Here is a 111,622-nt window from a genome sequence, read left to right on the forward strand (position 1 = left end):
GCTGGCCGAGCAGGCCAGCGAAGGCGGAGGTCTTCTTGCGGTTGAAATCGCCCTCGAGGCCGTGGCCGACTGCCTCGTGCAGCATCACGCCGGGCCAGCCGGGGCCGAGCACCACGTCCATCTCGCCGGCGGGCGCGGGCACGGATTCGAGATTGACCAGCGCCTCGCGCAGCGCGCCATCGGCGGCGTCGCGCCACGCCTTGGTCTCGATGAACCGCGCATAAGGCTCGCGGCCGCCATAACCCTTGGAGCCGCTCTCCTGGCGGTCACCCTGGCCGGCGACCACCGAGACGTTGACGCGCACGAGCGGGCGGATGTCGCGATAGCTCTCGCCGTCGGGGCGCAGGATTTCAACCACCTGCCAGGTGGCGCCGACCGAGACCGACACCTGCCGCACCCGCGGATCCTTGTCGCGGATATAGGCGTCGATCTCGCCGAGCAGCTTGACCTTGGCTTCAAAGCCCGGCGCGTCGAGCGGGTTGTCGTCACCATACAGCTGTACATTGGTGTGCGGCGGCGCCACCGACAGGCTGCCGCTGTAGTCGCCGCGCACCGCAGCGACCGCATCCGCGGCGCGGATCAGCGCCGGCAGCGACACGTCGGAGGAATGCGCATAGCCGACCGCATCGTCCTTAACGGCGCGTAAACCGAAGCCCTGCGCGGTGTCGTAGGTCGCCTGCTTCAGCCGGCCGTTGTCGAATGCCAGCGCTTCGGTCTGGCTGTATTCGAGAAACAGCTCGCCATCGTCCGCCCCCTGCAGCCCCCGCGCGATCTCGCGCCTCACCTCGTCCCGATCGAGATTGGCGCGGTCGATGAGCGAGGTCTGGGCTGGGTTGGTCATGAGGTCCTGTTCCCGAAGTTGTTTGGGTGACAAGATAGGTGGTCTGAGCTGGTTCTGCGAGGGGTTGGCGGATTTAGGCGCGGCGCCTTCGCCCCGCTGAAAAGCATGCTATGGTCTTCAAATGGATTACCGGGAGATCATCACCATCGAGCCGGGGAAGCGCGGCGGTCGCCCCTGCATTCGCCACATGCGGATCGCAGTCGCGGATGTGCTCGGCTGGCTGGCAGACGGGCAGAGTCCGGAAGAGATCATCTCAGATTTTCCGGAGCTGACCGACCAGGACATCCGTGCGGCGCTCGCATATGCGGCGGATCGTGAACGGCGGCTCATCACGGCTTCGTAATGAAGCTGCTGTTCGACCAGAACCTCAGCTTTAAACTCTGCCAAGACGTCTCTGATCTTTTCCCAGGATCGTGCCACGTACGCGATGTCGGCCTGACGCAGGCGGATGACCGGACGATATGGAGCTTCGCTCGGGCCAATCAGTTGACGATCGTGTCCCAGGATGCCGATTTTTCCGATATGGCGATGCTGCTCGGGCCGCCGCCGAAAGTGATTTGGGTACGCTCAGGAAATCGGCCGCGCGTCGCAATCGCGCTGTTGCTTCGAACCCATTCCGGCCTGATCGCGGAGTTCGAGGTGAATGATGCGGTCTGTCTGGAAATCTACTAGCCGAGATATCCGATACTCAGCGCGAAGTCGGTGCAGGGTGTCTCGCTTGACATTATATCGCGCACGATATAAATCGCTTTTCATGAAATCGTCCTCGACATCGTCACGCGCGCCGCGTCCGGCGGACAAGCTGAAGCTGGAGACCCAGCTCTGCTTCGCGCTATATTCGACGCTGCTCGGGGTCAACAAAGTATATCGGTCGCTGCTGCGCGAGCTCGATCTGACCTACCCGCAATATCTCGTCATGCTGGTGTTGTGGGAGAGGGATCAGGTCAACGTCTCGGAGATCTGCGATCAGCTGTTCCTCGAAACCACGACGCTGACGCCGCTGCTGAAGCGGCTGGAAGCACGGGGGCTGATCCGGCGACGGCGATCGGCCGAGGACGAGCGTCAGGTGATCGTGTCGTTGACCGAGGAGGGCCGGGCGCTGCGGGCGCGGGTCAAGCACGTGCCCGACTGCCTTGCCGAAGCAATGGGCTATTCCGGCGCCGAGATCGCCGATCTTCGCGACCGGCTCACCGGCCTTCGCACCAATCTGTTTCGTAGCGCCTGATCGGGGATGACGTTGAGCACGTTCAGCCGCTTTTCCTTCTTTAATATATCGCTCGCGATATAGCGTCGCGCGATATTAATCCGCCGCCTCTCTCCCACCTGAAAGGACCACACCATGTCAGTCGAGAAAGTTCTCTACCGCGCCACTGCCACCGCCACCGGAGGCCGCGACGGACGCGGCGTCAGCAGCGATGGCCATCTCGATGTTGCCCTCACCACGCCGAAGGAACTCGGCGGCGCTGGTGGTGCCGGCACCAATCCGGAGCAGCTGTTTGCGGTCGGCTACTCGGCCTGCTTCCTCGGTGCGATGAAGTTCGTCGCCGGCCGCGACAAGCTGCCGATCCCGAAGGATGTCAGCGTCACCGGCTCGGTGGGCATCGGCCCGATCCCGACCGGCTTCGGCATCGAAGTGGAGCTGAAGATCAGCCTGCCGGGCATGGATCCGGCACAGGCGCAGACGCTGGTCGATCGCGCCCACATTGTCTGTCCGTATTCCAACGCCACCCGTGGCAACATCGACGTCACGTTGACCCTGGTCTGAGCGGCCTGGCCGCCTCGCCAAGGCGGCCGTTGACAACACTGACGTCATCGCCCGCGGATGCGGGCGACCCAGTATTCCAGGGCGCTTGTTGGTTCGCCGCGCGCTTGCCACGGAAGCTCTGCGATACTGGGTCCCCCGCATGCGCGGGGGATGACAGCATCATTCTGTTCACGGGCTTCTTGCCCAACACGAGGAGGGCTTGCGTTACGCCGTCGTTCTTGCGCAGGGCGGCCTACGGGAGCTTGTCGTAGCCTTCGCCGAGGCCGTTGAGGCTGAGCGGGAAGCCGATGCCTTCTTCCGGCGTTTCGAAAATGATGAAGGTCGCGGTCTTGGCGTTGCGCAGCTGGCCGAGCAGCTTGTCGTCCATCACCACTTCAGCGACGCAGCCGTTCGGCAGGCAGCGCACGAAGCCGGCGCGGCCGATATCGGCGTTGTCGAGCTTGAGGCCGAGACCCGACGGCAGCAGCACGCCGAGCGGCGCCACCACGCGCATCAGCTTGCTCTTCTGATCGGCTGTCTTGAGGATGATGACGGTGAGGCCGGCGTTGGAGCGATCCTCCGCCACCACGCTCTGAATCAGCGCGCACTGCTCGGCCTTGGCGCCGGGCGGGGTATCGCAGCGGATCTGCCAGTCACCATGCACGGACTTCACCGCGCCCTGGGCCTGGGCCGTGCCGCTGCCGGCCACCGCGGCCAGCGCGATCAACCCGACCGCCAGCATGGCCCCGGACGCAGCGCGGCGGCTCGAGGCAAGGATTGGCGAAAGTCTGGCGAAGCCCATCAGAGGTGTTTCCGAGGTGGTGACGGTTGAACGGGATGGTCGGCGGCGGGTTCCGACTGACCGGCAATGACGGCGCCATGAAGGCAGCGCGCGCGCCAGCGAATCAGGCTTCCGTGACATCCGGGTGCTTTGCCTACAGCGAGGGGCACATCTGTCAAGCCGGCCTCACAAGACCTGGCCGGCGTGTCAGTCACGCCGGACGGAATCCGCGACCGATGAGCAGTCCAGGGTTGTTTGCACGCGCAACTCCTCACTCGTGCATTGCGAGGGGCGGCGAATTGTGTTTGAAAAGTAGAATAAGAAGCGTTCGCACTTAGGCTACGCTTTTGTGCCGAGCGCAATAAAACTGCACGGCCGGTCACGCCGAAACGGCGGGCTCGCTGTGCTAGTCATAGGGAGCGCAGCGGCATGAAGGTGTCGAAGGAGCGTTTGGGGCGGTGGTCGCTGGGACTTGCGATCGCCTGCTGTGCGGCAGCGGTCGGCGGGACCGCATTCGCCGAGATGGGGCAGCCCGCTCCCTGGGAGGTCACCCTTCAGCAACCCGCCTCTCCGGTGATGCAGAACATCGTCTGGTTTCACAGCTTCTTGCTGTGGCTGATCACCCTGATCACGCTGTTCGTGTTGGCGCTGCTGGTCATCGTGGTGGTGAAGTTCAACGCCAAGGCCAACCCGGTCCCCTCGAAGACGACCCACAACACGCTGATCGAAGTCGCCTGGACGATCGTGCCGGTGCTGATCCTGGTGGCGGTCGCGGTGCCATCGTTCCGGCTGCTGTTTCTCGAACTCGACATTCCGAAGCCGGACCTCACCGTGAAGGCCACCGGCAATCAGTGGAACTGGACCTACACCTATCCCGACGACAAGATCGAATTCACCTCGATCATGCTGACTGACGAAGAGCGGGCCAAGATGAATCCGGTCCCGCCGCGGCTGCTCGGTGTCGACAACGAGATGGTGGTGCCGGTCGACAAGGTGGTGCGGATCCAGACCACCGCGGCCGATGTGATCCACTCCTGGGCGATTCCATCGTTCGGCGTGAAGATCGACGCCATCCCCGGCCGCCTCAACGAAGCCTGGTTCAAGGCCATCAAGGAAGGCCGTTACTACGGCCAGTGCTCGGAACTGTGTGGCCGGGACCATGCCTTCATGCCGATCGTCGTCCGTGTGGTGAACGAACAGGAGTACGAAGCCTGGAAGAAAAAGCAGCAGGTCGCCTCGCGCATGCGTGACGATTCCTACGCCTCGGCCGCTTCCGCCACGCGCTAAAGCGGCGGGATCGCAAGACGTCGAACGGAGACCGCAAGGTCTGAGGTTTTCAAGTCAGGATCTGAAGATGGCAATGGAAGCTGCAAGGGTCGCCCATTCCGAACACGCGCACGACGATCACGCGCATGCGCATCCGACCGGATGGCGACGCTATCTGTACTCGACCAACCACAAGGACATCGGCACCATGTATCTGGTGTTCGCCGTGATGGCGGGCGTCATCGGTGCGGCGATGTCGATCGCGATCCGGGTCGAGTTGATGTTCCCCGGCATTCAGATCTTTCACAACACCCACACCTACAACGTCTTCGTCACCTCGCATGGCCTGATCATGATCTTCTTCATGGTGATGCCGGCGATGATCGGCGGGTTCGGCAACTGGTTCGTGCCGCTAATGATCGGCGCGCCGGACATGGCGTTCCCGCGGATGAACAACATCTCGTTCTGGCTGCTGCCGGCCGCGTTCGCGCTGCTGATCATCTCCACCTTCGTGGAGGGCGAGCCGTCGTCGAACGGCGTCGGCGCCGGCTGGACGATGTATGCGCCGCTATCGACCATCGGGCATCCCGGACCCGCGGTGGACTTCGCGATCTTGGCGCTACATTTGGCCGGTGCATCGTCGATCCTCGGCGCGATCAACTTCATCACCACCATCTTCAATATGCGGGCGCCGGGCATGACCCTGCACAAGATGCCGCTGTTCGTGTGGTCGGTGCTGATCACCGCGTTCCTGCTGCTTCTGTCGCTGCCGGTGCTTGCTGGTGCCATCACCATGCTGCTCACCGACCGCAACTTCGGCACCACCTTCTTCTCGGCCGAAGGCGGCGGCGATCCGCTGCTGTTCCAGCACCTGTTCTGGTTCTTCGGTCATCCCGAAGTGTACATCCTGATCCTGCCGGGCTTCGGCATGATCAGCCAGATCGTGTCGACCTTCTCCAAGAAGCCGGTGTTCGGCTATCTCGGTATGGCCTACGCGATGGTGGCGATCGGCGTGATCGGCTTCGTGGTGTGGGCGCACCACATGTACACCGTCGGCATGTCGAGCACGACGCAGGCTTATTTCGTCGCCGCCACCATGGTGATCGCGGTGCCGACCGGCGTGAAGGTGTTCTCCTGGATCGCCACGATGTGGGGCGGCTCGATCGAATTCAAGACGCCAATGCTGTGGGCGGTGGGGTTCATCTTCCTGTTCACCGTCGGCGGTGTCACCGGCGTGGTGCTGGCCAATGCTGGCGTCGACCGGGTGCTGCAGGACACCTACTACGTCGTCGCGCACTTCCATTACGTGCTGTCGCTCGGCGCCGTCTTCGCGATTTTCGCGGGCTGGTACTACTGGTTCCCGAAGATGACCGGCTACATGTACAACGAGACCATCGGCAAGCTGCACTTCTGGCTCACCTTTATCGGCGTCAACATGGTGTTCTTCCCGCAGCACTTCCTCGGTCTATCGGGGATGCCGCGGCGCTACGTCGATTACCCGGATGCGTTCGCCGGCTGGAATCTGGTGTCTTCGATCGGCTCCTATATCTCCGGCTTCGCCGTGCTGGTCTTCCTTTACGGAATGACGCTCGCCTTCATCCGCAAGGAGCGCGCGGCGGACAATCCGTGGGGCGCCGGCGCCACCACGCTGGAGTGGACGCTGTCGTCGCCGCCGCCTTTCCATCAGTTCGAGGTGCTGCCGCAGGTGCGCTGAGGCCGGTGTTGGAACCTGCATCCGCCGCCGTCGTTGCGGCGGGGGATGCAGCTCGAAAGAAGAGGTGAGCCCGTGTCGGTCATCGACGTCAATCCGATCCCGCTTGCGCCCCGGATATCCGAAGCCGGCGTCGCCGACTACATCGCGCTGCTCAAGCCGCGGGTGATGTCGCTGGTGGTGTTCACTGCTCTGGTCGGCCTGTTGATGGCCCCCGGCAGCTTCCATCCGGTGCTGGCGATCACCGCGATCATCTGCATCGCGGTCGGCGGCGGCGCCGCCGGCGCGCTAAACATGTGGTACGAGGACGACATCGACGCCAAGATGACGCGCACCGCCAACCGGCCGATCCCGCGCGGGCGGGTGACGCGGCCGGAGGCGCTGACCTTCGGCATGACGCTGGCGTTCTTCTCGGTGGTCACGCTCGGCATCCTGGTGAACTGGATCGCCGCCGCACTGCTCGCCTTCACCATTTTCTTCTACGTCGTGATCTACACGATGTGGCTGAAGCGCTGGACCGCGCAGAACATCGTGATCGGCGGCGCCGCCGGTGCGTTGCCGCCGGTGGTGGCGTGGGCATCGGTCACTGGATCGCTGGCGGTCGAGCCGATCCTGCTGTTCCTGATCATCTTCTTCTGGACCCCGCCGCACTTCTGGGCGCTGGCTCTGTTTCGGAACGACGACTACGCCCGCGCCGGGGTGCCGATGCTGCCGGTCGTCGCGGGCCCCGATCACACCCGGCTGCAGATTCTGCTATACACCGTTGCGCTGGTCGCGGTCGCGGCCGCGCCGTGGCCGCTCGGCTATTTCGACGCGATCTATGGCGTGGCGTCGCTGGCGCTCGGCGGCTGGATGCTGGTGCTGGCGGTGCGGGTGTATCGCCATCGTTCCGGCAGCGCCGCGCTGCGCGCGACCCGTAATCTGTTCAAGTTCTCGATCCTGTATCTGTTCGCGCTGTTTGCGATCCTGTTGGTCGAGGTGATCGCCGCGACCGTGCTGAGGCTGATCGGCTAATGGAGGGCGCGATGGAGCCAGCTCATAAGACGCCGCCCGGTATCGTCCTCACCGATGCGCAGAAAAAGCGCCAGCGCGAACGCTCGATCGCCATCGCAGTCGCGCTCGGCGTGCTGGTGGTGCTGTTCTTCGCCGTAACCCTGGTCAAGGGGCCGGCGGTACTGCACCGGCCGATGTGAGGGAGGTGCCGCCGATGTCGCCGCCGCTTCCGCAAGCTCCGCAGCAGCCGGCACCACGCCGAGGACTCGGACGCGATACGGCGGTGGCAGCGGTGTGCGGTCTGGTTGTCGCCCTGATGGTCGGGGCGTCGTTCGCGGCCGTGCCGTTCTATAACTGGTTCTGCCGCACCACCGGGTTTAACGGCACCACGCAGGTTGCCCGCGCTGTGCCGAGTTCGGCGCCGCTCGATCGCACCGTCACGGTAAGCTTCGATTCCAACGTCAACGGCCTGCCGTGGAAGTTCGAGCCGGAGCAGCGCGAGATCGAGGTGCCGATCGGCAAGGTGGTGACGGTGTATTACCGCATCACCAACCTGTCGCGCTCCGACACCGTCGGACAGGCGGCCTATAATGTCACGCCGCTGACGGTCGGCTCCTACTTCACCAAAATCAATTGCTTCTGCTTCACCGAGCAGCCCCTGGCCGCCGGTGAGAGCCGCGACATGCCGGTGGTGTTCTACATCGATCCGACGTTCGCTGCCGATTCGGAGAACGACACCGTCAAGACGATCACCTTGTCCTACACCTACTACCCGGTGCGCGATCCAGCGCCGAAGCCGGTGGCTTCGAGCGAACCGGCACCGCGCAAGGGCAATCTCTGACAGGAACCGCCGCAACAAGAACGACCGGGACACGCATCGCCATCCCGGAGGGATCGAAACGGAGAGCGACAATGGCCACGGCGCACGTCAAGCACCACGACTATCATCTGGTCGATCCGAGCCCCTGGCCGTTCGTCGGTTCGGTCTCGGCGTTCGTTATGGCGCTTGGCGCGGTGTCCTGGATGCACCACATGTACCAAGGCGCGCCAATCGTGTTCGGTGTCGGCATCATCGGCGTGCTCTACACCATGGCGAGCTGGTGGAGCGACGTGATCCGCGAGGCGCAGTATCAACACGATCACACCCGCGTGGTGCAGCTCAGTCACCGCTACGGCATGATCCTGTTCATCGCCTCCGAGGTGATGTTCTTCGTCGCCTGGTTCTGGGCCTATTTCAATGCGGCGCTGTTTCCGGCCGATCCGGTCCACGCCACCCGCGAGGCGTTGTTCGGCGGGGTGTGGCCGCCGAAAGGAATCGAAACGTTCGACCCGTGGCACCTGCCGTTGCTCAACACCCTGATCCTGCTGACCTCGGGCACTACGGTGACCTGGGCACACCACGCGCTGCTGCAGAATGACCGCAAGGGCCTGAAGCAGGGGCTGATCTGTACCGTCCTGCTCGGCGCGACGTTCTCCTGCGTGCAGGTCTACGAATACAGCCACGCCACCTTCTCGTTTGCGGGCAACATCTACGGCGCCACCTTCTTCATGGCGACCGGCTTCCACGGCTTTCACGTGCTGGTCGGCACCATCTTCCTGCTGGTTTGCCTGATCCGCGCCTATGCCGGCCACTTTACGCCGAAGCAGCACCTCGGCTTCGAATTCGCCGCCTGGTACTGGCATTTCGTCGACGTGGTCTGGCTGTTCCTGTTCGTCTGCATCTACGTCTGGGGCCATGGCGCCTCGACCATGGCGCACGGCGGCTAAGACGGGCCGATACGCAGAGGGCGGCTCAAGCGGCCGCTCTCCGCACCTTTAGGGCAACGATCATGAGCCAGTACCAATCCGCCATTGTGAGGAGCGAAGCGACGAAGCAATCCAGGAGCCCCATGCACCGGGCCGTGGATTGCTTCGCCTTCGGCTCGCAATGACGGAGCGGATTGACCAGGCTCCCACCGTCTTCCAAAGCGCACTACGCGGCATTGCGTGTCGCTGCCCGCGCTGTGGCGAAGGACGGCTGTATACCGGCTTCCTGACGTTGGCGCCGCGCTGCGAGGTTTGCGGTCTCGATTTCAGCTTCATCGATGTCGGCGACGGTGCGGCGGTGTTCACGATCCTGATCGGCGGCGCCATCGTGGTGCTATGCGCGCTGATCGTCGAGGTGAAGTATCAGCCGCCGTTCTGGCTGCATGCGGCGCTCTGGCTGCCGCTGGTGCTGGTCACCACGTTGCTACCGCTACGCTCGATCAAGGCACTGTTGATCGCGCTGCAGTTCCACCATAAGGCGCAGGAGGGCCGCCTCGTCGGCCGCGAGCCGCAATGAATTCAGCGGCCGCGCGCCGGCGCAGCATCGCCGGGATGAGCCTGATCGTGCTGACGATGGTGGCGGTCCTGCTGGCGCTGGGGATCTGGCAGTTGCAGCGGCGCGACGACAAGCATCGGCTGATCGCGGCGCTCAGTGAACGGTTGGCGGCCGAGCCGGTGGCGCTGCCCGCCGCGCGCGACTGGTCGGCGCTCGACCCGGTTCACGACGAATTTCGCCGCGTCCGCTTCACCGCGACCTATCTGAAGCAGCCGGATGTGATGGTGTATTCGTCCGGTTCGGCGGTGCGCGACGACGTCGTCGGCCCGGGTACCTGGGCGTTTCTTCCGGCGCAGTTGCCCGATGGTCGCATCGTGGTAATCAACGCTGGCTTCGTGCCCAACACCATGCAGGAGCGCGGCGCCGAGGATCGCGCGGTGCAGCCGCTACTGAGCGGGGAGGCCGCGACGGTGACCGGCTACTTGCGGTTTCCCGAACAGCCCGGCCTGTTCGCGCCGGCCCCAAATCTCGACAAGCGACTGTGGTTCACCCGCGACGTGCCGGCGATGGCCGCCGCGCTCGGTTGGTATAAGCCGGCCGAAATCGCGCCATTCTACGTCGACCTGGAAGCACCGATGCCGGCCGGCGGTGTGCCGAAGCCGGGGCCGCTCGGCGTGCATCTGCGCGACAACCACCTGCAATATGCCATCACCTGGTTCGGGCTGGCCGCCGCAGTGCTGACCACCTTCGTGTTCTGGTTGCGTGGTCAGGCATGGCAGGCGGCAGCGCCGCCGACGAAGGCGTCGCGCCGGATCGCCTGAAACATCGACGTGGCGCATCCGCCACAGGGAGCGATTTCCCCTGCGCGTCAAACTCCTTTATGGTGAGCCCGATTTCACCCGCGCGTGAGACTGAACTCGATCAATATCAAAGGCTTGGGCGTTCGGCCGGGCCTTTGGAGGCACCCTTGACGACCTATGTTTCGACCCGGGGCGATGCCCCGCGCCTCGGCTTTTGCGACGTGATGCTGACCGGGCTTGCCCGTGACGGCGGACTGTATATTCCCGAAGTCTGGCCGCAGCTCACTCCCGACACCATCACCAGCCTGTTCGGCCGGCCGTATTGGGAGGTCGCCGTCGAGGTGATCCGGCCGTTCGTGGCCGGCGAGATTTCCGATGCCGAGCTCGGCCGCATGGCGAGCGATGCCTATGCCACTTTCCGGCACCCGGCGGTGGTGCCGCTGCGCCAGACCGGCTCGAGCCAGTTCGTGCTCGAGCTGTTCCATGGCCCGACGCTGGCGTTCAAGGACGTCGCGATGCAGCTGCTGTCGCGGCTGATGGATCACGTGCTGGAGAAGCGCAAGCAGCGCACCACGATCGTGGTGGCGACTTCCGGCGACACCGGCGGCGCCGCGGTCGAAGCCTTCGCCAACCTGAACAATGTCGACCTCGTCGTGCTGTTTCCGCACGGCCGGATCTCCGACGTGCAGCGGATGATGATGACCACGTCGGGCGCTCCGAACGTGCATCCGCTGGCGATCGAGGGCCACTTCGACGACTGCCAGGCGATCGTGAAGGGGCTGTTCAATCATCATAAGTTCCGCGACCAGGTGGCGCTGTCCGGCGTCAACTCAATCAACTGGGCGCGGATCGTGGCGCAGGTGGTGTATTACTTCACCAGCGCGGTCGCGCTCGGCGCGCCGAATCGCGTGGTCGATTTCACCGTGCCGACCGGCAATTTCGGCGACATCTTCGCCGGTTACGTCGCCAAGAAGATGGGCCTGCCGGTGCGCCGGCTGAAGATCGCTGCCAACGTCAACGACATCCTGGCGCGTACGCTGAAGACCGGCATCTACGAAGTGCGCGAGGTTCACGCCACCACCTCGCCGTCGATGGACATCCAGGTGTCGTCGAATTTCGAGCGACTGCTGTTCGAGGCCTCCGGACGCGATGCCTCGCTGATCCGGTCGCTGATGGGCTCGCTGGCTCAGTCCGGCCGCTTCGTGCTGCCGGATGCGGTGCTCGCCGCGGTGCGCGAGGAGTTCGACGCCGGCCGCGCCGACGAGGCGGAAACCGAATCGGCGATCCGTGCCGCCTGGCGCGAGGCGGGCGACCTGATCGATCCGCACACCGCGGTCGCGCTGGCGGTCGCCGATCGCGACACCACCGATTCGAGCGTGCCGAACATCGTGCTGTCGACGGCCCATGCGGCCAAGTTCCCGGACGCCGTCGAAGCCGCCTGCGGCATCCGGCCCGGGCTGCCTGCCTGGCTCGACGGGCTGATGAGCAAAACCGAATCGATCAAGATCATGCCGCGTGATCAGGTGGCGATCGAACGTCATGTGCTGGCGGTGAGCCGCGCCGCCAAGCAAGGAGCCGCCGGATGAGCGTGGAAGTCAGCAAGCTGCCCTCCGGCCTCACCGTCGTCACCGACACCATGCCGCATCTCGAAACCGCGGCGCTCGGCGTCTGGACCGGCGTTGGCGGTCGCGACGAGAAGCCGGACGAGCACGGTATTTCGCATCTTCTCGAACACATGGCGTTCAAGGGCACCACGCGCCGCACCTCGCGCGAGATCGCCGAGGAGATCGAGGCGGTGGGCGGCGATCTCAACGCCGGCACGTCGACCGAGACCACGGCGTATTACGCGCGGGTGATGAAGGCCGATGTGCCGCTGGCGCTCGACGTGCTGAGCGACATCCTGGCCAATCCGTCGTTCGAGGCCGAAGAGCTCGAGCGCGAGAAGAGCGTGATCGTTCAGGAGATCGGTGCCGCGCAGGACACCCCCGACGACGTCGTGTTCGAATATCTCAACGAGCTTTGCTATCCGGAGCAGCCGATCGGCCGCTCGCTGCTCGGCACCGCCAAGACGCTGAAGAGCTTCAGCCGCGAAAAGCTGCAGTCGTATCTGTCGACGCATTATCGTGGGCCCGACATGGTGGTGGCGGCGGCGGGCGCGGTCGATCACGCCCGCATCGTCGAGGAGGTGTCGCATCGCTTCGCCAGTTTCGATGCCAGCCCGGCGCCCAAGCCGCAGCCGGCGATGTTCGGCGCCGGCGGTGCGCGCGTGGTGCATCGCGACCTCGAACAGGCGCATCTGACGCTGGCGCTGGAGGGGCTGCCGCAGTCCGCTCCGTCGCTGTTCAGCCTGCAGGTGTTCACCAACATCCTCGGCGGCGGAATGTCGTCGCGGCTGTTTCAGGAGGTGCGGGAGAAGCGCGGGCTGTGCTACTCGATCTACACCTTCCATGCGCCCTACAGCGACACTGGGTTCTTCGGTCTCTATACCGGCACCGATCCGGCCGATGCGCCGGAGATGATGGAAGTGATCGTCGATGTCATCAACGATGCGGTCGACACCCTGACCGACGCCGAGATCTCCCGGGCCAAGGCTCAGATGAAGGCAGGCCTGCTGATGGCGTTGGAAAGCTGTTCGTCGCGTGCCGAGCAGCTCGCGCGGCACATCCTGGCCTACGGCCGGCCGTTGCCGGTCGACGAGCTGGTCGGGCGAATCGATGCCGTCACTATCGATACCGCGCGGGAAGCAGGGCGCACGCTGCTGGCGCGCAGCCGGCCGGCCGTGGTGGCGCTCGGCAGCGGCCGCGGTCTCGACAGAGCTGTCAGCTTTGCTGAAGGCTTGACACAATCCAAGGCCAAGACGTCCTATCATTGAGCTGACGCCGCGGGTCGCGGCGTTCGAGGCCCGCCGACTCTGCGGGTCGGGAGTGCCGTCCATGGCGCTGTTTCGTATGCCATCCGTCGGGCCCGCTGCGCTGGCGCCGCGCGGCAATGGGCTGTTGCTGCGCGCGCCGCAGATGGCGGACTTTCCGCAATGGGCCGAGCTGCGTGAATACAGCCGGGCCTATCTGACGCCGTGGGAGCCGATCTGGCCGTCCGACGACCTGACCCGCTCCGGCTTTCGCCGCCGGCTGCGCCGCTATTCTGAAGATGTCGCCTCCGACCGGTCCTACCCGTTCCTGGTGTTTCGCGAGCACGACAACCAGCTGGTCGGCGGGGTGACCCTCGCCAATGTCCGCCGCGGCATCGTCCAGGCCGGCACCATCGGCTATTGGATCGGCCAGCCGTTCGCCCATCAGGGCTATATGACGGCGGCGCTCCGCGTGCTGCTGCCGACGCTGTTCGGCGAACTCAATCTGCACCGCGTCGAAGCGGCCTGCATCCCGACCAATGCGCCATCGATCCGGGTGCTGGAGAAGTGCGGCTTCACCCGCGAGGGGTTGGCCCGGCGGTATCTCTGCATCAACGGGGTCTGGCAGGATCACCTACTGTTCGGGTTGCTGCACGACGATTTCCGCGGTTGATTCGGCCGGTCCGGGAGCACCTGCCGCCTTTGGTTCGCCGGCATTGCTTTGCTATAACCCCGCCGGTCGAAACGAATTGGACAGCCGGGTAGGGTGAATGGCTCAGGAGATTGAACGGGTGTCGTCGCGGCACCGGATCGGACGCGCGGCGCGCGCCACTGTCGCGGTGGCGATCTGCGGCAGTGTGCTTGCGGCGACGCCGGCGTGGTCGCAATCGATCACCGATCGTTTCAAGAGCTTGTTTGGCAGCTCCGAGAAGGATCAGGCGCCGACCGTGTCTAACGGTCCGCCGGTCGAGAGCCAGCTGACCTGTCCGTCGGTGACGGTACGCTCCGGCGCCTCGACCTACGCGGTCGGCCTGCCGGGCAAAGAGGCCAGCGGCTCTGATCTGCGCTATCAGGCGGTGATCAGCCGCACCGCCCGCGAATGCAATCTGAACACCGGCGTCATCACCGCCAAGATCGGCGTCCAGGGCCGGATCATCGCCGGCCCGGCCGGCGCGCCGACCTCGGTCGACGTGCCGCTGCGCGTCGCGGTGGTGCAGGAGGGCGTGTCGCCGAAGACGGTCTTCACCAAGGCCTATCGCACCAGCGTCTCGATGCAGCCGGATGGCAGCGTGCCGTTCAGCCTGGTGGCCGAAGATGTCGCCTATCCGGCACCGTCGGTCTCGGACAACGATGCCTATGTGTTCTATGTCGGCTTCGATCCGCAGGCGTTGAAACCGGAGCCGAAGGCGCGCAAGCGGAAATAGCCTGACGTTGATGGGATCGGTGCAACGCCGGTCCCGCCAGTACCCGGGGCGGCAGCACCTCACGCGGTAAACAAAACAAAAAGGCCGGCGCGATTGTTTCGCGCCGGCCTTTGATTTGTAACAGGCGTCAGCTCAGTTGAGCTTGCCGCGGACTTCCTGGATGCCCTTGCTGAGCAGCTCGTCGGCCAAGTTGCCCTTGACCGATTCCGACAAGATCCGCGAGGCCGCCGCCACCGCAGCTTCCGCAGCCGCCGCGCGAACGTCGGCGAGCGCCTGGGCTTCGGCCAGGGCGATCTTGCTCTCCGCGGTCTTGGTGCGGCGAGCGACGAAGTCTTCCAGCTTGGCCTTGGCTTCCGCCGCGATCCGTTCGGCATCGGCCTTGGCGCTGTCGACGATCGCCTGCGCTTCGCGTTCGGCCGAGGCGCGGCGCGCCCGGTAGTCGGCGAGCAACTTGGCGGCCTCGTCCTTCAGCTTGCGCGCTTCGTCGAGCTCCGCCTTGATCCGGTCGCGACGCTTGTCCAGCGCCTGCAGCACGGTGCGGTGAACGCCCAGATAGGCGAACACGCCGAGCAGAATGACGAACGCAATAGCGACCCAGGTTTCTGCTTCTCCGAAGATTGCCATCAGCCTCAGCCCTTCAACGAAGCGTCAACCGCGCTGTCCACCGCCTTGCTGTCCGGCGTGACGCCGGCGAGCTGCTGGACAATCGCCGAGGCGGCGTCCGAAGCGATGTTGCGCACGTTACCCATCGCGGCAGTCCGAGTCGTTGCGATGGTTTTCTCGGCGTCGGCGAGCTTCGCCGCGAGCCGCTGTTCCAGCGTCTTGCGCTCGGCTTCCGCCTGCGCATTGAGCTTTTCACGGGTTTCCGCGCCGATCGCCTGAGCCCGGGCACGGGCGTCGGCGAGTTCGGCCTCATAGGCTTTCAGCGCGTCGTCCGCTTCGCCCTTCAGCTTCTGAGCCGCCGCCAGATCGCCGTCGATGGTCTTCTGCCGCTCTTCGATCACACCGCCGACTCGCGGCAGTGCGATCTTGGAAACGATCAGGTAGAGCGCAACGAATGCGATCGCCAGCGACACCAGTTGCGAGGCAAAGGTTTCCTGCTGGAAGGGCGGGAACGGCGCCTTGTGGCCTCCGCCCGCTTCCGTGTGGGCAGTGGTGCCCTTGGCGTCGCCATGACCTTGAGCCACGGGCTTCTCCTGTTCGGCCGGTCGCGACCCCGGAAGGTCAGGACCGGATTTTGGATCTTAGAGGGCGAACAGCAGCAGCAGCGCGATCAGCAGCGAGAAGATGCCGAGCGCTTCGGTCACCGCGAAGCCGAAAATCAGGTTGCCGAACTGGCCCTGGGCGGCCGAGGGGTTGCGCACCGCAGCGGCGAGGTAGTTGCCGAAGATGATGCCCACGCCAGCGCCGGCGCCGCCCATGCCAATGCAGGCAATACCAGCGCCAATGTACTTCGCGGCAATCGGATCCATGTAACGAACTCCTGTTGGGGTTGGGTGTAGTCGTTTGCGAGTGGGTCTTTAGTGGCCCGGATGAATTGCATCGTTGAGATAGATGCAAGTCAAAATGGCGAACACATAAGCCTGCAGGAACGCGACCAGCAGCTCCAGCGCGGTCAGCGCGATGGTCAGGCCGAGCGGCAGCACGGCGCCGAACCAGCCGACGACGCCCAGTGCGCCGAGCATCGCCACGAAGCTCGCGAACACCTTCAGCGCGATGTGGCCCGCCAGCATGTTGGCGAACAGACGCACCGAGTGCGAAACCGGCTTGAGGAAGAACGAGATCACTTCGATGAAGACGACCAGCGGCAGGATGTAGATCGGCACGCCGGAGGGCACGAACAGCTTGAAGAACTTCAGGCCGTTCTTGGAAAACCCGTAGATCAGCACCGTGAAGAACACCAGCAGCGCCAGCGCGACGGTGACGATCAGGTGGCTCGACACCGTGAAGGTGTAGGGCACGATGCCGATCAGGTTCGACACCGCGATGAACATGAACAGCGAGAACACCAGAGGGAAGAACTTCAGGCCTTCCTTGCCGGCCGTCGACCGTATCATGTTGGCGACGAATTCGTAGGACAGCTCTGCGATCGACTGGAGCCTGCCCGGCACCAATTGGCGGCCCGGAACCAGCATCAGGATGGCGATCAGCGCCACCGTGCCGAACATGTAGGCCGACGAGTTGGTGAACGCGATTTCTTGTCCGCCAACGTGACCGAGGGTGAAGAGCTTGGTGATCTGGAACTGATGGATCGGATCGGCGGCCATTCGTCTCTCAGTCTGTCGGTGTCGCGAGCTTGCGCGGGATTCGAACGATCGGTGCGCCTTGGATCCCGCTCAGAGTCGCTCGGACTGTTTCGCCATGACGCCCGCTGCCCGCATCACATTGACCACACCGGCGATGAAGCCGATCAGCGCAAACGCGATGAGACCCCAGGGCGAGGTCGAAAACAAACGATCGATACCCCAGCCGAGAGCCGCTCCGCCGAGAACGCCCGCAATCAACTCCGAAGAAAGCCGAAAACCGAGCGCCATCGCCGAAGCTTTGGCATGTCCGTTTTCACTTCCTGTTTCGGATTGATCCGTCTGGAGTGTCCGGTTCACCCGAGAATGGGCCAACCGTTGTTCCAGGCTTCCGAGCCGTGCGGAAAGCGCAGCCTCCTCAGGCGATCCGTCGCGTGGTTCATGCGCTCCTCGGCTGCTGTTGTGCGTGTCGTCCGCCATGTCGTGGAGACCCGAACTAGCTACCGCTAACGATGAAATAACGCCCCAGAAACCCTTAAAAGCCGCGCGGACCATACTGACCACCTGTTGGCAAGTCAAGATTCGGTCGCAGCCGCTTACAGCGTTGTTTTGGCTGATTTTATTGAGGATTTGCGAGTCCGTGCGCTAACTTGTCCGCAGTGCATTTGCGGCGGTGCGCCATGATCCGGCTTGCATGGCCTGAATGGCTCTGATCCGATGCGATCGCTTCCGGCGATCCGTTCGCGGCGGTCCCGCGGAAAGCCATCTCTATCGGAGACCGTATGTCGCGCCGGATCGACTACTACTTCTCGTTTCAATCGCCGTGGGCCTATATCGGCCACCAGCCGTTGCGCCGGCTGGTCGAGACTTACGATCTGCGACTCGCCTACAAGCCGGTATTGTTGACCGGGCTGTTTTCCGAGACCGGCGGTATGCCGCTGGCGAAGCGCCATCCGGCGCGGCAGCGCTATCGGCTGGTCGAGCTGCAGCGCTGGCGCGACAAGCGCGGGCTCGACTTCAAGTTGTGGCCGAAGCACTGGCCGTTCGATGCGCGGCTCGCCGACGGCGTCGTGATCGCGGCGCTCGCCGCGGGACACGATCCCGAACCTTATCTGCAGCGTGCTTTTGCCGCGGTGTGGGAGCGCGAGCTCGATCTCGCTCAGCCGGCCGTGCTGATCGAGCTGGCCGATGCGGCCGGTCTGCCTGGCGAAAAGCTGGTCGCGCATGCCGGTTCGGACCAAATTCGCGCCGCTTATGAGCAGAACCGGCTGGATGCGATTGCCGCAGACGTGTTCGGTTCTCCCGCTTACGTGCTCGACGGGGAGGTGTTCTGGGGCCAGGACCGGATCGAACTGCTCGAGGATGCGTTGAAATCCGGTCGCGCCCGGTACCGGCCGACGAACTGAGGCCCCATATAGGCGGGGTCTTGATCGGAAAGGCGGAGCATCCCGATGAGCCTTGCAACCATGGCCGTGCCTTCGGCTGGCCGGCGCCGCCCGCGCCTTGCCGTGCTGACGTTGCTTCTTGTTGTCGGCGGTGGAGGCGGCGCGCTGGCCGAGACGCCGCTGCCGGACAGCGAGAACGGCCGCTACGCATTTAAGCCGTCGGCCGACGGGGTGGTGCGGCTCGATACCCGCACCGGTAAGGTCTCGACTTGCACGGATAAAGGCAGCGGATGGGCCTGCTACGAGATCGCCGACGAACGCGCCGCGTTCGATGCCGAGACCGGACGGCTACAGGCAGAAATCGATCGGTTGAAGAAAGAGGCCGATGCGCTCCGTGCCGCCAATGACAGCCTGAAGGCGCAGCTCGCCAGTGCCGGCCAGCCCAGCGGCAAGACCGATGAGGCTTTGCCGAAGAGCGACAAGCTGCCCCAGCCGCAGATCACCGAGAAGGACGGCCAGCGCAAACTGGAAATCCCGCTGCCGAGCGATCAGGACGTCAATCGTGTGATGGGCTTCCTCGAACGCGCCTGGCGCCGCCTGGTCGAGACCGCCAATCGGCTGCAAAAGGACTTCAGCGGCGACAAGATCTGATCGGCCGCGATGCGAGATCTTCGATGAGTTCATCACGTACTCTCAGCCGCGCGCCGCTGGCGCGCGCGACTGTCACCAGCGTCGCTTCGTCGGCTCTGACGGTGCAGACGGGTGGGACCGGCTTCACCGACATCACGCGCGAGATCGCGGCGTTCGTCGCCGAGGCGCAGGCGAAAGACGGCGGCGTCACCGTGTTCGTGCGCCACACCTCAGCGTCGCTGACGATCCAGGAAAATGCCGATCCGACCGTGCTGACAGATCTAACGACGGTGCTGAACCGGCTCGCGCCGGAGAATGCCGGTTGGCGTCACGACACCGAAGGGCCGGACGACATGCCGGCGCACGTCAAGACGATGCTGACGTCGGTCTCGCTGCAGATTCCGGTGCTGCAGGGCCGGCTCGCTCTCGGCACCTGGCAGGGCGTCTATCTGATCGAACACCGCGCGCGGCCGCATCGCCGAGAGGTCGTACTGCAGTTCATCGGCACGACCGGGTAGTCTCTCTTCTCGATCATTTCGTCTTTGCGAGCGACGCGAACCGATCCAGCACGGTGCACCGAGTTGGATTGGTTCATCGCTTCGCTTCTCGCTATGAAGCTGCGAGGGATATCAGTCTTCTAAAACAAAGCGGCCGCGGATTGCTCCGCGGCCGTTGCTATTTGGACGGTCCGGCTGAGACGCCGGGCCGATGATCATCAGGTCTTGCTGATGTCGACGTTCTTGGTTTCCGGCAGGAAGATCAGGCCGATCACCACAGTGATCGACGCGAACACGATCGGGTACCACAGGCCGGCATAGATATCGCCGGTCGAGGCGACGATCGCGAACGCGGTCGCCGGCAGCAGGCCACCGAACCAGCCGTTACCGATGTGATACGGCAGCGACATCGAGGTGTAGCGGATCCGAGTCGGGAACAGTTCGACCAGCAGCGCCGCGATCGGGCCGTAGACCATCGTGACGAACAGCACCAGGACGAACAACAGTCCGATCACCGCCGCGGTGCTCGAATTGAACACGTCGAACGGGTGCGCCATCTTGATGATCTGCGGGTTGCCGGCCTTCGGGTAACCAGCTTCCTGCACCGCCGCCAGCACCTGCGGGTTGGAGGTCTTGGCGTCGGTGTAAGGCACTTCTTTCTCGTTCACCATCACCTTGACGCCGGAGCCGGCGGGGCCGTTGACGGTGGAGTACTTCACCGAGGACTTCGACAGGAAGTCGCGCGCGGTGTCGCACGGCTTGGTGAAGACGCGGGTGCCGACCGGGTTGAACAGGTCGCCGCAGCCCGCCGGATCGGCGACGACTTGCACCTTCACGGTCTCGATCGCCTTTTCCAGTGCCGGGTTGGCGTATGTCGTGATCATCCGGAATATCGGGAAGAACGACAGTGCCGCGATCAGACAGCCGGTGAGGATGATCGGCTTGCGGCCGATCTTGTCCGACAGCCAGCCGAAGATGATGAAGAAGCCGGTGCCGAGCAGCAGCGACCACGCGATCAGCAGGTTCGAGGTGTAGCCGTCGACCTTCAGGATCGATTGCAGGAAGAACAGCGCGTAGAACTGGCCGGTGTACCAGACAACGCCCTGGCCCATCACCGCACCGAGCAGCGCGATCAGCACGATCTTCGCGTTGCCCCAGTTGGCGAACGCTTCGGTCAGCGGCGCCTTCGAGCTCTTGCCTTCCTCCTTCATCTTCTTGAACACCGGCGACTCGTTGAGCCGCAGCCGGATCCAGACCGAGACGCCGAGCAAGGCGACCGACACCAGGAACGGCACGCGCCAGCCCCAATCGGCGAACGCCACTTCGCCCACGATGGTGCGGGTGGCGAGGATCACCAGCAGCGACAGGAACAGGCCGAGGGTCGCGGTGGTCTGAATGAATGCGGTGTAGTAGCCGCGCTTGCCGGGCGGAGCATGCTCGGCCACGTAGGTCGCGGCGCCACCGTATTCGCCGCCGAGCGCGAGGCCCTGCAGCAGGCGCAGCGTGATCAGGATGATCGGGGCGGCAATGCCGATGGTGGCCGCATTGGGCAGCAGGCCGACGATAAAGGTCGACAGGCCCATGATCAGGATGGTGACCAGGAAGGTGTATTTACGGCCGACGATGTCGCCGACCCGGCCGAACACGATGGCGCCGAACGGGCGCACCAGGAAACCGGCGGCGAAGGCGAGCAGCGCGAAAATGTCCCGGGTGGCCGGCGGATAAGCGCTGAAGAACTGGGCGCCGATAATCGCGGCGAGCGAACCGTACAGATAGAAGTCGTACCATTCGAAAACGGTACCGAGCGAAGATGCAAGAATGACGAAGCGCTCGTCGCGGGTCATTCCACCCGATCGCCTGCTCGTCGCGGCAAGTGTAGCCATCAGCGTCTGCCTCCCTTGGGTTGTGTCGAGGGCTATGTTGTTGTTTTATTTGAGGTCCGAGCCACGGCGCCGGGCGCGCGGCAACGGTCCGTCAGTGTACGGTAACATCGGTACCGTCCTGCGGCATTACGACTTTCGACGCCAAATCCGCTGATAGTTGCGCTTGCTCAATGTTTTTGGGTTGCCGCGAGGGCATGATGGTACGGACAAGGCATTCACGTCCGCCTTGCCAGCCGTCCATCAGAGGGCGACACTTGCCACCCAACTTGCCATCGGTTCGCTTTGGCGGTCCGAGAGCGAAGACGGTTTGGTTCCAGCTTGCGAGTAAGGGACACCATGAGCACCCCCGCCAGCACGCACTTGATCATTGCCGACGACCACCCGTTGTTTCGCGATGCGCTCCGCCTGGCGGTTGCCAGCGTGGTCTCCTCCGCGAAGATCGGTGAGGTCGGTTCCTTCGAAGACCTGACTGCAATGCTCGAGCGCGAGGGCGACGTCGACCTGGTGCTGCTCGACCTCAAGATGCCTGGGATCAGCGGTTTTTCCGGACTGATCTATCTCCGGGCACAGTATCCGGCGATCCCGGTGGTCGTCGTGTCGGCCAGCGACGACGTCGAAACCATCCGCCGCTCGCTCGATTTCGGCGCCTCCGGCTTCGTGCCGAAGCGGTTCGGTGTCGAAAAGCTCGGCGAAGCGATTCTGCGGGTGCTGGACGGCGACGTCTGGGTTCCGCCGGATGTCGATCTGTCGGCTGCGGCCGATCCCGAGACCTCCAAGCTGCGCGATCGGCTGGTGACGCTCACCCCGCAGCAGGTGCGGGTGCTGATGATGCTGTCCGAAGGCCTGCTCAACAAGCAGATCGCCTACGAGCTCGGGGTGTCGGAAGCGACCATCAAGGCTCACGTCTCGGCGATCCTGCAGAAGCTCGGCGTCGAAAGCCGCACCCAGGCGGTGATCGCCGCGGCCAAGATTTCCGGCAGCCAGTGGCGCCAGGAAGAGCCGATCGCGTCGTAAGGGGGCTTTCTTCTTTAAGCACCGACGGCGTCGCGACTGGCATTGCGAGCAAAGCGAAGCAATCCAAAGGCCCTGCGTGGGCCTCTGGATTGCTTCGTCGACTTCGTCTCCTCGCAATGACGCGCCGAACTTAGCCCTGCACCAAATTCCGCATTCGCGCGCTTACTCCGCCGCCACGACCGACTGCTGGGCGTGCCACTGGCTCAGCAGGGCCCGCAGCGAGGCGGCTTTCACTGGTTTGTTCAGCACCGCGATCTCCTCCTGCCGCGCCGAGGCGCGAACGCCCGGACTGCGGTCGGCCGTGATCAGGATCGCCGGGATGCTCTGGCCGAAGCGCTGGCGGATTTCACGAATCGCTGCGATGCCGTTGCCACGATCGAGGTGATAGTCGACCAGAAGGCCGGTGACGCGCTGCTCGCTGCTCTCGATCGCGCGGATCGCGGCCTCCGGATCGGCCACCGCGATCACCTTGGCGTCCCAGGTGGTCAGCAGCGTCTTCATGCCGTCGAGGATCGCCGGGTCGTTCTCGATGCAGACTACCAGGATGCCGCTCATCGAGGCGCGCGACAGCGGCGTCGCGCTGGTTACCGCCGCGGTGTGGTTGACGGCTTCGGCGACCGGCACCGTCACCGAGAAGCACGAGCCGCCGCCGCGGTTGGAATCCAGCGCGATGCCGTGATTGAGCACCCGCGCCAGCCGCTCCACGATCGACAGCCCGAGCCCCAGCCCGCGGGCAATCCGCGCGCCCTGTTCGAGCCGGTGAAACTCCTTGAAGATCTCGCCCCGCTTGAGGATCGGCACGCCGACGCCGGTGTCGTAGATGCCGATGCGGAGCGATTGGCCCTGACGGCGGCAGCCGACCAGAACGCGGCCCTGCGGGGTGTATTTGATCGCGTTGGAGATCAGGTTCTGCATCAGCCGGCGCAGCATCAGCCGGTCCGACTGCACCGGCAGTGAGCACGGCACGAAGGTCAGCTCCAGGCCCTTGGCGCGTGCGGTGGGCGAGAACTCGATCTCCAGCGACCGCATCAGATCGCCGATCACGAAATTCGAGAGCGAGGGCGTCATCGCGCCGGCGTCGAGCCGCGAGATGTCGAGCAGCGCGCCAATGATCTCTTCAATCGCCTGCAGCGACTCGTCGATATTCTCGACCAGCCGCGAGTCTTCGCCGCCGTTCTGGCGCTCGACCAGGCTGGTGGCGTAGAGCCGTGCCGCGTTGAGCGGCTGCAGGATGTCGTGGCTGGCGGCGGCGAGGAAGCGGGTCTTGGAGATGTTGGCTTCTTCGGCTGTGCTCTTGGCGAGCGCGAGCTGCGAATTCAGCCGGGTCAGCTCCTCGGTGCGTTCGCGCACCCGGCGTTCCAGTGTGGCATTGGCACGCTCCAGCGCTTCGGCGGCTTCGAAGCTCGGGGTGACGTCGGAGAAGGTGATCACCAAGCCACCGTCGGGCATCCGGTTGGCGCGGACCTCGACCACCAGATGGCGGTCCGGGAAGCGCTCGATGAACGGCTCGCCCTCTGTAGTATAGGCCGCCATCCGCATCTGGGTATGCGCTTCGGCGTCGATCGGCGCGATGCTGTTGCTGGCGAGGAATTCCAGGATCTCGATCAGCGGGATGCCGATCTGGATGATGTGCGGCGGCAGCCCCAGGATCTCGCCGAACTGCCGGTTCGAGCAGATCAGTTGCAGCTCGGGATTGAACACCGCGATGCCCTGGCGGACGTGATTCAGCGCGGTCTGCAGGATCTCGCGGTTGAAATGCAGCGCGGCGTGGGAGTCATCGAGCAGCTTCAGCGCAGCTTCGGCCGACACCGTGCGCTTGCGGAGCAGCAGCGACAGGACCAGGCGGGACGAGGCCGCGCCGATCGAGGAGGCGATCAGATGCTCGGCGTGTTTCAACAGCTCGAAATCCGCCGGCGCGGCGGGGTCGAGCGTGATGCGGCGGCCGGCGGCGAAGCTGCGGAACGAGTCCCGCGCCCGCTCTGGGCCGAGATATTGCGACACCGCGCCGACGATGTCCTGCACCGTCACGGTGGTGCGCCAGCGCCGGAACGCCGGCGTCATTGGCGTCAGGGCGTCTGGCACGAACACTTCAGCCTGCAGCCGCTCGATCGAGGACGGCTGCCGCAACAGCGACAGCAGGACGTAGGCGACGAGATTGAGCGACAGGCTCCACAGCACGCCGTGGAGCAGCGGCGGCAGATCGGAGCCGAACAGCGCCTGCGGCCGCAGCGCCTCGATGCCCCACGGGCCGTGCTGCAACAGCAGTAGCCCAGTGGTGCTGTTCTCCATGAAGCTCGGGATGAACAGCGTGTAGGCCCACACCGCAAACCCGACCAATAGACCGCCGATCGCGCCGCGCGCGGTGGCGCGGCGCCAAATCAGCCCGCCGAAGAATGACGGCGCGAACTGCGCGATGGCCGCAAACGATAACAGGCCGATCGCCGCGAGCTGCGTGTTGCCGAGCGCCCTGTAGTACAGATAGGCGAGGATCAGGATCGCGAAGATCGCCACCCGCCGGACCGTCAGCAGGAATCTGCCGAAATTGCGCTGTTCATCGGGACGCGGTGCGCCGTGCCGCTTCAGCACCAGCGGCATCACCAGATCGTTCGACACCATCACGGCCAGCGCGACGCATTCGACGATCACCATCGCGGTGGCGGCCGACAGGCCCCCGATGAACACCGCAACGCTCAGCATCGGCGCGTCGGCATCGATCGGCAGCGCCAGCACGTACATGTCGCTGTCGACCTTGCCGAATGGGAATTTGACAAGGCCGGCGAGCGCGATCGGGATCACGAACAGGTTGATCGCCACGAGGTACAGCGGAAACAACCAGCGGGCGCGGCCGACCTCAGCCTCGTTGGAGTTCTCCACCACGCTGACGTGGAATTGCCGCGGCAGCATCATGAAGGCGCAGAACGACAGCGCAGTCATGGTCAGGAAGTTGGCCGGCGAGGTGGAATCCAGCGCGCGGACCGCTTCGGGCATCTGCATCGCCCGTTCGATCAGCGCCGACGGGCTGAACATCCAGAAGGTGACGAAGATGCCGGCGGCCAGGAATGCCACCAGCTTCACGATCGACTCGGTGGCGACCGCGAGCATCAGCCCGTGCTGATGCTCGGTCGCGCTGGCCTGACGGGTGCCGAACAGGACGGTGAACAGCGCCATCGCCATTGCGACGATCAGCGCGATATCGCCGACAATCGGGATGTCGGCGATGTTGTGGTCGTCGCCGAGGATGGTCTGCAGCGACGACGACACAGCCTTCAGCTGCAGTGCGATGTAGGGCACCGAGCCGATGATGGCGATGATCGCCACGGTGGCGGCGACCTTCTGACTCTTGCCGTAGCGGGCGGCGATGAAGTCGGCGATCGAGGTGATGTTTTGCGATTTGGCCAGCCGGATGACGCGGCGCAGCAGCGGGGTGGCGACCAGAACGACCAGGACTGGGCCGACATAGATCGCAAGGAAGTCGAAACTGGAGCGGCTGGCAAAACCGACCGACCCGAAGAACGTCCAGGACGTGCAGTAAATCGCCAGTGACAGCGGGTAGATCAATCCGCCGGCGCGCTCGCGCTGGCCTTGCGAGAGCCGATCGCCCCAGCTCGCGACGACGAACAGAAACCCGATGTAGGCGAGAGCGGCTGCGATCACGCCCCAGTCGTGCAGCATCGCGGTCGTGCTCCCTCGCGTCAGGCGGCAGGCGATTGATCAATCACTTCCCGCGCAGGCCGCCGGATGCTGGCCTGCGGGACGCAATCGCAAGTCTACCAAAACAGAAGGGGCGCCTGCGACAGGGATTTTCCCAGCCGCGGGCGCCCCCGCCGAAAATCGTTACCGCGTCGTGCGAGCGATGCGGATCACTCCGCAGCGATCGCCTTGGCGCCGAGCGGCAGGCCGAGCTCGTTCCAGACCTGCACCAGGGCTTCGGCGAGTGCATCGATCAGCTTGTCGTCGTGATACGGCGACGGCGTGATGCGGAGCCGTTCGAGGCCGCGGGCGACGGTCGGGTAATTGATCGGCTGAATGTAGATGTTGTGCTGTTCGAGCAGCAGATCGGACGCCTTCTTGCACTTCTCGGCGTCGCCGACGAACACCGGCACGATGTGGGTGTCAGTCGGCATCACCGGAATGCCGGCGTTGTTCAGCACCGCCTTGACGCGGGCAGCGCGGTCCTGATGGCGTTCACGCTCCCAGGTCGAGCTGCGCAGATGCTTGATCGCGGCAGTCGCGGCGGCGCAGATCGGCGGCGGCAGCGACGTGGTGAAGATGAAGCCCGGCGCGTAGGAGCGTACGGCGTCGATCACTTCGTTCTTGCCTGTGATGTAGCCGCCGAGACAGCCGAACGCCTTGGCCAGGGTCGCTTCGATGATGTCGATGCGATCCATCACGCCGTCACGCTCGGCAACGCCGGCACCGTGGGCACCGTACATGCCGACCGCATGCACTTCGTCGCAGTAGGTCATCGCGTTGTACTTCTCGGCGAGATCGCAGATCTTCGCCAGCGGCGCGGTGTCACCGTCCATTGAGTACAGACTCTCGAATGCGATCAGCTTCGGTCGGTCGGGACCGGCGGCGATCAGCAGCTCTTCGAGGTGCGCGGTATCGTTGTGGCGCCACACCACGCGCTCGCAGCCCGACTGGCGGATGCCTTCAATCATCGAATTGTGATTGAGCGCGTCCGACAGGATCAGGCAGTTCGGGATCAACTTGCCGAGCGTCGACAGGCCGGTCTGGTTGGAGACATAGCCCGAGGTGAACAGCAGCGCCGCTTCCTTGCCGTGCAGCGAGGCGATTTCCTGCTCGAGCTGCACCAGCGGGTGATGCGTACCGGCGATATTGCGGGTACCACCGGCACCGGTGCCGATCCGCGTTGCGGTCTCGACCATTGCGCCGACCACCTTCGGGTGCTGGCCCATGCCGAGATAGTCGTTCGAGCACCAGATCACAACATCGCGAGGTCCGGAGTTCGAGTGCCACGTGGCATGCGGAAACCTACCGGCCATCCGCTCGAGATCAGCGAACACCCGGTAACGACGTTCGTCGTGGAGGCGGGTGAGAGCGTCTTGAAAAAATTGATTGTACTGCATCGCGATGACCTGTTGGGGAGGCGGATCGAACGACGGAACGCCGTAGAGCCGGCGAAACTATTAGAACTCTTCCATCACCGAAGTCGAGGCGCAATTCGACGATCGAGCTGCGCCTCAAAGCGATCCATATCACCGGTTCTGCAGGGCAAGGCTTGATGAAGATCAATGCCTTGGCTCGAATGCGGCCTTGTCAGGGAATACGCGGACAACGCTGCAAACGTTAAACGTTGGTGAACCGCATCACACCGCCCGTAGTGGGCGCCAGCTGCAAACGGTTCTGCGTCAGCATGTAGTTCACGTGGGCGATCAGCTCCCCGACGGCGAAGCCGGTTTGATGCGCATCGAGCACGTGTTTGTGAAATACCACCGGTACCAGTTCGGCCGAACTCATCGGTTTGGTACGGCAAGCGTCCGCGATCATCCCGCAGCGCTCCTCGTGATGATCGGCCAGCTGCTTGATGCGGGTCTTGACGCCGTGGAACGGCAGGCCGTGACCGGGCAGCACCAGGACGTCGTCCGGCAGGAATGTGTCGAGCTCTGCGAGCGACGAAAGATACGAGCCGAGGGCGTCTTCGTCGGGCTCGTGAGCCCACACGCTGACATTCGGCGAGATCTTGCTCAGCACCTGGTCGGCGGAAAGGAATAGCTTGTCGGCCTCGCAATACAGCATCACCTGATCGGGCGAGTGGCCGGCGCCGGTGATGATCCGGAACGTTCGCTCGCCGACAGTGATGTCCTTGCCCTTGGCGAGCCGACGATACGCTGCCGGCAGCGGCACGGTCTTTTTCAGATAGTCCTGGCCGCGGCCGACGAGTTGGTCGATCACGGCTTCGTCTATGCCATGGCGGCGGAAGAACGCGCGGTTGTTGACCAGCCGTTCTTCGGTGCGACGGTTCTGGTGATACACGCCTTGCAGATACTCGATCTGCGACATGTAGAGCGGACAGCCGAACCGCTGCACGATCCAGCCCGCCATGCCGACATGGTCCGGATGGGCATGAGTGACAATCACCCGGCTGATGCGAAAGCCCGCCAGCGCGCCGTCGAACAGCGTCTCCCAGGCCGCGATGGTCGCATCGTTGCCGAAGCCGGTGTCGACCATCGACCAGCCCTTGCCATCGGCGAGCAGATAGATGTTCACGTGGTTGAGCCGGAACGGCAGCTGCAGCCGCAACCACAGTACGCCCGGCACGATCTCGACCGCCTGGTCGGGGCCGGGGTGACTGTCCTGCAGGTAGCGCAGTTCGTCGTGCGACGTCTCGGTCGCGTCGGTCTTCTTATGCATTCGGCGCGTGCTCCCTGATCCGGCTTACCGGGCGCGGAGCGGCGGCGCCAGCCGAAAAACCGTCAGGGGCGGCTGCAGTCCTCACAGGTCTCAAATTCCAGCATCTGGACGCAAAAAGGGCCGGTGGCGCGCGCCACCGGCCCTTCCTTCATATCGTTTGCCGATCAGGCGGCGCGGATATTGGTCAGGAACGCGTCGATCTCCTCGCGCAGCAGCGCCGCTTCCTGGCGCAGCGAGCCGGAGGCGTTCAGTACCTCGGCGGCAGCGGAGCCGGCCTGCGAGGCGGCGGCACTGACGCCGACGATGTTACTGGAGACTTCGCTGGTGCCGCCGGCTGCATGCTGGATGTTGCGGGCGATCTCGCGGGTCGCCGCGCCCTGTTCTTCGACGGCGGCGGTGATGGCGGTGGTCACCTCGTTGATCGAAGTAATGGTCTGGCCGATATTGCGGATCGCGCCAACGGCCGAACTGGTCACCCCCTGCATCGCGGCGATCTGCGCCCGGATCTCCTCGGTCGCCTTGGCGGTCTGGCTGGCGAGATCCTTGACCTCGGCGGCCACCACCGCGAAGCCGCGGCCGGCGTCACCGGCACGCGCCGCCTCGATCGTGGCATTGAGCGCCAGCAGGTTGGTCTGGGATGCGATGCTCTGGATCAGGTCGATCACCGCGCTGATCCGCTCGGCGTTATCGGCGAGGCCCTGCATGGTGGTGTCGGTCTCGCCCGCTTCGCGCACGGCGCGGGTCGCGATCTCCGCCGAGGTGGTGACCTGACGGCTGATCTCGGCGATCGACGAGGCGAGCTGCTCGGTGCCGGTTGCCACGGTCTGAACGTTGACCGAGGTTTCTTCCGCAGCCGACGCGACGGTGGTGACCAGCGCGCTCGACTGTTCGGACGTGGTCGCCATTGTGTGCGCGGTTTCCTGCATCTGGTCGGCGGAGGATTGCAGCTTCTCCATTGCACTGCGCACGGTCGCCTCGAATTCGGCGATCCGAGCCTCGATCCGCTGGGTCCGCTCAGCCTTGGCGGCCCGATCCTTGTCCTGCTCCTCGCTCAACGTCCGGGCCCGGATCATGTTGTCGCGGAACACTTCCAGCGACTCGGCCATCACGGCGATTTCGTCGCGGCGGCTGCCGCGCTCGATGGCGGTGCTGAGGTCGCCGGCCGACAGGCTCTGCATCGACTTCTGCAGGCCGCCAATCCGGCGCAGGATGCTGCGGCCGACATACAGCCAGACGAACAGCGCCGAGCCAATCAGGGTCGCCGCGCCGAGCCCGATCATCATCCGCGTGGCCAGCGTGATTTGCGCCTGCGCGTCCGAGGTGCCGACCGTCGTCTCGTTGCGGACGTTGTCGACGAGCTGCTTGACGCTGATGCCGAGGCCGACGTTGAGCTTGCGGGTCTCGTCGAGCAGCAGATCGCGATAGTCGCGGGCATCGAGTTCGAGTTGGCGCAGCTTGAATGCGCCGGTCTTGCCGTCGCCGAGCGCCATCAGCTTCTGCGCTGCGGTCTTGATGTTGGCGGTGGTCTGGTTCTGCAGGAGGCCGTCGAGATTGGTGTTCACCACCTGACGGGCTTCCTTGAAGCTGGCTTCAACCGGCTCCAGGTCATCGGCGCTGGAGGCCGAAAGAGCCGCCATCAGGTTCGAGGCGATCAGATTGCTCTGGGCGATGACGTTGCCGAGCTGTTCGATCTGGCGTCCGGTCGCTGTGGCGTCGTCCTGCGACAGATTGGCCGAACCGAGCACGGCGTTCATCTGAGTCTGCGCATCAAGCATCGCCGGGTTGGCGACAGCAATGAAGGCGTCGTGCGAGCGGCGCAACTCTTCATACAGCTTGGCGTGCTGCGTGGTCAGATCGAGCCGCTCCTTGGCGGCTGCGCCGAGGCTGCGGATGGTGTCGTCGATGTTCTTCAGGGTTTCGCTCAGCGCCGAAACGACTGCCTTGTCGCCGCCATAGGTGGTGATGTCGGCGAGTTTCTGGATCGCGACCTGCTGGGCTGCCTTCATCCGGGCTGAGCGCTCACGGAGTTGTTCGGCGGAGAGCGAGTCGAGAAGGATCGGTGCCTGGCTGGCGAGACTTTCGCTTTCGGTGGCGAGCTGGAGGCTGGCAGCGAGTTTGGGAATGTCGCGGCCGCTCAGTTCGGCGATCGTGCGCCCAAGCTGATGCAGGCTGATTCCGGCCCACGCGCTGATCAGGATCGCCATGCCGGCGATCACCGTGAACGCAGCGAACAGGCTGCCACGAATTCCGAGTTGCGGAAATTTCAGCCGCGGACGTCGGAATTTCGCGAATTTCCCAGACATACTTCCCCCCAACCTGGACTTTGCAGTGACGCGTCGTCTCGGCGACGCCGGCCGGGAGTATCAGTTTAGGGGGTTAATATTCTTCACGTCGTTTTACGAGGAACGATCGCTATTTGAGTGATCGGTGCGCCCGGTCCCGACATGGTTTCGAAAATGAAAAAGGGCCGGCGCGAGGCCGGCCCTTCCAACTTCCCGGAGGGGAAGTGATCAGGTCTTAGTACTTGGCGACGACCGGACCGCCCCAGTTGAAGCGGTAGTTCAGGCCGGCCTTGACAACGTGCTCGTCGTTCTTGGCCGAGAAGCCCGGAGCCAGGGTCACGTTGCCGAAGTCGTAGTACTGGTACTCGATCTTGCCCGACCAGTTCGGAGCGAACAGGTACTCGAGACCGCCACCGACGGTGTAACCGTCCTTCTTGCTGTCGATCGACACGGCAGCGAACCCACCGGCGTTGGGGGCGAAGGTCAAGCTGCTCGAGTAGTCGGCGTAAGCCCAACCGCCCTTGACGTAGAGCAGTGCCGGACCCCAGGTGTAGCCGAGGCGGCCGGTAACCGACGCCAGACCACGCTGGTTGTCGGCATAGGTGTAAGCGCCGGCAGCGCCGTTGAGGGTGCCCGGGAAGGCGACCGACTGGTTGGTGCCGCTCAGCCAGGAGTACTGGCCTTCAACACCGAGCACCCAGTTCGGAGCGAACTGCCAGTCGTAACCGGCCTGCACACCGCCGAGGAACTTGCCGTTGTCGCTGGCGGTAACGCCGGTGCCGATGCTGTTGTCGCCCGAGAAGGCGCCACCGATGTGACCACCGATGTAGAAGCCGGTCCAGTTGTAAACCGGGGCCGGGGCGTAGGCGGGAGCCTTGGTGTACGGGCGGGCGGCGAGGTCCGCGGCGAGGGCCGGGGCCGCGCCGAGGGCGACCAGGGCCACGGTGCCGAGCAGAATCTTCTTCATGTCGTTGTCTCCAGACTTTGTCAGACGCACCGCTATTCGGCGCCATCTGCTGAATGGCTTAGCGGGATTTTGCGTAAAATGCTGTCACCGGGAGGCCACACTCCCTTTGGAACTAACCTCATGACGGCGCACAATTTTTTATACCTAATGGAACCTTAAAGAGTTCCAAATTTCGCCTTAATTCAGAACCGCGAGGCGCCTGCCTGATCGTGAGTCAGCAGCGTCAGGGTTGCTCAATCATTCGGCGTAAGCAACGGACCATTTAACATATTGAATCTCGGCGGTTTGTGCAGTTCGGGACACTTGCGGGGCGACCATCCGATAATGTTATAATGTAACAGACTTCGATGAACTGGACTGCTGCGCGTGCCACAATCGCCTCCATCTCAATCCCATTTGGCCACGTCGTCGGGCCATGTGCATCTGCATGTCCACGGTGCTGAATCGCCGCACCCTCCGCAGCCGGCACCTTGGTCGATCCTGCGGATGGGGCTTAGGAGCCGAATCGCGGCTGCTTTGGCAGTCAGTGCTGGGCTTTGGGCGCTGGTGTTGGTGGCAATGAGGTGACCATGCGGGCGCAGTTGACCTTTAACGATGTCACCCTCGGCTACGATCGCCACCCGGCGGTGCATCACCTGTCGGGGCAAATTGATGCCGGTGCGCTGTTGGCGGTGGTCGGGCCGAATGGCGCCGGCAAGTCGACGCTGTTTCGCGGTATCGTTGGTATCCTGAAGCCGCTGTCGGGATCGATCGATCGCGACGGCCTGGATGTCCACGATATTGCCTATCTTCCCCAGAGCGCCGAGATCGATCGCACCTTTCCAATTTCGGTGTTCGATTTCGTCGGCACCGGATTGTGGCGTTCAACCGGAGCGTTCGGCCGCATCGACCGGTCTGCGCGTCAGCGAATATCCCAGGCTCTGGCGGCAGTCGGCCTGTCCGGCTTCGAAAATCGCAATATCGGGACCCTCTCGGGCGGCCAGATGCAACGCATGCTGTTTGCTCGCGTGTTGCTGCAGGATGCCCGTGTGATCGTGCTCGACGAGCCGTTCAACGCCGTGGACGCCCGGACGACGGCGGATCTGGTGCATCTGGTGCAGCACTGGCACCAGGAGGGGCGGACGGTGATCGCGGCGTTGCACGACATGGAGCTGGTGCATGCCAGTTTCCCGGAAACGCTGCTGATAGCGCGCACGGCGGTGGCGTGGGGCCCGACTGCCGAGGTGCTGACCGCCGACAACCAGATCGAAGCGCGGCGGATGTGCGAGGCGTTCGACGATGGCGCACCGGCCTGCACCGCAGCTTCGCAGGCGGCCTGACATCATGATGCTGTATCAGGCGTTAATCGCGCCGTTCACCGAGTTCGAATTCATGCGCCGGGCGCTCGCAGGTATCGTGGCGCTGTCGCTCGGCGGCGCGCCGATCGGTGTGTTTCTGATGCTGCGGCGGATGAGTCTCGTCGGCGACGCGATGGCGCACGCGATTCTGCCGGGCGCGGCGATCGGCTTTCTGCTGTCGGGCCTCAACCTGTTCGCGATGACGTTCGGCGGCCTGATCGCAGGCTTCGCCGTGGCGATTCTCGCCGGCGTGGTGTCGCGTGTCACCGAATTGAAAGAGGACGCCTCGCTGGCGGCGTTCTACCTGGTATCGCTCGCGCTCGGCGTCACCATCGTGTCGATGAAGGGCACCAACATCGATCTGTTGCACGTGCTGTTCGGCAATATCCTGGCGATGGACGACCGCACCCTGCTGGTGATCGCCTTCAACGCGACGCTGACGCTGGTGGCGCTCGCGGTGATCTGGCGGCCGCTGGTGATCGAATGCGTCGACCCTTTATTCTTGCGCACGGTCAGCCGCGCCGGCGCGCCCGCGCATCTCGCCTTCCTGGCGCTGGTGGTGATCAATCTGGTCAACGGCTTCCACGCGCTCGGCACGCTGCTTGCGGTGGGCCTGATGATTCTGCCCGCGGGCATCGCCAAATTCTGGGCGCGCGACATCACCGGCATGATGATGGTGGCGGTCTCCAGCGCCATGCTGTCCGGCTATGTCGGGCTGGTGCTGTCGTATCAGGCCGGCCTGCCTTCGGGCCCTGCCATCATCCTGGTCGCCGCCGTGCTGTATCTCGGCTCGGTGCTGTTCGGCCGCTTCGGCGGCGTGATTCGTAAGCTGTTTCCCGCACCGCATCTGGAGGCGTAACGCCGATGTTCCGTGTCGTCCTGATTCTCGCCGCGAGCCTGTTCGCTTTACTGCCGGCGCACGCGCAGGAGCGCGTCCGGGTGGTCGCGAGCTTCTCGATTCTCGGTGATTTCGTCCGCAATGTCGGTGGCGACCGCGTCGACATTGCCACGCTGGTCGGCCCCGGCGGCGACGTTCACGTCTATACGCCGTCCCCGACCGACGCCAAGAAAGTCGCCGACGCCAAGCTGCTGGTCGTCAACGGTCTCGGCCTCGAAGGCTGGCTGCCGCGGTTGGTGCAGTCCTCCGGCAGCAAAGCCACGGTCGTCACCGCCACCAAGGGCATCACGCCGCGCGATGCGGACGGGGACGACGCCCACGCCGGCGGTGGTCACGCCCACGATCATGGCGATGGCCACGCCGATCCACATGCCTGGCAGTCGGTTGCCAACGCCAAAACTTATGTGGGCAATATCCGCGACGCGCTGATCGCCGCTGATCCGGCCGGCGAGGCCGCGTACCGCACCAAAGCCACTGCGTATCTGGCCAAGCTCGACGCGCTCGACCGCGAAGTCCGCGACCTGGCTGCCAAGATCCCCGAGACCAAGCGCAAGGTGATCTCGACCCACGACGCCTTCGGCTATTTCGCCGCTGCCTACCGGATCGTCTTCATCGCGCCGCAGGGCGTCTCGACCGAATCCGAAGCCAGCGCCCGCGACGTTGCCAAGATCATCACCCAGATCCGTAAGGACAAGGTGCCGGCGGTGTTCCTGGAGAACGTCACCGACCCGCGCCTGATGCAGCGGATCAGCGCCGAGACCGGCGCCAAGATCGGCGGCACGCTGTATTCCGACAGCCTGACGCCCGAAAACGGCGACGCCCCCACTTACATTGATATGGTCCGGCACAATATAAGAACGCTGACCGGCGCGCTGAGCGGATGACGCAGCGCCGGTCCCGCTGACCCGAGCCTGAACCGCCGCGGCGGTCGCCCGGAATCCGGCGGTCCCGCCATGATTTTCGGCCTCAGCCTTGGAGACGCGCACGCCGTGTGTTTCGGGCCGGGGCTCCGCGCTGGAGTAACTGCCTGATGACCTCTACGGCCGCTTCGAAGATTCCCGTCACAGTGCTCACCGGCTATCTCGGCGCCGGCAAGACCACGCTGCTCAACCGCATCCTGTCGGAAAACCACGGCAAGAAATACGCGGTGATCGTCAACGAATTCGGCGAGATCGGCATCGACAACGACCTCATCATCGGCGCCGACGAAGAAGTGTTCGAGATGAACAACGGTTGCGTCTGCTGCACGGTGCGCGGCGACCTGGTGCGCATTCTCGCCGGCCTGATGAAGCGCAAAGGCAAGTTCGACGCGATCATCGTCGAGACCACCGGCCTCGCCGATCCGGCCCCGGTGGCGCAGACCTTCTTCGTCGATGAAGACGTGCAGAACGCCGCGCGGCTCGATGCGGTGGTGACCGTCGCCGACGCCAAATGGCTGAGCGAGCGGCTGAAGGATGCGCCCGAAGCCAAGAACCAGATCGCCTTCGCCGACGTCATTGTTTTGAACAAGACCGACCTGGTGAGCCCGGCCGAACTCGCCGAAGTCGAGGCGCGCATTCGCGCGATCAACCCCTACGCCAAGCTGCATCGCACTGAGCGCTGCCAGGTCGCGCTCGCCGACGTGCTGGAGCGGGGCGCGTTCGATCTCGATCGCATCCTCGAAATCGAACCGGCCTTTCTCGAGGCCGACGATCACGATCATCACCATGATCACGACCACGGCCATCATCACCATGGCCACGATCATCATCACGATCACGGACTGAAGCACTATCACGACGAGGACATGCAATCGCTGTCGCTGAAGAGCGACAAGCCGCTCGATCCCGCCAAGTTCATGCCGTGGCTGCAGCAATTGGTGCAGACCGAAGGCGGCAAGATCCTGCGCTCCAAGGGCATCCTCGCCTTCACCGGCGACGACGACCGCTACGTGTTCCAGGGCGTGCATATGATGCTGGAAGGCGATCACCAGCGCGCGTGGAAAGAGGGCGAGCCGCGCGAGAGCCGCGTGGTGTTCATCGGTCGCGATCTGCCCGAGCAGGCGATCCGCGATGGCTTCGCCAAGTGCATCGCGTCATGAGCGCCTTCGAGGCGCCCGGCGAGGCCGGGTCGATCGCGTCGGTCACCGACCGGGTCAAGCCGATCACGATCGAAGGCGGCGCCAGTGCGGTGCACTTCCTCGGCGACACCGCGGTGTTCATCGGTACCGAGGAAAACGCGACGCTGGTCGCCGCCGACGGCACGACCTCGACTGTTCCGCTGCACGGCGGCGGCATTCTCAGCGCGGCGTGTGACGGCAAGCGCATCGTTACCGGCGGCGACGACGGCAAGGTGACGCTGCTGGATGGCTCGGGCAAGACCGAGACCTTCGCCACTGATGCCAAGCGTCGCTGGATCGACAATGTCGCGCTGCATCCGGATGGCGCGGTGGCGTGGTCGGCTGGCAAGATCGCGTATGTTCGCGCGCCGAAGGGCGAAGACAAGTTCTTCGAGGTGCCCTCGACCGTCGGCGGCCTCGCCTTCGCGCCGAAGGGGCTGCGGCTCGCGATCGCGCATTACAACGGCGTGACGTTGTGGTTTCCGAACATGGCCGGCAACGCCGAATTCCTCGAATGGGCCGGCTCGCATCTCGGCGTGATCTTCAGCCCCGATAACCGTTTCCTGGTCACCGCGATGCACGAGCCGGCACTGCATGGGTGGCGGCTGGCGGATGCCAAGCACATGCGGATGACCGGCTATCCCGGCCGGGTGCGGTCGATGTCCTGGACGATCGGCGGCAAGGGCCTCGCCACGTCTGGCGCCGACACCGTGATCATCTGGCCGTTCGCCAGCAAGGACGGTCCGATGGGCAAGCAACCGGCGATGCTGGCGCCGCTGCAGGCCCGCGTCAGCGGGGTCGCGTGCCATCCGAAGAACGACATTCTTGCGGCCGGTTACAGCGACGGCACCGTGCTGCTGGTGCGGATGAACGACGGCGCCGAGATCCTCGCGCGCCGCAACGACACCCCGCCGATCGCTGCTCTGGCCTGGAATGCCAAGGGCACGCTGCTGGCGTTCTCCGACGAGGATGGTGCGGGCGGCATCCTTCCGCTGTAAGACGGATCCGTCTTACGAAAGCAGGCGGCTGCCGATGCGGTTTCTCACCACCTTCCAGACGGCGGACTTCTTCGACACGCTGGTCAGCCTCGCCGTCGCCTTCGTGCTCGGCATGCTGATCGGCGCCGAGCGGCAGTATCGGACCCGCACCGCGGGGTTGCGCACCAACGTGCTGGTGGCAGTCGGCGCCGCCGCCTTCGTCGACCTGGCGATGCATCTGGCCGGTGCCGACGGCGCGGTCCGGGTGATCGCCTATGTGGTCTCCGGCATCGGCTTCCTTGGCGCCGGCGTGATCATGAAAGAGGGCATGAACGTCCGCGGTCTCAACACCGCGGCGACGCTGTGGAGCTCGGCGGCAGTTGGCTGCTGCGCCGGCGGCGACCTGGTGGCGCAGGCAGTGGCGCTGACGGTGTTCGTGATTGCCGGCAATACGCTGCTGCGGCCGCTCGTCAACGCCATCAACCGCATCCCGTTCGACGAGCGCACCTCGGAGGCGACCTATTCGGTTCGCCTCACCGCCGACGGCGGTGCCGCCGACCGGTTGCGCGAGCATATCGAGAAGCGGCTGGAGCAGGCCGACTATCCGGTCGCCGAGGTCGAGGTCGAGTCCGTCGAACATGCCGACGACAAGGTGGAGATCGTCGCCACCCTGGTGTCGACCGCGGTTGAGCCGAACGAACTCGACGCGGTGGTCGCTGAGCTCGGCAAGGAAGCCGGTGTCGATCACGCCACCTGGGAAACCAGCACTAAAGATTGATTCACCTTGTCGCCAATTGCGACCCTTTCGGAACCCGGTGCGACACCGGAACCCGGAACGATGCCCGTGTGCGCTCGTTGGTTCGGCAAGCAAGGGATGAGGGTCATGGCAGCAAACAACAACGACAAAGAGCGCGGCCTCAAGCGGGATCTGCTGCTGGCCGGTGTGCTGATCGCGGCGGGCGTAACGCTATCCGGCCTATCGCTGACCCAGGTTGATAGCAGTACCGGCCAGCTGCAATTCGCCCAGGCGACGCCGCAGCCGCCGCAGTCTACGCCGGGCGCCGAGAGCAAGCCGAGCGCGCCCGAGCCGGCGCCGGACAACAGCGCCCGCCCGCACGACATTCCGCCGCAACCGGCCCGTCCGGACCAGGACGCGATCCAGTCCGGCGCCCAGCCGGCATTGCCGCCGGCGCCGGCCGAAAAGCACGGCGAACCGATCCGGCCGAAGGGCGGCTAACCGCCGCCACCAAGAAACGGTCGACGATCACCTCACCGGGCTCGCATTTGCGGGCTCGGTTTTTTGGTGATCAGTGGTCGTCGGCGAAGGAGCCCCAAGCACAGCGCACCTCTCCCGCTTGCGGGAGAGGTCGGATCGCGTAGCGATCCGGGTGAGGGCGCTCCTATCAACGAGTCGCTGAGTCAGTGCCCGCGTCGCCCTCACCCCACCCCTCTCCCGCAAGCGGGAGAGGGAGCGCGCTGCGACGCGGGGAGGGGCGCGTGTACTTATTTGAAGCTGAAATTGCAGTTGAGGCGACTTTCTTGTCTCAGCGCACCAGGACGTTCTTGAACTGCCACGGATCGGAGCTGTCGATGTCCTCCGGGAACAGGCCGGGGCGGTCGGTGAGCGGGGTCCAATCGGTGTAGTAGCCCTTCACCGGGCCGAGATACGGCTTCTGCACTTCGAGGCAGCGGCGGAAGTCCATCTCGTCGGCTTCAACGATGCCGGCTTCCGGATTCTCCAGCGCCCATACCATGCCGGCCAGCACCGCCGACGACACCTGCATGCCGGTGGCGTTCTGATACGGGCAGATCTCGCGGGTTTCTTCGATCGAGAGCTGCGAGCCGTACCAGTAGGCGTTCTTGGCGTGGCCGTAGACCAGTACGCCGAGTTCGTCGATGCCGTCGACGATCTCGTTCTCGTCGAGGATGTGCCACTTCGGCTGCATCTTGCCTTCGGCGCCGAACATTTCGTGCAGCGACAGCACCGCGTCGTTGGCCGGGTGATAGGCGTAGTGGCAGGTCGGCCGGTACACCACGTTCTGGCCGTCGCGCACCGTGAAGTAATCGGCGATCGAGATCGACTCGTTGTGAGTTACCAAGAAGCCGTACTGCGGGCCCGGAGTCGGACACCAGGTGCGGACGCGGGTGTTGGCGCCGGGCTGCAGCAGGTAGATCGCGGCCTGGCAGCCTTCGGTATGCTTGCGGCCGTTGTCGGGGATCCACTTCTCGTGCGTGCCCCAGCCGAGTTCGGCCGGCTGCAGGCCTTCGGACACGAAGCCTTCCACCGACCAGGTGTTGACGAACACGTTCATCGGCTTCGGGGTCTTGGCGCGCTGAGTATCGCGCTCGGCAATGTGGATGCCCTTGACGCCGAGCTTCTGCGCGAGCTGGCCCCAGCCTTCGCGGCTCTTCGGTTCGTTGAATTCGAGGCCGGTATCGCGGGCGATGTCGAGCAGCGCCTGCTTGACGAACCACGACACCATGCCGGGATTGGCACCACAGGTCGACACCGCGGTGGTGCCGCCCGGGTTCTTGGCCTTGGCGGCCAGCAAGGTCTCGCGCAGCGCGTAGTTGGAGCGCTTCTCCGGGCCGGCGTTCTTGTCGAAGTAGAAGCCGAGCCATGGCTCGACGACGGTGTCGATGTACAGAGCACCGATCTCGCGGCACATCGTCATGAGGTCGACCGAGCCGGTGTCGACCGACAGGTTGACGCAGAAGCCCTGGCCGCCGCCTTCTGTCAGCAGCGGGACCAGCAGCTCGCGGTAGTTGTCCTTGGTCACCGCCTGCTTGATGAAGCGGACGCCGTGCTTCTTGGCGAGTTCGCCGTCCTCGTGCGGATCGATGATCACGAACCGCTTCTTGTCGTACTCGAAGTGACGCTCGATCAGGGGCAGCGCGCCCTTACCGATCGAGCCGAAGCCGATCATCACGATGGGGCCGGTGATCTTGGCGTGGATCTTCGAGGTAGACGACATCAGGTTTGAACTCCGGACAGGGTGGCAGTGATGAGGCCGCTATGTGCGGGCAGGACAGTTCGGGAATGTGACGGCGAGGTGAATTTCAGATGTCACCTGCGACGGATACTCAGTTCGGCTCGGACACGCTGAGCACCGTCAGGGAGCGCCGCTCGCCCGACGGGGTCTCGAAACTGATCGATTGTCCGACGGACAGGCCGATAAGGGCCGCTCCGATCGGGGTCAATACCGAAATACGACCAGCCTCGACGTCGGCTTCGGTCGGATAGACCAGCGTCACGTGCTTTTCCTTGCCGGTGGTATCGTCCCGGAAGGTGAGGGCGGACTCCATGCACACGATCCCGGGCAGGGGATCGTGGTCGGGCGCGACATTGGCGCGAGCGACCTCGCCGGCGAGGAAATCGGCCGTGGCCGGATAGCGCTGCGCAGCGGCTTCGGCGAGTTGGCCGAGCCGTTCGGCATCGCGGCTACGAATGGTAATCGGCGGGCGTTGGGTACGAATGGACTGGATCATGTCTTTCACGGGTCCTTGTCACGCCGAGCGCGCCATGCGCATCGGCATTCACGGGATAAGTAGCAGTCTGAAAAAGGGGAGAAGTCGTCGACGAGATCGTTTAAGCCCGGACGGCGCACGCGCGCGCCCGGGTCACCTTCCTGCGTGAAGGCGACCGGCGCGCAGCGTCAAGCGGTTGCGGGGCAAGATCATCATGATCGTCGGAACGTAGGGCTCCCCGTCCGAAAGTCAACGGGGAAGCCGAGAAGGGTCGGTTGCGCGAAGTGAGTGGTGCGGCATTTTGGCCGCCCCGCGTCAGCTCCGGCGCTTAGCGGTGACTTCGATTTCGATCTTCATTTCCGGCTTGTACAGGCCGGCAACCGCAACGATCGTCGCTGCCGGGCGGATCTCGCCAAGATGCTCGCCACACACCGCGAACACCGCGTCCGCATCCTTCGGGTCGGTGATGTAGTAGGTCGCGCGCACGATGTCTTCCATTGCAAAACCCGCTTCCTTCAGCGCCGCGCCGATGGTCTTGAAGCAGTTGCGGGTCTGCGAGGTCACATCCTCGGGCAGGCTCATGGTCGTGTAGTCGTAGCCGGTGGTCCCGGAAACGAAGACGAAATCACCGTCGACCACGGCGCGGCTGTAGCCGGCAGTCTTTTCGAACGGCGATCCGGTGGAAATCAGGCGACGCGACATGAGAACGACCTTGAAGCTGATGGAACTTGGGTGAGCAGCCAATGCCGCGTCTGTCCCGGCAAATCAAGCCTTACACGGGAACATGCGGCGGCCGGGATCAGACGGCGGTGGTTTCCGGGCTGCGGATGCGCCGCCGGCGCCAGGCGTCGACCGCGACCTTGAGGGCGAACACCGCCAGCACGAACACGGTCACGCGCGGCCGCTTGGCCGGATCGCGCGGCGCGAAGACGCGGTGGGTCGGACGGGAAAAACGCATCGGACCCTCCTTACGCGGCGCGACGAAGACGCGCCCGTTCGGCGCGCGCCGGCTTGGCGGCGGCGCCGGTGGCGACGATCAGGCCGGTCGCTCCGTCGAGCGCACCCTCACGAAGTTCGAGCCCGAGCAGGCGGTCGCGTTCGAACGGGCCGGGCAGCGCCAGCGCGCCCGTCTTGTCGGCCGAGAAGCCGAACCGCGCGTAGTACGGCGCATCGCCGAGCAGAATCACTGCGCCGTGGCCGCGGGCGGACGCTTCCGCCAGCGCGACGCGCATCAGGGCGCCGCCGACGCCGAACTCGCGGCAGGACGAATCGACGGCGAGGGGGCCGAGCACGAGTGCGGCCCGGCCCCCTGCGTCAACGTGCCAGAGCCGCACCGTGCCGACCAGACGGCCTTGACGGACCGCGGAGAAAGCGAGGCCTTCCGCGGGCGCGCGTCCATCACGCAAACGCTGGCAGGTGCGCGCATGCCGGCCTTCGCCGAAGCACGCATCCAGCAGGCGCTCACGCGCGGCAATGTCGGAGCTCTTTTCCGCACGGATCGCGAACGGAACGGCTGCGACGTTCAAGGCAGTCAGGGTGGCGAGGGTGTTCGTCATGGCACGTCGATCCCCACGTCGCCCGGTGCGAACACCGAAAGGCGTGTTGTCAGCAACTTCACATGTGACAGGGAGAGGCCGGCAAGCCGGCCTCGACTTTATTGACGTCTCCGCGCGCGGCGGAGGATCCGGAGGGAGACCCTCAGATGTGGTAGGTCGCCAGCGGCGGGAAGCCGTTGAACGCCACGGACGAGTAGGTCGACGTATAGGCGCCGGTGCCTTCGATCAGCAGCTTGTCGCCAATCTCGAGCGTCACCGGCAGCGGATACGGCATCTTCTCGTACAGCACGTCGGCCGAATCGCAGGTCGGGCCGGCGAGCACGCAGGGCGTCATCTCGGCGCCGTCATGACGCGACTTGATCGCGTAGCGGATCGACTCGTCCATCGTCTCGGCGAGACCGCCGAACTTGCCGATGTCGAGATAGACCCAGCGCACGTCGTCCTCGTCGCTCTTCTTCGAGATCAGAACGACTTCGGTCTCGATCACGCCGGCGTTTCCGACCATGCCGCGGCCCGGCTCGATGATGGTCTCCGGGATCTGGTTGCCGAAGTGCTTGCGCAGCGCCCGGAAGATCGAGCGGCCGTACTGCACCACCGGCGGGACTTCCTTCAGATACTTGGTCGGGAAGCCGCCACCCATGTTGACCATCGACAGCGAGATGCCGCGCTCGGCGCAGTCGCGGAACACCTGCGCGGCCATCGCCAGCGCACGGTCCCACGCCTTCACCTTGCGCTGCTGCGAGCCGACATGGAACGAGATGCCATAGGCTTCCAGGCCGAGACGCTTGGCGTTGTCGAGCACGTCCACCGCCATCTCCGGATCGCAGCCGAACTTGCGCGACAGCGGCCACTCGGCGCCGGCGCAATCGTACAGGATGCGGCAGAACACCTTGGAGCCGGGAGCCGCACGCGCGACCTTCTCCACCTCGGGAGTGCAGTCGACCGAGAACAGGCGGATGCCGAGCTCGTAGGCGCGCGCGATGTCGCGCTCCTTCTTGATGGTGTTACCAAACGAGATGCGGTCCGGGGTCGCTCCCGCGGCCAGCGCCATCTGGATTTCCTGCACCGAGGCGCAGTCGAAGCACGAGCCGAGCGAGGCCAGCAGCGACAGCACTTCCGGCGCCGGGTTGGCCTTGATCGCATAGAACACGCGGCTGTCCGGCAGCGCCTTGGCGAAATGCATGAAGTTGTCGCGGACCACTTCGAGGTCGACGACCAGGCACGGCTCGACGTCCAGACCCTTGGCGCGGCGGTCGCGCAGGAATTCACGGATACGTTCGGTCATGGCACTCTCCCACGCGCCCAGCGACGGGCGCTTACCAACGATGGCGCTGATCCGACGGCTTCAGCGCCGTCGCGCGATGGAGGCGCGACGAGCGATCAGCTCGGACGAGCAGTGCTGCCTTGGATTGGTTGGGAAGGATCCCGCCCGCTCACTGGCAATGAAGGACAAGCCTCTTCGGTATTCGCGCCGGCTGATGGAAAGCCGGCAGAGACCAAAAAAGCCCGCTCCGTCGTTGCTTTAAGTCGCGTCCCTCGTTGAGAACGAGGTGCGCCGGTTCGCCTCCGGCTGTCAGTCACGGTTGCAAGAGAGGAAGCCACCTTCAACGGCATCTCTTGAGAGAGATGCTGGCCTCGCTGCGCGAACGCTTGGAGACCCTCGGCTCTTCATCCCTTGGCGGCTGTCCGGCCTCTTGTCCGGATACCTACCGACTGACACACGACCACGGGCACGTGCGAAATTGGGCAAGGCTGGAAATAGGTGTTTCGATGCCGGGCCGCAAGATTTTTTTTGTCTTAACCGGAGAATTATCCCGGCTCGTCGGAGAGCGTTGCCGATCAATCACACCGGCAGCGGCGAAGCTGAACGTCTGTTCAAGTTCTTCAATAACGACGGGGACAATTATGACGGCGGTACGTCGGCGCGGCGGCCCCGCGCGGAGCCAAATCAGGCGCGCTTGAAGAACGGTTCGATGCGCTGGGCGTTGCGGACGAAGCCGATCATGATCACCACGCCGATCACGAACAGCACCACCTGCAGGATGTGGGCGGCGCTTTCGCCGAGACCGAACAGGATCGCCAGTGCCCACCCGCCCGCGAATGCGGCTCCGAACACCTCGGCGCCAATCAGGATGGCGGCGCTGATGACGGTGATGACGCTCGGCCAGGCGATCTGGCGCGATCCGGCGGCGGTGGCAGGCTTGCTCATGGTTCGAAGGTCCTTCTGGCGGGCGCAATCTAACGAAATCGCCCGCGTCGGCAAGCGCAAGCCGATGATCCCGTAAAGTGTCAGCAGTGGGGCGCCTTGTCCTCCTTGCGTAATTTACCAGCAGCGCCAAGGCAATCCGGGCGCAAAAAAGCCGTACGCGATGGTATATGTCGTGCGATTACGAGGCCCCCGCATTCAGGATGGATTGATGTCAGAAAGCTCCGGACCGATTGCCGCACCCGCTGATGCCGGCAATCCGCTGCTGGCCGCCTGGACCACCCCGTTCGAGACACCGCCGTTCGCCGAGATCAGGCCCGAGCACTTCATGCCGGCCTTCGAGCAGGCGTTCGCCGACCACGCGGGCGAGATCGCCGCGATCGTCAACGATCCGACCGAGCCGGACTTCGACAACACCGTCACGGCGCTCGAGCGCTCAGGCAAGCTGCTGAACCGGGTCGCCGCGGTGTTCTACGATCTGGTGTCGGCGCATTCGAGCCCGGAGCTGCTGAAGATCGACGAAGAGGTGTCGCTGCGGATGGCGCGGCACTGGAATCCGATCATGATGAACGCGGTGCTGTTCGGCCGGATCGCGGCGCTGCGCGACAAGGCGGCGCGGCTGAACCTGACGCCGGAGCAGAGTCGGCTGCTGGAACGCAGCTACACCCGCTTCCACCGTGCCGGCGCCGGCCTCGACGAGGCGTCCAAGGCACGCATGGCGGCGATCAACGAACGCCTGGCGCAGCTCGGCACCAGCTTCAGCCATCATCTGCTCGGCGACGAGCAGGAATGGATGATGGAGCTCGGCGAGGGCGATACCGAGGGGCTGCCCGACAGCTTCGTGGCGGCGGCGCGCGCTGCGGCGGAAGAGCGCGGGCTGCCCGGCAAGGCCGTGGTGACGCTGTCGCGGTCGTCGGTCGAGCCGTTCCTGAAGATGTCGAGCCGGCGCGATCTGCGCGAGAAGGTGTACCGCGCCTTCATCGCCCGCGGCGACAACGGTAACGATAACGACAACAACGCGATCATCGGCGAGATCCTGAGCCTGCGCGAAGAAAGCGCCAAGCTGCTCGGCTATCCGACCTTTGCGGCCTACCGTCTGGAAGACTCGATGGCCAAGACGCCGGAGGCGGTGCGCGGCCTTTTGGAGCGGGTGTGGAAGCCGGCGCGCGCTCGCGCGCTCGCCGACCGCGACGCGCTGCAGGAGCTGGTCACGGAAGAGGGCAGCAACTTCAAGCTGGCGCCGTGGGACTGGCGCTACTACGCCGAGAAGCTGCGCCAGCGCCGCGCCAATTTCGACGATGCCGCGATCAAGCCGTATCTGACGCTCGACGGCATGATCGCCGCGGCGTTCGACACCGCCACGCGGCTGTTCGGCATCACCTTCGAGGAACGCAAGGACGTGCCGGTGTGGCACCCGGACGTCCGGGTGTGGGAAGTGAAGGACGCCGACGGCGCGCATCGCGGGCTGTTCTACGGCGACTACTATGCCCGGCCGTCGAAGCGTTCCGGCGCCTGGATGACCTCGCTGCGCGATCAGCAGAAGCTCGACAGCGCGGTGGCGCCGCTGATCATCAACGTCTGCAACTTCGCCAAGGGCGCCGGCGGCGAACCGTCGCTGCTGTCGCCCGACGACGCCCGCACGCTGTTCCACGAATTCGGCCACGGCCTGCACGGCATGCTGTCGGACGTGACCTACCCGTCGCTGTCCGGCACCAGCGTGTTCACCGACTTTGTCGAGCTGCCCTCGCAGCTTTACGAGCACTGGCAGGAGCAGCCGCAGGTGCTGCGGCAGTTCGCCCGTCACTATCAGACCGGCGAGCCGCTGCCCGACGACCTGTTGCAGCGGTTCATCGCCGCCCGCAAGTTCGGCCAGGGCTTCGCCACCGTCGAGTTCGTCTCCTCGGCGCTGCTCGATCTCGAATTCCACACCCAGCCCGCCGCCAGCATCGGCGAGGTCCGCGCCTTCGAGCGCAAGGAGCTCGAAAAGATCGGCATGCCCGAAGAGATCGCGCTGCGGCACCGGCCGACCCAGTTCGGCCACATCTTCTCGGGCGATCACTACGCCTCGGGCTACTACAGCTACATGTGGAGCGAGGTAATGGACGCCGACGCGTTCGGCGCGTTCGAAGAGGCCGGCGACATCTTCGCGCCGGACGTGGCCAAGCGGCTGCGCGATGACATCTATTCGTCCGGCGGCTCGCGCGATCCGGAGGAAGCCTATGTGGCGTTCCGCGGCCGCAAGCCGGAGCCCGACGCGCTGCTGCGCCGCCGCGGCCTGCTCGACACGCCGGAGGCCGCGTAGCCGCATGATCGGCCTGTTGCGCCGCGCCGCCGTCCGCTCCGCGCTGATCGCGGCCGTGCTGGCCCTGGTGGGCTTCGGAACCGCCGAGGCCCATCCGCATGTGTGGGTGACCTCGACCAGCGAGCTGGTCTATGCGCCGGACGGCTCGTTCACCGGCGTTCGCCATGCCTGGGCGTTCGACGACATGTTCTCGACCTATGCGCTGCAGGGCATCGAGACCAAGGAGAAGGGCGTCTATAGCCGTGAGGAGCTGGCTCCGCTGGCGCAGACCAATGTCGAGTCGCTGAAGGAATTCGCCTACTTCACCTTCGCCAAGGTCGGCGGCAAGAAGCAGAAATTCGCTGAGCCGGTCGATTATTATCTGTCCTACAAGGACAACGTGCTGACGCTGCACTTCTTCCTGCCGCTGAAGACGCCGGTGAAGAGCAACGAGCTGTCTGTCGAGGTGTTCGATCCGAGCTACTTCATCGATTTCTCGTTCGCCGAGAAGAACCCCGTCAGCCTGGTCGGCGCCCCATCCGGCTGCACGATGAACTTCCAGCGCCCGACCGACGGCAGCGCCACCGCGCAGCGGATGAGCGAAGACAACTTCCTGAACGGCGACAATTCCAACTATGGCGCAATGTTCGCCAACAAGATCGCGGTGACCTGCCCATGACGCAGTTGGAACGACTGGGTGGGGCCGGCTCGGACGCAACAGGTTCCGTCATTGCGAGGAGCGTGGCGACGAAGCAATCCACTGCCCCGCGTGGGGCCTCTGGGTTGCTTCGCTTCGCTCGCAATGACGGGGATGGCTGGTCGTCGCGAACCTTAGTGATCCTGTGTGTGAGTCTGATGGCCGCCGGTCTGTTCGCCGACGCCACTCTGCATGCGGCGCTCGCGCACAATCCGTTCGGGGCGCCGAAAGGGGCTACGGAGCCGCAGGTCGGTGGCATTGTCGGCTGGCTGCTGGCGCAGCAATCGGCGTTCTACAAGCAGATGTCGGCGACGATCCGCGCCGCCAAGGCCGACGGCAGCGCGGTCTGGACCCTGCTGGCGATCTCGTTCGCCTACGGGGTGTTCCACGCCGCCGGGCCGGGCCACGGCAAGGCGGTGATCTCGTCCTATCTGGTCGCCAATGAAGAGACCGCGCGGCGCGGCATCGCGCTGTCGTTCGTGTCGGCGATGCTGCAGGCGGTGGTCGCGGTGCTGATCGTCGGCATTTGCGCCTGGCTGCTGAATGCGACGGCGAGCACGATGTGCAGCGCCGAGCGCGCGATCGAGATCGGCAGCTACGCGCTGATCGCGCTGTTCGGCGCGCGGCTGGTCTGGGTCAAAGGCGGCGGCTTCCTGCGCGCCCTGCAGGCCTCGATGCGCAAGCCGCAACTGGCTATGGCCGGCGTGCCGGCGGCGCTGGCGGATCACGACCATCACCACCACGATCACGATCATGGCCACGGCGGGCACAGCCATGCCCACGCCAGCACTGCGCTCGGCGATCATCAGCACCACCATCATGACCATGGGCACGACCACGGTCACGCGCATAGCCACGCCCATCACGATCACCACCATCATCACGGCCCCGGCGAAGCTTGCGACCATTGCGGTCATTCGCACGGACCGGAACCGAGCGAGCTGGCCGGCCCGGGCGGCTGGCGGCGCGGCCTCGGTGCGGTGCTGACGGTCGGCATCCGCCCGTGCTCCGGTGCCATCCTGCTGATGGTGTTTGCGCTCGCCCAGGGCTTGTTCTGGGCCGGGATCGTCGCCACTTTCGTCATGGCGCTGGGAACCGCGATCACGGTCGCGACCATCGCGGTGGCGGCGGTGTCGGCAAAGGGGCTGGCCCGCAAGCTGGCCGCGCAGCGCGACGGCGGCGGCGTGCTGGTGATGCGGGGCCTCGAGTTCGCCGCAGCCGGTCTGGTGCTGCTGCTGGGCTGTGGGCTTCTCCTAGGATTTGTCGCAGCCGAACGTGTGACGTGTCTTTAACCAGCAGCCTGCAAATCTGCGCTTTGCGCGGGTTTTGGCAAAACCCCGCGGCGGTTCGTGCGTAGATGATCAGGACACCACGGAACCGCCAAAGCGATGCCGCGGTGCACGACGTCCTGACTGTCACCGCGTCGTCTTGACAACGATAGGCCAAAGCGCGAAGCCAAGCAGCAACATGAGCGTCATTGTTCCGATCCATGGACCTGCGATCGCCCCGGCGCCCGCGCCGGAGCGAGTCGGTGTGCTGTTGGTGAACCTCGGCACCCCCGACAGCTGCGACACCAAGGGCGTGCGCATCTATCTGCGCGAGTTCCTGTCGGATCCGCGGGTGATCGAGAACCAGGGACTGTTCTGGAAGCTGGCGCTGAACGGCATCATTCTGAACACCCGTCCGGCCCGCAAGGCCAAGGACTACCAGAAGATCTGGAACCACGAGAAGAACGAGTCGCCGCTCAAGACCATCACCCGCGCGCAGGCCGAGAAGCTGTCGGCGTCGCTCGGCGATCGCGGCCATCTGATCGTCGATTGGGCGATGCGTTACGGCAACCCGTCGCTGCGCGACCGGATCGAAGCGCTTGTTGCCAAGGGCTGCAGCCGGCTGCTGGTTGTGCCGCTGTATCCGCAATATTCCGCCGCGACCTCGGCGACGGTATGCGATCAGGCGTTCCGGGTGCTGCGCGAACTGCGCGCCCAGCCGACGCTGCGGGTCACGCCGCCGTATTATCGCGACTCGGCCTATATCGACGCGCTGGCGACCTCGATCAAATCGCACCTCGCCTCGCTGACGTTCGAGCCGGAACTGATCGTGGCCTCGTTCCACGGCATGCCGCAGGCCTATATCGACAAGGGCGATCCGTATCAGGCGCAGTGCGTGGCGACCGTCGAGGCGTTGCGCGAGCGGATGGGCGTTGCCGACGACAAGCTGTTGCTGACCTTCCAGTCGCGGTTCGGCTTCGATCAGTGGCTGCAGCCTTACACTGACAAAACCATCGAGGCGCTGGCCCGCAAGGGCGTGCGCAAGCTTGCGGTGGTGATGCCGGGTTTCTCGGCCGACTGCCTGGAGACGCTGGAAGAGATCGCGCAGGAAAACGCCGAGATCTTCATGGAACACGGCGGTGAGGAATTCACCGCGATCCCCTGCCTCAACGATTCCGACGCCGGCGTTCAGGTGATCCGCCAGCTCGTGTTGCGCGAGCTGCAAGGCTGGCTGTAGTTCAAAGGCTGGCTGTAATCAGCTACAGCCTTCCGCGACCAAATCCCTCATCTTCGAACCTGCATTGCGGCGACCGCGACTCACCAGGGTTGCGCTGGGTCGGCGCAAACATCACCATGACCGCGCGGAAGTCGATGTCCGGCGAGGAGAGTTTGCATGTTTTATGATCTCAGCGGGTTCGATGTGGTGTCCATCGTTCTCGTCCTGCTGGTGATCCTGACGCTGTTCGCCGGCGTCAAGACGGTGCCGCAGGGGTACAACTGGACCATCGAGCGGTTCGGCAAGTTCACCCGGACGCTGTCGCCGGGCCTCAACCTGATCATTCCGTATTTCGATCGCGTCGGTCGCAAGATGAACGTGATGGAGCAGGTGATCGAGATCCCGCAGCAGGAAGTCATCACCAAGGACAACGCCACCGTCACAGTCGACGGCGTCGCGTTCTACCAAGTGTTCGACGCCGCCAAGGCGAGCTACGAGGTCGATAATCTGCAGCAGGCGATCATCGTGCTGACCATGACCAACATCCGTTCGGTGATGGGGTCGATGGATCTCGACCAGGTGCTGTCGCATCGCGACGAGATCAACGAGCGGCTGCTGCGCGTCGTCGACGCTGCGGTGTCGCCGTGGGGCATCAAGGTCAACCGCATCGAGATCAAGGACATTGTGCCGCCGAACGATCTGGTGGAGGCGATGGGCCGGCAGATGAAGGCCGAGCGCGTCAAGCGCGCCGACATCCTGCAGGCCGAAGGCCAGCGTCAGTCGGAGATCCTGCGCGCCGAGGGCGCCAAGCAGGCTCAGATCCTGCAGGCGGAGGGCCGTCGCGAAGCCGCGTTCCGCGACGCCGAGGCGCGCGAGCGCTCCGCCGAAGCCGAGGCACGCGCGACCCAGATGGTGTCGGAAGCGATCGGCAAGGGCGATGTCGCGGCGCTCAACTACTTCATCGCCGACAAATACATCAAGGCGTTCGGCCAACTCGCCGAATCGCCGAACCAGAAGGTGATCATGCTGCCGGTCGAAGCGATGAGTATGCTCGGTTCGCTCGCCGGCATCGGCGAGATCGCCAAGGCGACCTTCGGCGAAGGCGCCGCCTCCGCGCAGGCCGCCCGCCGCGGCTCGGTGCCGCCGACGACGCCGGTGCCGCCGGCGCGGTGAGACGGAGGACGCTGCCATGACCGCGATACTCACCGCGCTCGGCGCCTGGAACTGGCTGATCCTCGGTCTGGTGCTGATGGCGCTGGAGCTGCTGGCGCCTGGCGTGTTTCTGTTCTGGCTCGGCCTCGCGGCGCTGCTGGTCGGCGTGCTGGCGCTGCTGCTGGAGCCGGGATGGCAGTTGCAAATCCTGCTGTTCGGCCTGTTCGCGGCCGCCGCCGTGCCGCTGTGGCGGCGGATGGCCCGCGGCGGCGACGTCGAGGTTCATGCGACCAACCCGTACCTCAATCGCCGCACCGATGCTCTGGTGGGGCGGGAGTTCACCCTGGAGAAGCCGATCGAGGGCGGCGTCGGAACGGTGCGGATCGACGATACGGTCTGGCGTGTGTCCGGCCCCGACACCCCCGCCGGCAGCCGCATTCGTATCGTTGCGGCGGATGGCGTGAAGCTGACGGTGGCGGCGCTGTAACTCGGCCTTCGTCCTTGAGGTAATGAGCCTAGTTTCGTGGTTTTCACACCGAGATGTGTGGATGACGACACTGGGCCCCTCGGGAGAAAGCGCCAATCCGCTTTCAATCTGGAGATGGAGCGATCGAGCGCAGCGGCAGGCAGAGGTCTGTGAGGAGGTCCGAGGGCTTGGTGTCCTGCGGGCTGTTGAGATACTTCTCGACGACCGGGCGGTCGTCAGCTTCGCGGTCGGATTGCGGAAGCCAGGTGCCGAACAGCCAGTTATAAGCGGCCGACATATCGGCATAGGGGCCCTTGTGCCGAAGCACCGCATAGTCGCCCCCGGCGATCTCGATGCGCTCGACCGGCGGATCGAGGTCTTTGCCGCCCGGCGCTGCAAGCGCTGCGAACGAGCGCAACCGCTCCAGCGGCACGGCCGTCGGATCGTCGAGATACACCGCGATCATTTCGATCCGCTCCGGCAGGGCGCCGCGAGCGGCGAGTTGACCGAACAGCATTCCGAAGGCCTTGCCGATCTCTATATACGGACCGTCGTGGCGGATGGCGAACGCGGGAATGGCATCGAATCGTTGGATTTCGATCGACCAGCCACCTTGCTGAGTGGCGAGTTGCCCCGGCCGGAAATCGGCATGGCTACCCCGCTCGCGATAGGTCGCCGGCGGCAACCCATAGGCGTCCGCAAAGGCGCGCGTGAACGCCGCCGGGCTGGCATATCCTGCTTTGGTCGCGATCTGCGCGATCGGGTCATCGGTCTGCGCCAGACTGACGGAGGCGCGCTGCAGCCGCAGACGGCGTGTGGTGGCGACCGCGGTTTCACCTCGGCAGGCGTGATAGATTCGATGCCAGTGATATGGCGACAGCGACGCGACTTCAGCGATCCTGTCGAAGTCGAGCTCGCCATCGAGATTGTCGTGAATGTACGACGTCACTCGGTCAAGTCGGTCCTGGTAGTTCGTTCGTGTCATGATCATCGGTCCTCGCACGCGACAGTTGCTGTCGCGGAGTGACATGCAGCGGGTTGATAAATCCTGCGGACTTTCGACCGACCCCAGTCATTAGGCGCGGCCTCGCCAGGCTTGTGGCGCAACCAGCGGCATCGCGCCGTGCTCCGGCCCGCCACCCACGCCGGGCATGGACTTGGCTTCCAGCAGCCAAATCCAGCCACGATAACGGATCGACTATGTCGCCGGACATCCGCCGGTCATGCCATTGCGCTGGGTATCGAACCCAGGCATGGCGCGGGGAAGAGCCTGCGACCGTCCTTTTGTTCGGTCGAGTTTTCGGAGAGGTGCCCAGGTTTAGGGCGAAGTGGCGCTTACGCCACCCCGGCCCGCAGCAGGTCGTGCAGATGCACGATGCCGAGCGGCTTCTTGCCTTCTGCGACCAGCAGCGCGGTGATCTTCGAGGAGTTCAGCAGTTCCAGCGCCTGGCCGGCGAGCAGGTTCGGGCTGATGGTCTTCGGATTCCGCGTCATCACCTCGTCGACGGTGGCAGTCATCAGGTCGGACCGCATATTCCGGCGGAGGTCGCCGTCGGTGACGATGCCTGCGATCTGACCGTTGCTGTCGATGATTCCGACGCAGCCGAAACCCTTGGCGGACATTTCGACCAGCGCATCCGACATCCGGGTGCCGAGTGGCTTCAGCGGAATCGCTTCGCCGGTGTGCATCAGGTCACGGGCGTATTTCAGCATCGCGCCGAGCTTGCCGCCGGGGTGCAGCACGCTGAAATCGCCCGGAGTGAAGCCGCGGCTTTCGAGCAGCGCGATCGCGAGCGCATCGCCGAGCGCCAGCATCATCAGCGACGAGGTGGTCGGCGCCAGATTGTGCGGGCAGGCTTCGCGCGCCTTCGGCAGCGTCAGCGACACGTCGGCGGCGGTCGCCAGCGTCGAGGTCGGGTCCGAGGTCATCGCCACCAGCGCGATCTTGAAGCGCTTGGCGTAGTTGATCAGGTTCTTCATCTCCGGCTGCTCGCCGGACCACGACATCGCCAGGATGATGTCGTCGGCGGTGATCATGCCGAGATCGCCGTGGCTCGCCTCGGAGGCATGCACGAAGAATGCCGGCGTGCCGGTCGAGGCGAAGGTCGCGGCGATCTTGCGGCCGATGTGGCCGGACTTTCCGAGGCCGGTGATGATCAGGCGGCCCTTGGCGTTCTGAATCAGGTCGATGGTGGCGGCGAAGCGCACGCCGAGATCGGATTGCAGCGCGGTGGCGAGCGCGGTCACGCCGCTGGCTTCAGCCTCCAGGGTACGCAGGGCCGAGGGGATCGCGGCGGCGGCTTGCTCGCTCATTGCGGGTATCTTGGTATGGTTTTTGGACAGTGCCATGCAGGGGCTCCGGCATGGGCCGCGAAGCGGCCGGGCCTTCTCCTAGCATGGCGCAGGCCCGGATGCGACGCAGCCCGTCGCGGCCCGTCGTCGTTCTCAACCGCTCCTTAACCATAGTTGTTTTAACTCCATTAACGATGAGGAGCGGCGCGACCGCCCGTTGTCGGGATTCAGGTTTTTGATTTTGTTGGAGTTTTTGCAGTCGTGACGTGGGCTCCAGCACCGGGCCGCCGCTCTCGCGCCAGCTTGTGCGCCGGATCCGCATGTCTGGCGCTCGCTCTGGGCGGCACAACGGGCGCGAGTGCGCAAAGCCTGACCCGCGATCTGCTCAATCCGCAGCGCGGCGGCTTCGTCGCCACCCAGGACCTGCCGCTGCGGCCGACTCCCGGCACCTCGTCTGCCTCGTCGTCCCGGGTCCGCAACGTTTTCAAGCAGCCGGACAGTGACGAGGCCAACCCGCCCCTGCGGCCGACCTCGACGGCAGCGTTACAGTCTCCACCTAGCAGCGCCAATGCGGACAATGCCGGCGTCGCCTACGACGCGCTGAACCGCAAGCGCCAGCGGCCGAAATACTATCCGGGCGCGCCGCGGCCGAAGGCGATCGGGCCCGGATCGCCGATGGTCACCCCGGCGCCGCCGCCGGCGCGGCCGCTGCCGCCGTCCCAGGCCGCCGCAAAGCCGCCATTGCCGGCTTCGCTCGCCGGCCGCGTGCCAGGGCAACCGACCCGCCGGCAGCTCAAGCTCGACGACGATCCGTTCGGTCCAGTCGGCGATTATGCCGGCAGCTTTCTGATCAAGGGCGCGCTCGAAGTCGGCGGTGGTTACGATTCCAACCCCGCGCGCACCAACACCGCCCGCAGCTCCGGCTTCTACAAGGTGGCGCCGGAGCTGATGATCACCTCGGACTGGGAGCGGCATGCGTTGGTCGCCGATCTGCGCGGCGCGTTCACCGGCTACGGCCACGATTTCTATCCGCCGGCCGGCACGGTGTCGCCGGCGCCGATCAGCCTCGACCGGCCGGAATTCAACGGCCATATCGACGGCCGGCTCGATGCCAGCCGCGATACGCATCTGATCGGCCAGGGCCGGCTGATCGTCGGTACCGACAACCCGGGCAGCCCGAACATTCAGGCCGGCCTGACCAAATATCCGCTGTTCACCACCACCGGTTTTTCCGGCGGCATCGATCAGAGCTTCAATCGCCTGCAGGTCACCGCGGTCGGCAATTTCGATCGCACCGTGTATCAGGACTCGCAGCTGACCGACGGCACCAGCTATCCGAACAAGGACCGCAACTACAATCAATACGGCGGCGTCGGCCGGGTCAGCTACGAGCTGAAACCGGGACTGAAGCCGTTCGTCGAGATCGAAGGTGACACCCGCGTCCACGACGTGCCGGTCGATCGCTATCAGTATCTGCGCGGCTCCGACGGCGGCTACGCCAAGGGCGGAACTAGCTTCGAACTGACGCGGCTGCTGACCGGCGAAGTCTCGATCGGCTATGCGGCGCGCACCTATGTGGATCCGCGGCTGGAGAAGCTCGGCGGCCTGCTCACCGCGGCCTCGCTGGTGTGGACGGTGACGCCGCTGACCACGGTTAAGTTCAACGCCGACACCCAGATCTCGGAATCGCCGCTGGCCGGCGTGTCGGGCGTGTTCACCCGCACCTATACGGCCGAGGTCGACCACGACTTCCGCCGTTGGCTGACGGCGATCGGCAAGTTCACCTACGCGACCTACGACTATCAGGGCTCCGGCCGTTCCGACCGGCTCAATTCGGTCGAAGGCAATCTGATCTACAAGCTCAACCGCTCGGTTTGGGTGAAGGGCCAGCTTCGATACGACAAGCTGGATTCCAACGTCGTCGGCGGCAGCTACGACGCGACCGTGGTGATGCTCACCGTTCGCCTGCAGAACTGAGGCGCGCGCCGTTCGACGCCGTCGAAACAGACGGCAATCAGAAGTGATTTTGCCGCGTCGGGCCGATCGGCGAGTGTCCGCCCCGAACGACGGGGATGGGCTCGGGGTGGGATGACGATCGGTTTGCTGCGCGGGGCTGCGCTCCCCGTGAAGGGGCTCGCGTGGCTCGGTCGGCAGGGGACGAGGGCGATCGCCGCTTTGGTGATCCTCGGACTGCTGGTGCCGCCGCTCGGCGACATCCTAAGACCATTCGTCACCGAAGCGATCTTTGCGCTGCTGTGCATCTCGTTCATGCGGGTTGACGTCGCCCAGGTGCGCGCCAATCTCCGGCAGCCCGGGACCGTGCTGGCGGCGACCGCATGGACTACCTTGGCGGTGCCGGCGCTTGCCGGCCTCGGCTGTCTCGCGGTCGGGCTGGATGTACGCTCGCCGGATCTGTTTCTGGCGCTGATGCTGCAGGCGGTCGCATCGCCGATGATGGCCTCGCCGGCACTTGCGGCACTGATGGGGCTGGACGCGACCCTGGTGCTGATCACGCTGGTGACCAGCACGGCGCTGATCCCCTTCACCGCGCCGCTGTTCGCTTACCTGTTCGTCGGCTCCGCGCTGACGCTGTCGCCGCTGGCACTCGGGCTGAAGCTGTCGGCGATCCTCGGCGGTTCGCTGCTGGTCGCGGCGATCATCCGCAAGCTGGTGGGCGCGGATGCGATCCGTCGCCGCAAGGAGCCAATCGACGGCGTCAACATTCTGATCCTGTACGTCTTCGTCGCGGCCGTGATGGGCAATGTGGTGTCGAACTTCATCGCGCGGCCGTTGCTCATGATCGCGCTCACGTTGTTCGCCTTTGCGGTGTTCTTGGTGCTCCTGGTCGCGACCATGCTGATCTTCCGCAAGATCGGTGCCGGCCGCGCGTTGGCGCTCGGCCTGATGGTGTCGCAGCGGAATATGGGACTGATGCTGGCGGCGACCGACGGCGTACTGCCGGGCGCGACCTGGCTGTATTTCGCGCTGTCGCAGTTTCCGATCTACCTGGCGCCGCAGTTGCTCAAACCGATCGCGCGCCGGGTGCTGGCCCGGCCGTCGTTCGATGCCGCTGGCGAGCCGGTGTCGTCGCCGGCTAATCGTTGAGAGCCGAGGCCTCCGGCCGCCACGTCAGCAGCCGCTTCTCCAGCGCGGTCAGCAGCCCTTCGGCGACCAGCGCCACCACGGCGATCACGATCATCGCGGCGAACACGCCGTTGCTGTCGAACGAGCCCTGCGCGGTGGCGATCAGCAGGCCCATGCCCTCGCGGGCGCCGAGGAATTCGCCGACGATGGCGCCGACCAGCGCGAAGCCGAAGCTGACATGCAGGCTCGCCAGAATCCACGACAGCGCCGAGGGGATCACCACCGAGGTCGTCACCTGCCACGGGCTGGCGCCGAGAATCCGCGCATTGGCGATCAGGTTTTTGTCGGCCTCGCGCACCCCCTGGAACGCGTTGGCGAACACCACGAAGAACACCATCACCACCGCGAGCGCGATCTTCGATGCCGCGCCGAGACCGAGCGCGACGATGAAGATCGAGCCGAGCACCACGCGCGGGATCGAGTTGGCGACCTTGATGTAGATCGAGAACACGTCCGACAGCAGGTGATTGCGGCCGAGCGCGATGCCGCACAGCACGCCGAGCACGGCGCCGATCAGGAAGCCGGCGCCGGCCTCGTAGATCGTTACCCACACCTGCCGCCACAGCGGGCCGATCGAGGTGTCGTTCTGAATCCAGTCGATCAGCTTCAGCACGATGCCGCTGGGTTGGCCGAAGAAGAACGGATCGATCACGCCGAACCGCACGCCGAACTCCCAGCCGGCGATCAATGCGATCAGCACCGCGAGCCGCAGCACGAGCACCAGCCGCGCCCGCCGCCGCACCCGCACCGCCATCGGCTCCGCGCGAATATCTGCGGGTTTATTCATCGACGCATCGGTCATCGGCTCGCCTCCACGTCATTGCGAGCGAAGCGAAGCAATCCAGGCCTCATCCGCGGCCTCTGGATCGCTTCGTCGCTGCGCTCCTCGCAATGGTGGTCGCGTGGCATCTTCAATGTCCCGCCCTCGCGCGCAGGACTTCTTCGCGCAGGTCGTCGCTGATGCGGCGTGCGATGGCGATGAAGCGTTCGTCGTAGCGGAGGGTGGCGACGTCGCGCGGGCGTGGCAGGTCGATGGCGTGGACCGACTTCACCCGCGCCGGACGCGTGGTCAGCACCGCGACGCGGTCGGCCAGCAGGATCGCTTCGTCGAGGTCGTGGGTGACGAACAGCACCGCGGAGCGCGCCTGCGCCCAAAGCTGCAGCAGTTCTTCCTGCATCAGCTCGCGGGTCTGGACGTCGAGCGCCGAAAACGGCTCGTCCATCAGCAGCACCTGCGGATTGTTGATGAAGGTCTGCGCCAGCGCCACGCGCTTGCGCATGCCGCCGGACAGCTGATGCGGATGATGGTTCTCGAAACCCTTCAGCCCGACCCGGATGATCCAGTCGCGCGCCTGCGCTTCGGCGTCCGCCTTGGCTGCGCCGCGAAACAGCGGCCCGGCCATTACATTGTGCAGCACGTCTCGCCACGGAAACACCGCGTCCTGCTGAAACACGAAGCCGACGCGGCGATCGACGCCGTCGACCGGCGCGTCGAACAAGGTGACCCTGCCCGCCTGCGGCTTCGCCAGTCCCGCGATCAGCCCGAGCGTTGTCGACTTGCCGCACCCGGTCGGGCCGACGATGGCGCAGAACTCACCGGGCGCGATCGACAGGTCGAAATCCTCCAGCGCTGACAGCACCTCGCCAGACGGCGTGACGAAGCGGCGGGCGACGTGATGGAGTTCAATCGCGGAAGTGGAAGTCATCGAACGATCGCCCTTGAGGGTGAAAAGCCAGCCGCGAGCACAGCGCGCTCCCTCTCCCGCTTGCGGGAGAGGGGTGGGGTGAGGGCGACGCGGGCACTGCAGTGCCAGGGGCCCCCCACCCCCGACCCCTCCCCGCAAGGGGGAGGGGAGCGGGGCACGTCTCGGGGCGGACCCCTCATGTTCCAACAGCGCTCATAGTCGAACATGCCGCGGGCCATCACGCGGCGCATGATCTGCTGCCTGGCAGACTCACTGGCCCGCATTCGCCTTCACCACGAACTCCGTCGTGTAGGTCTTGGCCAGATCGATCATCTTGCCCTGGAGGTTGGGCGAGAAGCTGGCAAGGATCTTGGCGACGGATTCCGGAGCGCCGGCCGGCATCAGGCCGTCGGGCGAGTACTGCACCTTGCCGTCCTTGAGGCCCTGGACGTAGAGGGCGCGATCGCCCGCGTGGTAATCCTTCGGCATCTTGTCGGCGATCTCTTCGGCCGAATGTGCCTGGATCCATTTCAGCGTCTTGACGAAGGCGTTCACCAGCTTCTGCACGGTGGGCTTGTTTGCCTCCATCCAGCCGCGGTCCATGTACAGGCAAGCGGCCGGATAGTCGCCGCCGAGCGCCTTGCGGGTCTCCTCCGGCGAGCGCAGGTCGATGCCGATCTTGGCGGTCCCTGAACTCAGCGCGCGCTGCACGGTCGGCTCGGTGGTCATGCCCGAGCTGATCTTGCCCTGCTGCATCGCCGCCAGGAAGGTGTCGCCGGCGCCGACCGGCACCAGCGTGTAGTCTTGCATCTTCAGGCCGGCCTTGGCGGCGAGCGCGCGGGTGAGAAAGTCGGTGGCCGAGCCGAGGCCGGTCACGCCGAGCGCCAAGCCCTTCCAGTTCGCGGGATCTTTCAGTCTGTCCGCATCGGCGGCCTTCACCAGCACCACCTCGCCGGGCGCGACCGAGAACTGCACCACGTCGGTGATGAACTTGCCCTTGGCCTGCAGGTCGATGGTGTGATCGTAGAATCCGACGACGCCCTGGACTTCGCGCGCCAACAGCGCGGTGGCGGCCTGCGAGCCTGAGGTGGAGTTGAACAGCTCGACATCGAGCCCTTCCTCCTTGAAGAAACCGAGCTGGGCGGCGAGCTTGGCCGGCAGATAGATCTGCTTGTCGATGCCGCCCACCATGATCTTAAGCGACGTCTGCGCAGCCGCCGGCACGGCGGTCAGCAGGACGGCGAACAGGGCGGCGACAACTCTGCGCATCGGCGTTTCCTCATGACGTTCGCTTGTCGTGCCCGCAGGGGCCGCGACGAGTCTCACGCATCAGGACCCGGGGTGCGGCAATCTGTCAATGCCGGTCGCGGGGGACGCTGCAGCGTCGCGGAACCGCTCAGCCGCGCCGACGCGGCCGGTCGGCTTTCATCCGCCGGAAGCGGACACCGGAGCCGTCCGGCAGGCGGGTCGCGATATAGCCGGCGGCGAGGCAGGCTTCGCGCTGCGGCATCTGCTCGTCCGGCGCATAGGTCGAATCCCACCACGCCGCCCGCTGCGCCGCGCGCGGCAGGTCGAAGCCGAGCATCTCCTCGATGGCGGCAATGCTGAGCACCAGCTCCGGGACGGTCTGCTGCGCCAGATACTCTCGTAGTGGTTCGTAGGACTTCATCGGGCGCCGTCGTTGGTCAAAAGGAGCGGGTGGATGGTCGTCTAGGGAACGCCAAGTGCATTCTCTGGCCGAGTCCAGCGTTCTGGGGTGAAACAGCGTGTTAACCCCGCATTACGTCAATAACGCAACTTAAGCGCTCTGCAAGACATTGCGTGGAACCTGGAACGATGGACACGCACGGTCTCTTCAACAAGATCAGCAAGGAGCTCCACCGCCGGCGCCGGATGTCGGCGCGGGTGATGGTGGCGTTCTCGCTGGTCACCGTGCTTGGGTTTTCCGCGGTGTGCGGCAGCGTGCTGCTCGACATGCGGCGCGGCGCCGAAGAGCTGGCGCGGCAGACGCTCGAAAATCTCGCCGCCTCGATGGACGCCGACATCAACCGCAATGTCGAACTCTACGACGCCTCGCTGCGTGCGGTGGCGTCCAATCTGGTGCTGCCCGAACTCAGTCAGGTCGACGCCAAGCTGGCGCGGCTGATCCTGTTCGATCACCCGGTCACCGGTCCGCATTTCGGAGCGATCCGGGTTTATGACGAGCACGGCAATCTCACCGGCGATTCCGCTCTGACCAACCCGCAGAAAGAAAACCGCGCGAGCGAGCCGTTCTTCACGGTGCAGCGCGACGAGCCGTATGTCGGGCTGTATATCAGCAAACCGCAGCAGGTCGACGGCCACTACTCGGTAATCCTCAGTCGCCGTGTCACTGGCTCCGACGGCCGGTTTCTCGGCGTCGTCGCCGGCTCGATCAAGTTCGATTATTTCCAGGACCTGTTCAAGCGGCTGCGGTTGCGTCCGCAGGACATGATCGCGGTGATCGCGCACGACGGCACCCTGATCGTCCGCACCCCGTTCGAGCCGGAGCTGATCGGCAAGAACATGCTGGTCACCTCGGGCGTGCAGAAGATGTTCGGTCGCCGAAACGGCTGGTTCGCCGGCACTGGGACGCTGGACGGCGTCGAGCGGATGTTTGTCTGGAGCGACAGCACCAAGCCGCTGGTGGTGCTGGTCGCGAAGTCGTGGAACGACATCTACGCGATGTGGCGCAAGGAGGCGACCTGGATCGGCATCGTGCTGCTGGCGTTGGCCGCTTTCGTCGCTGCCGTCACGGTGTTCTTCATCCGCGAGATCGAGCGCCGTGCCGCAGCCGAGCGCCGGCTCGAGGAGCTCGCCACCACTGATCCGCTGACCGGGCTCACCAATCGTCGCAAGTTCGACGCGGCGATCGACACCGAATGGCGCCGCGCCATCCGGCAGAACACGCCGATCGCGCTCCTGATGATCGATGCCGATCACTTCAAGGCTTACAACGACAGTTTTGGCCATCAGGCGGGCGACCAGATGCTGGTCGGCATCGCGGTGTGCATTGCCGACACTGTGCACCGCGCCGGCGATTGCGTCGCCCGGTTCGGCGGCGAGGAGTTCGCCGTGCTGCTGCCGGGCCTCACCGCGCCGGCCGCCGAAGCCATCGCCGAGACCATCCGGCGCAAAGTCGAGGAATGGTCGGATATCGAGGGCGGCGTCACCGTGTCGATCGGCGTCGCCAGCACCACGCCGATCGCCGCGCATCAATGGTACGATCTGGTCGAAGCCGCCGACCGCGCGCTGTATGCGGCCAAGGAACTCGGCCGCAACCGCTGCGTCGTCGCCGTGCGCGGCGAGGTCACGCTGGTGGCGTAACCTCTGCCGCTGCGTTCCGGCTGAGCGTGATCACTTCTCCAGATAACGCTTCATGTCTTCGATCAGGCCGGCGCGCAGGTCGTCGCGCTGCATCGCGAACGCGATGTTGGCGCGCAGGAAGCCGGCCTTCGAACCGCAGTCGTGACGCTCGCCTTCGAACTCCACGCCGTAGAATTTCTGCGTCTTCGACAGCCCGATCATCGCGTCGGTGAGCTGGATCTCGCCGCCGGCGCCGCGCTCCTGCGTCGCCAGGATCTGGAAGATTTCCGGCTGCAGGATGTAGCGCCCGGAAATCGACAGGTTCGAGGGCGCCGTGCCGGGCGCCGGCTTCTCCACCATGCCGTCGATCTCGAACATCTTGCCATCGCGCTTGCCGACGCCGCAGATGCCGTATTGATGGGTCTTGTCGGCCGGCACTTCCTCCACCGCGATGACGTTGGCTTTGTCACCGAGCTTCTCGGCGGCCTGGATCATCTGCTTCAGGCAGCCCGGAGTATTGAGCACCAGTTCGTCCGGCAGCACCACCGCGAACGGCTCGTTGCCGACGATGTCGCGGGCGCACCACACCGCGTGGCCGAGGCCGTGCGGCGCCTGCTGGCGGGTGAAGCTCATCGCGCCGGCCTCCGGCTGGTCGCGCGCCAGGATTTCCATCTCGCTCTTCTTGTTGCGCTTCTCCAGCGTGACATCGAGCTCGAACTGGCGGTCGAAGTGATCCTCGATCATGCCCTTGTTGCGTCCCGTGACGAACACGAAGTGCTCGATGCCGGCTTCCCGCGCTTCATCGACGACGTACTGGATCAGCGGTCGATCGACGATGGTCAGCATCTCCTTCGGCATCGCCTTGGTGGCGGGGAGAACGCGGGTGCCGAGGCCGGCGACCGGGAAGACGGCTTTGCGGATTTTCATGGTCTGGAGATCTTTCGAGAGGGACGGAAAGGCGAAACCGGACGGTCTTGCAGCCTGCAACCAAGGCGGATGTGTGAAGTTCCGAAACGCGGCGCGAAGCCTCGCCGGAGACAGAATGTCACATCAGAAAAGCGGCGTCCCCGGTACGAAAGCATCGAACGCCGCCCAGAATTGCTGGCGGTAGCGATCCTGCTCCTGGAGGATTTCGTGCTTGGCGCCGGGGATCACCAGATGCGAGCCGGCCCGCAAATGATAAGCGAACTCTTCGATCGCCGGCGTCGACACCACGCCGTCCATACCAGCCGCGATCATCAGGATCGGCTGCCGGATCTGCGACGGATAGTTGGTCGCCTTGAAGGCGTGCATGGCGCGGAAAGCGGTGTCGGCCCATGCGACGGTCGGCGAGGCGAGGCCCAGGGTCGGATCTTCGGCGACGATCGCGGCGTTGCGGGCGTAGCGCACCGGATCCGAGGTCAGCTTGTTTCCGACGAACGGCTCGGTGTTGGCGAGCACGTCGTTGCCGCCGGGAACGTAACGGCCGCCTTGGCCGGCCAGCCGCATCGCCCGCAGCAATAGCCTGATCGGCAGCGCGGTGGTGTTGCCGGCAAGGTCGATCATCGGGGCCGACAGCACCATGCGGTCGAACCAGCGCTTGCCGGAGCGGGCGATCCGCAGCATCACCGCCCCGCCCATCGAATGCGCCAGCGCGAAATGCGGCGGCGGGCAGTCCGGCAGCACGACTTCACGCACGAAGGTTTCGACGTCGACCTCGAAGTCGGCGAAGTTGCGCACATAGCCCTTGCGATAGTCGCGCAGCCGGCGCTCGGAATGGCCCTGGCCGCGCCAGTCGAGCGCCGCGACTGCAAAGCCGCGATCGCGCAGATCGCGCACCGTCTCGAAGTACTTCTCGATCTGTTCGGTGCGCCCGGTGAAGACGCATACGGTGCCTTTGCGGTGCCCCGGCGGCTCCCATCGCGCAAACCGCAGCTGGACGCCATCGGGCGTCTTGATGAAGCCGGAGACGGCGTCTTCGGGCACCGGATTGGCAGGAGTCGAGACGAGCGTCATGGACCGAGTCCGGAGGGGAGAAAATGCCTGGAAAATCTGGATGAAAGCGGCGGGCGCGAACAGCTTCGGGCCCCCTCTTGAACCCCGAAACACCCCTCCCATATCATCTTGGTGCAGGCCACACCAAGGGGTCAGGAACTGACTTCACCGGCTGCACGGACAAGGCCCGGCCCGATGGCGGGCGGGTCATCACATAGTCGCTTCTAGGAGGACTTTGACCATGCGTAGCTTCGATCTCACCCCGTTCTATCGTTCGACCATCGGCTTTGACCGGCTGTTCAATCTGCTCGACCAGACCGCTGCGGATGCGGCCGCGCCCGGCTATCCGCCCTACAATATCGAGCGGACCGGCGAGAATGCGTATCGCATCACCGTTGCGGTCGCCGGGTTCTCTCCGTCCGAGCTGTCGATCGTCAGCAAGGAGAACACGCTGACCATCAAGGGCGAGAAGACCGCTGAAGAGGCCGCCAAGGCTGAAGTGCTGTATCGCGGCATCGCAGCGCGCGCCTTCGAGCGGGCCTTCCAGCTCGCCGACTATGTCACGGTGAAAAACGCCAGCCTCGAAAACGGTCTGCTGCACGTCGACCTCGTGCGCGAAATTCCCGAGGCGAAAAAGCCGCGCAGCATTCCGATCAGCATCAATGCTCAGGCGGGCCCGCAAGTGGTCACCGACAACACCGAGAAGGCGGCCGCGTAACGCGCCGCCCGCTCGCGAACTTTCTTTCGCCGCATAGACCCCTAGCCAAGCAGGCGCCCCGGGCAACCGGGGCGCTTTGCTATTGGGAAGATCATTGCGGACTGGCGACAGCGCAGTTCGCCCGCAAAGCGGAGCCGTTGGTTACTCCAGTCCCTGCACCGGCGGCATCGCTTCGGTCGGGCGGATGGTGGCGGAGGAGGGCTTGGCCCGCACCGGCGAAGGTCCCGCGGCCGACGGCATCGCGGTCGGGCTCTGTACCGCCGCGGTGTCCTGTTTGGTGTTGTTGCCGGTATCCTGCTTGGCCTGATCGAGCGCCGGCTTGGAGCCATCCTTGGCTGCGGCCTCACCCGCGGAGTTGGCCGCCTTATCCCCTGCCGGATGCTGCGGCGCCGGCCGCGGCAGGGGAGTGGCGGCATTGCGATTGGCGACCCGCCCCACCGGCTTCGGCGGCCGTGGCGGATTGGGCTCGGCAAACCGGGGCAGGCCCTGGATCCGGCCGTAGCTCGCGACCGTGACTTCTTCCATGCGGTCGCCCATCTGCCAGGCAGGCATGAACCGGACCAGCCGGCCGGTGCGGCCGTCGATCACCAGGCGGCCGTCGTCGCCGTCCGGATTGATCGCCGCCATGGTGTAGACCGCCCCGCGTTGGCGCGGATAGCCGAGCGGCGAAAAGCCCTCGGCCCGGGCCGCGCGGGTGACCTCGTCCGGCGACAGCACCTCCAGGACCTCGGCGAGCGGCGCCGGGCGGCGCAGATCCCGCCGCGGCGAAGGCGGCATCGCCGCATACGAGCCCTGAAGGTCCGATACTCTGGTGACGGGCGGCCGCGCGGCTCCGCCGGCCGGCAGCGGATCGGCCATCGCTGTGGTCGCGGCGGTCGCCGCAAGACCCGCCGACATTACCCATCCCTTGAATTTCATAGCTCATGCTCCCTGCAGCGCTCGCCCCGTTCTGGTGCGGAGCGGGAGGCTCGCGGGGGAATTTGGCCTGGGGTTGGCCCAAACGCGGCGCATTTGGCGTGAATCCGCGGCAGCCGCGGCCGCACTGCAGTAGCGAAAGCAATCCAGGACCGGGCGGGACGACCATCGAATGGGGGACGTGGGCGCGCTTGTGTGCTAGACAAAAATTTGGCAAAGTCGTGCTAGGACAGCATCGCTGTCTCATTTACGGTGGTAGCCCGGCACGGGGTTTGCAGCGTCACGCGAGGCGATTGACGTCGCGCGCGGCACCTGATTGTCCGTTGGGCGATATGGACACCGGGGTCTGAATACGCAAATCGTGGCTCGCGGAGCGCGAGCGGTGGCCCGGAGGGTGCCGCGAGCGTTCGAAGTGCGCCGATGCTGGATAGTGTATCCCCTCCCGGGATGAAGAGGACGAAGATGAGCGGGTCTGAGTGCGAGCGCGAAATTATGGTTGCCAATGCGCTGACGGCGGACTCGGCTGTCAAAACCACCGCGCGTGAACACACCTGGCGTCCGCCGGCCGAAGGTCTGTACGACCTGTCGCGGGAAAAGGACGCCTGCGGCGTCGGCTTCATCGCCAACATCAAGGGCGTCAAGTCGCATCAGATCGTCTGTGACGCGCTGCGTATCCTGTGCAACCTCGAGCACCGCGGCGCCGTCGGTGCCGATCCGCGCGCCGGCGACGGCGCCGGCATTCTGGTGCAGATCCCGCACGCCTTCTTCAGCCGCAAGGCCACCGAACTCGGCTTCTCACTGCCGGCGCCGGGCGAATACGCGGTCGGCGCGCTGTTCATGCCGCGCGAGACTTCGTGGCGGAAGGTGATCAAGAGCATCATCGAGGATCGCATCAAGGCCGAAGGCCTGACCTTCCTCGGCTGGCGCGACGTGCCGACCGACAACTCCTCGCTCGGCGAGACCGTGAAGCCGACCGAGCCTGCCAATATGCAGGTGTTCATCGGCCGTGGCACCGCGATCACTTCGGAAGACGATTTCGAGCGCAAGCTCTACATCCTGCGCAAGTCGATCTCGAACGCGATCTATCAGCGTCGCGAGCGCGCGCTTGCTGGTTACTATCCGGTGTCGCTGTCGTGCCGCACCGTGATCTACAAGGGCATGTTCCTGGCCGACCAGCTCGGCAAGTACTATCCCGACCTGCACGAGGACGACTTCGCCAGCGCGCTGGCGCTGGTGCATCAGCGGTTCTCGACCAACACCTTCCCGACCTGGTCGCTGGCGCATCCGTACCGCATGGTCGCGCACAACGGCGAAATCAACACCCTGCGCGGCAACGTCAACTGGATGGCAGCGCGTCAGGCGTCGGTGCATTCGGAGCTGTACGGCGAAGACATCAGCCGGCTGTGGCCGATCTCCTATGAAGGCCAGAGCGACACCGCCTGCTTCGACAACGCGCTCGAATTCCTGGTGCGCGGCGGCTACTCGCTGACGCACGCGGTAATGATGATGATTCCGGAAGCGTGGGCCGGCAACCCGCTGATGGACGAGAAGCGCCGCGCTTTCTACGAGTATCACGCCGCTCTGATGGAGCCGTGGGACGGCCCGGCTGCGCTCGCCTTCACCGATGGTCGCCAGATCGGCGCCACGCTCGACCGTAACGGTCTGCGTCCGGCGCGCTATCTCGTTACCAAGGACGACCGCATCGTGATGGCGTCCGAAATGGGCGTGTTGAAGATTCCGGAAGATCAGATCGTCACCAAGTGGCGGCTGCAGCCCGGCAAGATGCTGCTGGTCGACCTTGAGCAGGGCCGCCTGATTCCGGACGAAGAAATCAAGGCGCAGCTCGCCGCCAGCCAGCCCTATGCCGACTGGCTGCATCGCACCCAGATCGTGCTGGAAGAGCTGAAGGAAGCGCCGGTCAAGGGCCAGCGCTCCAACCTGCCGCTGCTCGATCGGCAGCAGGCGTTCGGCTACACCCAGGAAGACATCTCGATCCTGCTGACGCCGATGGCGTCGACCGGCGAGGAAGCCAACGGCTCGATGGGCAACGACACCCCGCTGTCGGCGCTGTCGGACAAGCCGAAGCTGCTCTACACCTACTTCAAGCAGAACTTTGCCCAGGTCACCAACCCGCCGATCGATCCGATCCGCGAGGAGCTGGTGATGAGCCTGGTGTCGATCATCGGTCCGCGTCCGAACCTGTTCGATACCGAAGGGCTCGCCGGCACCAAGCGCCTGGAAGTGCGTCAGCCGATCCTGACCGACGGCGACCTCGAGAAGATCCGTTCGATCTCTGAAGTCGGCGACTCGCATTTCAAGTCGCGCACGCTCGACACCACCTTCCACGCCGGGCTGGGCGCGTCGGGCATGGAGCAGGTGCTCGACGAGCTCAACGGTCGCGCTGAATCCGCGGTGCGTGACGGCGTCAACATCATCATCCTGAGCGACCGCGCCGCCGGTTCCGACCGGATTCCGATCCCGGCGCTCTTGGCCTGCGCCTCGGTGCATCATCACCTGATCCGCGTCGGCCTGCGGACCTCGGTCGGTCTAGTGATTGAGTCCGGCGAGCCGCGCGAAGTCCATCACTTCGCCTGCCTGGCCGGTTTCGGCGCCGAAGCCATCAACCCGTATCTGGCGTTCGAGACCATCATCGCGCTGAAGGACCGGCTGCCGACCAAGCTCGAAGACAAGGAAATCGTCAAGCGCTACATCAAGTCGATCGGCAAGGGCCTGCTCAAGGTCATGTCGAAGATGGGCATCTCGACCTATCAGTCGTATTGTGGCGCGCAGATCTTCGACGCCGTCGGACTGCGTCACGACTTCATCGCCAAGTACTTCGCCGGCACCCACTCGCAGATCGAAGGCGTCGGCCTCGCCGAGATCGCCGAAGAGACCGTGCGCCGGCATCGCGACGCGTTCGGCACCGCGCTGGTGTACAAGACCGCGCTCGACGTCGGCGGCGAATACGCCTACCGCACCCGCGGCGAAGATCACGCCTGGACCGCGGACTCGGTCGCGACCTTGCAGCATGCGGTGCGTGGCAATTCGCAGGAGCGCTATCGCGCGTTCGCCAAGCTGCTCAACGAGCAGCAGGAGCGGCTGCTGACGCTGCGTGGCCTGTTCAAGATCAAGGGCGCCGAGGCCGAAGGCCGCAAGCCGGTGCCGCTCGCCGAAGTCGAGCCGGCGGCCGAGATCGTCAAGCGGTTCGCGACCGGTGCGATGAGCTTCGGATCGATCTCGCGCGAGGCGCATACCACGCTGGCGATCGCCATGAACCGGATCGGCGGCAAGTCGAACACCGGTGAGGGCGGCGAGGAGCCGGATCGCTTCAAGCCGATGGCGAACGGCGACTCGATGCGCTCGGCGATCAAGCAGGTCGCCTCGGGGCGGTTCGGCGTCACGACGGAATACCTCGCCAATTCCGACATGATCCAAATTAAGATGGCGCAGGGTGCCAAGCCCGGCGAAGGCGGTCAGTTGCCCGGCCACAAGGTCGACGCCACGATCGCGGCGGTGCGCCACTCGACCCCCGGCGTCGGCCTGATCTCGCCGCCGCCGCACCACGACATCTATTCGATCGAAGATCTGGCGCAGCTGATCTACGATCTGAAGAACGTCAATCCCTCGAGCGCAATCTCGGTGAAGCTGGTGTCGGAAATCGGCGTCGGCACCGTCGCGGCGGGCGTCGCCAAGGCGCGCGCCGACCACGTCACCATCTCGGGCTTCGAAGGCGGCACCGGCGCTTCGCCGCTGACCTCGATCAAGCACGCCGGTTCGCCGTGGGAAATCGGCCTCGCCGAAACCCATCAGACCCTGGTGCGCGAGCGGCTGCGGTCGCGTATCGTCGTCCAGGTCGACGGCGGCTTCCGCACCGGCCGTGACGTCGTGATCGGCGCGCTGCTCGGCGCCGACGAGTTCGGCTTTGCCACCGCGCCGCTGATCGCGGCCGGCTGCATCATGATGCGCAAGTGCCATCTCAACACCTGCCCGGTCGGCGTCGCGACGCAGGACCCGGTGCTGCGCAAGCGCTTCACCGGCCAGCCCGAGCACGTCATCAACTACTTCTTCTTCGTCGCCGAAGAAGTCCGCGAGCTGATGGCGAGCCTCGGCTACCGCAGCTTCAACGAGATGGTCGGCCAGTCGCAGATGCTCGATCACGCCGCTCTGGTCGCACACTGGAAGGCCAAGGGCCTCGACTTCTCCAAGCTGTTCTTCAAACAGAAGGCGGACAAGGGCCAGACGATCTTCCATTCGGAAGGCCAGGATCATCATCTCGACAGCGTGCTCGACCGCAAGCTGATCGCCAAGTCGCAGGCGGCGATCGACCGCGGCGCGCCGGTGAAGTTCGAGATCGAGATCAACAACACCGACCGCTCGGCCGGCGCGATGCTGTCCGGCACCGTCGCCAAGCATTACGGCCACGCCGGCCTGCCGGCCGACACCATCCAGGTGCACCTCAAGGGCACCGCGGGTCAGGCGTTCGGCGCTTGGCTGGCGCGCGGCATCACCTTCGATCTCGAAGGCGAAGGCAACGACTACGTCGGCAAGGGCCTGTCGGGCGGCAAGATCATCGTCCGGCCGCCGGCCAATTCGGGCATCGTGCCGGAGCATTCGATCATCGTCGGCAACACCGTGATGTACGGCGCCATCGAGGGCGAGTGCTACTTCCGCGGCGTCGCCGGCGAACGCTTCGCGGTGCGTAACTCGGGCGCGGTCGCGGTGGTCGAAGGCGCCGGCGATCATTGCTGCGAATACATGACCGGCGGCATCGTCGTGGTGCTCGGCAAGACCGGCCGTAACTTCGCGGCCGGCATGTCGGGCGGCGTCGCCTATGTGCTGGACGAGGACGGCAGCTTCGCCAAGACCTGCAACATGGCAATGGTCGAGCTCGAGCCGGTGCTGTCGGAAGAGATGATCAACGCCGGCACGTTCCACCAGTCCGGCGATCTCGAAGCGCACGGCAAGGTCGATGTGTTCGCCGATCTTCTCGGCGCCGACGTCGAGCGGCTGCACGTGCTGATCTCGCGCCACGCCAAGTACACCGGCTCCAAGCGCGCCCAGGACATCCTGGCGAACTGGAAGAGCTACCTGCCGAAATTCCGCAAGGTGATGCCGGTCGAGTATCGCCGCGCGCTGCGCGAGATGAAAGCTCGCGCCGCCGAGGAGCCGAAGATCGCGATCGGGGCGTAAGCCCTCGTCACAAAACGGTCCGCCCCCTGAGATGCCGGTGTTACCAGCCGGCCTCGCAGGGTGAGCGCCGCGGGGACAGCAACAGCAGAACAAGCCATCCTTCGAGGCTCGCCGAGCGGGCTCGCACTTCAGGATGACGACGAGATAAGAAATTAGAGGCGTCAGAGTTCGATGGGCAAGGTCACGGGGTTTCTGGAAATCGAGCGGCACGATCGCGTTTATGCGCCGGTCACCGATCGGGTGAAGAACTACAACGAGTTCGTGGTTCCGCTCAGCGAGAAAGACCTGCGCGACCAGGCCGCCCGCTGCATGAACTGCGGCATCCCGTATTGCCACGGCACCGGTTCGGCGCAGCCGGGCGCGACGGGCTGCCCGGTCAACAACCAAATCCCCGACTGGAACGACCTGGTTTACAACGGCTATTGGCAGGAGGCCGCGCGCACCCTGCACTCGACCAACAACTTTCCGGAATTCACCGGCCGGATCTGCCCGGCGCCGTGCGAAGCGTCGTGCACGCTGAACATCGACGACAACCCGGTCACCATCAAGACGATCGAATGCGCGATCGTCGACACCGCGTTCGACAACGGCTGGGTCACGCCGGAGATTGCGGCGGTCAAGACTGGCCAGAGCGTCGCGGTCGTCGGCGCCGGCCCGGCGGGCCTCGCCTGCGCCCAGCAATTGGCGCGCGCCGGCCACGACGTCCACGTCTATGAGAAGTTCGCCAAGGCCGGCGGCCTGCTCCGCTACGGCATCCCGGACTTCAAGATGGAGAAGACTCTGATCGACCGCCGCGTCGCTCAGATGGAAGCCGAAGGCGTCACCTTCCACTACGGCGCGCCGGTCGGCGGCAGCGCTCCTGGCGCAGTCGATCCGGCCGAGCTGCTCAAGCAGTACGACGCCGTCGCGCTGACCGGCGGTGCCGAAGCGCCGCGCGATCTGCCGATCCCGGGCCGTGAGCTCGGCGGCATCCATTTCGCGATGGACTTCCTCACCCAGCAGAACCGCCGGGTCTCCGGCGAAGCCGTGAACGGCACCGACATTCTCGCCGCCGGCAAGAATGTGGTGGTGATCGGCGGCGGCGACACCGGTTCGGACTGCATCGGCACCTCGATCCGTCAGGGCGCCAAGTCGGTGACCCAGATCGAAATCATGCCGGCGCCGCCGGAGCGTGAGAACAAGGCGCTGACCTGGCCGAACTGGCCGATGAAGATGCGCACCTCGTCGAGCCAGGCCGAAGGCGCCGCGCGCGAATTCGCCGTGATGACGCAGTCGTTCGAAGGCGAGGGTGGTGTCGTCAAGAAGCTGAACTGCGTCCGCGTCGACGCCAAGTTCCAACCGATCCCCGGCACCGAATTCGTGCTCGAAGCCGACCTCGTGCTGCTGGCGATGGGCTTCGTCTCGCCGGTCAAGGAAGGCCTCCTCACCCAGCTCGGCGTCGCGCTCGACCCTCGCGGCAACGTCGCCGCCGACCTGTCGCACTTCACCACGTCGGTCGACAAGGTGTTCGCCGCCGGCGACATGCGCCGCGGCCAGTCGCTGGTGGTCTGGGCGATCCGCGAAGGCCGCCTCTGCGCCCAGGCGATCGACCGGTTTTTGATGGGCTCGACCACGCTGCCGCGGTAAGGGGCGACGGGGGCCACACCCCAAGCGTCATGCGCGGGCTCGACCCGCGCATCCATCGCGCGCATTAGCGCGATCGACATTACTTAAGCGAAGATCGATCGATTGCCGGGTCAAGCCCGGCAATGACGGTGGGGTTGCAACGAGCTGCCGCCCAGCCGCAGCTCCTGCCTTCACGCTACGCTCCATGGAAGGTGAGCAGGCCGCCGCCGAGCCGGCAGCGGCTGGCGCACGGAACGCGCGAATCTTACCCATTTACTACCCGTCCTGGTTGACGAAGCAGCCACGCGGATCGAAGCTCTTGCAGCCGAGCGAGAGGATCAGCCGTGGCCAGTGCCACCGCACGTGGACTTCGCAAGCGTCTCACACCCCAGGAAAGGCGGCTGTGGGTTGGGCTGCGCGGGCTTAAGCCGCGCGGCTATCACTTCCGGCGGAAGGCGCCGATCGGTTGCTATGTGGTCGACTTCGTCTGCTTGTCCGCCAGGCTGATCATCGAAGCCGATGGCGATCAGCACGCCATGCCGGCGTATTTCACCGCTGATCGGCAGCGCGGTGTTGTCCTACGCCGTCAAGGCTTCCGTGTGCTGCATTTTTGGGATTCCGACATCGATCGATACTTCGACGGTGTGATGCAGACCGTGCTCGATGCGCTGGCGACTCCGGCCATTCGACCTCACGTGCCGCGAACCGGTCCCCCCATCCATGAAGGAGCGGGAGAGCGTGGCGGGTGATGGGTGACGTCTGGCGTTGACGTCGAGTTGTGACCTCAGCCCACCCCGAGTCATTCCGGGCGCGACCGTAAGGTCGCGAACCCGGAATCTCTTTGCTATCAGCAGCGCTGTAGGATGGGTTGAGCGCAGCGAAACCCATCACCGCCTCGCCGCGCAGCGTTGGGTTTCGCGTTGCTCAACCCATCCTACAGACGGTCACTCACACAGGCGTCATGCGCGGGCTCGACCCGCGCATCCATCGCGCGCGTAACGCGCAACCAATACCAAGAGCACGGCCTCATCCTGAGGAGCCGCGGCGAAGCTCGAAGAGCGTAGCCGGGGCGTCTCGAAGGATGGATTGCCAGGTCAAGCGAGGCAATAACGCAGTCTTGTACGATGGGTTGAGCGCAGCGAATCCCATTATCATGCTTCGTCGAACTCGACGCCGCTGCGGGGGTAGAGGGCGCCCCCAGCTTTGGGTGTAACTTCGGCCAAGCAGAGTTTGGTAAAGCGTCTCAATCAATAGTCGTCTTTCAGTCAGTCTTGCCGTAGTCAAGCTTCGTACCCCACGCGCTCAATGTGGGGCGGGTAGCCTCTGTGCGGCTACATCGCAAATGCAAACTCGGTCCAACTCTAAGTTGTCTTCGCCGCTTGCAACCGGCATCATTTCATAAAAATGTACTGTTAGTGATTCGAATTCTGAGGCGATTGCATGCCCAACTTTGATGATCAAACGATCGAAGTACTATTCGGTGCTGACGATGCAGAGAACGAGGAGCCCGCGAGGTTTCTCGCTTATTTTTATTTCAATCGGGCGTACGATTCTCTTGTAGCAAATCTTCCGATACGCATCCTGGTTGGGCATAAAGGCGTTGGTAAGAGTGCGTTGCTGCGTCGTGCTTATCTAGATGATTGCGAGAAGAAGCATCCTTCAATCTGGATACAATCAAGCGATCTGAGTCCAATAAAAGATCGCGTATCAGCAGCGACGGAATTTTCCGGTCGAATTGAGGCATGGAAAAGAGAGATATTAATCTTTCTCACGACCGCTACTGTAGAGCAGGTGTTTGGTCAATCTCCTGAAGAAAATCGTACGAAGATCGCGGCCGGCTCGACTCAATCTCTTGTCAAGCTTTTAGGGAAGACTCTGGAAGAGGGGGAGCGGCGGGGATATCGGGCCGCCGCGATAAATCTGTATATCGATGATATTGATCGCGGTTGGGCTGCTCAGCAGAAGGACATAAGCAACATTTCTGCGCTCCTGAACGCAATGAGAGACATTGCGGGCATCGATAGAAGGATTCGATTCCGTATAGGTTTAAGGAGCGACGTCTATTTCCTCGTTCGTACGTCCGATGAGTCCACCGACAAAATTGAGCGCAACGTAATATGGCTTCGGTGGAATAACGATGAAATTCTGCGACTGGCAGCAAAACGTATCGAGACATTCTTCGGAGGAACTCCTTCAAACGAGGATCTGGCCAAAATTCAACAATCCCAAATCTCCCAGACTGTCCTTTCTAAGGTTATTGATCCAACGTTTCGCGGGCTAGGACATTGGAGCAAGCGCCCGATCCACGTGATCCTCACGTCGCTAACTCGGGCGCGGCCAAGAGATCTGGTGAAGCTATTCCAGGGGGCGGCGAAAAAGGCTCATGCCAAGAACCACCAGATAATTAGCTCGGAAGATTTGGAGAGTAGTTTTCAAGCCTATTCGCAAGATCGATTGCAGGACGTAATCAACGAATTTCGTAGCGAGTTGCCTGAAATCGAGAAGCTGTTGTTGCATATGAGGCCGACGAAGAAGCAGCGAAGGACTGCGGAAAGTTATCAATTTACAACGGATCAGCTCAGTGTGAAATTGCAGGAGATAATGGGGCACGTATCTTTGAGATTTACCAATGGTCGTTATGTTACGCCGAGAAGTCTTATTCAGTTTCTTTATAAAATTGACTTCATAACGGCAAGGAAAGAGGATCTCGCAGGAAAGATCGATCGAAAATACTTCGACGAGAGTAGATTCTTGGCCAGCGAGATTGTTGAGTTTGGATATGATTGGGAGATACATCCAGCTTATCGATGGGCGTTGCAGCCGCAAGACATTCAGGACGTTATCGATTCATTGAGAGGTTAAGTAATTGTTCCCAAAGTGGTCGTCATTGCGAGTTATTGGAAATTCGCTGCCCGCCCGTTTGGCAGTCGTCATGCCGTTCGTTGGCTATATGATCTTGTTCAACGACAAATTGGTTGATGCTCTTAAGTTGGTTGCGGACGTGCTTCCTTCCTGTGCTGACAAGGCTTGTGTGGTGGCGCTCAATCTAGCTAATCTTTATCAGCTTTATTTTGGACTAATGTTCATCGGTGTCGCTTCCTTCATTTATCAGTTGGTGTGTCACCCGCACATCAAGCGCTTCGATTCGGCTGAGGCGTTCACGTTGGCTGTCCGAGGCGTTGCTACCACCTCTGATCTTCTTGCGTATCACGCCGTTTCAGACCGTATTTTGAAGCACAGTTCGACTCGGGACTTTGTCGCAGGTGAACTCGGCAGCGTTGACTCGGAGGCGGTTAAACTAGGTATCTTGAACGAGTACTACCGAGCTCTCGATGTGGCGCACAGTCTTACTCGGGGCGGCGTGTCTCTCTTGTACGGTATCGGTCTGACCCTAACATTAGCGCCGTCCCTAAGAACGGCTTGGCGGATTATCAGTTCGCTTGATCTTATTTCCAATCTTCATTTCTGATAGCTGCCTCACTTTCCAGATTGACAAGCGCTGATGCAGGATTATATTCCGATTACCTCTCCCATCGAGGGGCGCCTCCGGAGGCGTCTTGAGGCGGGGAGAGGGGCGGCGTCCTGCGTTGCGTGGTTCGCAGCCACGTGGCCCGGGAGGCCGAGGGTCACCGTCCGCCGCTACTACGAGCGGCCGCCGCTTCAGAGGCTGGACGGGTACAGTGGAGGCCGGGGAAAGCCCGCAAGCTCGCTGTGTCCCGGAAGAACGGTCCTTCGGCCCAAAGATCGCCGCGGTGGGCGCGCCGTGAGGCGTTGCGCGAGGGATCGCAAGCCCTCGCGACAAGATCCACCCTTAGCGCCGCACGGCGCGCCCCCGCCCCTCGCTGGCATAGCGACGGGCGCAGAACTCGGGCTCACCGAGCCGCGAGAGCGATTGGCCGTGGCTGTTTGACAGTGTGGATCGGAGAATGGGATGAGGCCGTGCGCTTGCGCCGCGCGGCTGCGGCATCGCCCGACGTGATCGGGCGACCTGGTTGCAGAGCGTTGCTGTGATGGCGTGCCCTGATGTGACCGCTCGTGAATACTGGATCCCCGCCTAAGCGGGGATGACGGCTGAGGTGAGGCGGCGCTACGTGGTACAAACTATCCACGGGTTTACAAATTAACCGCGGGTCATTCCGGGGCGCGCAGCGAAGCTGCGTGAACCCGGAATCTCTGGCGGGCAGAACGCTTCGGGGTTCCGGATTCGCGTAGCTGCGCTACGCGCCCCGGAACGACGGTGCGGGGCGAGGAACGCGGCCTCGCATATCACCTCACGCATTCCTTGCCATCAACCCGCCATCGACCGGGATCACTGCGCCGGTGATGAACGATGCGGCGGGCAGGCACAGGCTCAGCGTCATGTGGGCGACTTCTTCCGGGTCGCCGTAGCGGTGCAAAGCGGTGCGGCGGCGGGCGTATTTCTGTTTGTGCTCGGCGCTGATGCGGTCGGTCATGCCGGTGGTGATCGGGCCGGGGCAGATACAGTTCACGGTGATGCCTTCGGGGCCGAGCTCGACTGCGAGCGAGCGCGTCAGGCCGGTGACGCCGGCTTTCGCCGCCGAATACGGGCTGTGAGTTGCGGTGGCGCCGAGCGCCTCGGTCGAGGCGATGTTGACGATGCGCGGGCTCTGCGACTTGCGCAAATGCGGCAGCGCGGCGCGGATCACGCGCGGATGCGCGGTGAGCAGAATATTCAGCGAGCGCTCCCACACCGCATCGTAGCCCGCATCATCGATCGGCAGCGCCGCCGAGATGCCGGCATTGTTGATGACGATGTCGAGCCCACCGAGTGACTGCGCGATCTGCTCGACGCCGCTTCGGATCGCCTGCGCGTCGCCGACATCGAGCGCAAACGCGATCGCATCGCCGCCGCGCGCCTTGATGGCGTCGGCGACCGGCTGCGCGCCAGCGAGGGTGACATCAGTGACGGCGACGCGTGCGCCTTCGTCGGCGAATACGTGCGCGGTGGCGCGGCCCATGCCGCTCGCGGCGCCTGTGACGAGAACGCGCAGGCCTTTGACGGAACGGCTGAGCGGCTTGTACGACATCGGTTTCCTCCGGTTGTTTCTTGTTGCGGAATGTGCGGGCGCGCGGCGCGCGTGCCTTCCGATTGACAAGGCTGGCATCGATCGACACACAGGTCAAACGTCGCGCAGACGACGAACAACAACAAACAGGAGGACGCGCGTGAACGATCTCGATTTCAGTGGCCAGCAGGTGCTGGTGGTCGGCGGTTCGAGCGGCATCGGCAACGGCATCGCGCAGGCGTTTCGGACACGCGGCGCCAAGGTCTGCGTCACCGGCACGCGCGCGGCGCCGTCGGACTACTCGGCTGAAGACGGCAGCCATTTCGACGGACTGACTTACGTGCAGCTCGACGTCGGCAAGGCGCAGGCGGTCGACGCGTTCGCGCCGCCGATCGAACGGCTCGATATCCTGGTGCTGGCGCAGGGCGCGGTGATCTATCGCCGCGGTGAGTTCGAGATGGACGGCTTCCGCCACGTGATGGAAGTCAACCTGATGAGCCTGATGGCCTGTGCGGCGAAATTCCACCCGCAGCTCAAAGCGGCGTCCGGCAAGCTGATCATCGTGTCGTCGACCGCGGCGTTCCACGCCACCAAGGGCAACCCGGCCTACAACGCATCGAAGACCGGCGCTTACGGGCTGACCCGGACGTTGGCGCAGGCCTGGGCCGAGGACGGCATTCGCGTCAACGGCATCGCGCCGGGCCTGGTCGATACCAAGATGACCAAGGTCACCACCGACAACCCGAAGCGGCTCGCCGGCGCAATCGAAGGCATTCCGATGAAGCGCCTCGGCACGCCCGAAGACATGGCCGGCGCCGCGCTGTTTCTGGCGTCGCCGCTGTCGGCCTATGTGCTCGGCCAGACGCTGGTGGTCGACGGCGGGCTGATTTTGTAACGGCGCGTCAACCGCGTTGCGGTCATTGCGATGAGGTACGCGGGATGGTCCCGCGGGCCTGGACGCCCACGTCAGCGGAAGATCGAGAAGAAGCCTGAAGCGCTCGGTGGCGGGGCGCGGCGGCCTTGTTGCTGCGGCGGGCCGCCGAAGCCGAAGAAACCGGACGCGGTCGGCGGCGGGGGCGGCGGTGCGGAGCGGGCGACACGGCGCTGCTGTTGTTGCTGCTGCGGCTGCGATCCCGCCGAAGCGCTCGGCGCGCCGCCGCTGGGCTTCGCGCTCGCCACCGGGGTCTCCGGCTTCGGCTGCTCCTTCGGCGGCGGCGGCTCCTGGGCCTTTTCGATCGAGACTTCACGGCGCGGCCAGACGTCGTCGTCGGCGCGGCCGGCGGGCGCCGACAGCGGCTCGCCTTTCACCAGAGTGCGGGCGACCAGCGCATCGACCGGCGCGGGCTGGGTGCCTGGCCCGCCGAGCAGGCGGTCGGTCGACACCGAAGAAGCGACCAGCGGCAGGATCGGACCGGCGGCGGGGCGCGGCGCGGGGCCTGCCGGCGGCTTGGCGGCCGTATCGGGCGCGGCTGGTTCTGTCGGCAGTGCGATCGGGCCGCTGCGCGCCGCTAGAAGCCGGGCGATCTCGCGCTCGGCGTAATGCGCCAGCTTGCGGGCGCCGGCCTTGGTGAAATACACGCCGTCATACGAGCGCAGCCGGCGAATCTGCCCTTCGAAGTCCGGGCCCTGCAACACGTAGCGGCCGCCTTCGTCGACGAAGCCGTCCCACACGTCCACATAGGTGATGCCGGCCTTGGCAGCGCCGTCGCGATACAGCGCGTTGAGGAACTGCATGTCCGAGGTCGCCTTGGTGCCGCGCACCGCCGGCAGGCCCACCCACAGGATCGGGACGTTCTTGGCCTTGAGGACGTTGATCAGGTCCTCGATCTTCTTGGCGTAGAGCTCCGACCAGCGATCCTCGCGGAACTGGGCGACGCCGCCTGCGGCGCGCTTGCCCTTCTCGGTCATGATCCGCAGCGAGTCGTCGTCATCCTCGTCGTCATCCGCGGCGGCGTTGTCGGCAGCCTTGTCGTCCGGCTTGGCGTCGGTTTTGCCGTCGGGCTTCGCATCAGTTTTATTGTCGGTCTTGGCGTCCGGTTTGGCCTCTTCGCCGGGCTTGGCGGCGGCCTTGTCGTCCTTCTTCTTGTCCTTCTCGGGCGTCGCCTGCTCGCGGATCGCAATTCGGTCCGACAGGCCGAGCATCACCACGATCGCGTCGGGGTTTTCCTGCGCGATCACCTCCTTGGCGGCGGCGACCCAGTCGGACGGCTCGCCCTTCGGCGCGTAGCGGAGCAGGCCCGAGATGGTCTTGAACTTGCGCACCACGCCCATTTCGGGCTGCTCGGCGTAAGCCTGCTCCAGGCCGTAGCCGAGCCAGTCGGCCATCGAGTCGCCGAGCACCAGCACGTTGCGGTCCGGGATCGTCTCGCGTTTCTCTGGTGCCGGAGCCTTGGAATAGTCCTCGCGCGGTGCGGCGCGGCGCTGCGGCTGGTTCTGATGGAACGGCTGGAACACGTCGTTGCCGAACCAGCCGAATCCGCCGCCACCTCCGCCGCCACGCTGCTGACGGGCGGGCGGCGGGCCGCCGAAATCGAAGAACTGCGCCGAGGCCGGCCCGACGATGCCGAACAGCAGCACGCCGGCGACCGCGAGCGCGCCCAACGGGCCGCGCTCGGTAAAGACGCCAAAGAAGGATCTCGGCTTGTCGGACATGCGGATCTTGCGCAATCGCCACCGGAAAAACGGAAGCTGATCCCTATACTAGCGGATTCGGGCCGCAACCGGGCAGCTTTCGCCGGCTCCATAAGGCGGTCCCGGCCGCGCCCGTCAAGGGCTTCGGCCGAGCTGCATCGGACTGCTCAAGCCGCGGATCGGCCGGGCAGTATCCGCGCATCAATGGCGGCGGCGAGCGCGGGTGACACCGGTGTCATCGGCAGCCGCACTTCTGGGCTGTCGATCAACCCGCGCCGCCACAGCGCATATTTCACCGGCGCCGGGGATGGCTCGGCGAACAGCAGCTTCGGCAGGTCGGCGAGTCGTTGCCATTCGGTCGCCCCACCGAGGCGGTCGCCGGCCTGTAGCCGATGCATCATCGCGGCGAACGCCTCGGTCTCCAGATGTGCGGATGCCAGGATCGCGCCGTCGCAGCCGCGGCTCAGCGCATCGAAAGCGAGCGCGTCCTCGCCGGTGAGCACCGCAAAGCCCGGCGGCCGCAACCTCAGCAGCTCCGCTGTCTGCGCAGGATCGGCGCAGCAATCCTTGACGCCGACGATGTTGGCGCGCTCGGCGAGCCGCAGCATCGCCTCGTTGTGTAGATTGACGCCGGTGCGATACGGGATGTTGTAGATCAGGATCGGCCTTGCGGTGGCGTCGGCCGCGGCTTCGAAATGCAGCACCAATCCCCGCTGCGACGGGCGGGTGTAGTACGGGCAGGCGATCAGCACGCCGTCGATCGGCCAGTGTGCGGTCCGCGCCAGCGTCTTCACCAGCTTGCGCGTGTCGCTGCCGGACAGCCCGAGATACACCGGCAGCCTGCGGCCGCTCGCCGCCAATGCGTCGGCGCTCAGCATCACCAGGCGTTCGAGCTCGGCCTCGTCGAGCGTCAGCCCTTCGCCGGTGGTGGCCCCTAAGATCAGCCCGTCGAGCGGAGCTCGCGCGTAGTGCGCGATCAGTCGGCGCAGCGATGCGGCGTCGAGCGCACCGTCGCGAAACGGCGTGATCAGCGGCAGCCACAGCCCGCGCGGCTGTTCGGCTGTCGCGTCCAGGGATGTCTCCATCTTCGGTCTCCTGAGAGGTCGGGCCGGAGGCGGAGCTGCAACAAAAAAACCCCGTCGAACCGGCGGGGTTGGGTGCATGCGTGAAGGCGAGATTGATCTATCGCGCGCGCAAGCCACCGGCCCCTGAAGGAGCACGGGCTTTCGATTTCGAAGCGGCGACACGGCGGATCATGCGGCGGAGGATGGTCGGCGCGCTGCCGGGTGTCAAGCGGGGCGCCGGTCTGCGGCCTGCACGCCTGCCTCAAACAATGCCGTGAACATGCCTGCCTACTCCGCGGTCGTCAGGAACATCGCGGCACCGCCGGTGTTCGCACCTGTCAGGAAGACGGCAGCGGATTATCGCTATATCCAGCCGGTGACCAGCAGGACCAGCACCGTCAGCGCCGACAGCGTCAGCCCCCACGGCACCACCGAGATCCAGGCATCGTGGGTTACGTAGGCGGGAGGAGCGACGACGACAACAGGCGCGGCGCCGACACCGAGCGCGCAGCAGTAATCACTCGTCAGACGTGGTGTTCGCGGGAGGCGCTGAACTCAGCGACCTCTCAACCTCTCCAACATTTCCCCGGTCGCAAATCCATCCGCCGGGGCGCCGATCGAGGCCTGGAAATTCCGCAGCGCGCTGCGGGTTTCGGAGCCGAACTGGCCGTCGGGGGTGCCGCGGTAGAAGCCGCGCTGGGCGAGGAGTTGTTGCAATTCCAGCTTCTCGGTGCGGGACAGGGCGCGCTCCTGGCGCGGCCACTCCTGGACGAATGGGGCGCCGCCGCGCAGCCGGTCAGCGAAATGGCCGATCGCCAGCGCGTAGGCCTCGGCCGGGTTGTACTTCATGATTACCCGGAAATTGGTGAGCATCAGGAAGCCTGGACCTGCGGCGCCGGCGGGGGCGAGCAGGTAGGCCTTTTCGTTCGAGCGCGGGAACGGCTGGCCGCCCGCGCGGCGCAGGCCCATCTGCTCCCATTGGGCCAGCGTCTGTGTCTGGCGGCGGTCGGCCAGCATGTAGTTGAAGCCGCGGGGCACCACGACCTCGTAGCCCCAACTCTGGCCGGTCTGCCAGCCGTCCTTCTTCAGGTTGTTGGCGGTCGACGCGATCAGGTCGTAGGGATTGTCGACGACGTCGCGGCGGCCGTCGCCGTCGGCGTCGACCGCGAAGCGCTTGAACGCGGTCGGCATGAATTGCGTCGGCCCGAATGCGCCGGCCCATGAGCCGCGCAGCTGCTCGGGACGCAGGTCGCCGCGATGCAGGATCTCCAGCGCGGTGAGGAATTCGTCCTTGAAGTACGCCTGGCGGCGGCCGACGCAGGCCAGCGTCGCGGTCGAGTTCACCACATAGCGATCGCCCATCTGGGTCGAATAGTTCGATTCGATTCCCCAGATCGATGCGATGATGTAGCGGTCGACGCCGTAGGCGCGCTCGACCGCATCGAACTGCGGCTTGTACTGCGCCAGAATTTCGCGGCCCTTGGCGAGGCGGGTGTCGTTGACCAGGATGTCGAGATAATCCCAGATCGATTTGGTGAACTCCGGCTGCGAATCCATCAGGTCCATCAGCCGCAGGTCGGGCGACAGGCCGGCGGTGTAGCGCTCGAACGACTCGCGGGAGATGCCGCGGCGCGCCGCGTCCGGCCACATCGCGGCGACGCAATTGTCGAAGTTCGCCGCGGCCTCGCGGATTGCCGCCGCGGTCATCAGCGGATGGCCCGAAGCCCCGTCCTCGCCGCTCCATGGCTGCACGGCGGAGCTACCGCCTGAGGGCGCGCCAGCGCCGGGTGCAGCCGGGCGGCTCGGCGACGGATTGCCGAAAATGCTGTCGAGGAAGTTCAGAGGATTGCCGGATTGCGCCTGCGCCGCCGTGGCCGAAAGCGCCACGCCGCCGAACCATGCCGCGAGCGCGGCGGCTGCCAGCCGGTTGTGTCCCGTCATCGTCGATTGCATCCCACCTGTTGCGAGGCCCCCGGGGGGCAGGAGGCGCCGTGATGGTTTCCATCAGCTTAACAAAGCGGCTTTTTGCCGTCCGGTCGCCCGTGCCCGTACCGAGTTTTCAGGTGCGCCGGTGGCCCTTGACGGCGGACGCGATCGCCGGAGGATGGCGGGCAAATGCGCGTGGGAATGGGATTTGAGATGCTCGGCATTCACGACTTCTGGCTGTTCGTCGCCTCCGGGCTGCTGCTCAATGTCACGCCCGGGCCTGACACGGCCTTCATCGTCGGCCGCGGCCTACAGTTCGGCTGGCGCGGAGGGGCGGCTGCGGCGCTCGGCGTCGGCGCCGGCTGCCTGGTGCATGTCGCTGCCGCCGCTGTCGGACTGTCTGCCCTGCTGATGGCGTCGACGCTGGCGTTCAGCGTGCTCAAGTGGGTCGGCGCCGCCTATCTGATCTGGCTGGGGGCACGGATGCTGCTGTCGAAGCCGAGCGATTTCACCGCCAACGCAGGCGCTGCCCCGACGCTGTCGATGCCCGCGGTGTTTCGCCAGGGCATGCTCACCAATGTGCTGAACCCCAAGGTGGCGCTGTTCTTTCTCGCCTTTCTGCCGCAGTTCGTCGCGGCCGATGCGCCCAACAAGGCGCTGGCGTTTCTGGTGCTCGGGCTGATCTTCGTGGTCAACGGCACGCTGTATTGCCTGGCGCTCGCCGCCTTCGCGGCGCGTGCGGCCGATCGGCTGCGCCGCTCCGGCACGGTGCTGCAATGGATCAATCGCGGCCTTGGCGCGCTGTTCGTCGCGCTCGGCATCCGGGTGGCGCTGGCTCGCACTTGAACCGGCGGCGCTCTGCTTAGCCGAACAGCTTCACCAGAGTGGTGGCGGCGAGATACAGGCCGAGCCCGATCAGGGCGATCAGGAACCAGCGCCGGAACGTCTCGGGATGCATCCGAGTGCGCACCGCCTGGCCGCCGAACATGCCGGCGAACGCGGCCACCAGCGCGATCAGCCCGGGCAGCGCGGTTGCGGTCGACAGCAGGCCGGCGTCGGTGAGGTTGACGGCCAGCGCCAGCGTCGCCGTGGTGAAGAACACGCCGAGCGCCTGCACCAGCTCGTCCTTCTCCATCCCGATCGCCTGTAGATAGGGCATCGAGGGAATCACCTGCACGCCGGTCGCCGCCGAGATCACGCCGGTGACCAGCCCGACCGGACCGCCGATCCATTTCTCGCGGCTCGGCGCGAGGTGGAAGCTGCGTTTGCTGAGGCCGAGAATGCCGTAGGCCACCAGCAGCACGCCGAGCACCAGCGAACCGTAGCGGGCATAGGGGCCGGTCATCAGCCCGGCGCCGAGACGAATGCCGATCACGGTGCCCAGCAGCAGCGGCCACAGCCGGCGTAGGATGTCGCGCAGATAGCTGCCGACGAAGGTCTGCCAGATGTTGGTGACGATCGCCGGCACGATTACGATGGCAACCGCCTGAGCCGGCGGCATCGCGATGGCGAGCAATCCGATCGACACCGTCGGCAAGCCAAGGCCGATGACGCCTTTGATGAATCCGGCGAACGCGAAGACCGCAGCGATGATCAGGAGAAACGGATCGAACACCGCCGCAGCTTGCACACTCGCCGAGCTTCACACAACCCGTGGTCTGCTCATGGCTGTGCGGCAGCAGCGCCACCTGCATACTGCGCCGCGTAGTTCGCGCTCCGCGGAATCGGCTTGATGATGTCGATCAGCACGCCGTTCGGATCGGCGGTGATGAAGTGACGCTGGCCGAAATCCTCGTCGCGCAGCGTCAGCAGGATCGGCAGACCGGCCTGCTGCAGCCGGTCATATTCACTGTCCGGATCGTCGACTTCGAAGTTCAGAATCAGGCCCGACACCTGGCCGCGGCCGGCGGCGGGAATCGTCGAATGCTGGCCGTCGAGGATCGCCAGATTGACGGCAGGATCTTCAGTCGACTGCAGGTGGACGTACCAGTCTGCTTCGAACAGCGGACGGAAGCCGAAATGCCGGCAATAGAACGCTGCCGTCGTGGCGACGTCCGACGTCATGATCACCGGATAGTAGCTGGTCGATCGCATCGCTTTCCTCCTCGCCAACAAAAAGATACAGTGTGTATGTATAAAACATGCAGGCTGTATGTATGAAGGCGACGAAGCGACGCAGCAATCCCGAACGGTCCGGCGCCACCCAGGCAGCGCTGATCGCAGCAGCGCGAGAGGCGTTTGTGGCCCGCGGCTATGCGGAGACCAGCACGCCGGATCTGGTGGAAGCTGCTGGCGTCACTCGCGGTGCGCTGTATCACCACTTCGCCGACAAGCAGGCGCTGTTCCGGGCTGTCGTTGAAGCCGAATCCGCAGCAGTAGCGGCTGAGGTCGAGGCCGGTGCCGCGGACGGCGCGGCGATCGAGACGCTTCTTTCTGGGGGCGAGGCGTATCTCGCCGCGATGGCGGTGCCGGGCCGCACGCGTCTGCTGCTGATCGAGGCACCTGCTGTGCTCGGCCGCGCTGAAGCCGACGCGATCGATGCGCGGCACGGCGTCAGGACGCTGCGGGAGGGCTTGAGGGCGGCGATCGAGCAGAAAGCGATCGCGCCGATTCCGGTCGAGGCGGCAGCGAAGCTGCTCGGCGCGGCGTTCGATCGTGCCGCGCTGGAGATCGCGCACGGCGGCGATCGCGAGAGTTGCCTTGCTGTGCTGCGGGCCCTGATCGAAGGGCTGCGGCGATGACGGCTAAGGCGTGGTTCAGGCGTTGAGGATCTTCATCGCGGCTTCGTGCACGCGTTTGTCGCCGGCGGCGACGATGCGGCCGCCATTCTGCGCTGGCTTGCCGTCCCAGGTGGTGATGATGCCGCCGGCGCCGGTGATGATCGGGATCAGCGCCGCGACGTCGTAGGGCTTCAGCTCGGTCTCGATCACCAGATCGAGCTGACCGGCGGCCAGCATACAATAGGAATAGCAGTCGCCGCCGTAGCGGGTCAGCCGCGCCTCGGCCTGCACCTTCTCGAAGATGCCGCGATCACCGTCATTCATCAGCAGCGGCGAGGTGGTGAACAGCGTAGCGTCCTTGATGGCGGCGCAGCGGCGCACGCCGAGCTTGCGCTCGCCGGACGGGCCTTTGTACGTCGCCGAACCATTGTCGCCGGAGAAGCGTTCGCCAATGAAGGGCTGATGCATCATGCCGAACACCGGCGCGCCCTTGTGCAGCAGCGCGATCAGTGTGCCCCACACTGGAAAGCCGGCGATGAAGGATTTGGTGCCGTCGATCGGATCCAGCACCCAGACGTAATCGGCGTCCTCGCGCTCGTTGCCGAACTCTTCGCCGATGATGCCGTGCTGGGGAAAGCTCGCCTTGATCAGCCGGCGCATCACCGCCTCGGCGGCGCGATCGGCCTCGGTCACTGGGTCGAAATCACGGCCGGGCTGCTTGTTGTCGATCGTGAGCGATGTGCGGAAGAACGGCAGGATGGTGTCGCCCGACGAGGTCGCAAGGCGGCCGATAAAGGCGGCGAAATCGATGACCGTCACGGAGCGATCCTTTGCGAGCATTGCGGGCGGGACATGGAACCGCACCATCATCCTAGACGGGAGCGGCCGAACCCTTGCTCCTTTATTATGGCGGGAGACTCCCGGTCCATAGTCTGAATCGTCGGCAATAAGCCGCACTCACAGCTTTGAAGCGGCTTGCGGCGCTGCCGGAACCAAGTGCGACAAGAGCGCTCGGAATCGTCCGAAGACGCGGTGCGGGCTTTGGTCGCGACCGCGTCCATCTCATTGATCTACCTCAAATAATTTTAGCCGTTCCGCGGCGCGGACGGTGCTCTGACATGCGTTTTTTGCATGGAAAATCGCCTGAAAACACTTGCGTTTTGTGCGGCGCGATCGCATATTGTTGCGGTGCGGTAGCGCCTCGCGCTATCGCTGCCCTCCTTGGGCGTTTCCTCCCTAGACTTGGGCCGCTTGCCATCGCAAGCGGCCCTTTTTTCTTTTCGGATTGTCTTTTCTTTGGATCGCCGCTCGGCATGGCCGGCGGCTCCGTCTGCTTGCGGGTGGCCGCTTGCGCTTCGCCAGCAGCCACCGTGATTGCGGATTGTTCGTCGGCTCTTCTCGGCCGCAGCCTAATTCGCTCTTGGCCTTGCCACCAGTCGGAGAGTGAGAACGCCGTCCAGAAGGCCGTGGAGCCCGGTTTTTTTAAGAGGTGCAGCCCTGACGCGAGCGATCGTCTGCTAGCCGCCGGTGAGGCCGTCCTTCACCGAGGTGAAAGTGGAATTCAGTTTGTCACCGAGCCCGGTGACGGCGGTGATGATCGCCAGCGAGATGCCGGCGGCGATCAGCCCGTATTCAATAGCGGTGGCGCCGGATTCTTCCGACAAGAATTTCAGAACAAGACGCTTCACGTTGTTCTCCCAGGATAGCCTGCGGTTTGGAGTTCACAACCGAAGATTGCAGGTTCCGCGTTAATGCGGGCTGAATCGGTTCCCGTCTTTGTGGTTAAAGATTGATGGCATGGGATGAGCGAGAAGACAGCGGCCCGGCCGCCCGCCTGTTTACTCTGCCGCCGCCTGAAAGGGGCGGAGATCGTCCAGCGGTATCTCGGCCAGCCTCTCGGCGAGGCGGCTGAAATCCTCCGCCACGGTGGCAAAGCGGTCGCTGCGCAGCCGCAGCCGCTCGTCCATGTAGATCGCCCGGTTGAGCTCGACCTGCACGGTGTGCAGCCCGGTGGCCGGGCTGCCGTAATGCTCGGTGATGAAGCCGCCCGCATAAGGCTTGTTGCGACCGGTCGAATAGCCGCGCGCCGCCATCGTCTCTTCGATCACGGTGGCGATCAGCGGCGAGCAACTGGTGCCGTAGCGATCGCCGATCACCACGTCCGGCCGTTTCGGCTCGTCGCGCGAGATGCCGACCGACGGCATCGAATGGCAGTCGACCAGGATCACCGAGCCGAACTGCTGGTGCGCCTGGTTGATCAGCCGGCGCAGCGCGCGGTGATACGGCTTGTACAGCGTCTCGATCCGGCCGAGCGCGTCATCGATGTGGATGCGCTCGTGGTAGATCTCCTGGCCGTCGCCGACCACACGCGGGATCGTGCCCAGCCCGCCGGCGACCCGCATCGAGCGGGTGTTGGCAAAACTCGGCAGCCGGCCGTTGAACATCCTGGGATCGAGTTCGTAAGGCTCGCGATTGACGTCGATATAGGAGCGCGGGAAATGCACCCGGACCACCGAAAAGCCGTCGTGAATCAGGTGGCCGATCAGCTCGTCCATGAACGAATCTTCGGAGCGCTGCAGCGCTTCGAGATCGATCCGCGAGGCGTTCAGGAAGGCGTTCGGATAGACCGAGCCGGAATGCGGCGAATTGAAAATGATCGGGGCGCGCCAGACCGCCGGTTCGGCGATCTCGAAGGCGGGGGAGAACTCACCGTCGAACTCGGTCATTTTCGTCCGCCACCCGTCAAATCCGCCGGTCTCCTGCCTGTGCGACAGCGCGTCTGGTGATTTGGTGAGCGGTATTGTCGGCAATCGGGCCGACGCTGCCAAGCAAAATCATTCCAGAGAGCGGTGTCGGAAACGCCGGAGCCGAACAAAAGTGCCTGCCTGCGGATTGTTGATTCAAAGGCCGATCGGGCGCAGGATTATCCTCACTTCCCCAAGCGACGGGCTACGGGAATTTCACCCGAAATTTACCAGACTTCGGTCTAACTGGATCGATCGGTTTTCCTCGCCCGGATTTGAAGTTCCAGCCACCATGCACAAGATTCTCCTCGCCGAAGACGACAACGACATGCGCCGCTTCCTGGTCAAGGCGTTGGAAAACGCCGGCTTCCAGGTCTCCTCGTTCGACAACGGCATGTCGGCATACCAGCGGCTTCGCGAAGAGCCGTTCGAAATGCTGCTGACCGACATCGTGATGCCGGAGATGGACGGAATCGAGCTGGCGCGCCGCGCCTCCGAACTCGATCCCGACATCAAGATCATGTTCATCACCGGATTCGCCGCGGTGGCGCTGAATTCCGATTCGGACGCGCCGAAGAACGCCAAGGTTCTGGCCAAGCCGGTGCACCTGCGGGAATTGGTCAGCGAAGTGAATAAGATGTTGGCCGCCTGAAATTGGCGTCGAAATCCTGCTTTGGTGTCCTTGCCTGACCGGCTCGGAGCCGATATAGGGACGCCACCCGTGAAGACGATCTGAGGGCGCGTAGCTCAGCGGGAGAGCACCTCGTTGACATCGAGGGGGTCACAGGTTCGATCCCTGTCGCGCCCACCATTCCCCAGCATCGTCGAATTCCGATCCCCGACATCCCGATCGACCGCTACGCTGCCGTCTCTGCGTTTGGCGGAAGCTGCCGCGGAGAGTTCGCCTGGCCTCGCGATTCGGCGCATGAGGCAAACCGTTCGGTCGTTGGCGGGTGAGGGAAGCTTGTCCGGCTGAGGGCGAGCCGGCTCGCTGCTAGAATCGGCCTGGGGAGCCAGCGTTCTTCTGGGCACCGCGTGCCCCGATGGGCGCCCGCGGCATCGGCGAGATCGGCATCACCGGCGTCGGCGCGGCGGCTACCAACGCGGTGTTCAACGCCACCGGCAAGCGCATTCGCGATCTGCCGCTGACGCTCGACAAGCTGATGTGAGGGAGGACGGGCCGTGACGAGGTTTGCGGTCCGCCCGTCCCACTCCCGGTTAGATCGTCTCTTGTTGGGAGGCGCTGATAGGGAGAGCGGCATTTCGCAGAGTGTTGCCGTGCGAGGCTTAGCGTGTGGCGGCGGCCTGAACGATTAGTCCGCGTCGGGCGGGGTGGCGCCGGTACAGCTCCGGCACTGCCGCTTGCCATAGGTCGCGATGCTGAGGCTCTTGCAAACTATACGCTTAGCCATCGCCTGCAGCGGGCTGCGCGCCAATTGAAGCATGAAAACCATCTCGAGCATGTCGTCGTCTCCCCACTAGCAACATGGAGATGGGGCCGAAGCAGCGGACGCAGTAGCCCAGCCGCAGCGCAGCAGGCATGCGATAGATGCATCTGCATTAAAATTGACCGGAGGGCGGCGGGGCGCGGTCTAGGCGCCCCGCCGTTCCCGATCAGCCGTGCAGCTTGATGGCGGTCTCGGCGATGGTCTTGCCTTGATAGCGCGCGCCGGCGAGTTCGGTTTCGCTCGGCTGGCGCGAGCCGTCGCCGCCGGTGATCGTGGTGGCGCCATAGGGCGCACCGCCGGTGACCTGGTCGAGCCGCATCTGGTCGCCGAAGCCGTAATTGAGGCCGACCACCACCATGCCGAAATGCAGCAGGTTGGTGATGATCGAAAACAGCGTGGTTTCCTGGCCGCCATGCTGGGTGGCGGTCGAGGTGAAGGCGCCGCCGACCTTGCCGTTCAGCGCGCCGCGCGCCCACAGGCCGCCGGCCTGATCCAGGAAGTTGGACATCTGCGACGCCATGCGACCGAACCGGGTGCCGGTGCCGATGACGATCGCGTCGTAATTGGCGAGGTCTTCGATGGTCGCGACCGGCGCGGCCTGATCGAGCTTGTAGTGCGACGCCTTGGCCACGTCCGGCGGCACCAGTTCGGGCACGCGCTTGATGTCGACCTGCGCGCCGGCCTCACGCGCGCCTTCGGCGACCGCGTTGGCCATCGCTTCGATGTGACCGTAAGCCGAGTAGTAAAGAACCAGAACCTTCGCCATGGGAGTCTCCGTTTGGTTGGTGATGGGGTGGGGAGTTGAAAATGTTAGTAGGCCGTCATGGCCGGGCTTGACCCGCCTGCGGGGCCGAAGCCCCCTTCGGCGCGGCGAAGGCCCGGCCATCCATCTTTCCTCGCCACGATTCTTGCGAAGAGGATGGATGCGCGGGTCGAGCCCGCGCATGACGTGTTGTGTGTTGGGGCGCCTTACGCCGCGTCGACCAGCACCAGCTCGGCGTCTGCGAGCGCCGTGATGGTCAGCTTTGTTTCGCCGTGGATCGCAGCGCCGTCGCGGGCGTTGACGCGGACGCCGTTGACTTCGACGCTGCCGACGGCCGGGACGAAATACAGGTGCCGCGCCTTCTCAGCGTCGTAGGTGGCGGTCTCGCCGGCCTTCAGCGTCGTCGCCAGCACCCGTGCGTCGGCGCGGATCGGCAGTGCGTCGATGTCGGATGCAAAGCCGGACGCGATGGTGACGAGCTTGCCGGAGCGGTCAGCCTTCGGGAACGGCTTGGAGCCCCAGGTCGGCTGGCCGCCGCCTTGCGTCGGCTCGATCCAGATCTGGAAGATCCGGGTGGTCTCCGGCTCGAGGTTGTATTCGGAGTGCCGGACGCCCGAACCCGCACTCATCACCTGGACGTCGCCGGCTTGGGTGCGGCCCTTGTTGCCCAGTGAGTCCTGGTGGGTGATTGCGCCGTCGCGCACATAGGTGATGATCTCCATGTCGCGATGCGGATGCGGCGGGAAGCCGGTATCCGGGGCGATCTCATCGTCGTTCCAGACCCTTAGGGCGCCGTGGCCCATATTGTTGGGGTCGTAGTAGCTGGCGAACGAGAAGTGATGCTTGGCCTTGAGCCAGCCATGGTCGGCGCCGCCGAGCCGGTCGAAGGGACGGAGTTCAATCATTGAAGCCTCCTCATGTCGGGCGCCGGGTTGGCGCCAGTGACTTGCGTTGGCTCTTGAATAAGGGGCGCCAATCGTTTCATAAATAGAAATGATCGAAACTCATTGTTTCTGAAATCGAGCTATTGCGGTACCATGAGCAGTCTTCCAGACTTCGAAGCGCTGGCGATCTTCGCCAAGGTGGTGGAGCTGCGCTCGTTTGCGGCGGTGGCGGCCGAGTTCGGGCTGTCCAAGGCGACGGTGTCGAAGGCGGTGACCCGGCTGGAGACCCGGCTCGGCGCGCGGCTGTTCAACCGCACCTCGCGGCGGCTGGCGCTGACCGATGCCGGGCACCGGCTCGCCGAACGCGCCGCGCAGCTGCTCGCCGACGGCGAGGCCGCCGAGGCCGAGGCGCTGGCGCAATCCGCGGCGCCGCGCGGCCTGGTGCGGCTGGCGGTGCCGATGACGTTCGGCGTCAAGGTGATCGCGCCGCTGCTGCCGGAGTTCTTCGCCGCCTATCCGGACGTGTCGATCGACCTGCATCTGTCGGACGCGATGGTCGATCTGATCGGCGACGGCTTCGACGCCGGCGTTCGCATCGCCACGCTGCCGGATTCATCTCTGGTGGCACGGCGGCTGTGCGCGATGCCGCGCTACACGGTGGCGTCCAAGACGTATCTGGAAGCATACGGCCGGCCGACGCATCCGATGCATCTCGCCCAGCACCGCTGCCTCGGCTACGCCTATCTGTCGACGCCGAACACCTGGCACTACAGCAACGACGCCGGCGATCAGGTCGCGGTGCGGCCGGGCGGGCCGCTGCGGGTCAACAACGGCGAGGCGCTGCTGCCCTCGGTGATCGCCGGGCTCGGCATCGCCGACCTGCCGGAGTTCATCGTCGGCGATGCGATCGCGGCCGGTGAGGTCGAAGTGATCCTGGATGGCTGGCACCAGCGCGAGGGCGCTGTACATCTGGTGACGCCGCCTGGCGGACCGCGGCCGGCTCGGGTCGAGGTGCTGTCGGAATTCCTCGCCGACCGGCTAGGACGTCTCGGCCGCAAGCGTCGGAGCGGGCGCTGATCCGCGCGTCCGCGCTACTCGAGCGTGACGTTGAACTCGTAAGCCTTGTCGGGACCGACCAGCGTGAACTTCAGCGCCGCGCCGGTGGCCTGGGCCCCGGAGGGGAGGCCGTCGAGTGCGAAGCTGAAGCGGCGCAGGCCGGGCTGCGCGCCCTTGATTTCCTTCGGCACCGGTAGCGCCCATTCGGGCGTCGGGCCTTCAACGAACAGGCTGACCTTGGCGCCGGTTGGCGCGACAACATCCACTTCGACGTCCTTGTCGCCCTTGCGGACGACGTCGCGGATCGTCACCGGGTTGCTGTCGCCGACACTCGCGGGCACGGGCACGGTGTCGAGTGCTGCGGCGAGCGCTCCGTCCTGGGTCGAGGCGACGCTGGCAAACTCCAGTTCAGGGCTCGCCACCACCGGAATGCACAGCTTCTCGCACACCGCGTAGTCAACAGTGACACGCAGTGTCACCGGCTTGTCGGCATGTTTGGTCACGATGCGCAGCGGCAGCACCACCTGCTCCTTGTAGCCGAGCGACGTGCCGCCAGCGCCGTCCGAAAACGCCTGCGGTGCCGGCCACAGGACCGTCACCGCCTCGACGTTCTCGGACTTGGAGAAGTCGAACCGCGGCGGCACGCCGGAATCTCCTGGCGTGCGCCAATAAGTCTTCCAGCCGGGCTGCAGCTGGAAGGCAATGCCACCCAGCAGCACGCCGCCGCTGCGCGAGCCGGCCAGCAGCCGGACGGCGGAATGTTGCTCGGTGACCCATGGCGACACGTCGTCGGCGCGGGCGCCGCAGGCGGAGGCCGCGAGCACGGCGGCGGCGAACAGAACGGCACGAGACGGAACGAATGCGGTCATCTGGCGTATCTACGGTTTGCGCGAGGCCGGGGCCACTGAAATGGCGGTGAAACCGCGACTATTCGGCGGCCCGAGATTGATTGACAGGATCGGCACCCGATATCAGGATGATGGTGCAACGCGAGGATCCCCTGATGGAGACTGCATCCAAAAGGCCGAAGTCCGGCGCAGCCAAGAAGCCCGCCGCAGCGAAGGCGCGCGGTGATGGGCCGAGCTATCTCGATGGCCAGCTCCTGATCGCGATGCCAGTGATGGAAGATGAGCGTTTTGCGCGCTCGGTGATCTACATTTGCGCGCATTCATCGGAAGGCGCCATGGGGATCATCGTCAATCGCCCGGCGGGCAGCATCGATTTCCCCGAACTGCTGGTGCAGCTCGACATCGTCGAGAAGCCGGAGCAGATCAAGCTTCCCGATCACGCCGAGTCCATGAAGGTGCTGAGGGGCGGACCGGTCGAAACCGGCCGCGGATTCGTGCTGCATTCGAGCGACTTCTTCATCAAGGACGCGACACTGCCGATCGATGACGGCATTTGTCTGACCGCCACCGTGGACATCCTCAAGGCGATCGCCGGCGGCACCGGCCCGAAGCACGCCATCCTGGCGCTCGGCTATGCCGGCTGGGCGCCCGGCCAGCTCGAAAACGAAATCCAGGAAAACGGCTGGCTGCACTGCGACGCCGATGCCGATCTGATCTTCGGCGATGACATCGAAGAAAAATACGACCGCGCGCTGCACAAGCTCGGCATCGAGCCTGGGATGCTGTCAGCAGAGGCCGGGCACGCGTAGGCCCTCGCAAGTCGGCACGTCGGGGTAGTGCGCCTAGGCAGCCCCACGCACAAACGTCATCGCCTGCGGAAGGACCCCGCATCCTGCATAATGGCCGTCATGCGCGGGCTTGACCCGCGCATCCATCGTGCGCGTCAGCGCGCTCATTGAAGACTCTTTGCGAAGGATGATGGATTGCCGGGTCAAGCCCGGCAATGACGCTGTGCTTGACGATTCCGCTGTCAGCTCGCCGCTTCCAGGCGCTGTTCTTCGGTCAGCAGCTTCATCGCCGCATCGACGTCCATCGGTTCGCCGAAGGCGAAGCCCTGGGCGTATTCGCAGCCGAGCTGATACAGCTCCACCGCATCCGAATCCGTCTCGGCGCCTTCCGCCACCACGTCCATGCCGAGGTCGTGCGCCAGCGCGATGATCGACTTCAGGATCACCGGGCGGGTGCCGCGGCTGGTCGTGCGGACGAACGACTGGTCGATCTTGATGGTATCGAACGGGAAGCGCTGCAGGTAGCTCAGCGACGAGTGGCCGGTGCCGAAATCGTCGAGCGCCAGGCCGACGCCGAGTTCGCGGATCCGCTGCAGCATCTGCGCCGCGTGCTCCGGATTCTCCATCACCAGCGATTCGGTGAGCTCGAGCTTCAGCGTGCCGCGCGCCACCGACGAGCGCGACGTCACGGTGCGGATGTCGTGCAGCAGATCGTGGCGCAGCAGCTGCCGGGACGACACGTTGACCGATGCGAAGATCGGCTCGCGGGCGCGCATCGCACGCTGCCAGATCGAGAGCTGCTTGGCGGTCTGGTCGAGCACGAAGGTGCCGAGTTCGACGATCAGTCCGATCTCTTCGGCGATCGAGATGAACTCGCTCGGCGACATCCGTCCGAGCTTGGGATGATCCCAGCGCGCGAGTGCTTCGAAGCCTGCGATCGACCGATCCTCGAGCCGCACGATCGGCTGGTACAGGATGGTGATTTCCTTGCGCTCGATCGCCCGGCGCAATTCGGATTCCAGCGTCAGCCGGTCCGACTTCCGCGCCCGCATGGCCGGCTTGTAAACGTCGATGCGGTCGCCGCCGATCCGCTTCGAATGATACATCGCCAGCTCGGCGTCCTTGATGATCTCGTCGGACAGCTGGGTCTGCGGGTCGGACAGGGCGAGGCCGATCGAGGCGGTGAGGAAGATCTCGCGGTCGTTGAACGCGATCGGCGCCTTGATGGTCTTGCGGATGGTCTCGGCGAAGGCGGTGATCTTGGCCGGGTCCTGCTCCGACAGCAGGATCAGCCCGAACTGATCACCGGCGATCCGCGCCAGCGTGTCCTGCGGCTTCAGGATGCGGCTGAGCCGGCGCGCCAGCGTCAGCAGGATGGAATCGCCGACCGCGATGCCGACGGAATCGTTGACCTGCTTGAAGCGGTCGAGGTCGATTACCATCAGGGTCGGCCGCAGCGTCGGCATGGTCTTGGCGAAGTTCGACACCGCGCCGAGCCGGTCGATGAACAGCTTGCGGTTGGGCAGGCCGGTGAGGTTGTCGTGCACGCTGTCGTGCAGCATCCGCTCTTCGGCGTTCTTGATTTCGGTGACGTCGGTCAGGGTGCCGACCACGCGGGTGACTTCGCCGTCGGTGCCGACCACCGGGCGCGCCTTCAGAGAGAACCACATGAAGTGGCCGTCCGGGGTGCGCAGCCGGAAATCCTGGGTCAGCCGGCCGCGGCGCTGGTCGAGCACGCTGTCGAGCGCGGCGCGGAAGCGGTCCTGGTCGAGCGGGTGCAAGACTTCGAGCCAGCTCGCAGCGGAGCCTTCCAGCGCGCCGCGCTTCAGGCCGAGCAGCGCTTCGGTCTCGGGGCTGGTGAACACCTTGTCGGCCGAGACGTCCCAATCCCAGATCAGATCGCCGGAGCCGATCAGCGCCAGGGCGCGGCGCTCGACGTCGGAGATCACTCCGCCGGTGGCGCCGCCACCCGAGAACGCGTGCTGCATCACGGTGAAGCCGATCAGCATCACGATCAGCACCAGGCCGCCGAGCAGCGCCGGGCCGACGATGTCGTTGGTGACGGTGCCTGCCACCGCCATGCCGGAGGCCACCACCCACACCACCAGCAGGAACCAGGTCGGGATCAGCAGCACCGCGCGGTCGAAGCCGTGGGTCGACAGATAGACGATCAGCGCGAAGCCGGCGAACGCGATCGCCACCAGGGAAATCCGGGCGATCCCGGACGCGACCGCCGGATCGAACAGCGCCAGCGCCACCAGCGAGCCAAGGAAGGCGAGCCATCCCAACGTGATGTGCGAATAGCGGACGTGCCAGCGACTGAGATTGAGATAGGCGAACAGGAACACGAGCAGCGTTGCCGCAAGGATCGCTTCGCCCGAAGCGCGCCAAACCCGTTCGGCGCCGGACGACATGTCCAGCACCTTGCCCCAGAAGCCGAAATCGATGCCGATATAGACCAGCACCGCCCAGGCCAGCGCCGCAGCGGCCGGGAACATGATGCTGCCCTTGACCACGAACAGGATGGTCAGCACCAGCGCCAACAGGCCGGAGATGCCGATCACGATGCCCTGGTACAGCGTGAACGAGTTGACCTTGTCCTTGTAGGCTTCCGGCTCCCACAGATAGAGCTGCGGCAGCTTGTCGGTGCGCAGCTCGGCCACGAAGGTGATCACCGAGCCGGGATCGAGCGTGACGCGGAAGATGTCGGCGGTCGCGCTGTCCTGCCGCTCGGGGCGGTCGCCGGTCGACGGCGTGATGGTGGCAATGCGCGACATGCCGAGGTCGGGCCACAACAGTCCGGAGCCGACCATCCGATAATGCGGCGCCACGATCAAACGATCGAGCTGGTCGTCGGAGTTGTTGGCGAGCGCGAACACCACCCAGTTCTGACCGCCTTCGCGGGCGCGCACCTCGACGCGGCGGACGATGCCATCATTGCCGGGCGCGGTGGAAATCTGAACCCGGTCGTTGTCGCTGTGCAGATGCTCCAGCACGCCGGTGAGGTCGATCGCCGGCGCGTCGCTGCGGACACTGACGGCATCGAGGGCGTGAGCCTGCGGAGCAGCCGCAACCAACATCACGCCCAGCGCCAGCAGCGCGAGGCATCTGATTAGACGCAAGTCGGTTCTCCGCGTTCACACCAGTCCGAATGGCGCGGCCCCGCGCGCCACGAGCCCCGGATAGATGCCATGAAAGCGTGCGAAAACATAGACTCTCTCGCCGGCCCCCGGGGTAGCCCCACTCACACAGTCAACACAATTTTGCCAATATGTTGGCTGGTTTCCATCCGCCGGTGAGCATCGGCGGCGTCCCGCAGCGCGAAGGTGCCGTCGATCAGCGGCTTGATCCGGCCCTGCTCGAGCAGAGGTAGCACCTTGGCTTCGATCGCCGCGACCATCGCGGCCTTATCGGCGTTGGAGCGCGGCCGCAGCGTCGAGCCGGTGTGGTGCAGCCGCTTGGTCATCAGCTTGACGAAGTTGACGTTGGCCTTGGCACCGCCAAGGAACGCGATCTGCACGATGCGGCCGTCCATCGCCGCGGCGTCGTAGTTGCGCTCGATGTAATCGCCGCCGACCATGTCGAGGATCACCTCGACGCCCTTGCCGCCAGTGGCTTCCTTCACCGCCGCGACGAAATCCTCGGTCTTGTAGTTGATGGCGCGGCTGGCGCCGAGCTTGAGGCAGGCGTCGGCTTTGTCCTGCGAGCCGACGGTGGTGATCACTTTCGATCCGAGCGCGACCGCAAGCTGGATCGCCATCGTACCGATACCGGACGAGCCGCCGTGCACCAGCAACGTTTCGCCGGGCTGCAGGCCGCCGCGCTCGAACACGTTGTGCCACACCGTCATCAGCGTCTCGGGCGTGGCGCCGGCTTCGATCATCGAATAGGCGGCCGGTACCTTCATCGCCTGCGCGTCCTGGGCGATGCAATATTCCGCGTAGCCGCCACCAGCCACCAGCGACATCACCTTGTCGCCGAGCTTGTGCCGGGAGGCGCCGTCGCCGAGCGCCACTACTTCGCCGGCGATTTCCAGGCCCGGCAGATCGCTTGCGCCGGGCGGCGGCGGATAGCTGCCGGAGCGCTGTGCCACATCGGGACGATTGACGCCGGCGGCCGCAACTTTGACCAGGATTTCCCCGGGGCCGGGCTTCGGCACGTCCCGCGTCTCGGGCAGCAGGACCTCGGGACCGCCGGGCTTGCTGATCCCAACCACGGTCATTTGCGAAGGGATCGGTTCCATGATTTTTCCTTGGCTGGCGAGGCGGGTGGGTGTCATCTGGCGAAGTAGGTTGTGATTAGACAGCCGGAGGGCGGCTGGCAACCGCAGCGGATCACGAACGGGCGAGGCACGATATGGCGATCGAAGAAGACGACAAGCCGAGGACCAAGACCAGCCACGACATCGGACAGGATTTGTCGCTGCTGTCGGTTGAAGAACTCAGCGGGCGTATCGCTTTACTGCAGGCCGAAATCGCCCGCCTCGAAACCGCGCTGACGATGAAGCGCGCGACCCGCGAAGCAGCGGATCGCATCTTCAAATCTTGAACGAAAAGTTGATAGCAGGGCGCGCCGCTGTCTCATGCTGGGACATTTGCTGGCGGCCGCGGTATGGCAAATCGACCGTAAACAAATCCGCTCATTTACGCGCGATTAAGCTTTCCCGCCTATTACTGTGGATGTCCATCTTTGGACCGAGTGGCTCCTGTCCACTCTGTTTTGACGCCTCCCTGTTATCAACTTAAAAGCCGCCGGAAACGGCGGCTCTTTTTTGGCCTCGGTATCGTCCGCAGTGCCGGCGTCACGCTTTGGTCATTGACCGCCACAATGCTGTCTCTGAAGCTGCGTTAACCTTTGCGCGCGGGTCCGCTGGACTCCACGCATAGGCGGCGTAATGATTTGTTCATCATAAGCCGGTGCGCACCTTCGCGAGCCGGCACAAGTATCCGGTAGTGTGAGGCGTTGACCATGTCTGATGTCGCGCAGGGCGAATCCGCTCTGGTGGTGCTCAGCGAACGGCTGACCAGTTCGGCAGCGTTCACTGCTCTGTTTCGGGAGGGCATGGATCTGGTCGAAGAGACCGCCGCCTATCTCGACGGCGACGGCCGCGCGGAGGCCAAGCAGCTCGACCGCGCGGTGAGCCTGAGCTACGCCACCGAAAGCATGCGCCTGACCACCCGGCTGATGCAGCTCGCCTCCTGGCTGCTGCTGCACCGGGCGGTGAAGGAAGGCGAGATGACGCTGATCCAGGCCAACCGCGAAAAGACCAAGGTCAAGCTGTCGGCCGCTGATCCGGGCGCGCCCGACGTGCTGGAACGGCTGCCGGAGCAGCTGCAGTCGCTGATCGCGCGGTCGATGAGCCTGCAAAGCCGGATCCGCCGGCTCGACTCCACCATGCACACCCCGCCGGAGCCGCCGGCGCTCGGCAACCCGCTGGTGCCGCAGCTCAATATGCTGAAGGCCGCGTTCGAGAACTGACGTCTCCGTCGTGGACCACAATTAAGGTGGACCACAATAAAAGTGGCTGTGGCCGGGCTCGCCCCGGCCATTGGCATTTTTGGGGGACCGGCTGGTTACCCCAGCGCCCAAGGCCCGCAGCGATTTGATCTGCCAACGCAAAACGCCCCGCGCGAGCGGGGCGTTTGTCGTATTGGGTCTCGAAAGAAGCGGCGAGCAGCCGGCGAAAAGCCGGCGCCGGCTCAATCCTTCTTGAGGAAGCCCGAGAACTTCTTCTGGAAGCGCGACACGCGGCCGCCGCGGTCCAGCACCTGCTGGGTGCCGCCGGTCCACGCCGGATGCGACTTCGGGTCGATGTCGAGGTTCAGCTTGTCGCCCTCTTTGCCCCAGGTCGACCGCGTCTGGTACTCGGTCCCGTCGGTCATGACGACGGTAATGGTATGATAGTCCGGGTGAATTTCGGTCTTCATGGGTGATCCCTTGCGCTCGCCGGCGCCTGCATCGCGATGATTTCGGGCGAATTTGCCGGGCTCTATATCCCAGGCGCGCCGCATGCACAAGGCACTGCACACGATCCGGTGACCGGGTTGTCCCGGATTTGCCAGCCGCGGGCATTGCGGCCTATGTGGTGCCAGCTAAAGCGTTTTCATCGATTTGGCAGTTCCGAATGACGGCACCGAATAAACCGCAGAGCTCCAACTCCGACGCGTCGGCGATCAGTTTGTCGCTGGACGCGATCGCGGCGACCGAGAACGTCGGGCCGCGCACCGGCACCTTGCGGGCCGATGCCGATCCGAGCCAGGTCGAGGAGGTCGCGGCCGTCGTCAAGCGCAGCCGGCTGAAGCCGCTGCTCTCGCTGATGCCGTATGTGGCCCGCTACCGCGGCCGCGCCACGCTGGCGCTGATCGCCCTGATCGTCGCGGCCGCCACGACCCTGGTGGTTCCTGTCGCGGTGCGTCGGCTGATCGATTTCGGCTTCAGCGCCGAAGGTGTCGAGCTGATCAACGGCTATTTCAGCGTCATGCTCGGCGTCGTGGTGGTACTCGCGGCCGCCAGCGCGGCCCGGTATTACCTGGTGATGACGATCGGCGAGCGGATCGTCGCCGACGTCCGGCGCGACGTGTTCCGGCATCTCACGGCGCTGTCGCCGGCGTTCTTCGATTCCGCCCGCAGCGGCGAGCTGATTTCGCGGCTGACCGCCGATACCACCCAAATCAAATCCGCCGTCGGCGCCTCGGTGTCGATCGCGCTGCGCAACATGCTGCTGTTCGTCGGCGCGATCTCGATGATGGTGATCTCGAGCCCGCGGCTGTCCGGCTTCGTGCTGGCGGCGATTCCGCTGATCGTGATTCCGCTGGTGGCGTTCGGGCGCTGGGTGCGGAGGCTGTCGCGCAATGCGCAGGACACGCTGGCGGACGCTTCGGCCTATGCGGCCGAACTGGTCGGCGCGATCCGTACCGTGCAGGCCTACACCAACGAACGCGTCGCCAATGCGCGGTTCGGCGGCGCGGTCGAAGAGTCCTACGAGGCGGCGCGCAGTTCGACCGGGGCGCGGGCGCTGCTCACCGCGATCATCATCTTCATCGTGTTCGCCAGCGTGGTGGCGATCCTGTGGGTCGGCTCGCACGACGTCGCCATCGGCGCCATGTCGCCGGGCCGGCTCGGCCAGTTCATTCTGTATGCGGTGTTTGCCGCCTCCAGCCTCGGCCAGCTCAGCGAAGTGTGGGGCGAAGTCTCGGCGGCCTCGGGCGCGGCCGAGCGGCTGTTCGAAATCCTGCGGGTGAAGCCCGAGATCGCCGCGCCGGCGAAGCCGAAGGCGCTGCCGATGCCGGTGCGCGGCGACGTGCTGTTCGACAATGTCAGCTTCTCCTATCCGACCCGGCCGGACTTCCTGGCGCTCGACGGCCTGTCGCTGAGCATCAAGGCCGGTGAGAAGGTCGCGATCGTCGGCCCCTCCGGCGCCGGCAAGAGCACGCTGTTTCATCTGTTGCTGCGGTTCTACGATCCGACCTCCGGCATTATTGCGCTGGACGGTGTCGCCATCAACGCCGCCGATCCGCAGGCGGTCCGCGAGCGGATCGCTCTGGTGCCGCAGGACTCGGTGGTGTTCGCCGCAACCGCGCGCGACAACATCAGCTTCGGCCGCGACGACGCCAGCGAGCTCGACGTCGAGCGCGCCGCCCAGCAGGCTCACGCCACCGAATTCATCTCGCGTCTGCCGGAAGGTTTCGACACCAAGCTCGGCGAACGCGGCGTGACGTTGTCCGGCGGCCAGCGCCAGCGGATCGCCATCGCCCGCGCGATCCTGCGCGACGCGCCGCTGCTGCTGCTGGACGAGGCGACTTCGTCGCTCGACGCTGAAAGCGAAGTGCTGGTGCAAACCGCGCTGCAGCAGCTGATGCGCGACCGCACCACGTTGGTGATCGCCCATCGGCTCGCCACCGTGCTGTCGTGCGACCGCATCGTGGTGATGGAGCACGGCCGCATCGTCGAACAGGGCACCCATGCCCAGCTCGTCGCCCGCGGCGGCCTCTACGCGCGTCTCGCGAAGCTGCAGTTCGAGGCGGCGTAGGTTCGCCTCATCAACGCCGTCATCGCCCGCGCAGGCGGGCGATCCAGTAGCCCGAGCCTTTCACTTCCAAAGCAACGCTTCGGAATACTGGATCCTCCGCATTCGCGGAGGATGACTATTGTGCTGGTTGAACTGACGACACGCTAAGCCGGCCGCCACAGCATGTTCAGCACCGGCCGGCCGGAGCTATTGAGCTCCTCGCTGGTCACTGCGAAGCCGTTGCGGCGATAGAATTTGATGGCGCGGTAGTTGTCGGCGTTGACCTTGAGGGTGACCTCGGTCGGCGAGCGCCGCTTGGCTTCGTCCACCAGCGCTTCGGCGACACCCCAGCCCCAATGCTCGGGTTCGACCACGAGCTGATCAAGATAACCGGCCGCGTCGATGGTGACGAAGCCGATGAGGGTGCGGTCCTGCTCGGCGACGATGATGGCGGCCTGCGGCACCAGCTCGGTGCGCCAGCGCTCGCGCCACCAGTCGACCCGCTTGGTGAAGTCGATCGCCGGGTAGGCGAGCTGCCAGGTCCGCAGCCACAGCGCGATAGCGGGGTCTTCGTCGGCTTCGGTGTAGGGGCGGAGGGTGAAGGTGGGCATGCTGATCAATCAAGCGCTAAGTCATTCCGGGGCGGGCGCAGCGAAGCTGCGCGCGAACCCGGAATCTGACAAGGGCGCTGGTCGAGATTCCGGGGTCGCGCTACGCGCGCCCCGGAATGACGAACTCGAGGGTGAAAAAGACGCTTCACCGCTCCGTCAGCTTCAGTTCGATCCGGCGGTTGCGCTTGTAGGCATCGTCGGTATCGGCGGTGTCGAGCGGCTGGAATTCGGCGAAGCCGGCGGCGACCAGACGCTGCGCCGGCACGCCGCGCGACATCAGATATTGCACGACTGAGATGGCGCGGGCGCTCGACAGCTCCCAGTTCGACTTGAAGCTGCCTGTGATCGGCCGCTTGTCGGTATGGCCGTCGACCCGGACCACCCAAGGCAGCTCGGCCGGGATCTTCTTGTCGAGCTCCTTCAGCGCGTCGGCGACCTTGTCGAGCTCGGCGCGGCCTTCCGGCAGCAGTAGTGCCTGGCCGGTGTCGAAGAACACTTCGGACTGGAACACGAAGCGATCGCCGACGATGCGGATGTCGGGCCGGTCGCCGAGGATGGCGCGCAGACGGCCGAAGAACTCCGAGCGGTAGCGCGACAGCTCCTGTACCCGCTGCGCCAGCGCGACGTTCAGCCGCTGGCCGAGATCGGCGATCTTGTTCTGGGACTCCTTGCCGCGCTTTTCGGATGCGTCGAGCGCCTCTTCGAGCGCGGCGAGCTGGCGGCGCAGCGCGGCGATCTGCTGGTTCAGCACCTCGACCTGCGCCAGTGCGCGCGCCGAGATCTGCTTTTCCGAATCCAGCGCTTTGTTGAGTTCGGTGGCGCGACCGGCGGCGTCGTTGCCGGCGCCGGCGAGGCCATCATACAGGCCCTTGACCCGGTCACGCTCGCTCTCGGCGGCCGACAGCCCGGCGCGCATCTGCGCGAGCTGCTCCTCCAGATTGAGCTTGCCGAGTTTTGCCAGCGACAGGATGTCGTTGAGCTGGGCGATCTTGGCGTTCAGCTCGGCCAGTGCCTTGTCCTTGCCGGTGACCTCCTGCGACAGGAAGAACTGCACCACCAGAAATACCGTGAGCAGGAACACGATGCCGAGGATCAGCGTCGACAGCGCATCGACGAAGCCCGGCCAGTAGTTGAAGCCGGACTCCTGCCGGCGGCCGCGGGCCAGCGCCATCAGCTCTTCTCCGGCTCGCGCAGGCTCTTCTCGGGCCGGTTCACCAGGGCGGACAATAGCTCCTTGATCTCGCGGTTCTGCTCGCCCTGGGCGTCCGCCCATTCGCGGATCATCTGCTGCTCGTTGCGCATGTGCCCGACCAGGCTCTGGATCGCATTGGCGAGGTTGGCCATCGCAGCGGTGGTGGCGCGGTTGGCGCCGCCATCTTCCAGCGTCAGCCGCAGCCGCTCCAGCGCGGCCTGCAGATCCGCGCTGCCGGCGAACGCGCCATCGTCCACCGAGCCGCGCACCGTCGAAGCCAGCCAGTCTTCGAGGTCGGTATAGAACCGGTTCTGCGCCTGGCTGGATTGCAGATCGAGGAAGCCGAGGACCAGCGAGCCGGCGAGGCCGAACAGCGACGACGAGAACGAAATCCCCATGCCGCCGAGCGGGGCGGCGAGGCCTTCCTTCAGCGTGTCGAACAGCGAGCCGGCGTCGCCGGTGACTTTCAGGCTGCCGATCACTCCGCCGATCGAGCTGACGGTCTCGATCAGGCCCCAGAAGGTGCCGAGCAGGCCGAGGAAGACCAACAGGCCGGTCATGTAGCGCGAGATGTCGCGCGCTTCGTCGAGCCTCGTGGCGATCGAGTCGAGCAGATGCCGCATCGTCTGCGGCGAGATCGCGATTCGGCCCGAGCGCTCGCCGCCGAGCATCGCGGCCATCGGCGCCAGCAGGCTCGGCCGCCGGTCGAGGGCGAGGCCTGGATCGCTGATGCGGAAATTGTTGACCCAGGCGACTTCGGGATACAGCCGGATCACCTGGCGGAAGGCCAGCACGATGCCGATCACCAGCACCGCGCAGATCAGGCCGTTGAGGCCCGGATTGGCCATGAAGGCAGCCAGGATCTGCTTGTACAGCACCACCACGATCAGCGCGCACAGCACCAGGAACACCAGCATCCGCACCAGGAAGATTCGCGGCGACGACAGCTTGTCGAGTTCGATCTCCATCGCCTGGCGCGGGGAAGGGCCTGAAGCCATCGTCTGTTCTGTCTCCGGTTTGCCGGAAGCGGCTGTTTCACCCAATATGGCACAGCACGGCGCGGAAGGAAGCGGTTGCGGCGGTTATCTGCCTCAGCGCGGTGCGGAACTCGAATCGAAACTCCGCTGCGGCCCAGAACGTATCTGGCATCTCAGCATGGCGGTCGAACGACGGGTGGATGATGACGGGTTTGTATCTCGGAGCGCTGGCGGGAATCGCAGTGGCGTTGGCGGTGCTGATGGCGGGCGCCTGGGTGGTGCAGCAGCGGACCGGCAATTCCGGCTGGGTCGATACCATCTGGACGTTCTCGCTCGGACTGACCGGTGCGGTGTCGTCGCTGTGGCCGATCGACGGCACCGCGCCGGACGTGAGGCAATGGCTGGTGGCGGTGCTGGTGGCGACATGGTCGCTGCGGCTCGGCTCGCACATCGCCGCCCGCACCCGGCACATCACCGACGATCCGCGCTACGCCGCCTATGCGGCGCAGTGGGGCGCCGACGCGCCGAAGCGGATGTTCTTCTTTCTGCAGAACCAGGCCTACGGCACCATCCCGCTGGTATTCGCGATCTTCGTCGCGGCGCATGCGCCGGCCGGCAGCCTGCGGCTGCAGGACTATCTCGGTGTGCTGATCCTGATCGTCGCGATCGCCGGCGAGGGGCTGTCGGATGCGCAGCTCAAGGCGTTCCGCGAAAATTCGGCCAATAAGGGCAAGGTCTGCGATGCCGGGCTGTGGCGGTGGTCGCGGCACCCGAACTACTTCTTCCAGTGGTTCGGCTGGCTGGCCTATCCGGTGATCGCGATCCCGTTCGCCGAGCCGCTGTCCTATCTGTGGGGCTACGCGGCGCTCCTGGCACCGCTGTTCATGTACTGGATCCTGGTGTACGTCACCGGCATTCCGCCGCTCGAGGAGCAGATGCTCAAATCGCGCGGCGACCGCTACCGTGACTATCAGGCCAGGACCTCGATGTTCTTTCCGCTGCCACCCCGGCGCTCCGCCACGCCATGAGCGGGCTCGCCTCGCTGATCGACATTGCCGAGCGGGTGCCGCTGCCGGACGCGGTGATCCGCGCCGGCATCCGGATGCTGTGCGCCCGCACCGCCGCCAAGATGGCGCTCGGCAACGCCGCCAGCGACGCGGCGTTCGCGCAGGCGATGGCGGCGCGCGAAGTCGCCGAGCATACTGACGCGGCGAACGCTCAGCACTACGAGGTCCCGGCTGAGTTTTTCGGCAAGGTGCTCGGGCCGCACCGCAAATACTCGTCCTGCTTCTATCGCGAGGCCGAGACCACGTTGGCGCAGGCCGAAGCGGAGGCGCTGCGGCTGACGATGGAGCATGCCGATCTGCGCGACGGCCAGGCGATCCTCGAACTCGGCTGCGGCTGGGGTTCGCTGTCGCTGGCGATGGCCGAGCGATTTCCCTATGCGCGGATCCTGTCGGTGTCGAACTCGGCGTCGCAGCGGCAGTACATCGAGGCTCAGGCCGCTGCGCGGCGACTGATGAACTTGCGCGTCGTCACCTGCGACATGAACGCGTTCGAACCGCACGACAAATTCGACCGGGTGGTCTCGGTCGAGATGTTCGAACACATGATGAACTGGCGCAAGCTGATGACCTGGATCCGCGGCTGGCTCAAGCCGGGCGGGTTGTTCTTCATGCACATCTTCAGTCATCGCCGCGGCGCTTACTTGTTCGATCGCACCGATCGCGCCGATTGGATCGCCCAGCATTTCTTCACCGGCGGGGTGATGCCGAGCCACCGGCTGATCCTGCAATACGCCGATCTGTTCAAGATCGACGAGCAATGGCGCTGGAGCGGCCGTCACTACCGGCGCACGGCCGAAGACTGGCTGGTCAATTTCGACAAGCACCGGGGCGAGATCGAAGCCATCCTTCGCCCGGTGTACGGCGACGACACCGCATTGTGGATGCGGCGCTGGCGCTGGTTCTTCCTCGCAACCTCCGGCCTGTTCGGCTACGCCGATGGCGACGAGTGGGGTGTCAGTCATTACCGCCTGAAGCCGGCCTGACTGTTCGTGCACCGGGGCGCGACGTGTTGTCGCTCTGCGCGTGCTGCAAAGCACGACGATGCGCGCGCTCGTTGTGGTGCCTCCTTCACGGCCAATTCACAACACAGTGAGCAGTAGTGTTTTCAAGCGGTTCTGGGCCCGAAAATCCCGCTTAATAAACAGCTAACTACATGGAACTAATCGCTTCTTGGTTCGTGAACCGGGCCGGCAAAATTGATCCGGCGCAATGCGGGCAGCGGTACTTTCCCTAGTTTTGCCTTCGACGAAAGCAGGAGGTGTGACGTGTTTCTGGATTCTGTCGGATCGCTCGTGTTGTTCCTGACGTGCGCCGTCGGCCCTGCGTTGATTGCGTATCTCGTCGTCGACGATCTGTGGCGTAAGGCAACTCAGCGTGCGCAACCGCAGCCCCCGGCTCCGGTGGTGACCGCCAAGCAGGCACCCGAGCGGCGTTTCGGCTGGTTCGCGTGGGCGAACTAAGTTCGGACTGAGCTTCGAGTTCAAGACGGGCGCACCCGCCGTCGAGCTTCCAGGGTGCTCATCGCAAACAGTGAGGAAAGAGCCTTGACCATTGTTGCATTGATCGCAGCGATCTACGGGCTGGTCGGCCTGATCGGTCTGGTGGCCTTGATCATCGGTGGCCGTGAGGTCGTGGCGCAGAACGCGCACTGGAAGCGCTTCGATGAAGCCCATTATTGGGACGAAGCGGCGGAAGACTGGCGGCCGCACGAACACGCCTCGCGGCCCGCGACGGCCTGATCGGACGTCGAACCGCTCGCGCCGATCGCGGCGCCAACTTGAAAATTCGAAGGCCGGCACCTGCGCCCTGCAGCTGCCGGCCTTTTCTTGTTCGCTGCTACTTGTCCTCGACGTATTCGAGAATGTCGCCGGGCTGACACTCGAGCACCGTGCAGATCCGTGACAGCGTCTCGAACCGGATGCCCTTCACCTTGCCGGATTTCAGCAACGAGACGTTCTGCTCGGTGATGCCGATCTGCTCGGCGAGCTCCTTCGAGCGCATCTTGCGCCGCGCCAGCATCACGTCGAGGTTGACTACGATCGCCATCGCCTACACGAAGCTCGCGTTCTCGTCGGCGAGCCGCGCCGCTTCGCGCATCACCGCCGCGACCGCCACCAGCACGCCGCCGACGATCACCGAGACATAGTCGTTGCTGGAGAACGTCAGCACCAGCAGACGTTGACCGGGGGGATTGCTCAGCGACAGTGCGAGCGCCAGGGCGGTCGCGGTGACGGGACCAAGCAGGCCCTGCGCCAGCACGGCGATGCCGAAGCGCTGCAGGTAGGTGGCTGCTGTGGTGGTGAAGACCTGGCCGCGCGCGAACTCTGCGAACAGCGCGCGCACATTGACCAGCCCCCACAGCATCACGGCCACCGGCACGGTGATGATGACAGCCGCCAGCGCCTGATTACCGGCGTCGAGCGGCAGCCGAGTGCCGATCTCGCCGAGCTTGGTCAGCAGCAGATTGCGGGTCCAGCTCGGGACCAGGAAGACGGCGCCGATCAGTCCCACGATCAGCACGATCCCGATCGTGCTCATCCATTCCATCGCGCGCGACAGCCGCACCAGCTTGGTGGCCGCCGGACCGGTCAGTCCGATCGAGGTGCCGGATAGTCGTGCTTGCATTGCAAGGCTCCATCATCTATTTCGAGATGAAATTATCGTAAAACGATAATTTATCATCGTCAAGATAGGATGAGCGTCATGTGCTTCCCCGCCTCGTTCAGATTTGCTGCCGCCGCCATGGCGCTCGGTGCCCTGACTGCCTGCAGCTCCGTTCCGATCACCTCGATGGTCAAGCTGGTGCGTACCGATCTGGCAGCAACTGATCCGGCGGTGCTGCGCATTGCCGTGCGGTTGCCGCAAGGGCTGCGGCCGCGCCGCGTGACCCTGCGCGTCACTGTCGCGGTGGGCGCAGAGAAACGCGAGCAGGCGTTCGTGCTGGCCGATCTGGACGATCCCGGCGAACTGTTGTCGCTGAAAGACGAAGTGACGAACGACACCATGATCTACGCGTTCCGGATCGCGCCCGAGGACGTGCCGCGTCTGCTCGCGGTCCGCGACCAGATGGCGGCCCATAAGGCGAAGGGCGAGCGTGGCTCGCTGACCATCGGGGTCGGCGCCGAAGCGTGCCGCATCGGCACGCTGCCGGCCAAAACGCTGATCACGACGTATCTGAAGACCGAACGCGCCGGCGACTTCTTCCCGCTGACGCGCGACGTCGATCTGCGCAAGGACGTGCCGAAAGAGGCTGTGCCCGAGCGCATTCCGCTGTGTAACTAAAGGGTCAGTTCTTCACCTCTCCCCGCGCGCGGGGTGAGGTCGGCCCGGATGAGCGTAGCGAAGCCGGGCCGGGTGAGGGGCGTCTCCACGAGTTCGAGCGTCTCGAACTGTTCGTGCGTAGTTGTCGTGATCGCCGCCGCGCTCGGCCGCTTGGAAACGCCCCCTCATCCCACTCTTCTCCCAGCGCGCGGGGAGAAGGAGTAGGCAGTGCATCGAAGGAGCGGCTCAGGGCTTCGGGCAGGTCGGCGGGGTATCGTCGGACCATTCGGGGGCCGACAATTCCAGATCGTTTAGGCCGAGCAAGCCGATCGCGCGCAGGGCCATGTGGTCGATCATTTCCGAGATCGAGCGCGGCCGCTGATAGAACGCCGGCGACAGCGGCGCCACGATGGCGCCGATCTCGGTTGCCTGCGCCATGCTGCGGATATGGCCGAGATGCAGCGGTGTTTCGCGCAGCATCAGCACCAGCCGGCGTCGCTCCTTGAGCTGCACGTCGGCGGCGCGCACCAGCAGATTGTCGAGATCGCCATGGGCGATCGCCGACAGCGTGCGGATCGAGCACGGCGCCACGATCATGCCGGAGGTGCGGAACGAGCCGGAGGCGATGCAGGCGCCGACATCTTCGATCTTATGGAAGCGATGCACCAGGTCGGCGGCGTGATCGAGCGCGTTCGGCCCGGCCTCGTAGGCGATGGTCCGCCGTGCGGCCTTCGACACTACCAGATGCACTTCGCAATCGACCGAGGCCAGCAGTTCGACCACCCGCAGCCCCACCGCGGCGCCCGAGGCGCCGCTGATGCCGACCACGATGCGGTGCTGCGTGCTCATCGGATCAGCCGGCGTTGCCCGGCCGCCGGTTGATGTTCCGGCGACAGTCCGAGGCTGGTCCACATCGCATCGACCCGTGCGATCACGTCCTTGTCCATCTCCAGCACCTTGCCCCACTCGCGCTCGGTCTCGGTGCCGATCTTGTTGGTGGCGTCGATGCCGAGCTTACCGCCGAGTCCGGATTTCGGCGAGGCGAAGTCGAGATAATCGATCGGGGTGTCGCTGATCGACACCATGTCGCGCGAGGTGTCGCAGCGTGTCGACACCGCCCACATCACGTCGGCCCAGTCGCGGACATCGACGTCGTCGTCGACGATGATCAGGAGCTTGGTATAGCTGAACTGCGGCAGCATCGACCACAGCCCCATCATCAGCCGGCGCGCCTGGCCGGGATAGCGTTTCTTGATCGAGGCGACGGCGATACGGTACGAGCACGCTTCCGGCGGCAGCCACAGATCGACGATCTCGGGGAATTGCCGCCGCGCGACCGGAAGAAACACGTCGTTGAACGCCTCGCCAAGTCGCGATGGCTCATCCGGCGGCCGTCCCGTATAGGTCGACAGATAGATCGGGTGGCGCCGCATGGTGATCGCGGTGATCCGCATCACCGGGAATTCCTCGACCGCGTTGTAATAGCCGGTGTGGTCGCCATATGGCCCCTCCGGCGCGGTCTCGGTCGGTGACACGAAGCCTTCCAGCACGATCTCGGCATCGGCCGGCACGCTGATCGGAATGGTCTGGCACGGCGTCAGGCTCGGACGCTCGCCGCCGAGCAGGCCGGCGAATTTGATTTCCGACACCGTCTCCGGTAGCGGCAGCACCGCGGAGAGAATCATCGACGGATCGGCGCCGATCACAATCGCGACCGGCATCTCGCGCTTGTCGGCCTTCCACTGGTGGTGGTGCTTGGCGCCGCCGCGATGCGCCAGCCAGCGCATGATGAGGCGATCCTTGCCCAGCACCTGCATCCGGTAGACGCCGACATTGTCGGTGCCGTGTGCGCCGGGCGGCGGCTTGGTGAAGACGAGGCCCCAGGTGATCAGCGGTGCCGGTTCGCCTGGCCAGGGGATCTGCACCGGCAGCCGGCCGAGATCGACCGCGTCGCCGGTCAGCACCACTTCCTGCACCGGCGCCGATTTCGCCAGCTTCGGTCGCATCGCCAGCGCGGCCTTGGCCATCGGCAGCTTGCTCAAAGCGTCGGTCAGGCTCTGCGGCGGTGCCGGCTCGCGCATTTCGGCGAGCGCCTCGCCGAGCCGCGACAGGTTTTCCGGCAGGATGCCGAGGCCCCAGGCCACCCGTTCGACG

At 64.9% G+C, this 111,622-nt stretch carries 107 protein-coding genes, 1 tRNA gene and 1 pseudogene (2 of these 109 running past the window's edge); 58 read left to right on the forward strand and 51 right to left on the reverse strand.

The features are described from left to right. Positions 1-841, reverse strand: partial view of a metalloprotease TldD gene (gene tldD, locus HZF03_RS04165; protein WP_012494509.1) — the 5' portion only. The gene continues 587 nt to the left of window position 1, outside the view; 841 of the gene's 1,428 nt are visible here — the first part of the coding sequence; it begins with the start codon at positions 839-841; the stop codon falls past the left edge of the window. Positions 842-962: 121 nt separating this feature from the next. Between tldD and HZF03_RS04170 the strand changes: the two genes are divergently transcribed. From HZF03_RS04170 to HZF03_RS04185, 4 genes are all read left to right on the forward strand, one after another. After that, the gene (locus tag HZF03_RS04170) at positions 963-1,184 is read left to right on the forward strand and encodes a DUF433 domain-containing protein (protein WP_011156578.1); all 222 of its coding nucleotides are present in this window, start codon (positions 963-965) and stop codon (positions 1,182-1,184) included. Continuing rightward, positions 1,184-1,513, forward strand: a complete 330-nt coding sequence (locus HZF03_RS04175; protein WP_119018460.1) for a DUF5615 family PIN-like protein — start codon at positions 1,184-1,186, stop codon at positions 1,511-1,513. The genes HZF03_RS04170 and HZF03_RS04175 overlap by 1 nt, the downstream gene beginning before the upstream one ends. Before the next feature lie 82 nt (positions 1,514-1,595). Continuing rightward, positions 1,596-2,066: a MarR family winged helix-turn-helix transcriptional regulator gene (locus HZF03_RS04180; protein WP_012494511.1), complete on the forward strand. Its 471-nt coding sequence runs from the start codon at positions 1,596-1,598 to the stop codon at positions 2,064-2,066. Positions 2,067-2,180: 114 nt separating this feature from the next. Beyond that, complete coding sequence (locus tag HZF03_RS04185) at positions 2,181-2,606, forward strand: organic hydroperoxide resistance protein (RefSeq protein WP_011156581.1); 426 nt, start codon at positions 2,181-2,183, stop codon at positions 2,604-2,606. 232 nt (positions 2,607-2,838) lie between these two features. Here the strand turns inward: HZF03_RS04185 and HZF03_RS04190 are convergent, their stop codons facing one another. Continuing rightward, entirely contained in the window at positions 2,839-3,387 is a 549-nt protein-coding gene (locus HZF03_RS04190) for an invasion associated locus B family protein (protein WP_119018459.1), read from the reverse strand. Between the two features lie 408 nt (positions 3,388-3,795). On the opposite strand from HZF03_RS04190, the gene coxB reads away from it, so the two are divergent. From coxB to HZF03_RS04250, 12 genes are all read left to right on the forward strand, one after another. Further along, the gene (gene coxB / locus HZF03_RS04195; protein WP_012494514.1) at positions 3,796-4,653 is read left to right on the forward strand and encodes a cytochrome c oxidase subunit II; all 858 of its coding nucleotides are present in this window, start codon (positions 3,796-3,798) and stop codon (positions 4,651-4,653) included. 67 nt (positions 4,654-4,720) lie between these two features. Then, positions 4,721-6,346 (forward strand): cytochrome c oxidase subunit I, encoded by a 1,626-nt coding sequence (gene ctaD, locus HZF03_RS04200; RefSeq protein WP_011156584.1) that lies wholly within the window; start codon positions 4,721-4,723, stop codon positions 6,344-6,346. Positions 6,347-6,418: 72 nt separating this feature from the next. Then, positions 6,419-7,357: a heme o synthase gene (locus tag HZF03_RS04205; protein WP_119018458.1), complete on the forward strand. Its 939-nt coding sequence runs from the start codon at positions 6,419-6,421 to the stop codon at positions 7,355-7,357. Between the two features lie 11 nt (positions 7,358-7,368). After that, positions 7,369-7,536 (forward strand): hypothetical protein, encoded by a 168-nt coding sequence (locus tag HZF03_RS04210; RefSeq protein ID WP_012494516.1) that lies wholly within the window; start codon positions 7,369-7,371, stop codon positions 7,534-7,536. 14 nt (positions 7,537-7,550) lie between these two features. After that, a complete protein-coding gene (locus tag HZF03_RS04215) occupies positions 7,551-8,177 on the forward strand; it encodes a cytochrome c oxidase assembly protein (protein ID WP_119018457.1) in 627 nt (208 codons plus the stop codon). A gap of 71 nt (positions 8,178-8,248) precedes the next feature. Further along, positions 8,249-9,103 (forward strand): cytochrome c oxidase subunit 3, encoded by an 855-nt coding sequence (locus tag HZF03_RS04220; RefSeq protein WP_119018456.1) that lies wholly within the window; start codon positions 8,249-8,251, stop codon positions 9,101-9,103. Positions 9,104-9,263: 160 nt separating this feature from the next. Continuing rightward, complete coding sequence (locus HZF03_RS04225; RefSeq protein WP_119018455.1) at positions 9,264-9,659, forward strand: DUF983 domain-containing protein; 396 nt, start codon at positions 9,264-9,266, stop codon at positions 9,657-9,659. After that, on the forward strand, positions 9,656-10,459 hold the full coding sequence (locus HZF03_RS04230; protein WP_119018454.1) for an SURF1 family protein: 804 nt from the start codon (positions 9,656-9,658) through the stop codon (positions 10,457-10,459). Before HZF03_RS04225 ends, HZF03_RS04230 begins: the two co-directional genes overlap by 4 nt. Before the next feature lie 146 nt (positions 10,460-10,605). Beyond that, positions 10,606-12,024: a threonine synthase gene (thrC, locus tag HZF03_RS04235; RefSeq protein ID WP_165858123.1), complete on the forward strand. Its 1,419-nt coding sequence runs from the start codon at positions 10,606-10,608 to the stop codon at positions 12,022-12,024. Next, positions 12,021-13,310 (forward strand): M16 family metallopeptidase, encoded by a 1,290-nt coding sequence (locus HZF03_RS04240; RefSeq protein WP_119018452.1) that lies wholly within the window; start codon positions 12,021-12,023, stop codon positions 13,308-13,310. Before thrC ends, HZF03_RS04240 begins: the two co-directional genes overlap by 4 nt. A 61-nt stretch (positions 13,311-13,371) precedes the next feature. Beyond that, complete coding sequence (locus HZF03_RS04245) at positions 13,372-13,959, forward strand: GNAT family N-acetyltransferase (RefSeq protein WP_012494521.1); 588 nt, start codon at positions 13,372-13,374, stop codon at positions 13,957-13,959. 97 nt (positions 13,960-14,056) lie between these two features. Beyond that, entirely contained in the window at positions 14,057-14,710 is a 654-nt protein-coding gene (locus tag HZF03_RS04250; protein WP_119018451.1) for a hypothetical protein, read from the forward strand. A 132-nt stretch (positions 14,711-14,842) separates the two neighbouring features. Here the strand turns inward: HZF03_RS04250 and HZF03_RS04255 are convergent, their stop codons facing one another. From HZF03_RS04255 to HZF03_RS04275, 5 genes are all read right to left on the reverse strand, one after another. Next, a complete protein-coding gene (locus tag HZF03_RS04255; protein ID WP_011156595.1) occupies positions 14,843-15,334 on the reverse strand; it encodes a F0F1 ATP synthase subunit B family protein in 492 nt (163 codons plus the stop codon). 5 nt (positions 15,335-15,339) lie between these two features. Next, positions 15,340-15,897 (reverse strand): F0F1 ATP synthase subunit B, encoded by a 558-nt coding sequence (locus HZF03_RS04260; protein ID WP_011156596.1) that lies wholly within the window; start codon positions 15,895-15,897, stop codon positions 15,340-15,342. Between the two features lie 57 nt (positions 15,898-15,954). After that, positions 15,955-16,182: a F0F1 ATP synthase subunit C gene (locus HZF03_RS04265; protein WP_009796340.1), complete on the reverse strand. Its 228-nt coding sequence runs from the start codon at positions 16,180-16,182 to the stop codon at positions 15,955-15,957. A gap of 48 nt (positions 16,183-16,230) precedes the next feature. Next, a complete protein-coding gene (locus tag HZF03_RS04270; protein ID WP_011156597.1) occupies positions 16,231-16,977 on the reverse strand; it encodes a F0F1 ATP synthase subunit A in 747 nt (248 codons plus the stop codon). A 69-nt stretch (positions 16,978-17,046) separates the two neighbouring features. Then, positions 17,047-17,433: an AtpZ/AtpI family protein gene (locus HZF03_RS04275; protein ID WP_119018499.1), complete on the reverse strand. Its 387-nt coding sequence runs from the start codon at positions 17,431-17,433 to the stop codon at positions 17,047-17,049. Between the two features lie 302 nt (positions 17,434-17,735). Between HZF03_RS04275 and HZF03_RS04280 the strand changes: the two genes are divergently transcribed. From HZF03_RS04280 to HZF03_RS04290, 3 genes are read left to right on the forward strand one after another with little or no spacing between them, the layout of a single operon-like run. Continuing rightward, positions 17,736-18,359: a 2-hydroxychromene-2-carboxylate isomerase gene (locus HZF03_RS04280; protein ID WP_119018450.1), complete on the forward strand. Its 624-nt coding sequence runs from the start codon at positions 17,736-17,738 to the stop codon at positions 18,357-18,359. A 45-nt stretch (positions 18,360-18,404) separates the two neighbouring features. Then, positions 18,405-18,989, forward strand: coding sequence for a hypothetical protein (locus tag HZF03_RS04285; RefSeq protein ID WP_119018449.1), 585 nt, complete (start codon positions 18,405-18,407; stop codon positions 18,987-18,989). A 23-nt stretch (positions 18,990-19,012) separates the two neighbouring features. Continuing rightward, complete coding sequence (locus tag HZF03_RS04290; RefSeq protein WP_119018448.1) at positions 19,013-19,486, forward strand: secondary thiamine-phosphate synthase enzyme YjbQ; 474 nt, start codon at positions 19,013-19,015, stop codon at positions 19,484-19,486. 197 nt (positions 19,487-19,683) lie between these two features. Here HZF03_RS04290 and HZF03_RS04295 read toward each other — a convergent pair whose 3' ends face one another. Then, positions 19,684-21,348 carry an MFS transporter gene (locus tag HZF03_RS04295; protein WP_012494525.1) on the reverse strand — a complete coding sequence of 555 codons (1,665 nt, stop codon included), beginning with the start codon at positions 21,346-21,348 and terminating at the stop codon, positions 19,684-19,686. A 336-nt stretch (positions 21,349-21,684) separates the two neighbouring features. Here HZF03_RS04295 and HZF03_RS04300 point away from each other — a divergent pair, with 336 nt between their 5' ends. After that, positions 21,685-22,362: a response regulator transcription factor gene (locus HZF03_RS04300; RefSeq protein WP_011156603.1), complete on the forward strand. Its 678-nt coding sequence runs from the start codon at positions 21,685-21,687 to the stop codon at positions 22,360-22,362. Between the two features lie 162 nt (positions 22,363-22,524). Here the strand turns inward: HZF03_RS04300 and HZF03_RS04305 are convergent, their stop codons facing one another. The 5 genes from HZF03_RS04305 to HZF03_RS04325 form a co-directional block, all read right to left on the reverse strand. Further along, entirely contained in the window at positions 22,525-26,034 is a 3,510-nt protein-coding gene (locus tag HZF03_RS04305) for a hybrid sensor histidine kinase/response regulator (protein WP_119018447.1), read from the reverse strand. 188 nt (positions 26,035-26,222) lie between these two features. Continuing rightward, positions 26,223-27,452 carry a 5-aminolevulinate synthase gene (hemA, locus tag HZF03_RS04310; protein ID WP_011156605.1) on the reverse strand — a complete coding sequence of 410 codons (1,230 nt, stop codon included), beginning with the start codon at positions 27,450-27,452 and terminating at the stop codon, positions 26,223-26,225. Between the two features lie 220 nt (positions 27,453-27,672). Then, positions 27,673-28,737 (reverse strand): MBL fold metallo-hydrolase, encoded by a 1,065-nt coding sequence (locus HZF03_RS04315; protein ID WP_119019705.1) that lies wholly within the window; start codon positions 28,735-28,737, stop codon positions 27,673-27,675. Between the two features lie 164 nt (positions 28,738-28,901). Next, a complete protein-coding gene (locus tag HZF03_RS04320) occupies positions 28,902-31,040 on the reverse strand; it encodes a methyl-accepting chemotaxis protein (protein WP_119019704.1) in 2,139 nt (712 codons plus the stop codon). Positions 31,041-31,254: 214 nt separating this feature from the next. After that, positions 31,255-31,986 carry an outer membrane protein gene (locus HZF03_RS04325; RefSeq protein ID WP_119019703.1) on the reverse strand — a complete coding sequence of 244 codons (732 nt, stop codon included), beginning with the start codon at positions 31,984-31,986 and terminating at the stop codon, positions 31,255-31,257. A gap of 569 nt (positions 31,987-32,555) precedes the next feature. Between HZF03_RS04325 and aztA the strand changes: the two genes are divergently transcribed. The 7 genes from aztA (at position 32,556) to HZF03_RS04360 (ending at position 38,533) form a co-directional block, all read left to right on the forward strand. Then, positions 32,556-33,305, forward strand: a complete 750-nt coding sequence (aztA, locus tag HZF03_RS04330) for a zinc ABC transporter ATP-binding protein AztA (protein ID WP_119019702.1) — start codon at positions 32,556-32,558, stop codon at positions 33,303-33,305. Positions 33,306-33,312: 7 nt separating this feature from the next. Further along, a complete protein-coding gene (locus HZF03_RS04335; protein ID WP_041810197.1) occupies positions 33,313-34,182 on the forward strand; it encodes a metal ABC transporter permease in 870 nt (289 codons plus the stop codon). Positions 34,183-34,187: 5 nt separating this feature from the next. Then, positions 34,188-35,105: a metal ABC transporter substrate-binding protein gene (locus HZF03_RS04340; RefSeq protein WP_119019701.1), complete on the forward strand. Its 918-nt coding sequence runs from the start codon at positions 34,188-34,190 to the stop codon at positions 35,103-35,105. Between the two features lie 146 nt (positions 35,106-35,251). Beyond that, positions 35,252-36,301 carry a CobW family GTP-binding protein gene (locus HZF03_RS04345; RefSeq protein WP_012494533.1) on the forward strand — a complete coding sequence of 350 codons (1,050 nt, stop codon included), beginning with the start codon at positions 35,252-35,254 and terminating at the stop codon, positions 36,299-36,301. Further along, the gene (locus HZF03_RS04350; RefSeq protein WP_119019700.1) at positions 36,298-37,317 is read left to right on the forward strand and encodes a WD40 repeat domain-containing protein; all 1,020 of its coding nucleotides are present in this window, start codon (positions 36,298-36,300) and stop codon (positions 37,315-37,317) included. The genes HZF03_RS04345 and HZF03_RS04350 overlap by 4 nt, the downstream gene beginning before the upstream one ends. 34 nt (positions 37,318-37,351) lie before the next feature. Then, complete coding sequence (locus tag HZF03_RS04355; RefSeq protein ID WP_012494535.1) at positions 37,352-38,074, forward strand: MgtC/SapB family protein; 723 nt, start codon at positions 37,352-37,354, stop codon at positions 38,072-38,074. A 60-nt stretch (positions 38,075-38,134) separates the two neighbouring features. Further along, entirely contained in the window at positions 38,135-38,533 is a 399-nt protein-coding gene (locus tag HZF03_RS04360) for a hypothetical protein (protein ID WP_119019699.1), read from the forward strand. Between the two features lie 307 nt (positions 38,534-38,840). Here the strand turns inward: HZF03_RS04360 and HZF03_RS04365 are convergent, their stop codons facing one another. From HZF03_RS04365 to HZF03_RS04395, 7 genes are all read right to left on the reverse strand, one after another. Beyond that, complete coding sequence (locus HZF03_RS04365) at positions 38,841-40,271, reverse strand: homospermidine synthase (protein ID WP_011156400.1); 1,431 nt, start codon at positions 40,269-40,271, stop codon at positions 38,841-38,843. Between the two features lie 109 nt (positions 40,272-40,380). After that, positions 40,381-40,785 carry a nucleoside diphosphate kinase regulator gene (gene rnk / locus HZF03_RS04370; protein ID WP_011156401.1) on the reverse strand — a complete coding sequence of 135 codons (405 nt, stop codon included), beginning with the start codon at positions 40,783-40,785 and terminating at the stop codon, positions 40,381-40,383. Between the two features lie 294 nt (positions 40,786-41,079). Continuing rightward, a complete protein-coding gene (locus tag HZF03_RS04375) occupies positions 41,080-41,466 on the reverse strand; it encodes a RidA family protein (RefSeq protein ID WP_011156402.1) in 387 nt (128 codons plus the stop codon). A gap of 97 nt (positions 41,467-41,563) precedes the next feature. After that, positions 41,564-41,722, reverse strand: coding sequence for a hypothetical protein (locus HZF03_RS04380; RefSeq protein ID WP_012494539.1), 159 nt, complete (start codon positions 41,720-41,722; stop codon positions 41,564-41,566). 10 nt (positions 41,723-41,732) lie between these two features. Next, positions 41,733-42,320 (reverse strand): GNAT family N-acetyltransferase, encoded by a 588-nt coding sequence (locus tag HZF03_RS04385; RefSeq protein ID WP_119019698.1) that lies wholly within the window; start codon positions 42,318-42,320, stop codon positions 41,733-41,735. 142 nt (positions 42,321-42,462) lie between these two features. After that, entirely contained in the window at positions 42,463-43,605 is a 1,143-nt protein-coding gene (locus tag HZF03_RS04390; protein WP_011156405.1) for a type III PLP-dependent enzyme, read from the reverse strand. Positions 43,606-44,268: 663 nt separating this feature from the next. Then, positions 44,269-44,529 (reverse strand): hypothetical protein, encoded by a 261-nt coding sequence (locus HZF03_RS04395; protein ID WP_011156406.1) that lies wholly within the window; start codon positions 44,527-44,529, stop codon positions 44,269-44,271. Between the two features lie 208 nt (positions 44,530-44,737). Here HZF03_RS04395 and HZF03_RS04400 point away from each other — a divergent pair, with 208 nt between their 5' ends. The 6 genes from HZF03_RS04400 (at position 44,738) to HZF03_RS04425 (ending at position 51,627) form a co-directional block, all read left to right on the forward strand. Further along, positions 44,738-46,828 carry a M3 family metallopeptidase gene (locus tag HZF03_RS04400; RefSeq protein ID WP_119019697.1) on the forward strand — a complete coding sequence of 697 codons (2,091 nt, stop codon included), beginning with the start codon at positions 44,738-44,740 and terminating at the stop codon, positions 46,826-46,828. A gap of 4 nt (positions 46,829-46,832) precedes the next feature. Continuing rightward, on the forward strand, positions 46,833-47,486 hold the full coding sequence (locus tag HZF03_RS04405; protein ID WP_104513023.1) for a DUF1007 family protein: 654 nt from the start codon (positions 46,833-46,835) through the stop codon (positions 47,484-47,486). A 176-nt stretch (positions 47,487-47,662) separates the two neighbouring features. Further along, positions 47,663-48,796, forward strand: a complete 1,134-nt coding sequence (locus HZF03_RS04410) for a nickel/cobalt transporter (protein WP_234832326.1) — start codon at positions 47,663-47,665, stop codon at positions 48,794-48,796. Between the two features lie 175 nt (positions 48,797-48,971). Next, the gene (hemH, locus tag HZF03_RS04415) at positions 48,972-50,009 is read left to right on the forward strand and encodes a ferrochelatase (protein WP_012494544.1); all 1,038 of its coding nucleotides are present in this window, start codon (positions 48,972-48,974) and stop codon (positions 50,007-50,009) included. Between the two features lie 156 nt (positions 50,010-50,165). Next, positions 50,166-51,161, forward strand: coding sequence for an SPFH domain-containing protein (locus HZF03_RS04420; RefSeq protein WP_011156411.1), 996 nt, complete (start codon positions 50,166-50,168; stop codon positions 51,159-51,161). 16 nt (positions 51,162-51,177) lie between these two features. Next, positions 51,178-51,627, forward strand: coding sequence for an NfeD family protein (locus tag HZF03_RS04425; protein WP_119019695.1), 450 nt, complete (start codon positions 51,178-51,180; stop codon positions 51,625-51,627). 103 nt (positions 51,628-51,730) lie between these two features. Here HZF03_RS04425 and HZF03_RS04430 read toward each other — a convergent pair whose 3' ends face one another. Together HZF03_RS04430 and HZF03_RS04435 are read right to left on the reverse strand one after the other, a co-directional pair. Continuing rightward, positions 51,731-52,591, reverse strand: a complete 861-nt coding sequence (locus HZF03_RS04430) for an AraC family transcriptional regulator (RefSeq protein ID WP_012494546.1) — start codon at positions 52,589-52,591, stop codon at positions 51,731-51,733. Positions 52,592-52,941: 350 nt separating this feature from the next. After that, positions 52,942-53,955 carry a KpsF/GutQ family sugar-phosphate isomerase gene (locus tag HZF03_RS04435; RefSeq protein ID WP_119019693.1) on the reverse strand — a complete coding sequence of 338 codons (1,014 nt, stop codon included), beginning with the start codon at positions 53,953-53,955 and terminating at the stop codon, positions 52,942-52,944. A 204-nt stretch (positions 53,956-54,159) separates the two neighbouring features. Here HZF03_RS04435 and HZF03_RS04440 point away from each other — a divergent pair, with 204 nt between their 5' ends. Beyond that, positions 54,160-55,875, forward strand: a complete 1,716-nt coding sequence (locus tag HZF03_RS04440) for an outer membrane beta-barrel protein (protein ID WP_119019692.1) — start codon at positions 54,160-54,162, stop codon at positions 55,873-55,875. Positions 55,876-55,986: 111 nt separating this feature from the next. Beyond that, on the forward strand, positions 55,987-57,003 hold the full coding sequence (locus tag HZF03_RS04445; RefSeq protein ID WP_119019691.1) for a Na+-dependent transporter: 1,017 nt from the start codon (positions 55,987-55,989) through the stop codon (positions 57,001-57,003). On the opposite strand, the gene HZF03_RS04450 is transcribed toward HZF03_RS04445, so the two are convergent. From HZF03_RS04450 to HZF03_RS04465, 4 genes are all read right to left on the reverse strand, one after another. Next, positions 56,993-57,844 carry an ABC transporter permease gene (locus tag HZF03_RS04450; protein ID WP_012494550.1) on the reverse strand — a complete coding sequence of 284 codons (852 nt, stop codon included), beginning with the start codon at positions 57,842-57,844 and terminating at the stop codon, positions 56,993-56,995. The genes HZF03_RS04445 and HZF03_RS04450 overlap by 11 nt on opposite strands. Positions 57,845-57,953: 109 nt before the next feature. Further along, on the reverse strand, positions 57,954-58,748 hold the full coding sequence (locus HZF03_RS04455) for an ABC transporter ATP-binding protein (protein WP_119019690.1): 795 nt from the start codon (positions 58,746-58,748) through the stop codon (positions 57,954-57,956). Between the two features lie 249 nt (positions 58,749-58,997). Beyond that, positions 58,998-59,996 (reverse strand): ABC transporter substrate-binding protein, encoded by a 999-nt coding sequence (locus tag HZF03_RS04460; protein ID WP_119019222.1) that lies wholly within the window; start codon positions 59,994-59,996, stop codon positions 58,998-59,000. A 127-nt stretch (positions 59,997-60,123) separates the two neighbouring features. Beyond that, a complete protein-coding gene (locus tag HZF03_RS04465) occupies positions 60,124-60,396 on the reverse strand; it encodes a hypothetical protein (RefSeq protein WP_119019223.1) in 273 nt (90 codons plus the stop codon). Between the two features lie 167 nt (positions 60,397-60,563). Between HZF03_RS04465 and HZF03_RS04470 the strand changes: the two genes are divergently transcribed. Then, positions 60,564-62,072: a sensor domain-containing diguanylate cyclase gene (locus HZF03_RS04470; protein WP_119019224.1), complete on the forward strand. Its 1,509-nt coding sequence runs from the start codon at positions 60,564-60,566 to the stop codon at positions 62,070-62,072. Positions 62,073-62,102: 30 nt separating this feature from the next. Here HZF03_RS04470 and galU read toward each other — a convergent pair whose 3' ends face one another. Continuing rightward, positions 62,103-62,978 carry a UTP--glucose-1-phosphate uridylyltransferase GalU gene (galU, locus tag HZF03_RS04475; protein WP_011156422.1) on the reverse strand — a complete coding sequence of 292 codons (876 nt, stop codon included), beginning with the start codon at positions 62,976-62,978 and terminating at the stop codon, positions 62,103-62,105. A 123-nt stretch (positions 62,979-63,101) separates the two neighbouring features. Next, a complete protein-coding gene (locus tag HZF03_RS04480; protein WP_012494554.1) occupies positions 63,102-64,046 on the reverse strand; it encodes an alpha/beta hydrolase in 945 nt (314 codons plus the stop codon). Between the two features lie 220 nt (positions 64,047-64,266). Between HZF03_RS04480 and HZF03_RS04485 the strand changes: the two genes are divergently transcribed. Then, positions 64,267-64,743, forward strand: coding sequence for an Hsp20 family protein (locus HZF03_RS04485; RefSeq protein WP_011156424.1), 477 nt, complete (start codon positions 64,267-64,269; stop codon positions 64,741-64,743). A 141-nt stretch (positions 64,744-64,884) separates the two neighbouring features. On the opposite strand, the gene HZF03_RS04490 is transcribed toward HZF03_RS04485, so the two are convergent. Further along, the gene (locus tag HZF03_RS04490) at positions 64,885-65,661 is read right to left on the reverse strand and encodes a hypothetical protein (RefSeq protein WP_119019225.1); all 777 of its coding nucleotides are present in this window, start codon (positions 65,659-65,661) and stop codon (positions 64,885-64,887) included. A 459-nt stretch (positions 65,662-66,120) separates the two neighbouring features. Between HZF03_RS04490 and gltB the strand changes: the two genes are divergently transcribed. From gltB to HZF03_RS04515, 5 genes are all read left to right on the forward strand, one after another. Then, a complete protein-coding gene (gene gltB / locus HZF03_RS04495) occupies positions 66,121-70,848 on the forward strand; it encodes a glutamate synthase large subunit (protein ID WP_104513028.1) in 4,728 nt (1,575 codons plus the stop codon). Between the two features lie 171 nt (positions 70,849-71,019). After that, positions 71,020-72,474 carry a glutamate synthase subunit beta gene (locus HZF03_RS04500; RefSeq protein ID WP_119019226.1) on the forward strand — a complete coding sequence of 485 codons (1,455 nt, stop codon included), beginning with the start codon at positions 71,020-71,022 and terminating at the stop codon, positions 72,472-72,474. Between the two features lie 323 nt (positions 72,475-72,797). After that, positions 72,798-73,202, forward strand: a complete 405-nt coding sequence (locus tag HZF03_RS04505) for an endonuclease domain-containing protein (protein WP_119019227.1) — start codon at positions 72,798-72,800, stop codon at positions 73,200-73,202. 691 nt (positions 73,203-73,893) lie between these two features. Beyond that, positions 73,894-75,315 carry a P-loop ATPase, Sll1717 family gene (locus HZF03_RS04510; protein WP_119019228.1) on the forward strand — a complete coding sequence of 474 codons (1,422 nt, stop codon included), beginning with the start codon at positions 73,894-73,896 and terminating at the stop codon, positions 75,313-75,315. A 70-nt stretch (positions 75,316-75,385) separates the two neighbouring features. Further along, positions 75,386-75,922 carry a hypothetical protein gene (locus tag HZF03_RS04515; RefSeq protein ID WP_119019229.1) on the forward strand — a complete coding sequence of 179 codons (537 nt, stop codon included), beginning with the start codon at positions 75,386-75,388 and terminating at the stop codon, positions 75,920-75,922. Positions 75,923-76,724: 802 nt separating this feature from the next. On the opposite strand, the gene HZF03_RS04520 is transcribed toward HZF03_RS04515, so the two are convergent. Continuing rightward, entirely contained in the window at positions 76,725-77,501 is a 777-nt protein-coding gene (locus HZF03_RS04520; RefSeq protein ID WP_119019230.1) for an SDR family NAD(P)-dependent oxidoreductase, read from the reverse strand. A gap of 139 nt (positions 77,502-77,640) precedes the next feature. Here HZF03_RS04520 and HZF03_RS04525 point away from each other — a divergent pair, with 139 nt between their 5' ends. Further along, on the forward strand, positions 77,641-78,375 hold the full coding sequence (locus HZF03_RS04525) for an SDR family NAD(P)-dependent oxidoreductase (RefSeq protein ID WP_107354328.1): 735 nt from the start codon (positions 77,641-77,643) through the stop codon (positions 78,373-78,375). Positions 78,376-78,446: 71 nt separating this feature from the next. Here HZF03_RS04525 and HZF03_RS04530 read toward each other — a convergent pair whose 3' ends face one another. The 3 genes from HZF03_RS04530 to HZF03_RS04540 form a co-directional block, all read right to left on the reverse strand. Next, complete coding sequence (locus HZF03_RS04530; protein WP_119019241.1) at positions 78,447-80,132, reverse strand: SGNH/GDSL hydrolase family protein; 1,686 nt, start codon at positions 80,130-80,132, stop codon at positions 78,447-78,449. 146 nt (positions 80,133-80,278) lie between these two features. Beyond that, positions 80,279-81,196 (reverse strand): 4-hydroxy-tetrahydrodipicolinate synthase, encoded by a 918-nt coding sequence (gene dapA, locus HZF03_RS04535; protein ID WP_119019231.1) that lies wholly within the window; start codon positions 81,194-81,196, stop codon positions 80,279-80,281. A 534-nt stretch (positions 81,197-81,730) separates the two neighbouring features. Next, positions 81,731-83,116, reverse strand: a complete 1,386-nt coding sequence (locus HZF03_RS04540) for a lytic murein transglycosylase (protein WP_119019233.1) — start codon at positions 83,114-83,116, stop codon at positions 81,731-81,733. A 198-nt stretch (positions 83,117-83,314) separates the two neighbouring features. Between HZF03_RS04540 and HZF03_RS04545 the strand changes: the two genes are divergently transcribed. After that, positions 83,315-83,947 carry a LysE family translocator gene (locus tag HZF03_RS04545; protein WP_119019242.1) on the forward strand — a complete coding sequence of 211 codons (633 nt, stop codon included), beginning with the start codon at positions 83,315-83,317 and terminating at the stop codon, positions 83,945-83,947. Positions 83,948-83,963: 16 nt separating this feature from the next. On the opposite strand, the gene HZF03_RS04550 is transcribed toward HZF03_RS04545, so the two are convergent. Beyond that, a complete protein-coding gene (locus tag HZF03_RS04550; RefSeq protein ID WP_119019234.1) occupies positions 83,964-84,731 on the reverse strand; it encodes a sulfite exporter TauE/SafE family protein in 768 nt (255 codons plus the stop codon). Positions 84,732-84,763: 32 nt separating this feature from the next. Further along, a complete protein-coding gene (locus HZF03_RS04555; protein ID WP_119019235.1) occupies positions 84,764-85,195 on the reverse strand; it encodes a VOC family protein in 432 nt (143 codons plus the stop codon). A gap of 62 nt (positions 85,196-85,257) precedes the next feature. Between HZF03_RS04555 and HZF03_RS04560 the strand changes: the two genes are divergently transcribed. Beyond that, positions 85,258-85,842 (forward strand): TetR/AcrR family transcriptional regulator, encoded by a 585-nt coding sequence (locus HZF03_RS04560; RefSeq protein ID WP_119019236.1) that lies wholly within the window; start codon positions 85,258-85,260, stop codon positions 85,840-85,842. Between the two features lie 15 nt (positions 85,843-85,857). Here HZF03_RS04560 and hisN read toward each other — a convergent pair whose 3' ends face one another. The 3 genes from hisN to HZF03_RS04575 form a co-directional block, all read right to left on the reverse strand. Then, entirely contained in the window at positions 85,858-86,640 is a 783-nt protein-coding gene (gene hisN, locus HZF03_RS04565) for a histidinol-phosphatase (RefSeq protein WP_012494569.1), read from the reverse strand. 698 nt (positions 86,641-87,338) lie between these two features. Next, the gene (locus tag HZF03_RS04570) at positions 87,339-87,509 is read right to left on the reverse strand and encodes a Flp family type IVb pilin (protein WP_012494570.1); all 171 of its coding nucleotides are present in this window, start codon (positions 87,507-87,509) and stop codon (positions 87,339-87,341) included. A gap of 150 nt (positions 87,510-87,659) precedes the next feature. After that, positions 87,660-88,547, reverse strand: coding sequence for an N-formylglutamate amidohydrolase (locus HZF03_RS04575; RefSeq protein WP_011156441.1), 888 nt, complete (start codon positions 88,545-88,547; stop codon positions 87,660-87,662). A gap of 310 nt (positions 88,548-88,857) precedes the next feature. Between HZF03_RS04575 and cpdR the strand changes: the two genes are divergently transcribed. The 3 genes and pseudogenes from cpdR to HZF03_RS04590 all read left to right on the forward strand — a co-directional run. Beyond that, positions 88,858-89,217: a cell cycle two-component system response regulator CpdR gene (gene cpdR, locus HZF03_RS04580; RefSeq protein WP_011156442.1), complete on the forward strand. Its 360-nt coding sequence runs from the start codon at positions 88,858-88,860 to the stop codon at positions 89,215-89,217. An 84-nt stretch (positions 89,218-89,301) separates the two neighbouring features. After that, a tRNA-Val gene (locus HZF03_RS04585) sits at positions 89,302-89,376 on the forward strand. Between the two features lie 229 nt (positions 89,377-89,605). After that, positions 89,606-89,734, forward strand: a pseudogene (locus HZF03_RS04590) (xanthine dehydrogenase family protein molybdopterin-binding subunit); the annotation flags it as partial. Between the two features lie 445 nt (positions 89,735-90,179). On the opposite strand, the gene wrbA reads toward HZF03_RS04590, so the two are convergent. Next, positions 90,180-90,779, reverse strand: a complete 600-nt coding sequence (wrbA, locus tag HZF03_RS04595; protein ID WP_012494572.1) for an NAD(P)H:quinone oxidoreductase — start codon at positions 90,777-90,779, stop codon at positions 90,180-90,182. A gap of 203 nt (positions 90,780-90,982) precedes the next feature. Beyond that, positions 90,983-91,681, reverse strand: coding sequence for a pirin family protein (locus tag HZF03_RS04600; protein ID WP_119019238.1), 699 nt, complete (start codon positions 91,679-91,681; stop codon positions 90,983-90,985). Between the two features lie 132 nt (positions 91,682-91,813). Here HZF03_RS04600 and HZF03_RS04605 point away from each other — a divergent pair, with 132 nt between their 5' ends. After that, positions 91,814-92,737, forward strand: coding sequence for a LysR family transcriptional regulator (locus tag HZF03_RS04605; protein WP_011156446.1), 924 nt, complete (start codon positions 91,814-91,816; stop codon positions 92,735-92,737). A 14-nt stretch (positions 92,738-92,751) separates the two neighbouring features. Here HZF03_RS04605 and HZF03_RS04610 read toward each other — a convergent pair whose 3' ends face one another. Further along, entirely contained in the window at positions 92,752-93,585 is an 834-nt protein-coding gene (locus HZF03_RS04610; RefSeq protein ID WP_119019239.1) for a protein-disulfide reductase DsbD domain-containing protein, read from the reverse strand. Positions 93,586-93,719: 134 nt separating this feature from the next. Here HZF03_RS04610 and HZF03_RS04615 point away from each other — a divergent pair, with 134 nt between their 5' ends. Then, positions 93,720-94,373 carry a YqgE/AlgH family protein gene (locus tag HZF03_RS04615; RefSeq protein WP_011156448.1) on the forward strand — a complete coding sequence of 218 codons (654 nt, stop codon included), beginning with the start codon at positions 93,720-93,722 and terminating at the stop codon, positions 94,371-94,373. Between the two features lie 221 nt (positions 94,374-94,594). Here HZF03_RS04615 and HZF03_RS04620 read toward each other — a convergent pair whose 3' ends face one another. Continuing rightward, positions 94,595-97,474, reverse strand: coding sequence for an EAL domain-containing protein (locus tag HZF03_RS04620; RefSeq protein WP_011156449.1), 2,880 nt, complete (start codon positions 97,472-97,474; stop codon positions 94,595-94,597). A gap of 122 nt (positions 97,475-97,596) precedes the next feature. Next, positions 97,597-98,595 carry an NAD(P)H-quinone oxidoreductase gene (locus HZF03_RS04625; protein WP_011156450.1) on the reverse strand — a complete coding sequence of 333 codons (999 nt, stop codon included), beginning with the start codon at positions 98,593-98,595 and terminating at the stop codon, positions 97,597-97,599. Positions 98,596-98,708: 113 nt separating this feature from the next. Between HZF03_RS04625 and HZF03_RS04630 the strand changes: the two genes are divergently transcribed. Together HZF03_RS04630 and rcdA are read left to right on the forward strand one after the other, a co-directional pair. Then, complete coding sequence (locus tag HZF03_RS04630; RefSeq protein ID WP_011156451.1) at positions 98,709-98,900, forward strand: DUF1192 domain-containing protein; 192 nt, start codon at positions 98,709-98,711, stop codon at positions 98,898-98,900. Between the two features lie 420 nt (positions 98,901-99,320). Further along, entirely contained in the window at positions 99,321-99,830 is a 510-nt protein-coding gene (gene rcdA, locus HZF03_RS04635; RefSeq protein ID WP_011156452.1) for a protease adaptor protein RcdA, read from the forward strand. A 221-nt stretch (positions 99,831-100,051) separates the two neighbouring features. Here rcdA and rpmE read toward each other — a convergent pair whose 3' ends face one another. Further along, complete coding sequence (gene rpmE / locus HZF03_RS04640; RefSeq protein WP_011156453.1) at positions 100,052-100,279, reverse strand: 50S ribosomal protein L31; 228 nt, start codon at positions 100,277-100,279, stop codon at positions 100,052-100,054. A gap of 197 nt (positions 100,280-100,476) precedes the next feature. Between rpmE and HZF03_RS04645 the strand changes: the two genes are divergently transcribed. Then, positions 100,477-102,381, forward strand: a complete 1,905-nt coding sequence (locus tag HZF03_RS04645; RefSeq protein WP_119019240.1) for an ABC transporter transmembrane domain-containing protein — start codon at positions 100,477-100,479, stop codon at positions 102,379-102,381. A 143-nt stretch (positions 102,382-102,524) separates the two neighbouring features. Here HZF03_RS04645 and HZF03_RS04650 read toward each other — a convergent pair whose 3' ends face one another. The 3 genes from HZF03_RS04650 to HZF03_RS04660 form a co-directional block, all read right to left on the reverse strand. Further along, the gene (locus tag HZF03_RS04650) at positions 102,525-102,971 is read right to left on the reverse strand and encodes a GNAT family N-acetyltransferase (RefSeq protein WP_119019243.1); all 447 of its coding nucleotides are present in this window, start codon (positions 102,969-102,971) and stop codon (positions 102,525-102,527) included. Between the two features lie 145 nt (positions 102,972-103,116). After that, positions 103,117-104,142 (reverse strand): peptidoglycan -binding protein, encoded by a 1,026-nt coding sequence (locus tag HZF03_RS04655; RefSeq protein WP_119019244.1) that lies wholly within the window; start codon positions 104,140-104,142, stop codon positions 103,117-103,119. Beyond that, entirely contained in the window at positions 104,142-105,161 is a 1,020-nt protein-coding gene (locus HZF03_RS04660) for a flagellar motor protein MotA (protein ID WP_119019245.1), read from the reverse strand. The genes HZF03_RS04655 and HZF03_RS04660 overlap by 1 nt, the downstream gene beginning before the upstream one ends. Positions 105,162-105,340: 179 nt before the next feature. Here HZF03_RS04660 and HZF03_RS04665 point away from each other — a divergent pair, with 179 nt between their 5' ends. The 4 genes from HZF03_RS04665 (at position 105,341) to HZF03_RS04680 (ending at position 107,946) form a co-directional block, all read left to right on the forward strand. Further along, on the forward strand, positions 105,341-106,168 hold the full coding sequence (locus HZF03_RS04665) for a DUF1295 domain-containing protein (protein WP_420853845.1): 828 nt from the start codon (positions 105,341-105,343) through the stop codon (positions 106,166-106,168). Beyond that, the gene (locus HZF03_RS04670) at positions 106,165-107,190 is read left to right on the forward strand and encodes an SAM-dependent methyltransferase (RefSeq protein WP_119019246.1); all 1,026 of its coding nucleotides are present in this window, start codon (positions 106,165-106,167) and stop codon (positions 107,188-107,190) included. The genes HZF03_RS04665 and HZF03_RS04670 overlap by 4 nt, the downstream gene beginning before the upstream one ends. A 282-nt stretch (positions 107,191-107,472) precedes the next feature. Continuing rightward, complete coding sequence (locus tag HZF03_RS04675; RefSeq protein WP_011156460.1) at positions 107,473-107,667, forward strand: hypothetical protein; 195 nt, start codon at positions 107,473-107,475, stop codon at positions 107,665-107,667. An 84-nt stretch (positions 107,668-107,751) separates the two neighbouring features. After that, positions 107,752-107,946: a hypothetical protein gene (locus tag HZF03_RS04680; protein WP_011156461.1), complete on the forward strand. Its 195-nt coding sequence runs from the start codon at positions 107,752-107,754 to the stop codon at positions 107,944-107,946. Positions 107,947-108,043: 97 nt separating this feature from the next. Here the strand turns inward: HZF03_RS04680 and HZF03_RS04685 are convergent, their stop codons facing one another. Both HZF03_RS04685 and HZF03_RS04690 read right to left on the reverse strand, forming a co-directional pair. After that, positions 108,044-108,253, reverse strand: a complete 210-nt coding sequence (locus HZF03_RS04685; protein ID WP_011156462.1) for a helix-turn-helix domain-containing protein — start codon at positions 108,251-108,253, stop codon at positions 108,044-108,046. A 3-nt stretch (positions 108,254-108,256) separates the two neighbouring features. Next, positions 108,257-108,832, reverse strand: a complete 576-nt coding sequence (locus HZF03_RS04690) for a DUF2975 domain-containing protein (RefSeq protein ID WP_119019247.1) — start codon at positions 108,830-108,832, stop codon at positions 108,257-108,259. A 78-nt stretch (positions 108,833-108,910) separates the two neighbouring features. Here HZF03_RS04690 and HZF03_RS04695 point away from each other — a divergent pair, with 78 nt between their 5' ends. Continuing rightward, entirely contained in the window at positions 108,911-109,489 is a 579-nt protein-coding gene (locus tag HZF03_RS04695; protein WP_119019319.1) for a hypothetical protein, read from the forward strand. Between the two features lie 225 nt (positions 109,490-109,714). On the opposite strand, the gene HZF03_RS04700 is transcribed toward HZF03_RS04695, so the two are convergent. Together HZF03_RS04700 and HZF03_RS04705 are read right to left on the reverse strand one after the other, a co-directional pair. After that, the gene (locus HZF03_RS04700; RefSeq protein ID WP_119019248.1) at positions 109,715-110,317 is read right to left on the reverse strand and encodes a UbiX family flavin prenyltransferase; all 603 of its coding nucleotides are present in this window, start codon (positions 110,315-110,317) and stop codon (positions 109,715-109,717) included. After that, a protein-coding gene (locus HZF03_RS04705) for a UbiD family decarboxylase (RefSeq protein ID WP_011156466.1) crosses the window boundary here: on the reverse strand, positions 110,314-111,622 show its 3' portion. The gene runs 230 nt beyond the window's last position; the window shows 1,309 of its 1,539 coding nt (coding positions 231-1,539); its start codon lies beyond the right edge, outside the window — the gene reads right to left on this strand; it ends in the stop codon at positions 110,314-110,316. Before HZF03_RS04705 ends, HZF03_RS04700 begins: the two co-directional genes overlap by 4 nt.

Origin of the sequence: Rhodopseudomonas palustris (assembly GCF_013415845.1) — a bacterium.
Classification (GTDB): domain Bacteria; phylum Pseudomonadota; class Alphaproteobacteria; order Rhizobiales; family Xanthobacteraceae; genus Rhodopseudomonas; species Rhodopseudomonas palustris_F.

Excerpts from the sequence above, each read along its gene's own strand:
- cpdR (WP_011156442.1), top strand. The coding sequence starts at position 88,858 with ATGCACAAGATTCTCCTCGCCGAAGACGACAACGACATGCGCCGCTTC.
- HZF03_RS04460 (WP_119019222.1), bottom strand. The coding sequence starts at position 59,996 with ATGCGCAGAGTTGTCGCCGCCCTGTTCGCCGTCCTGCTGACCGCCGTG.
- rpmE (WP_011156453.1), bottom strand. The coding sequence starts at position 100,279 with ATGAAGACCGAAATTCACCCGGACTATCATACCATTACCGTCGTCATG.
- HZF03_RS04270 (WP_011156597.1), bottom strand. The coding sequence starts at position 16,977 with ATGGCCGCCGATCCGATCCATCAGTTCCAGATCACCAAGCTCTTCACC.
- dapA (WP_119019231.1), bottom strand. The coding sequence starts at position 81,196 with ATGGAGACATCCCTGGACGCGACAGCCGAACAGCCGCGCGGGCTGTGG.
- HZF03_RS04285 (WP_119018449.1), top strand. The coding sequence starts at position 18,405 with ATGAGCCTTGCAACCATGGCCGTGCCTTCGGCTGGCCGGCGCCGCCCG.
- HZF03_RS04365 (WP_011156400.1), bottom strand. The coding sequence starts at position 40,271 with ATGTCGTCTACCTCGAAGATCCACGCCAAGATCACCGGCCCCATCGTG.
- HZF03_RS04295 (WP_012494525.1), bottom strand. The coding sequence starts at position 21,348 with ATGGCTACACTTGCCGCGACGAGCAGGCGATCGGGTGGAATGACCCGC.
- HZF03_RS04690 (WP_119019247.1), bottom strand. The coding sequence starts at position 108,832 with ATGCAAGCACGACTATCCGGCACCTCGATCGGACTGACCGGTCCGGCG.
- HZF03_RS04225 (WP_119018455.1), top strand. The coding sequence starts at position 9,264 with ATGACGGAGCGGATTGACCAGGCTCCCACCGTCTTCCAAAGCGCACTA.
- HZF03_RS04520 (WP_119019230.1), bottom strand. The coding sequence starts at position 77,501 with ATGTCGTACAAGCCGCTCAGCCGTTCCGTCAAAGGCCTGCGCGTTCTC.
- HZF03_RS04450 (WP_012494550.1), bottom strand. The coding sequence starts at position 57,844 with ATGACCGATGCGTCGATGAATAAACCCGCAGATATTCGCGCGGAGCCG.
- hemA (WP_011156605.1), bottom strand. The coding sequence starts at position 27,452 with ATGCAGTACAATCAATTTTTTCAAGACGCTCTCACCCGCCTCCACGAC.
- HZF03_RS04615 (WP_011156448.1), top strand. The coding sequence starts at position 93,720 with ATGGAGACTGCATCCAAAAGGCCGAAGTCCGGCGCAGCCAAGAAGCCC.
- HZF03_RS04500 (WP_119019226.1), top strand. The coding sequence starts at position 71,020 with ATGGGCAAGGTCACGGGGTTTCTGGAAATCGAGCGGCACGATCGCGTT.
- HZF03_RS04240 (WP_119018452.1), top strand. The coding sequence starts at position 12,021 with ATGAGCGTGGAAGTCAGCAAGCTGCCCTCCGGCCTCACCGTCGTCACC.
- HZF03_RS04315 (WP_119019705.1), bottom strand. The coding sequence starts at position 28,737 with ATGCATAAGAAGACCGACGCGACCGAGACGTCGCACGACGAACTGCGC.
- HZF03_RS04185 (WP_011156581.1), top strand. The coding sequence starts at position 2,181 with ATGTCAGTCGAGAAAGTTCTCTACCGCGCCACTGCCACCGCCACCGGA.
- HZF03_RS04540 (WP_119019233.1), bottom strand. The coding sequence starts at position 83,116 with ATGACGGGACACAACCGGCTGGCAGCCGCCGCGCTCGCGGCATGGTTC.
- galU (WP_011156422.1), bottom strand. The coding sequence starts at position 62,978 with ATGAAAATCCGCAAAGCCGTCTTCCCGGTCGCCGGCCTCGGCACCCGC.
- HZF03_RS04655 (WP_119019244.1), bottom strand. The coding sequence starts at position 104,142 with ATGGCGCTGGCCCGCGGCCGCCGGCAGGAGTCCGGCTTCAACTACTGG.
- HZF03_RS04610 (WP_119019239.1), bottom strand. The coding sequence starts at position 93,585 with ATGACCGCATTCGTTCCGTCTCGTGCCGTTCTGTTCGCCGCCGCCGTG.
- HZF03_RS04245 (WP_012494521.1), top strand. The coding sequence starts at position 13,372 with ATGGCGCTGTTTCGTATGCCATCCGTCGGGCCCGCTGCGCTGGCGCCG.
- HZF03_RS04335 (WP_041810197.1), top strand. The coding sequence starts at position 33,313 with ATGCTGTATCAGGCGTTAATCGCGCCGTTCACCGAGTTCGAATTCATG.
- HZF03_RS04230 (WP_119018454.1), top strand. The coding sequence starts at position 9,656 with ATGAATTCAGCGGCCGCGCGCCGGCGCAGCATCGCCGGGATGAGCCTG.
- HZF03_RS04470 (WP_119019224.1), top strand. The coding sequence starts at position 60,564 with ATGGACACGCACGGTCTCTTCAACAAGATCAGCAAGGAGCTCCACCGC.
- HZF03_RS04445 (WP_119019691.1), top strand. The coding sequence starts at position 55,987 with ATGACGATCGGTTTGCTGCGCGGGGCTGCGCTCCCCGTGAAGGGGCTC.
- HZF03_RS04455 (WP_119019690.1), bottom strand. The coding sequence starts at position 58,748 with ATGACTTCCACTTCCGCGATTGAACTCCATCACGTCGCCCGCCGCTTC.
- HZF03_RS04670 (WP_119019246.1), top strand. The coding sequence starts at position 106,165 with ATGAGCGGGCTCGCCTCGCTGATCGACATTGCCGAGCGGGTGCCGCTG.
- HZF03_RS04400 (WP_119019697.1), top strand. The coding sequence starts at position 44,738 with ATGTCAGAAAGCTCCGGACCGATTGCCGCACCCGCTGATGCCGGCAAT.
- HZF03_RS04220 (WP_119018456.1), top strand. The coding sequence starts at position 8,249 with ATGGCCACGGCGCACGTCAAGCACCACGACTATCATCTGGTCGATCCG.
- HZF03_RS04465 (WP_119019223.1), bottom strand. The coding sequence starts at position 60,396 with ATGAAGTCCTACGAACCACTACGAGAGTATCTGGCGCAGCAGACCGTC.
- HZF03_RS04175 (WP_119018460.1), top strand. The coding sequence starts at position 1,184 with ATGAAGCTGCTGTTCGACCAGAACCTCAGCTTTAAACTCTGCCAAGAC.
- HZF03_RS04320 (WP_119019704.1), bottom strand. The coding sequence starts at position 31,040 with ATGTCTGGGAAATTCGCGAAATTCCGACGTCCGCGGCTGAAATTTCCG.
- HZF03_RS04575 (WP_011156441.1), bottom strand. The coding sequence starts at position 88,547 with ATGACCGAGTTCGACGGTGAGTTCTCCCCCGCCTTCGAGATCGCCGAA.
- HZF03_RS04625 (WP_011156450.1), bottom strand. The coding sequence starts at position 98,595 with ATGGAACCGATCCCTTCGCAAATGACCGTGGTTGGGATCAGCAAGCCC.
- gltB (WP_104513028.1), top strand. The coding sequence starts at position 66,121 with ATGAGCGGGTCTGAGTGCGAGCGCGAAATTATGGTTGCCAATGCGCTG.
- HZF03_RS04395 (WP_011156406.1), bottom strand. The coding sequence starts at position 44,529 with ATGAGCAAGCCTGCCACCGCCGCCGGATCGCGCCAGATCGCCTGGCCG.
- HZF03_RS04695 (WP_119019319.1), top strand. The coding sequence starts at position 108,911 with ATGTGCTTCCCCGCCTCGTTCAGATTTGCTGCCGCCGCCATGGCGCTC.
- HZF03_RS04275 (WP_119018499.1), bottom strand. The coding sequence starts at position 17,433 with ATGGCGGACGACACGCACAACAGCAGCCGAGGAGCGCATGAACCACGC.
- HZF03_RS04420 (WP_011156411.1), top strand. The coding sequence starts at position 50,166 with ATGTTTTATGATCTCAGCGGGTTCGATGTGGTGTCCATCGTTCTCGTC.
- HZF03_RS04190 (WP_119018459.1), bottom strand. The coding sequence starts at position 3,387 with ATGGGCTTCGCCAGACTTTCGCCAATCCTTGCCTCGAGCCGCCGCGCT.
- HZF03_RS04405 (WP_104513023.1), top strand. The coding sequence starts at position 46,833 with ATGATCGGCCTGTTGCGCCGCGCCGCCGTCCGCTCCGCGCTGATCGCG.
- wrbA (WP_012494572.1), bottom strand. The coding sequence starts at position 90,779 with ATGGCGAAGGTTCTGGTTCTTTACTACTCGGCTTACGGTCACATCGAA.
- HZF03_RS04430 (WP_012494546.1), bottom strand. The coding sequence starts at position 52,591 with ATGACACGAACGAACTACCAGGACCGACTTGACCGAGTGACGTCGTAC.
- HZF03_RS04210 (WP_012494516.1), top strand. The coding sequence starts at position 7,369 with ATGGAGCCAGCTCATAAGACGCCGCCCGGTATCGTCCTCACCGATGCG.
- HZF03_RS04255 (WP_011156595.1), bottom strand. The coding sequence starts at position 15,334 with ATGGCAATCTTCGGAGAAGCAGAAACCTGGGTCGCTATTGCGTTCGTC.
- HZF03_RS04170 (WP_011156578.1), top strand. The coding sequence starts at position 963 with ATGGATTACCGGGAGATCATCACCATCGAGCCGGGGAAGCGCGGCGGT.
- HZF03_RS04515 (WP_119019229.1), top strand. The coding sequence starts at position 75,386 with ATGCCGTTCGTTGGCTATATGATCTTGTTCAACGACAAATTGGTTGAT.
- HZF03_RS04665 (WP_420853845.1), top strand. The coding sequence starts at position 105,341 with ATGATGACGGGTTTGTATCTCGGAGCGCTGGCGGGAATCGCAGTGGCG.
- HZF03_RS04530 (WP_119019241.1), bottom strand. The coding sequence starts at position 80,132 with ATGTCCGACAAGCCGAGATCCTTCTTTGGCGTCTTTACCGAGCGCGGC.
- HZF03_RS04600 (WP_119019238.1), bottom strand. The coding sequence starts at position 91,681 with ATGATTGAACTCCGTCCCTTCGACCGGCTCGGCGGCGCCGACCATGGC.
- HZF03_RS04485 (WP_011156424.1), top strand. The coding sequence starts at position 64,267 with ATGCGTAGCTTCGATCTCACCCCGTTCTATCGTTCGACCATCGGCTTT.
- HZF03_RS04300 (WP_011156603.1), top strand. The coding sequence starts at position 21,685 with ATGAGCACCCCCGCCAGCACGCACTTGATCATTGCCGACGACCACCCG.
- HZF03_RS04605 (WP_011156446.1), top strand. The coding sequence starts at position 91,814 with ATGAGCAGTCTTCCAGACTTCGAAGCGCTGGCGATCTTCGCCAAGGTG.
- HZF03_RS04385 (WP_119019698.1), bottom strand. The coding sequence starts at position 42,320 with ATGACGAACACCCTCGCCACCCTGACTGCCTTGAACGTCGCAGCCGTT.
- HZF03_RS04480 (WP_012494554.1), bottom strand. The coding sequence starts at position 64,046 with ATGACGCTCGTCTCGACTCCTGCCAATCCGGTGCCCGAAGACGCCGTC.
- HZF03_RS04250 (WP_119018451.1), top strand. The coding sequence starts at position 14,057 with ATGGCTCAGGAGATTGAACGGGTGTCGTCGCGGCACCGGATCGGACGC.
- HZF03_RS04555 (WP_119019235.1), bottom strand. The coding sequence starts at position 85,195 with ATGCGATCGACCAGCTACTATCCGGTGATCATGACGTCGGACGTCGCC.
- HZF03_RS04425 (WP_119019695.1), top strand. The coding sequence starts at position 51,178 with ATGACCGCGATACTCACCGCGCTCGGCGCCTGGAACTGGCTGATCCTC.
- HZF03_RS04215 (WP_119018457.1), top strand. The coding sequence starts at position 7,551 with ATGTCGCCGCCGCTTCCGCAAGCTCCGCAGCAGCCGGCACCACGCCGA.
- HZF03_RS04325 (WP_119019703.1), bottom strand. The coding sequence starts at position 31,986 with ATGAAGAAGATTCTGCTCGGCACCGTGGCCCTGGTCGCCCTCGGCGCG.
- ctaD (WP_011156584.1), top strand. The coding sequence starts at position 4,721 with ATGGCAATGGAAGCTGCAAGGGTCGCCCATTCCGAACACGCGCACGAC.
- HZF03_RS04490 (WP_119019225.1), bottom strand. The coding sequence starts at position 65,661 with ATGAAATTCAAGGGATGGGTAATGTCGGCGGGTCTTGCGGCGACCGCC.
- HZF03_RS04630 (WP_011156451.1), top strand. The coding sequence starts at position 98,709 with ATGGCGATCGAAGAAGACGACAAGCCGAGGACCAAGACCAGCCACGAC.
- HZF03_RS04510 (WP_119019228.1), top strand. The coding sequence starts at position 73,894 with ATGCCCAACTTTGATGATCAAACGATCGAAGTACTATTCGGTGCTGAC.
- HZF03_RS04340 (WP_119019701.1), top strand. The coding sequence starts at position 34,188 with ATGTTCCGTGTCGTCCTGATTCTCGCCGCGAGCCTGTTCGCTTTACTG.
- HZF03_RS04685 (WP_011156462.1), bottom strand. The coding sequence starts at position 108,253 with ATGGCGATCGTAGTCAACCTCGACGTGATGCTGGCGCGGCGCAAGATG.
- HZF03_RS04410 (WP_234832326.1), top strand. The coding sequence starts at position 47,663 with ATGGCCGCCGGTCTGTTCGCCGACGCCACTCTGCATGCGGCGCTCGCG.
- HZF03_RS04355 (WP_012494535.1), top strand. The coding sequence starts at position 37,352 with ATGCGGTTTCTCACCACCTTCCAGACGGCGGACTTCTTCGACACGCTG.
- HZF03_RS04290 (WP_119018448.1), top strand. The coding sequence starts at position 19,013 with ATGAGTTCATCACGTACTCTCAGCCGCGCGCCGCTGGCGCGCGCGACT.
- coxB (WP_012494514.1), top strand. The coding sequence starts at position 3,796 with ATGAAGGTGTCGAAGGAGCGTTTGGGGCGGTGGTCGCTGGGACTTGCG.
- HZF03_RS04375 (WP_011156402.1), bottom strand. The coding sequence starts at position 41,466 with ATGTCGCGTCGCCTGATTTCCACCGGATCGCCGTTCGAAAAGACTGCC.
- rnk (WP_011156401.1), bottom strand. The coding sequence starts at position 40,785 with ATGATCCAGTCCATTCGTACCCAACGCCCGCCGATTACCATTCGTAGC.
- HZF03_RS04660 (WP_119019245.1), bottom strand. The coding sequence starts at position 105,161 with ATGGCTTCAGGCCCTTCCCCGCGCCAGGCGATGGAGATCGAACTCGAC.
- HZF03_RS04560 (WP_119019236.1), top strand. The coding sequence starts at position 85,258 with ATGAAGGCGACGAAGCGACGCAGCAATCCCGAACGGTCCGGCGCCACC.
- hemH (WP_012494544.1), top strand. The coding sequence starts at position 48,972 with ATGAGCGTCATTGTTCCGATCCATGGACCTGCGATCGCCCCGGCGCCC.
- HZF03_RS04345 (WP_012494533.1), top strand. The coding sequence starts at position 35,252 with ATGACCTCTACGGCCGCTTCGAAGATTCCCGTCACAGTGCTCACCGGC.
- HZF03_RS04545 (WP_119019242.1), top strand. The coding sequence starts at position 83,315 with ATGCTCGGCATTCACGACTTCTGGCTGTTCGTCGCCTCCGGGCTGCTG.
- HZF03_RS04650 (WP_119019243.1), bottom strand. The coding sequence starts at position 102,971 with ATGCCCACCTTCACCCTCCGCCCCTACACCGAAGCCGACGAAGACCCC.
- HZF03_RS04265 (WP_009796340.1), bottom strand. The coding sequence starts at position 16,182 with ATGGATCCGATTGCCGCGAAGTACATTGGCGCTGGTATTGCCTGCATT.
- aztA (WP_119019702.1), top strand. The coding sequence starts at position 32,556 with ATGCGGGCGCAGTTGACCTTTAACGATGTCACCCTCGGCTACGATCGC.
- HZF03_RS04305 (WP_119018447.1), bottom strand. The coding sequence starts at position 26,034 with ATGCTGCACGACTGGGGCGTGATCGCAGCCGCTCTCGCCTACATCGGG.
- HZF03_RS04280 (WP_119018450.1), top strand. The coding sequence starts at position 17,736 with ATGTCGCGCCGGATCGACTACTACTTCTCGTTTCAATCGCCGTGGGCC.
- HZF03_RS04350 (WP_119019700.1), top strand. The coding sequence starts at position 36,298 with ATGAGCGCCTTCGAGGCGCCCGGCGAGGCCGGGTCGATCGCGTCGGTC.
- HZF03_RS04435 (WP_119019693.1), bottom strand. The coding sequence starts at position 53,955 with ATGGCACTGTCCAAAAACCATACCAAGATACCCGCAATGAGCGAGCAA.
- HZF03_RS04700 (WP_119019248.1), bottom strand. The coding sequence starts at position 110,317 with ATGAGCACGCAGCACCGCATCGTGGTCGGCATCAGCGGCGCCTCGGGC.
- HZF03_RS04390 (WP_011156405.1), bottom strand. The coding sequence starts at position 43,605 with ATGACCGAACGTATCCGTGAATTCCTGCGCGACCGCCGCGCCAAGGGT.
- HZF03_RS04645 (WP_119019240.1), top strand. The coding sequence starts at position 100,477 with ATGACGGCACCGAATAAACCGCAGAGCTCCAACTCCGACGCGTCGGCG.
- HZF03_RS04360 (WP_119019699.1), top strand. The coding sequence starts at position 38,135 with ATGCCCGTGTGCGCTCGTTGGTTCGGCAAGCAAGGGATGAGGGTCATG.
- HZF03_RS04180 (WP_012494511.1), top strand. The coding sequence starts at position 1,596 with ATGAAATCGTCCTCGACATCGTCACGCGCGCCGCGTCCGGCGGACAAG.
- rcdA (WP_011156452.1), top strand. The coding sequence starts at position 99,321 with ATGTCTGATGTCGCGCAGGGCGAATCCGCTCTGGTGGTGCTCAGCGAA.
- HZF03_RS04380 (WP_012494539.1), bottom strand. The coding sequence starts at position 41,722 with ATGCGTTTTTCCCGTCCGACCCACCGCGTCTTCGCGCCGCGCGATCCG.